We start from the raw sequence: 115343 nt of genomic DNA on the forward strand, positions 1-115343 counted from the left end.
CAACCACTTATTTCAATAGACTCTTTAAGCAAGAAACACTGGCTAATACCATTATTGAGTAAAGAAGATAGAGAGATGATGTGTTTTATTTGAATAATCCCACTAACTTGTAGGCAGAATTTTTTATGGCAGTCAATACTGATAAAATTGCCACCGAACTTGATCACTTATAAAGTTTTTTACCCAATATTGAGTGAGATACAAACCTAGGGCGAAGAAGTTGGTGATCGATTTGGAATAGGAATAGGAGTGACAGAAGACAGGGAAATAATTAGAGATGATGCTTTTTCTGAGAAAGATTCCTGTGACAGATAGACACTTGATTATTAGACTTAACTGGAATTTGAGGATTAGGTTTTGTATCAATAACCTTCATGGACTACTCTAGATACGCAATAAACTGAGTATAAGCTGGGGATAAAAGACTCAAAATCGTCTTTTATTCTTGGTAATTAGAAAGAAAATAAATAACTGTAGCTGAACCAACCATAATACTACTAAAATAAAACAGGTTTAATCTACTTTAAAGAGTATTTTCCCAAATTCTATAGTATAAAACGACCGCTTTTAATTGGATTCACAAGTTTTCTTCACAGTCTTACTGGATCTATTTTTGATTAAGCAATTAAACATAAATGAACAACACTATGTTAGGAACTATTAAGAAAATAGTAATTCATGAGAGCTGATAATCATTTAGGATTTCAAAAGAAAAATAAAATTTAAATTAAGTTCCGAAAAAATATGTAAATTTCAAAAAAGAGACAAAAATAAGGATTAAAAAATGAATGAGTTCTCTCATTCATTTTTTAATCCTTATTTAGAGTTACTGACTTATTGTTAAACGAAAATAGATCAATTCCATCCCAATACAATCATTCACCTAAAATTCTAGTCCTCAACTCGCCATTCTCTATTGCCCATCCTAGGCAATCTACTATTAGGAACTTCTAACTGTGAAGGACGAGTGCGAGGATTTCTACGAACATTAGTGACCCCATCAGGTTCAGGTAAAAAGGCAATAGGATCAACCGGCATTTTTCCCTTAGGGTGAATTTCAAAATGTAAATGGGGCCCAGTGCTATTGCCAGTACTTCCCATTTCAGCAATTTGTTGTCCTTGTTCAACTTGTTGTCCGCGACGAACTAAAAGCCGACGGTTATGTCCGTAAAAACTGATGCTACCGTCAGGATGACGTAATTTTACCAAAATTCCGTAGCCTTGAGAATTCCATCCGGCTGAAATCACTACTCCGGTAGCGGCTGCAAAAATCGGGGTTCCCATTGGTCCTGCAATGTCAATTCCTTCGTGCATATTGCCGTAACGTATTCCAAAACCAGAAGTCATTCGCCCCTGAGTTGGCCAAATATAACCTGTAGATATTTGAGGATTTTTCAGTTTATACCGGTTAGAGGTATTGGGAGAAAATTTTATCCTACCGTTTGAGTCTCCCGACGCTTCAACTATATTGTTACAAAATACGGATAGGAGCAAGCTAACACTCGTTAGAGCTAATCCCGGAGATAATCGTTTCATATGTTTCAAGAGAAATTCAAGTCTTATGAGTAAGAAGGTTTTGTTAAAAACTTTAAAATGTTGTGAAATTACTTTACTTGATATATGTCAGAACGTAAAGGCCGCAATAATGGCTGACCTGTTTCATACATAAAACCTATGCAATTCTTTAGAAAAGTATTCATCTTAAATTCATGGTACAACCTAGAAAGTTAACTTCTTTTCATCTTTTATGAAGCGCACTTAAAAGGGTTAATTTTACCTCTAAACGGAGTGTCTAATTTTTTGTCAAAATATCTCTTTGATTACATATAATCAAAGAGAAGGAAGATAACTCGTCTGAAGAAAGCCAACAGTTACAACTTTGGGATACTCTTCCTCAGTTTTCAGAAAAGATAAAGATTCTCAAGTAAATTGTTGTGAACAATGATGCTCAAGAGTTACTTTAAATCAAACTCTATTACAATTTCAATACAAACACTAATCAGAGACATTAGCCTTAATTTATTTATGAACTACAATGGGCGATTACCTAACAGTTTAAGTGATTTTTATCTATTCAATAAGATAGAAATTGATAGTAGTCGTTTCATTGATCGTGATACTATGTTATCCCTACAATTAAGATAATTCTAGAATAGCTTACCTAGTGTTGATGATTGCTTGCAGAGATATACCGGACGGATAAAAGTCTAAGACATGGAGAGTGTTCTAACTGTCGTATCGCCCCCTATGATTGGGTTGAAAAAACCTCATTTATAATGCTCATTAAGGATAAAGATGATTTCGACGAATTTCTTCTAATAATCCTCCACAAGCATCTAATAATAAATCAATTACCTTATCAAACCTTGCTTGATTTCCATAATAAGGGTCAAGAATTTGTTTTTCGTTGTATTGTGTCATAAACTCAGATATCAAACGGACTTTATTCTTATACACTCCTTGAGAATCAAGAGCTAAAATATTTTGATGATTTTCTTGATCCATTGCTAAAATCAGGTCAAACTGTTTAAAGTCGAACCAATCAAATTGCCTAGCCCTACCCCGAAACTCAATTCCCCGATTCAGTGCAGCAGATTTCATTCTACGATCTGGGGCGGCGCCAATATGGTAACTTGATGTTCCCGCCGAATCACAAATAATCTGATCTTCTAGATTCGCTTCTTTGATTAGGTGGTTCATAATATTCTCCGCTGCCGGAGAGCGACAAATATTACCAAGACAGACAAACAGCAATCTGTATACCATGAAGTTTACATCTCAAATACCTTAAGACGACGATTATAACTGAATTTCAACCAGGATACCCTAGATTACATGCTAGATAATGACCCTGATCCACTACTAAGGTTTAATCACAAAATTTATGCCCTTATTTCTTAGAGGAAAATTTTCAAATGTTGAATTTACTTAAGAAAACTAGTTCTTCCAGTTCCTATTACAACAATTCCTACAATAAAAAGCCCAATCGCTTCCCTAAAATTTTCTTATTTTTTCTACTTCTTGCTTGCCCCCTTTTAATTATCCTTTTGGAATTTTTAGCTCAAGCTTATTTAGGAATAACAGGTAAAGATAACAATATAGATGGTAAGTCACCTTTAATAAGAGCCTATCAGCTTAACTTTCTGACCGCTAATAAACAACCAATAGAAGGATTGACTGACGGAGGAGATTTAGTAGTTAAGCGCAGTCCTACCCTAGGTTATGAACTCATAAGTCCTCAAAAAGGAAAATTTTGGCAAATCAATGAACAAGGGGTACGTGATAGTGAGCCTCTACCCTTAGCAAAACCAGAGAATGAAATTCGGATTTTTATTTTAGGAGGGTCTACTGCTTTTGGACAGTTGAATGCTAATAATCAGGCTACCATTAGCCATTACCTTGAAGCTCGTCTTAAACAACGAGTTAAACAACAAAAAAGTTCTCCGGCTCAATACCGTCCTGATATTTTTCCGTTCTTTGCCCCCACTAGACGACAATTAACAAAATTACCCCCTAAAATTCGTGAGGGTAATTATCGAGTTATTAATGCCGCGGTCCCAGGATATACTTCAGGAAATCAATTAGCTAAATTAGCCCTGAGAATTCTACTTTATCAACCAGATCTAATTGTGGTCTTGGATGGTTATGGAGATTTGATGTTACAAAGTAGTCAACCTAAAGCTGATATCCCCTATATTGACGATTTTTTAGCCGATGCCAAGGGTTATTTTCGTGATTCTTTAGATTTTTCTTTTACTCAATGGCTAGAAAGTACAGCATTAATGAAAACATTCAATTCTTTTACCCCTCAATCTTCTGTTTCTTTAGACCAAACTAGTTTAGCTCTTAATAATGATGGTAAATCTCTCAAGTCCTATTTGCCTCATGATATTGAAGAATTGAAACGTCGGGTTAACCGTTATGGAGAAAATCATAAACAGTTAATTAAGTTATCTGCACGATGGGGAATTCCTGTTGTGTTAGCCATTCAACCAGAAATTACCTCTCGTAGTATGGATAAACTTTCAGCTGAAGAAAAGGCTATTCTCAATCATTTGGGAAAGGATTATCTTAAAAACTTTCCTCAAGCTTATAGTGAATTAGTAAAAGTAAGTCAAGACTTGGCTAAAGCATTTCCAACAAATGTAAAAGTCATTAATTTTTACCAGAGTAATTCTTCTTTTCCTACTCCGATGTTCTATGACACTATCCATCTAACGGAGCAATCTAATAAGGTAATGGCAGAAAAGCTTTATCATGCAATTACTGCTTGGGAAAAAATACAGATCATTCCCCAATATTTTTATCTCAATACAAGCCGTTAATTTAGAAAAATTATAGATTATGGAATGAATTACCCCAATTTACTGCCAAAAGTTGAGGTTGATAGATTTATGAAAAAGCATCTAAAATTTATATATTGCATCAAGATAAATAGACTTAATAAAAAGAACAATTTTTAAACCAGTTATTATCACAATATAACCTTATTTTCCAGCTGATATGAGAGGGGTTTAAAAAAAGATATTAATGGTTCGGTTTTAGTAATCTACTATTAAATGAACATGATGAAGGCTATTTTTGATAATCTTACTAAGATTATAGGAGTTATTTATTTAACTGGATTATTAGGTTATGTAAAAAAACTTTTTTGTATTAAATAACAATATTGTGTTTTCTAACCTTCTCTATGCTTGATGACCAGACCATTACTATATTCTTGCCATACAAGGTTATTTTGAGGAGATTAATCAATAGTTAATTAATAAATAATTTTATCTCAAGTCCGTTTAGTTTATCTAAGAACAGCAACTAAAATCTTTGCTACTGTGTCTATTTATTTTAAATTGGTAATTTAAAATTTATTCCTTTAGGTAAATAATAAATTAAGTTTATCGTTTACAGTTAAGAGCAATTTTGTCTTAGTTATCCTCAATATCAATCTTATAAAAGACAAATCGATTTCGTCCTAATTTAAAGTTAATGAGTAACCCCATCTGCAAACTATGATTATAATCTAAAAAAATTAAATATTTTCAAAAAGTTAATAGACATAAAATTAAATACAGAATTTACTAATTTTTATAATTTTTGATTACTTTAACTGAAAATGTTAACTATCAACTATCAATTTCCTGTTAACTTCAATATTACAACTCCGCCAAAATATAGCCCTAACACAGCGGTAGCTAATAAAGATTGGGTTAACGGATCGGTAGAAGGAGTTAAAACAGCTCCCAAAATAACAGAACTTAAAACAATTATACGCCATCCTTTAAGCATTTGTTTTGAAGAAACAACTCCAAGAAAACCCAAAATTAATTGAATAATAGGAATTTGAAAAGCAAGCCCAGTACTAAACATCAATAGTAAAATGAACTCAAAATAGCGATCAATTGACCAAGACTGTGCAACAATATCAGCTCCATAATTGATAAAAAACTGTAATGTAGCAGGAATTAATGCCCAATAAGCAAAAGCTAATCCAACTAAGAATAAAACACTTGAACCTAAAACGACAAGACCTAATAAACGACGCTCTCGACGGGTTAAACCGGGTAAAATAAATTGAAGAATTTGGTAGAGAATAAAGGGACTCGATATCAAAAATCCACTATATCCAGCAACTTTGATCGATACAAAAAAAAATTCTCCTGGAGCTAATTGCAAAAATTTAACATCTTGAGCCGGAAACTGCAACCATTGCACTAAGGGTTTTACAAAAATAAAACAGCCAATTATTCCAATAACAACTGCAATTAATCCATAAAAAATCCGTTTACGCAATTCCTCAAGATGGTCAAATAAGGACATTTCTACATCATTGGGAATTTCGTCGAGATAAGTCTGTTGATCGGTCATAGATGGAGTTTTAGTGTCTATTATAGCCATAATATGAAATTTATGATCATAATATAATTATTGCTTTACTATTTTAGTTCGTCATGACTTGGGTATAAATTCTCATCTATGTAAATATCTATCAGTCAAATTTTATAAAAAGCTTAAAATTCTATTTTAGAAAAAGAAGAATATCATCATTACTTATGAATAAGTTAACCCCAGCATCTCCTGATATAGAACTAAAAGTATGGACTTATGTACCAAAATTGTGCCTAAATTGAAGAGAATATACCTTAACTATTATCGATGTTGGCTATAGAAATAAATTACCATGAATAAATTATGTATGCAATTACTCCTTAACTAACTATGTAGCACAATCAATAGTATTACTGCTGAAGCAGCGATGGAGTTGTCTTAAACCGGATTGACGTTGTGGAAATCATTGGTAGTTTTGCTGCTTAAAAGACGGCTGGCTATTTTGTTATAAACTAAATTTCTAGTCTATTCCAATCAAGTTAAGTTTAATTATTAATATTATTACATACTTCAGTCAAAGAATAAATTACATCATCAGCTAGTAATTCTAATATTTCTTGACTAATAGAAGGTTGGGAAACAGTAAAATTAAGAGTCATTTTCTCATTAAATGTTGTAACAGCAACTGTAAATATCTTATCAAAAACAACATTAGACGGAACAAAACTGATTTCTTCTAAAGTTAATTTTCCTTTAATTTCAGGAAGCTTAATTTTACCAATATTTGTGACTGAAACTGTTGCGAAACTTGTCTCCGAATTAACCAAGAAATTTGCTATAATTCTGGGTAGTACTAATAAAGGTTTAAACATATCTTTTCTATTTAACCCTTTATTAATTTGTCGAGTAACATCTCTGGCTAATTCCCAAAATGAAATTTCTAATTTTAAGGTATGAAAAGATATTAAAAATGAGATGAACATTCCCATCTTTTCCGGGGAAATTTCTGGTTTAATTCTACGCCGTAAATCTATATAGGAAGCACAGGAAATATTCACTTGTCTAAAATTATTTTCCCTGATCTTATTGGCAACTGCAATCAACATCGCTGAACATAAAGCTCCGTGAACTTTTGTCTTTTCTAGTTGACATAGTTTTATCAATTTTTTTGTATGTTCTGGAGATAAATATCGTTGAGTTATTCCACAAGTACGTAACTCAATAGCTACATTTTTTTCAGATTTTAATGATTGTATCTGATAGACAAACATCTTGATTCTAAGCATAGCCAAAAAACAAATACTATTAATTATATTTATTTGATTTTTAATCCATTGTTGAACAAAGGAATTATTTAAGGATAAGAGGGGAGATACTATAGATAAATTAGAATTTAATTCTAATTGGTTTTCTGAAGCAATAATTTGACAATAATTAAATATCTCTGCTTGAAGTCTCACAGATGATAATCCATCTGATATAGCATGATGTATAGTCGTGATTAGATATTTTATCTCCGGTTCTTTTTTATTTAAAATAAATAAACATCTCAACAGACATTTGTTACTTTCTAATGGAGTATTTAATTCTTTTAAAATAAGATTATTTAAAACAATATCTTCCTCTAGGTAAAGAGTGTTTAAAGGAATTTTATGGATTTTTTTAGAAGTAAAATATAAATTATCTAAAGTACCTACAATTCGATAATCTAGATAGGGATAATTAGATTGAACTAAATCTAAAGCTTTTCTTATAATTCCTTTATTAATATCACCTTTGATACGACTTATGATGATTATATTTAATGAGCCTCCGTAGCGATTTAAAACTTCCATCACTTGTTCGTTAGGACTTAACTTTTTCGGTCTAGGCATAACAGTTAATCACTCATTAAGTTAATAATGACTATTTTAAGTGATTAAAGCGCATCTAAAATAATGTACTATCCATAGATATATCCTTAAATGATGAAAGAATGCATTTATTAATTCCGGCAGCAGGATTGGGAAAACGGATGGGAAGCGATCGCAACAAACTTCTCCTGAGTCTATTAGGAAAACCATTATTAACTTGGACACTTCTGGCGGCTGAAGCTTCTGAAAAAATTCGCTGGATCGGTATTATTGGCAAATCCTATGACTTTCCTAGTTTTCAGAAAATTCTGACCAATCTTTCTGTGACTAAACCAGTAGAATTAATCCAAGGAGGCGAAACTCGTCAAAAATCAGTTTATAATGGATTGCAGGCTTTATCTATAGAGGTACAAAAAATATTAATCCATGATGGAGCAAGATGTTTAGCTACTCCACAACTGTTTGATCGTTGTGCTGAGGAATTGTTAACATGTCAGGGATTAATTACAGCTATTCCCATTAAAGACACCATTAAAGTTGTTGATCAGCATAAATTTATTCAAAATACCCTGAATAGATCTCAACTATGGGCAGCTCAAACCCCCCAAGGATTTGATGTTAAACTCCTAAAAAAATGTCATGAAAAAGGACGTAGTTCAGATTGGGAAGTTACCGATGATTCAGCTTTATTTGAAAAGTGTAAGTTACCTGTAAAAATCATAGAGGGGGAAGAAACAAACTTGAAAGTAACAACTCCAATTGACTTAATAATTGCTGAATTTATTCTCAATAATAACTTGGGAAGATCTTGAACAATTAATTGTTTATGGATATTTATTAGCCGCTATTGCGGATTTGTAAAAGCATTTAACCTGTTGTTAAACATGTTCTGATCCTAATTTCTTAAAGTAAGACTGTACATAACTACATGTAATCTTAATTTTTAAAAATTGCCGAAGATATATGTATTTAACAAAATGTATCTTAATGAAATTTGTAAAATGAAGCTCTCTATGCTAAAAATAAATTTTAAAATGATTAAAATTATCTTTTTCCACACTAAATAACATTCCAAAAATTCTTTATTAAAAGTGTGCTTTATGGCATCATCAGAATAATAGCTTGTATTTAACGACAAGAATTTTTATGACGTAACCAATTAGAGTGGTTATTTGATATTTGTTCATATCTCTATCTTAGAATAAGATAATCTCTGACAATATTAAATATCTATAAATAAATACTCATATAAATATAATAATATAAACTTTTTAGCTAAATTAATTGTTTATTAACGTTGGTTTTTATATTTTCAACGAAGAAAATTGTTCTCATTGAATAATCATCAACAATAATATAAAATTGCTGTAAAATAAATTTCTTTTGCATAAGAATATAGTTTAACCTTCTTTGATTAAAGGTGGCTAGAAGTCTGGTTAAAATAACACAAGAGTTACGATCACTATCCGCAGCTTATATTACAACCTATCTCACTGGTGTTGTAGTCATTGATTAGATTAAAAATATTTTTATTATTCTTGCTCAACTTGCTCTTAAGGTTTAATTTATTGTTCCAAAATATCCTTTTCAGTCGTATAGCTAATATCAGCTTCGGTAATTAATTTTTCTGCTGCAAATTCACAAGCATATTTTATTTTTTGCTGTAGATTTTCACTCGGTTGCAATAAATTTTCTGCTCTTTTTTGCCGGATCATATTACGGGACTTAATTATATCATTACGCCACTGAACCACAAAATAGCGAATCAAAGGAATTACTAGAAAACCTATTGAATAGACTAATAATATCCAATAAATAGAGTTAACAAAAGAGACTAATCCAGTCATTTGATTTATAAATTCAGGATCTTTAATTAAATATCCTAAAACCAGAGCGAGAATAAAATTTAATATTCCTAACCCAGTTGCTAGCATAATTTGTCTGCTACTAGCTCTACTAAAGCAATATAAATTTTCCTTTAAATAGCTAGTAACTGAATGCTTTTTATGTAGTTGAGCTGTTACTTGTAACCTAGGGAAATAATATATTATTTCTCCTTGGGAGGAGACTCTAGGATAACCATTGAATCTGGTTAAAATAGGTAACATATAATCTTCACTATCTTCGTTGTATTGAGTTATATTATCAAGGTAAGGAGAAACTTGTTGAGCAATAATTGCTCCTTGATTAGTACGAATTACTGCCCCTATTTCTCGCCAACGACATTCTTCTAAGTTATTATTAGGATTACCTTCACCGAACAAAAATGAAAAAATAGCTTCTAGAAAATTAAGATCGCTTTCTTGCCGATTTATTTCGGAACTTTGATACGATTTATATCGATGAAAATAATAATTGTAATCAGGATAAAAAATCAAAAATAAATTAGAAAAGTTTGGAAAAAAAATAAAATTATTTTCATAACCTAGACCTCTGCTTTCTTGAGAGTCTTTATCTTTTTGACTACTAGAACTAATAGCAACAATAATCATAGCAATAGTAATCATCATCAAAACGACAGAAGCAATTATAATTACCCCAAAAGAAATCCGAAGTAAATAGAAAAGAGCATTCCATATTTTTTTCCAGATTTCTTTAAAGTAAAGTTGCCAGTATTTATTACGGAGAATTTTCTTAAAATTTGGTGAGAAAAGATATATAATTTCACCTGACTCAGCTACTTGTAAATGTCCTCCGCTATCGGAAGCTAAAGCTAGCAATTCCTGTTGTGCTACATTCAGTTCGAGTCCTGCTTGGGTAGCGACATCTCCAACAGTCACGCGATACCCTAATTGTTGCACAGATGTCATAATTTCAGTCCTAAGGGTCATATTACATTGCCTTCTCTATAATTTTTTCTAATTCTTAGTATAAACAACTTATCTTAGAGATTCTCTACTTATCTGTAACCTTTAATAAATTTGAAAAGAACATAATTTACAAAGGTAAAATGATTACCATTTGCTTAAAATTTTACGAGTTAATGACTATATCTAGTTTTAAATAAAAGAACTTAAGCTTTATCTGAATTAAATAGAACTTCAATAAAGTTATATTATTTAAGTTCTATTTAACCTGGGGAGGTTATACTTGTCGTAAAAAAAACTAAAGATAAAATTTTCATTTTATAAAAAATATATTAAAGTAGATAGCTCTAAAAGAATCTTATTTTTTTTATTCATATATTTAAAGAATTAAAGTTAAATTTACTTAATTTTAATTTACTTTTTTTAGATTAACTGCTTTAATGAATATTTTGCTTAATTACCTCAGCTAAATCATTTTCATCTTTAAATATATTGTTAAAAATTTAATTAACTTTTATTTGAAATTATTCCTCTTTAATTAGATTTGGTTATTTTTATATCTTTATATCTTTCTTCTATTTTTGTATTAAGTAATTTATCTGTAAATTATTTTTACAGGTTTAATTTATAATAGTTTCACTTAATCTAGAAATTTTAAAACTTTTTATTCTCTTATATTAAAATAAAATATTTCTAATATTGTTCTCATTCATAGATAAACTTTTAGGGGTAAGTTGACTTTTGTAATTTTTGTGTAGTTAATCATGCTAGCTGAATGTTAGAGAAATCTGATATCTAGCAATTAATATTTTATAAGCATTTTTTTATTTTATATTTATTAAATTTCAACTACTTATTATACTATTTCAGACTATCCATATCTTATAAAGATTTTACTAAAACAACTTACAGGAATCAGCAATTTTATGACTTCAACTTGTGCGACGAATAATCTTATTATAACCGACTATCAATGGAAAGATAAAATTTATTAAATGTCCCTAGGTTTTTTTATAAAATTAAAATTACACTTCATTTCATTTATTACGCTAAAATAAAAAATAATAAAAGATTAGGTTTTATTCTACAAAAATAAAGTATGCCTCCGCTGACTCAGTCAATAGGTTGTGTAGAGTATCTTTTTTTATATGTCCCAACTTTTCATGATTTAATTCCATGATGTGTAATACGTAATGGTTTAGTATAATTGAAACTACAAAATTTAATTCACTCGGCTGCAGGCATTAAAGGGCTAGTGTAAGCAATAAAATCAGCATTCTCAAGAGAGGAGATTGTCCTTGATTCATTTTCTACCCAATAGTTTTGACCGAAACGAACAAACTTTTGTTGATTTTCAATACCAATAATAGCAACAACAGGGATTTTAGCTTTTATTTTATCTCTAGAATTTTCTTGAATAATTTTCTTTAAATTTTGTTGAAAATTTTGATTAACTGCTTGTTGAAGAGTTAATTTAACTATTAATATCTTTACTTTCTCTACAACTTCTCCATTTTCAATAACTAGTTGAACTTGATTATCTCGACGGTCAACCTTTCCCCAAATCATCAAATGGTTATCTTCAACCAATAGTTCTTTAATGTGTTCATACACATCAGAAAAAACTACCCCTTCTGATTGGCCTGAAATATCCTCTAATGTGATAAATGCCATTTCTTTTCCAGTCTTAGTTACTATTTTTTTAACCTCATTAACTATCACAACAGCACTAATTTTAGATTTAGATCTTTGATTCTCTAATTCACTCAAATTAATCGGGGATAAAATATGAGTTGCCTCTTTAACCGATTTTAAAGGATGCTCAGAAATATAAAAACCTAAATGTTCTTTTTCTAACTTAAGTCTTTTAGGTAGAGTAAAATCAGCTACAAAAGGGGAACTTGGTTCCTGAGCAAATTCAGACTGATTATTAGTATTATTCTGGATACTATTTTTTAGTATATCAAAGATGTTTAATTGCCCAGTTTCTTTCTCTTTAGTTCGCTTTTGTGCCCAAGAAATAACTAGATCAAGATCATTTATCAATTGTTTGCGGTTAGCTTTAATTTTATCAAATGCTCCACAATAGATTAAAGTTTCTAAGGCTCGTCTGTTAACTAATCGTAAGTTAACAGACGAGCAAAAATCAGCTAGAGATTTAAAATTTCCTCTTTTCTCCCTAGCTTTCAATATGCTATCAATAGTTCCTCCTCCTAAATTTTTAATCGCCGAGAACCCAAACAGAATATTATCTCCAATTGGAGTAAAATCTTTCTGGGAACAATTAATATCAGGAGGATTAATATAAATTCCCATCTTTTGAGAATTCTCTCGATACTTTTCTACCTTATCTTGATTGTCACTACTAGCTGTCAATAAAGCCGTCATGTATTCAACAGGATAATTTGCTTTTAAGTAAGCGGTTTGATAGGTTATATAAGCATAAGCAGTGGAGTGAGATTTATTAAAGCAGTTAGACGCAACTACGCCATTAGCCAATAAAAAATTATGATCTTGAACAACTCCAATATCATAGACCGATTGTTTTCCTAAAGACTTACAACTAATAATTTTAGCCATGTTATATCAACCAATAATACCTTTAAAAAATATCATAATTTCTCTGAACAAATAAATTGGTCTATAGTCATCATTAACTATCGTAGCCCAAATTTAGTTCTTAACTGTTTGCGTTCACTTGAAGAGCAAATAGATATGAATGAACATTGTGTCATACTAGTAGATAATGCCTCTGGGAGTAACTCAGTTCTTATCTCATAACAGAGTATTCTCGATAATCAATGGAATTATTGGGTCGCACTGATTGAGTATTCTATCAATGGGGGATGTTCAGCAGTAAATAGCGTTGGGATTAAAGCTGTTACTTTTGAACAAACTGGCTAAATCGATGAAGACTATTTCATGTATTTTGATGATATTGATTGCTGTCACTGTACTCGAGATAAAGCTTAGAAAATCCTTTACTGGACTGAGGTGAGAGTCATTCACCTACGAGGAAAAAGTAGTTTGGTTAAACCCGATAAGGAGGTGATGGCTCGCAAATACCTGCGACCCATCACCTTATCATAGCGACAAAAGCACAACGAGATTTATAGCAAATATCTGAAAAATCGAATAAAAAATACTACTTCAATCTCTAACAAAATATTCCTTGTACTTTTCATTTTCTAATAGTAAACAAGTAAAGAAACTTTTGAAACTCATATAACTATAACGAAAGTTTTCATCCTACAATTGTTCGCTTGGGCTTATGTTATCATCGATTATTTACTAATAAACAAAGTAACAGCTATAATAACTTTAAAAGCCGCTTCATAAAAAAAATAATTAAAACTTGCTACTTGAGGATGTAAAAGTCTTTAATACGAAAAAAGACTCTTACGTCCTCTGTCAATATTAATCTTCATCAAGTGCCGGAAAAGCTTCCTCAATTTTCCATAAATTCTCTTTGTTTTCAATAACCCAACTACGAGTTTCGGGAATCAACTGCTCCCAAACAACATCAACCGCAACATGGGGAGATGCATACTGGTATTTTTGTCCAAATTCTTTTAAATTTTCGGCCACATTCTCAGAAATACCAAAATAAGACCAATCAACTTCGAGTCTCATCCCAGAGACACCACCCGTTGGATCAAAAATCAATTGCGCCGTTCTCACTAAATCTGCAAAGTGTCTAGGTTCAAGTCCGGTGATTTCCTGGATTTTCTTTGCTTGGCTATTGGTTCGTTTCATAGGGTATTATTCCTATACAGTTATATATCTATTTATACCTATTAAGGGTATAAAGATCAACCCCTCTTGCTCAATAATTTTTGATTTTATTTTTTTAAAAAAAATTTTAAAAAAATAAAATTTATTTGACATTAGTGGTTTTCATGACCACATAGTATGGAGAAATTGATTAAGTTAAGTTGAGTAGTTGATAAACATCCTCTTAATCATGAACATTTTTATCTTAATCATGAACATTCTTATCTTCATTTAGAATTTTAATTTTAATATTTACTGTTTGCGTTAGCTACACTAAAATCTGATATACAACAAAATATAGTTACCTATGTAACATTATAAAATCTAAAAAATAAGTAACTACTCAGAAAAGGATACAATCAATAATTAATACTTGATCTATACTTACCTAAGTAGAAGTTAATAAAACCGCGGAGAAAAATATTAATACCTTACGGAACTATTAATCTATAAACTTAAATTGTGCAAATTTATTTCAATAAAATCTTTAAGTAAGTTAATGTACTCCTTTGCTATTAGGGTAGCAATATGGAGAACAAAAGTTATTAAATAATATAGACTGTATTTATAACTTTTATTGAATTAAATAAGGACTAAACACAATAAAAAAATCATAATATCACTACTATTATTGGTTAAAACCCTAGTCAACTTCAAAAACTTTAAGCACTTAATCAAAAATAATATATAAGATTTATATGTGTTCTAAACAAAGACTAGTGTTAAGTAAAACAAAACCAAGTATAGTAGTAGAGCTAAAAGTTAACACGTTTTATTTTTCTCTATTTGGTAGTTGACTGTATCCTTCGTCTCAAATATAAAATTTTATTCAACCCCCTGAATACTATCTAATAGGTTAGAGATGTAACACATAAAGTAATCGACTGTCAGTATTACTTATTAAGTTAAATTTATTTTATTAGCCATAATGCCTCTTCTTTTCTTAACCTAATTATTTATAAAATAAATTATATTTTTTGTATTAATACTGATTTAATATCGTTTGAATATTTGACGAATAAAAATCTCTACAATATCTTTAAAACATTCCTTCTCTTGAAGGTAGTTTAATCCTATGAATTATTCTTGTATTTTAAAGTAGATAAAAAAAAATAGGCAGTTTTTAAAAATCCACTAATTAGTTAAAGTAATATTAATCCAATAATTAATTTAAAGTATACTTCTTCCATCATTGATAATGAGCCAATAATAATAGATTTATTATGTAGGGATATGCCTGTTAGTTCTAGGTTTTCTAGAACTAACAATCAATATTTTAAGCGTTTTGTAGTATGATAAAACTATTTATTTAAATGAATAGTTATTTCCGATTATTTTTTAAATAAATTAATCCTAGAACAACTTAAGCATATATTAAATACTATTTTTATTTTTTAAAATATTAAATTATTAAACAATATTTAATACAGAAGATAATCGAGAAAAATGGTTTGTATTTTCTTTGTCTAAATTATTTTTTTGAAACTAATTTTATATTCCTATAGTAATTTTTTGTAATCATTATTGTTAATATAGTTAACCATATTTTTAGAGATAGTTTTATATTTATATTAACTTAATTGTATAATTTTAATATATTTTATTTTTGGGGTCAATTATATGGATTAATTCATATTAATAGATAAATCAAATTATTTGTCATTAAAATGTTTTTCCTTGGTATAAAATTTTTTGTACAAATACCCCTAAAATATAGTCTTTGCTTATACCAAAGCCACCCAAGAAATACCATGACTGTCTTCTAGAGCAACCTCAAGACAAAATAGTTTCGATATCGAGTAATACGAGAGTAATTCAGGGCTTGCAAAACTTGGGATTCTCTTTTAAAGCGTTTAAACTAATCCCACTGTATATGGGACTAAAAGCCAACAGTTTTAATGTTACTTTTTTATAAAATTTGGGACAAAATAGAAAATTGATAAAATTAAGTCATTTCAATCCCAATAAATTAGTACAACTTGTCTAAACATCTTTAATTAGCCATTCTAAATCATGAATTAACCCAGTTTGATGTCCAACAGCAGTTTGTCCTAACTAGATTTGTAATTGGTAACTTTTTAAAAGAAAATCCCCAGAGTCAAACATTATCTTTTAATAAAGATAATTTATAATCAATTAATTTATTGATTCCTAAACCCTTCCCTTAAAAAGGGAAAAAATAAAATAACTATCTATCAATCCTTTCCGGAGGAAAGTTAGAGTGAATCTGTTTTCTTTAAAAGAGAACAGATTATCTATTGTTCATTGTTGAAGCAATATTATTCCAAGCATCTGCCGCATCTTGAACCGCTTGTTCAACAGTTTTTTCTTTAAGCATGGCAGCCTGTAAATTTTCGTAAATAATCTGTTGTAGCTTATTAATATTGTTAATTGACGGAATCAACACTTCAGCATCTTCAAGCTGCATTGCACTAACTTTACGGGTTTGAGTGATGAGAGTTGTAGAATCAGACTCTTGTTTCAAGTCTTCTATGTACAGTTTGATGCCTTTTACCGTCGAAGGAAAAACATTCGCTTGTTTGGCAAACCTCAGTTGATTCTCTGTATTTGTAACAAAAAGAGCGAATTTTATGCCATCGTCTGGTTTATTAGTATCACGGGGAATAATTAAATTCATCACTGCCACACTTTTTTTACCTGTTTTTCCCGTAATTTGGGAAGCAGCCCCTGAAACTTTAGTAATAGTAGGAGCATTTTTTTCGATACTAGTTAGAGATTCGGACCCGGAGGAAAGTAAAGCTGTTTGTCCTGACTGATATAAATCAATAGCATGGCGATGTCCTTGGGTTAAAACTTCAGGAGGTAACAACTCATTTTGATACAGATTAACCCAATAACTAAACGCGGCAACACCTTCGGGCGTATTAAAAGCAGCTTTTCTCTGTTTATCTACTAGCTGAACCCCCATCTGGACTAAAGATTCCAAAACTTCCCCAGAATCTCCTGGGACAAAAGTAACAAATATGGCATATTTGCCAGTTTTGTTGTGGAATGTTTTTGCAAATTCTGCCAACTCGGCAAAGGTTTTTGGAGGAGTTGTAAGACTAGCTTGAGAGAGCAACTTTTTATTATAAAGGGTAATACGAGTAGTTAAGTACCACGGAATGCCAAAACTAACATCGCCGAGCGTGCTTGCTTGCCAAATTTTCGGCAAATATTGCCGTTTAACCTCCGGAGAAATGTAGGAGTTTAAGTTTAACCAAGCATTACGACTAGCTAGTTGAGAAGCAAAATTAGGATTAAGGTTAACCACATTGGGAGCGGTTTTGGCAGACACTGTTGTTAAAATTTTGCTTTCCATAGCTTCCCAAGGTATATCTATCCAACGGACACTTATATCTGGATTCTTTTTCTCAAAGGAATTGATAATATCCGTGAAATAAGGAGTAAATTTAGGTTGAAGCTGCATTGTCCAAAATTCTAATTCTTGATTAGATGCTGTCGGAACTCTAGGGTTACAACTGATGAGCCAGCTCGCAACGAATCCTAATAAACACCAGAGGACAAGTGATCTAAATTTTACAAATCTATGCATTATTGGCCAATAGAAAACAGAAAAAATATTCTTAAGTTTAAGACTAATGGATATATATTTAGAGTAAATTCACGATTTACCCTAAAATAACTGAACTACTGGAAAAATTTAAGCTAAATCAGATTCCATGATCAGAAAGTTTATCTAAAGTATTCACCAACTAATTTTACAATGATTTAGATGTAGTAGCTTTTAGAAAAATTTATGTTAGATAGTCTTAAGACTTTATTTAAAAGACTTTTAAGATTTCGGGTTCTAATTTTTTGCCGAAAGATTTAATTTTATCCAACTGTTCAAGCAGAAGTAAACTTATTAAGTTGTACAAGCTTTGCAATGTATAAATAACTTTAAATATTTTTCAATGTAGCACAATATATAACTCTGTTTTCTGAAAAGTTGTTAAAATATTTTATTTTAATTTTTTTTTCTATTTATTGCAAAATTACATAATACTTCTTTTATTTAAAAAGTTTATCTAGAAATTGTTTCTCTGCTTATATTTCTTAATAGGTTTACTCAGTCTTTAATTTTTCAACTGCTTATTTCCTTGTGTATTACAATAATATTTTTAGTATTCTTCTGTATTTACAACAAAAATTAGGTCAATAGCAATTTTTAAAAAGTTACTTACTCAGGAGATATTAATTATAAAGTTAAATGTATTTTTTAAAAAGCTTATAGCTTAACTAAATTTGATAAATTTAGAATAAGATTTTTATTAAACTAGTATTTTTACTAATAACTTATGACACTGAATTTGAGATAGCTTACTTAGTTTATTTTTCTAATGTTACCTATGTAAATAACAGTCTTAACAAGAATCACGATTTTATCTTCGATATTTTAAACTGTTTAAAAAAAAATAAATAATTTTTTAAAACAGTTTAAAATATTTATGAAGTAATAACAAAACATAAATATTATCTTTTACACCAACTGTATGTCTAAATAGACCATTGATAATTTTGATGTAAGCATAATTATTTTAGGAGATAAGACAAAAATTAAACTTCAACAGAAATAATGAAAATTGTATAATTTTTGTCTTAATTTATCTTTCTAAAATTTTAGATTACGCTTAAGTCAAATCTATCGTCTGAACTTTAACCTTAAATAAACTTTCTACTGCTAAGACATCTGCCATGTCATTAAATTTAACTGTTTGCCAATTTAACATTATATATCATCGGTATAATATTATACTTGTCAAGTAAAATTTACTCTTCTTTGGCTGTATAGAAATAAAAAATATAGCAAGATAAAACCTAAGCTCAGTACTATATCTTTGCATATTTAATGGGATTGCTCTAATCAAAACGGATAAAATTTTAGCTCCAGTTAAAGAAAATATTTAGCAATAGTTAATAAAAACAATTCATTTTCACCAATTCAAGTTATTTTTAGAAAACCCCTTAAACAAATAATTACTATTTTTAAATAATTAACTTATCTTGATAATTTTTTGAACTTAATTTTTAGCTCAACTACTTAAATTTGGTTTTTAATCAACTAAAGCAAGATGGCTTTATTTTATATACTAGGAAGAGCTCAACTACTAACTAACTTCGGTTGAGATATCACCAAGTTGAATAACTTTTATGACTATGATTCAGTTTGACTTATTGAATAATTTTTGCAGTTTAAAAAGCTCTCACTGAAAGACTGGTTAAAATTACGCAAAAACATATCCCAATCATTTTGAGACGTTTAGTAACCCTAATAGTTTTTTATTATTTTGTTCTGGTTAAGGAACGATGTGTATAATTAAATATACTCTGTGTGTTATCCGGTAATTCCATAGTCGTGTCATAAGAGTAGGTTGAAAGTGTATACCAAGTAAGAAGGTAAAATTAATTACTTACTATAAATTAACTTGATTTCCTTCAGTATCTATGTTTAAGATCCGAGGTGATTTATAAATTTCATCGGTAATTATGGTTTTAACTTCAATGATAATGTTACCTAGACGCCTACAGCCTTTGACTACTATTGCTCTGATTCCTATGAGTTTATTTATTCCCAACATTTTGTCCCTACCCCTCGTTGCTGGGAATGCAGATTGGAATCAATTCGATGTCTGTATAACTCAAATTGCCCAATATGGGGTCGAACAAGATAAAGCTGCATTAGCCTGTTCCGATGCACTAATTCCTAAAGAGTTATCCCAATGTGTCACTATGATTTATAGAGCTACTCCTATTGCAGGGGATGATGCCCTTAATGCTTGTTATCAAGTGAGGCGACCTATTGATTTGGGTCACTGTGTGGCTGATATTTATAATGCAATTCCTAATCTCTCTTTAACATCTACTAAAAACCGGACAACTACTGCAAAAGAACCTTCTTTATCAACCCTTTTGACTTCTTGTCGAGCAAGTTTGCGTCCAGGGTATTATTCAGAATGTGTCATTGCAGTCAATCGAAATTTACCTGATATAACTCCCACTCAAGCATTAAATAAATGTCTTGCGGCTGAAGATTTTCCTCGTGCTTTGTTTCCTGTTTATGAGCAATAAAATAAGTTATCTATTGATAGTTTACCGTCTCTAATTACTGCTGTTATTTCGCAGAGTATCTTAAGACAATTTTATCAGTAACGATAGAGAAACATAGAAAATTTTACTCATCCTAAACGCTTATACCCTAATATACTTTAACTAATAATTTTGTAAACCTTAGTAAAAAATTTTTTAATTATTTTAGATAATTAATAATTAATTGATGAAAAATATTTAATTTTGAATCTCTACAACTTTTCTCGTAAACGATAAATAAAAGTATGAGCATCAACTTCATTAATGATATTCTGGATAACAGTACTTGAACCCACTGGACTCCAACTACAGCCTTTTTCTAAATATTCTTGAGCTGCTTTCCCAACAATGTAAGCATAATATCCAGCAATTCCCCCCTGCATTGTAGCGGTACTTCCATATGTCATTAATGCAGCTGAACTTTCTAAAAAACTGACGGCAGCAAGGGTACTTTTTCCGAGTCCCAAAATGAATAATGTAGTTAGTTCCCCTAATAATAATCCACCTGAACTAACAAGAATTTTTTTCCAAAGTTTTCCCGCCTCATAACTGGTAATAGGCAATCCATACAATCGAGCTAAAGCTCGAATTAAAGCCAAATCAGTTATCGCTCCTCCAATGAGATCTAAAAATACAACGGGATTAATTGCAACAGCTAGGGCTTTAGATTTAGTAAAATTCCAAATAATAGTCTCTGCTTCTTTTTCACGAATTGCTAGAGTTTTTTTTGCAATATTTTCTTCTGCTTCTTTTGCTTGCATTAATACATTTAAAGATAATAATGATCGCCCTTCTTGATTCAGAACAGTTAATATTTTTCGGCGTAACTCCTCCACTTGAGGAGATGGAGTTTCCCATTCTTCTATCACTTTACCATCAGGATATTTAACCTTTACAAGAACAGGTTGGGGTTCAGCTGCTACCCTTACAATTTCTTCGGGAGACAGAATATAGTTTTGTTTGTCTGTTTTGATTACTTGTAGTTGTTGATAAATTTCTTGACAATCTTGGTAGGGATAAAGATCGATTTTATTGAACACTAAAATTAAGGGCTTTTGACTACGTTGCAGTTCCTCTAGTGCTTCATATTCGGTACGAGTAATATCTCCCGCTACCACAAACAAAATTAAGTCAGCTTGATATGCTACTTCTTTAGCCATATTTGCCCTAGTTTTTCCTTCAATCTCATCTAGTCCAGGAGTATCAATAAATTCTACCTGAACTTTATCGCCAGGAGGTTTCCAGCGAACAGATTTTGGCCACTGAGTTACCCCATGCAAGGGACCTGTATCGAGGAGTGTTTGTCCAATTAAAGCATTAATAACAGCAGACTTACCGCGACTGACTAAACCAAAAGTCGCAATTCTAATGATATTTTGTTCAAGTTTATCTAAAGCTCCTTTGAGGATTTGTAAATCTTTACGTACAGCAGCTTGGAGTTCAGGATCAGGGGGATAATTCCAATGACGACGAAAACTCCCATACCAAGACAAGGTATGCTGAAGGCTAGTGTGGGCTTGTTGAAGATGAATTTCCTGTCGCGAAGAAAGCATATAATATAGACTACCTACTGATAGGATGGCAAAAATTTAGCCAAATCATAGCAAACATTAACAATTTTTAAAATTAATGATCACAATTATAGAGAGTTACACATTTACAAATTGCATCAAATATACAGTTTTTGGAATATATAAAGCAGTCACTACATGCTATGGTAACCCAAAATTATTTAACAATAATCAAATATTCTATGAAGTAAGAAGAATCTATTTTAGTTTGAATGCTCTAAAATAGATTCGTGGTAATTTAAAAATTTAATTTTTTTTTGCTTTTAATTTAATTAGTGCTTTATTCCTTACATCTCATTACTCCTCACTTAATAACAACTTATAAAGCACTAAGTGAAATAGTTAAGATTTTACTGTATTTACTAAATAAAAATTTATTAATTACACATAATTACTCGAATATATAATAGTAGTTACAAATAAATTAGTTACTTTTATTCAATCAAAAAAATATTTTTACTAGATTAATTTAAGCTTTATTTTTTTAGTATTATCAATATATAAAATTAACCAATAGTATTAAATTAACTAGTACTTTTCGTGATTAAGACTTATATGTTTGGGCTTTTAACATTAGCATATATCATTTCCATAAATGAGATATATTCTCAAAATAACTGAAGATGATTACACTATAAATATTAATATTTAGTGATTAGATACCAAGTATAAAGATATAAATTAGATTCAACCGTTAATTTTTTCATAAGAGTTATGATAGCTACTTTCTATTTGAAGAAGTTCTTCTTTTTTCTTTTAGAAAATACTTTATATTTTTCAAGCAACTATATTTAAGTTAATTTTTAAATGTATAACTTATAGTTAAATATTTTTTAATACTTGTGAAATAACATCTAATACCAAGTCTAATTGTCAGATTCTCCTAAAACATATAAAAAAATTAACCCAAAATAAGGTTAAATTTCTTTAATTTTATCTTTTATTTAACTGAGGATGTCACTCTTACTCAGAGCTACTTTTTTGATTTTTTATCAATCATTTCAAAATACTTATTAACTTAATGCTAATCTACTAACATCTATCATCTTTCTACAAGCTCTAGTTATAGAAAGTAAGCTGATAAATATTTTTGAGCAATTTCTGCCAGAAAACTATTTGGCATTATCTTCTATTAATAAAATTTTTTTCCGTATAATTCCATATCTTTAGCTGAATTTAGTTAATAAAAATTTAGCTATTTTGTATTCGCTCTTGTAATTTAATTCCATAAGGGGTTTCCTAATAATGGTTTAATAAATCTATAAACACATAACTATTCATAGTCCTGAATTACTATAGCAGTTATTTTTTTCTGATTGGCTTTAATTCTACTCTAGGTTCATCAAAAACTATATATCTATGATGATTTGACTGAGTTAAACATAGCAATATAGCGCTATTTGTTCAATCACTCCTACAGCCTTGTAACTAGGTAGATATAAGAAATAAATTGGTAAATTGATTCTGTATATATGTGGATTGGAGACTAAAATTTTAATAAAACAGAAGATAAAAATTTCGGTTTAGACTTCTCAAAACGAACTGGATTTAGACTAAGTCCTCTACAACAATCTTTATCTTCTGAATGTTGGTCCATTAGAGAATAATCATATTTATGGCTTTTTATCTTTACACAATTATGGATCGTTTATAACCTTTTTATATAGTAGTTACTCCGGACCAGCTTGGTATATTATCAGTACAACATCACTTCCGAGTGATAAGAATGGAGGAACGGAATACGATAGCATTGCTTATATAAAATCAACTAAAAACAATCTAGTTATCGGAACGATTGACAATACAATAGTAGATTTCCAAACCTATTTATTTCTTTAGCTACTCTCGATGACAGCGATTTCTCAGTACTACGCTATAAGAACCTCGATGTAAGTTGGGTAGAATTGGTGGGTGGTTCAGGAGAATCATAGTCTTGACCCAATAAGTCTGACATTCTGTCGAACAGGGGAGCTCATTTGCTATGGTAGACGGTGGACTTTATAACTAGAACCGAAGTTCTATAAATCTAGTTCCGACTCAATTTCGTTCTTTCGAAGTTAGAAAATTAGATTGTGATATTGCCTATTAGATTTTTAGTGACTATTATTTACCCAGCAATCAGAAAGAGAGCCAACGACTTTCCATGTTTCGTCTTGGCTCTCTTTTTGGTTCGCTCCTCACACTGCTAAAAGTATATATAACTCACAGGGATTTGTCACTATACTTAAGAAAAATTTTCGATTTATGCGTCATGAATTATAATTGGGATCTTGGAAAGTTTCCCAAGTGACTGTACCACAGCCATTTTAATAAATGCTGACTTATAGCAATTAATCCTAATCGAGCTTGAGATAATTGGAGATTATTTTGAGCTAAATCTCCAAAAATTCGGCAATTACGTTCAAAATCTAAAATAGATTCGCTTAATTGAGTTCCAAGCTTATTCCAGGTTACTGAAGGATTGTTAACTGACCGATCAACAGTGATAACCACCTGATTAATTAGGGCTAAGGCGGATCGATGGGTAAGCCGTAATTGATAATTATTTTTCAGCCAAGGAATAGGATCGGGAACTTTCCAAGGCAATGTTAAGTCGCCCGAAGCCTCTGACTGAAAAGTAATTAACCCCTCTGTCTCTCCTAAACGTAATAAAGAACAACACCTCGCATAGGTATATTCAATAAGAAATAAATTATCAGCTTTTTTTGGTATTTTAGATAAGTTAGGTTGAAAAAATATCTTTTGTCCTAATAATTGTAACCAAAGGACAAGAGTGTGATCGCTCACCTCAAAATCTAACCACCCTGGGTCAATGAGTTTCATTGTCAATGTTAATTGGGAAAATTCTTGATCGTCAAAATTAGATTGAGCTTTCAACATAGAAAATACCTGTTGTGCAATCTCAATAGGAGATAGAGAGAGCTTACTTGACAGTTGCATGGCTATCGCACAACGATAAGTAATCGGAGTAGAAGAGGATAAGCGGGACACAGCTAAAATTTTATGAGGTAAATTCAATGAGGGTTCTTTAAAGAATTGTAAATTGATTAATAAGCGTGATAATTGTTTTTGTAATTGTTGTTGAATAGATAAATCTTTTAAAAAAATTTTAAAAGAAGTATAATCAGTATTTAAAAGACGAGTTTTCATAGTCAATACTTAAATATGAGCAAATAAACTTGTTGTAAATGTTATTGATTTTAGTTAACAACCTGATAAGAAGGTTTTTACTCGACACATCCTTAAATATATCTTTGCTATTTAGAAATAATCGAGTATAATTAATTGTGTATCGGTTCGTTTAGACTATTAATAATTTATACCTTGATTGTTGATGTTATATAATTGATTACCACTTTTATTGCTACTTGACTTGTAAATACAGAAGGTATTGGTAAGTCTCCTATCAGCGGCAATGACATCATTTCTACTATGGTAACTTCTACTTGTGGCTATTGGGTTACAGTTTTGTCCTATCTGGAATATAGTTTTTATAAATAAACGCTTTATATCGAGAATTATATTAATTATTTTTAATTTTTTGATTATGATTTACTATCATTGTAGTTGTCTTTATAAATTAAGCAGCGGAGCGTTTTGCTTTATATTAACTTTCTAAACTGACTACAATATTTTCACATATTCGTTATACATAACGATTTTAAATTGGGTAGATCATAATAACAGCAGCAGGTGAATCAGCCAATTATGCCTTCATCAGTTATTAACCTAATTACCGGATTGATATCTCGATAATTATGGAGTTCTTAATTTTACCAATATTATTAATTTCTTACCAAGAGTTTCGAATAGAGTTAAATTCTGAAGAATATCGTTTTATCTTATTAAGAAATAAGACCTCAATAAAAGAAAATTTTTCTACTCCATAAGGGAATATTTTGATTTTTTTTATTACTTAATAATATCAAAAAAAACGATTTAAAAATATTTAACTAATTGTTAGTTTAATCAAGAATATTACTAGTTTTTATTGCTTTAGCGTAGATATTTATTTTAAAAATTTAACTTATTTTAATGAAAATTATTATTGTTAGCTACAGCAGAAACATGTAAAAAAACTAATACAATTTAGTTAAATGTTTCTGCAATAAAAACCCTCATTAATTAGTATTGTTACTTTATATAAAACAAAGATAGGTACATATTACAATACGATATATAAGTTATTGATGTTAAACTAATTTATGATTTTGGATCATAGAAATAAATTTTACATAGAATGTTCAAAATATTTTTTTATTATTTACTTGCTATTGTAAATTTTTTCTACTTTAAAATACTTAAATTTTTATCAATTATTTTTTATCAATTAAGATAGTATTATATCGACTAACACTAGGTTTTTAATTTTTAAAATTGTAAAGAATCAATAAATATTAACAAATAATATTTATTGGTAAGATATTTATACTAAAATAGCAAAAAATATTGTTTTTAAAAAACTGATAAGTATCTTTTAAAATTTGCTATTTCTTGACTTTTCTTGATTAGAGTTGCATATTTAAAATACCCATAAAATCCTTATTTACTTTTTTTATATCCCAAAATTTCCATTGCCACGCGATTGCATACCCCCACTTCTCCTAAGAGAGTACACATTTGATCATAATTTTCTAAGGTTTTTTGACGACGTTCAGTATTAAGCAACAAGTCTAAAGACTCTTGTACAATACGATCTATAGTTGCTTCTTCCTGTAATAATTCAGGAACAATTTCTTCCATCATCACTAAGTTTGGAGGAGACATAAAAGGAATAGAAAACTTTAAAATATTACGAGCAATCCACATAGTTAAAGGATTGACTAAACATAATACTAATTGAGGAATTCTAAGTAAAGCTAATTCTAAATTAACAGTCCCTGATTTAGCGATAGCGAAATCTGCTGCAGCCATTACCTCTAAAGCTTTTTGTCCCTCAAGCAAAGTAATCGAAAGTTGATAGGTATTAACTGTTGCTTTAATGGTATCGTGATATTCACTCAGAGAAATAGGAAGTAAAAAATGAAGATCAGGAATTTTTTCTTGAAGTTTTTGGGCTGCTTTACACATCCGAGGAAGGTGATATTTCAACTCTTGATAACGGGAAGCCGGAAATAAGGCGACTACCGTTTGACCGGAATCAATATTTAATCTAAGACGGGCTTCTTCACGGCTAGGAGCTTGAGTCATACGATCTAGTAGGGGATGACCAACCCACTTAACTTGAACACCTTTTTCTGCAAAAAATTGGGCTTCTTCAGGAAAAATTGCTAAAAGAAGATCAGTAATATGAACGAACTGTTGAATAATTTTACTATTGGGAGTCCAGACCCAAGATTGAGGAGCGATGTAATAGATAATAGGAACTTCAGGGAAATGCTTGCGAGCATATTGACCAAAGGCGGAATTAGGTCCCATATAATCAATAAGAATAAGAATATCAGGGAGATTTTGTCGCAAATATTGTTTAACTCGACGTTGTGTTAACCAAGTAGGAATAATAAACGGAAGAGACTCAACAATACCAATAGACCCAATAGCCGCGGTATTCCCTAACAATTTTGCACCCGCTTGTGCCATGAGATTACCACCCAAGGCTAGAATTTCCAAAGGGATACCTTGACCTTCGGCTTGTTGGTAAAGAGCTTCAACCAACATTGAGCCCTGTAAATCCCCAGATACTTCCCCTGTACTGATAAAAATTCGCATAGATTCTCTAAAAAATGTAAATGAACCCCATGACTGGTGCTGTTTGTCTCTAAGCTTTCGCTGGAATGGGTCCGCGTCGTTTTTCTCCCGTGGCAGATTCCATCAAAAAATGATGAAGATACTTAACATATTCGTTATCATAGATCTTTGATAATTGCTCTAGAGCTTCTTTAAATGTAAAATTCGAACGATAAAGGAAACGAAAGGCTTCCTTGAGGTATCCTATGTCTTGGGTGGTAAGTCCAGCTCTTTTGAGTCCAACTAAATTGAGTGATCGCACCCGTGATGGATTTCCTTCGATCATCATAAACGGAGGAGCATCTCTATCAATACGACTCATCCCCCCTAGCATGGCATTACGTCCGATGCGAACAAATTGATGAACCCCTAATGCTCCACCAATAACTGCTCGTGATTCAATATAAACATGACCAGCTAAAGCGACAGCATTGGCAATAATGACATTATCTTCAATCACACAGTTGTGTGCAACATGGACATAAGCCATCAATAGGTTATGATTACCAATCTGGGTCACCTCATCGGCGTGGGTTGCTCTATTAATAGTGACAAATTCTCTAATGATATTGTGGTCTCCGACCTTAGCACAACTGGCTGCTCCCTTATATTTTAAGTCTTGGGGGTCTGAACCAATAACAGCATTTGGAAAAATACGATTACCAACTCCAATTTCTATTGGTCCTTCAATAATAGCATGAGGCCCAACAATGGTTCGAGCATCAATTTTTACATTGTCTCCAATCACCGCATAAGGGCCGACTTCTACGGTGGGGTGTAGTTCTGCTTTCGAGTGAATAATGGCAGTAGGGTGGATTGGGGTACTCAAAGAGGTATCTCCCTTGGTTTGATAGGTCAGCATTAAATTTTTGTTCTAGCTTACAGGGTATTTAAGTAAAAGAGACACAAAGTCGTATCCGTTTTATTTTATGTAAATACAATTACTGTAGCTAAAGGAGTCAAACTTTAGGGGATTTGACTGCCTTTTGCCAATTAAGTACAGAGCTTTATTGCGTCACATCATACAAAATACCATTCCTGTTCATTTTTTTCTTATAGTAGTTTTCAATTGGGTAGCCCATAATAACAGCAGTAGGTAAACCAGCTAATTATGTATTCATAGGTTACTAAACCAACCGTTTCATTTATACTTTGATTGATTGATACCTCTATGATTTTATAATTTTTGAGTACAAAAATATCCTTTAATTTATAACTAACAGTTTTAATTGAGTTGAAATCAGAATAGTAATAAACAATACGAGTTTTACTTCTATAGATTCCATTATTTTTCTAGAATTTGTAGCTTTATCAGCCGGTGAATTATCTTTAACCACATAATTTTTGAGATTCTATGGTACCAGCATTTCTATTTTATTAGTGAAAAGAGCTCAAAAAATCGATGTAGTAAATTTATAAATGAACGTAATATTTTTTAAAAATTATTGGAACATTTATTATAAGCTTGTTTTCCTTTAGTTGTTCTGGTAAAGTGACGGCGTATAGTTAACTTATACCCAATTTTGTCAATATAAACTAGGTTTTAACGTTTTGGTTCTCCAAGTTTCCTTGAAAATTACTAACCAAATAATTGAAACCCATCTGTGTAAGGTTCTAAGGCAGAAAGTATCCTTGTGTCAGGTCAACTTGAAATTTGGGGCAGAAACAAATATATTAAGAATACCGACTATATGTAATACTTATTTTTTATGTAAGTCAATATTTATGGTTCGTAAAAAATATCCTTATATTGTTCTAGAAATTATTCAATAAAATTAAGTTTCTTTACCTCAATCTAAAGTAGGCTTTTAAAAGCATAAAACAAAAGTTGAATATTTATCTTTGCTTTCCAAGACATAAGAAAAAAATAATAAAATTATAATTATTTTTTAAAATTTATACCAGTCCTAGAGTTCATTGATTACTCTTATTGTTAGTTTCTATGATTTTAGTCAAAATATCCATGGAGTATAGCTTGATTGTTGTAGTTTGTTAACTTTATTTGATTTAAAAATCTTTTAGAAAGACGAAGATCGTTATTAAGTTGTTTGAAAGTAAATAAGGAAACTAATGAGGAAATTTGATATTAATGACCGAAGGAATAATACTTAAAATTTTTAAAATACAAATATTAAGATATAATTTCGTTACTTATGATTTGATCAATAAATACAATCTAATAATAGATTAGATTGTATTTATTGATGATTAGACAAAGATAATAACTTGTAAAATTACAGCCAAAAGTTAAATATCTATTGAGATAAAAATAGGATTGATATGATACCATGAAGTATGGTGACATTCTCTCGACATATTAAACGCTATAAATAAGCTAAATTATTTTTCTTTATTTAAAAAATTTAATATTTTAAATTTATTTAACACTCATTTAAGTTACTAAGTTCTATTCAGCTTGTTAAATATTATTTTTAATATTAATATCTGGAAAATATTATTGAAAAATTATTTTAGTTCTTGATGGTTTGCTTATTAATAAAATTATTATCAAATTTAGGCTATGTTGGGTTTTGACGAACTTTTATTATTTTAAGTTTGGTAAAGTCGGTTACTATCACTCTTGATGAGCAGTACTCAAATATAATCAACCAACTTTAAGATTATCAAGAAAAGACTCTCCTGATCCTTCAAGACGATCACCTCCATTTTCTAAAACATAGCCTCGACCAGCAATCAACAGAGCTTTTTGGGAGTTGTGTTCTACTTTAACAATAGCTTTTAATGGCTTCGATTTACTCAAAAATATTATCAACTAAAATGAGGGCTAGGGCAGCTGAAGGTTCATCTAAAAGTGACAAATCAGGATCAAGCATTAAAGCTCGTTCCATCGCTAACATTTGGTATTTTCCCCCTGATAGCTTACCAACTCGTTTGGGACGACGTTGTTCCAAACAAGAAAACATGGTCTAAATACGATGTTTATCCTCTTTTAAAGAGCCTTTTTTAATAAATGCTCCCACTTCTAAGTTGTCATCGATGGTTAAGGCAGAAAAAAGATTAGAAATTTGAGGAATATAGTACATCTCATGGCGGATAATTTTATCTTATGGCACCCGAGCGATATTTTCTACTTTAAAGATGATTTTGTTCTGTTTAGGGGTTAATAGTCCATAAATAGTTTTGGCAAATGTAGACCTTTCTATCCCATTAGGACCAATTACATCTACTAATTCCCCGGAGACAAGGCAAAAGTTAATCCCTTGCAATATATTGAAGTCTTCAACTTATCCTGCATAAATACTTTCTATTTATAAGATATTTTCCATAGAATTTAAAATCATCAATAATTAGGGTAAAAACTAACTAAAAACTTTTTAATGTCGCTCCTCTGAGCCTTTGATAACCTCTATTTTAGACTATTTAGAATTGTGTTTTCTGCAATTCAGGGCGTTCTTCTGGAATAATTGCGCCTTCAACTGGACAAACTGTTATGCAAATTCCGCAGTCAATACAGGTTTGAAAGTCTATCCAATACCAATCAGTTCCATTAACATTTTTGCCCGGACCTTCATGGATGCAAGCAACAGGACAAACATCTACACAGTCAGCAACCCCTTGACAGGTTTCAGTAATGATAGTATGTGGCAAAGTGTTTCCTCCAAGTTTTAATGTTTGAATGTCATAGTTTTCTTATTGTGGCAGACTTTCTTCTCTTATTTCAACGAAATTTTCTCACTTTTGAATATATAAAAAGACTAAATATGCCTTTGTTTCTTGAGCTATTTATTCAATATCAATTTCTGAGTGATTTTAAGGAGGGGATAACTTATTCAACTTTAATACTACCTTTAAATCTTGATTGTTCAAGGTATCTAATCTACTTACTACTGGATAGATAACACACTTGTTCATTGGTATTAATAATCGGACATTGTAGTAGGATAAAAGCAATTTATAGTTAACCGAGTCCTTTAATATAGTCGCTAAAACTGGGGGTTAGGAGTCGTTGTACCTATTTAGGACTGATCATCTAACTTAAGTATTTAAAATAAACGTTACATTCATTAGATTTTAGTTTTTATGTTAAATCACTGTGCATTATATTCAGTAAAATTTAATAGTTATGCCGAACTGATGATGTAGAAATAAACCATTTTTAAAATCAATTAAAATTGATTTTAAATCTCTTATACTATTTTCTAAACCATCCTTGATTTAAGATGGGTATCAACTTCCCCAGTCTAAACATTGGACTGGGTTCTCAACAATTTTTTGGTATAATAAATTGTTAATTTCAATGAATTACTTTGATAGTCCTGATAGAAAATTTTATATATCTATTATCTGATTAATCTTTATTAAATTAGAGAATATTATATATAATATATCTATTAGAATTTAGCTCTTAGTTCTATTTTAAGCTCTATTTATTCTTAAGTAAAAAATTTATTTTGTTGTCTATTTATGAAGTATTTTTACCCTTCAACTAGTATTTTGAAGTTGTATTAACTGGTTTAGTGAAATACAATATATATCTTGCTAATTCAGGGTTTTATGTTAGGGTTTTTGCTATATTTTTCTTGTTGTTAAGAATAAATAACTTCTTTTCTTTACTTAGTTTATTTGTAGTTTTACAGAGCTTTTTATTAATCACATCGTCAAGTTACTTAGTGATTTATTTTTTAAATAAACTGATGTTTTTTAAATAAATAGTATTGTTACTGTCATATTTTACAGATTATAAGGGATGTTCGGCAAATAATTAAATCTAATTATTTGAGAAAAAGAACGCAACCCTCGAGCCAATCTTCAATCTATTTATAAAATAAGTCTACTTGCCAATCTGTAGATGTACTTTATGTCTACAGATTAGTAAAAATTCCCTGTAGTTATAGAAGACTTGACGATAAAAGTGTTAAATAGGTTAAAATACAAAAAATATGCGATTTGTAGACTTATTCTTTAGGATAATTATTAATGACAACTGAATCTTTAATTCCAGTAGTAGTAAACGGAGCAGCAGGTAAAATGGGGCGTGAAGTCGTTAAGGCTGTTTCTCAAGCTGAAGATATGATGTTAGTCGGAGCAGTAGATCACAACCCTGATTATCATGGGCAGGATGTCGGAGAAGTAGCTGGATGTGGGGCATTAGAGGTACCGATTATTAATGATTTGCAAAGTATTTTAGTGTTAGCCGCCGAAAAAAAGGTACAAGGGGTCATGGTGGATTTTACTCGCCCCGATGGGGTCTATGAGAATGTGCGAAGTGCGATTGCTTATGGAGTACGGCCAGTGGTAGGAACAACAGGATTAAGTGAAGAAAAAATCAAAGAATTAGGAGAATTTGCTGAAAAAGCTAGTACCGGATGTTTGATTATCCCTAATTTTTCCATTGGTATGGTGTTATTACAACAAGCGGCTATTCAAGCATCCCAATACTTTAATCATGTAGAGATTGTTGAACTTCACCATAATCAAAAGGTAGATGCACCCAGTGGAACCGCTGTTAAAACGGCTCAGATGTTGTCAGATTTGGGCAAAATGTATAACCTTCCTTCTGTGAAAGAAACAGAAACTATTCAAGGAGCAAGAGGCGGGTTAGGAAATAATAATATCAGAATTCATAGTGTGCGTTTACCTGGCTTAATCGCCCACCAAGAAATTCTTTTTGGGGCAAAAGGAGAACTTTATACTCTACGGCATGATACCAGCGATCGCTCTTGTTATATGACGGGAGTTTTATTGGCTATTCGCAAAATAACTCAACTAAAATCTCTGATTTATGGACTAGAAAAAATTCTATAAAATAAAAAAAATTAATAATTTTGCATAGATAAACTTTAAGTTAAAAACCTAGTATACTTCTTGTTTAAATCTAGTTCATGCGCTATTAGCATGAATATTGACGAAGCATAAATAAAATTAATATCGTCTCAATAAAACTTGATATAATCAAATTTATTCTCATTCTGCCTGATATTGAATTAATATGAAAGGCAAAACAATTAATGCCTTAAATGAAATAGAAGAATCAACATTCCAAGTTGTTAATTGTTCAGGAGAGGGTTTGTGACTTTAGGCTTTGCTAATCCAATGTGGCACAAATTTGACATCATCTTTAGCAATAGTAATCCCGACTTCTATTAAGTCTAAATGTTTAGTTACAAAAATGATAGATAGTATCTTTTTTGCATGGAGCGTTAAATATTGCCATTTAACATCAGAAAGATCTTCACTAAAGCGAGTTTCAAGGTTGTTCATTGATTAATTTGCCACAATAACCGCAAAGATAGATTATGAATCAACCTCAAGGAGTATACAAAACATTATGAATCAACCTCAAGGAGTATACAAAACATTATGAATCAACCTCAAGGAGTATACAAAACATTATGAATCAACCTCAAGGAGTATACAAAACATTATGAATCAACCTCAAGGAGTATACAAAACATTATGAATCAACCTCAAGGAGTATACAAAACATTATGAATCAACCTCAAGGAGTATACAAAACATTATGAATCAACCTCAAGGAGTATACAAAACATTATGAATCAACCTCAAGGAGTATACAAAACATTATGAATCAACCTCGAGCTGTTGTCTTGCTATCTGGAGGTTTAGATTCAGCTACCTCAGCTGCAATCGCTCTCTTCAAAGGTTACAATCTAATTGCCCTTTCTCTACGCTATGGACAACGCAACGAAAAGGAATTAGCAGCAGCTAAGAAGATCGCTCAAGACTTAGGCATAAGCGAACACTACATTACTGATGTTAATATTGCTCAATGGGGAGGATCATCCTTAACTGATAAGTCTTTGACTATTCCTCAAAAGGGAATTCAATCTGATATTATTCCCTCTACCTACGTTCCAGGAAGAAATACTGTTTTTATCGCTCTTGCTCTCTCTCTAGCAGAAACTAAAGAAGCTAAGGCGATTTTCATAGGGATTAATGCTGTAGATTATTCAGGATATCCTGATTGTCGTTTGGACTATCTTAAAGCTTATCAAATGTTAGCTAATTTATCTTCAAAAGCAGGAATTGAAGGCAATGCCCCTCAATTAATTGCCCCTTTACTTAGGAATTCCAAAGTAGATATTGTACACCGCGCTATTGCTCTAGGGGTAACCATTGAGGATACTTGGTCTTGTTATCAAGGAGGAGAAACCCCCTGTGGCTTATGTGATTCTTGTCGTATACGTGATTTCGCCTTAATTGAGGCAGGATACCCTGAATTAGCTACTCCTAAAGGGAGAAGACGATTAACGAACTTCGAAAGTTAGAAGAAGAAAAAGTCTTTTACTTCATTCGTATAAATCCGAAAAATAGGACAAAACAAAATTGATGGAATGTAGAGATGATAAAGTTTTGTTTTTTGACAGATTAGGATATCAGCTTTACGATAAAACCTAAATTTGTCCCTTTAATCAACAGCTTCTTCAGTAACTATAAAACTTAAATAACTAAGTAAGGATAATAGATAGTCAAGCATACTTTCCATTCCTTAGAATACTTATAATCTAAGGAATGGAAAAAATGATCCTTGTTTTTTATAATTTTTTAGTTTAGAATTTACCATAATTAGGTTAATAGTAATTTCGTTACAATAAATTATTTTTTATTTTATAGAAGTAAGTATTGCTACAAAAAGATTTATATCTAATAGTTGAGATTAGATTACTATTCGAGATCTTCTTGAAGAGAAAAATAATTTTTTTAATAAAGTAAAATATTGTTCATATAAACTAATTTTAAAAAAAATTATAATCATTAAACAACGTTTATTCTCTTACATTATAGCAAATTAGATCTAAGCTTTAATCACAAAATTAACAAATATCAATGCAGCTGAAATTTTAAGTATTTTATTTTTCATCATACTTTTTAAAGATCAATAATCCGTGTTCTTATTATAACAGTTATTTTTATTGAGGTTTACAAAACTAACGTTTTGTTCGAACAAGATCATAAAGTTGTTCTATTTAACTAAGAGGATAAACTTGCACTAGTAGATAGAATATAAGATAATTATGGCGCGTATAAAGATCTTGCTCTACTAACACAAAAATCATCTCTTTCAAAATTTAATACTATGTTTGATAACGATAGTTGTAAATTAAATGTTACTTAATCTTTGGTAAAAATTTTATTATATAAGATTGAATATTTTGTTGATGTTCATTCAACCTTGATTTATTTAAGATCTCAACAAATGTCCTATTGTGATAAAAAGTAAAGTTAAAAATAGAATTTATAAAACCTAAAAACGGCAGACTTGTACTTCTATTCGTTCTACTTATCTCTAAGGTCCTTATAATTGGAGTAATTTACTTGACAAAACTATTGATGATTTCTTCCTGTCTATTCCTGGAAATAGATTACATTCTACTCAATTTTACTATGTTCAAGATTTAGTTGAAGAAATTGCTTCTTCACTAGAAGATAAAGAAGTGATAGGAAAAATTTATAAAATTTGAGGATAACGTTATATGATCTTTAATGGATTAGCTTATACCTGTGAAATGGCGGTGAGACACTCAGCAGATGAGCTCAAAAGTATTGGTTATAATTTCAAGCAATTTAACTTAAGTAAAAAAAAAATTCTGCTAATATTTATTAAATATTAAATAAATTAAAATAGTCACAAGAATATCATTGATTTTGGGGCTTAAAAGATTATTTTAAGAATAAAAATTTGGTATTATAGCATCACAGAACTAACATAGATTTTCTCCTTGATAATTAAAGTTTAACTACCTGAGGTACATATCAAATTATTCTAGTTTAAACCAAACAAAAATTAAGCTATATAACCTAGAATTATTTATGAAAAATATAATTTATAGATTTTTCATAAACAGCTTTCTTCGATTGATGAAAGAATGCTGAAGGATATTTTAATTTATTAATTTTAACGACTTTAAAAAATAAATCATATTAATTTACCTTCTCACCTCCTATTAAGAGGTTTTCTGAATTATTATTAGACAATCCTGAAGAGGATGGATTTTTTTGTTTTTCTAATTCTTGTTTCATAGTTTTTAAGATAGTCGCAAGGTTTTCTTCTTCTGGGAATAATTGAACTAATTTTTCCATTGGGACAATAGCCCCTTCTAAGTCTTTGAGTTTTAATTTTGCTTCTATTAATCCCTGTAGGGCAGCAGCATTTTGGGGTTCACGTTTTAATACCTGTTCATAGCCGTCTGCGATTGCTTGTAACTTTTCTTGTTGGGAACTGTTGGTGGTGGAGATTGCTAATGGATGCGGAGATTGATTGATTGAACGCGAGAGGGGAAGTATCATAACTCCTAGTAAAGCTAAACCTGAGAGAATAATAACAATTCTTTGCAAGGATTTTTGAGGATTATTGGACATAATATTAAGGTTCTAGAGCAAATATTATTAGTTTAGTTAGTGAAATAAAGTCGATATAACACAGTATACAATGCCACATAAAGGTTTATTTCTCTTGCAAAAATATCCTCTAAGTATATCTATGAAAAACGGCTAACCCCAATCCAAAACTCCCTAGACAAACTATCATCAAAATAAACAAAACCTTCCATTGTGGATACCCTTTATCTTGTAGTTCCAACTTTCCTAGAGTAGCTGCACACAACAACAACAGTAGCTTGATAAAATACTCTAGCCAACAAACCATCAAGACAACGGCAAAAGTCCACCAGAGCACCGAAATCATAGCGCGATTATCGGATTTAAACCCACTTCCAAATACAATAGTAATCAACGCAACCGGTGCTGCCACCAAACTTGCAGTAATTGTTAGGACGAGAACCCCAGCTAAGATGTGCAACATCAAAAATACTGTGTCACTTTCGAGAAGCCATCCCCAAGTTTTCCCTTGTTGAATCAAGGAACAAGTCAAGGATGAGACAGAAAGGCCTACATTCCAGCCAAACAGACAATAGGTGCAAAAAACAACACTCAACGAAAGGAAAGAAGATTTAGTTGACCATGACATCGTCGGATGATAAGCGAAACCTGCTAATTTTTATTAGAATTACGTTTTCTTTTAAGTTTTGGTTAAAGTATTTAAACAGTCTAATTCGCTTAGAGATAATCATGGGACAAAACATGTTTTTGTAGGTTAAAAAGCCCATTCTGTACCGCGTAAAATGCTCATGGTTAGGAGTATTTCACGACATAATCTGAATTATATAATTGAAAAAGACATAGGACAACGGATTTCTGAAGTGGGATAAATATCTCAGGTTCATTCTACTTTAGTTAGAGATCGTCTGTAGGTTGAAAATAAAAAAAGACTTTGTTTTATTTAAGCAAACTTCTTGAGTTGAAAATCTGAAACAGTGATCTTTGAAAAGTCCACCTTTTGAAGTAAATAGGGTATATTAACAAAATAACAAGACAATACTAGTTTAAGTGTGCCCTGCCTGCATGGTAAGAACTTCTAACTAAAGGGCCTGAACGGACGTGGTAGAATCCTAGAGACCGCCCTATTTTCTCTAATTCCTCAAATTCTTCAAGAGCCCAGTATTTCTGCACAGGAAGGTGGTCTAAAGACGGACGCATGTATTGTCCTAGAGTAAGGTTATCACATCCCACTTTTCTTAAATCTTTGAGGGTTTCGATAATTTCTGTTTCTGTTTCCCCATGCCCCAACATCAATCCGGATTTGGTCGGAATGGATTCATCAAGTTCTTTGACCCACTTTAAAACACCTAGAGACCGCTCGTATTTAGCCCCTCTTCTCACGAGATTTTGCAGACGTCTAACGGTTTCAACATTGTGATTGTAACAGGCAGGCTTAGCAGCTACAATGGTAGCGACTCGTTCTCTTTGAGTAATTTCTCCTTCTCTTCCTCCCCAAAAGTCAGGGGTTAGTACTTCAATCTCAGTATGGGGGTTGCTCCGACGAATGGATTCCATAACCCTGACAAACCAGTGAGCACCTCCATCAGTTAAGTCATCCCGTGCTACAGAAGTTAAAACAACATAGAGTAATCCTAATAAATTGACCGATTCCGCTATTTTCTGCGGTTCTAAGGCATCTAATGCCATGGGAGAATGACCTTTATCAACTTGACAAAACCCACACGAACGGGTACAGGTTGGACCCATTAACAGAAATGTCGCTGTTTTCTGCGCATAACATTCCCCTCGGTTTGGACAACGACCTTCTTCACATATTGTATAAATATTTCTTCGTTTGGTAATACGTTGAACAGCAGAAATCTCACTGGCTTTACCAATAGAGCGTCTGAGCCAAGGAGGAAGAGATATCAGGTTTGTTCGGTAGTGATTATTAGTTGATGTACTTTTTTCCATAGTTAATATGGTATAGAAAATTACACTTTTCTAGTGATCTAAACTATAAGGAAAATATTTAACTTTTTTATCAAAGTCTGTTTTTAAAATTACCCCTTGTCTTAGTAAATCATGTTTGGTTAACTAAGACAAGGGGTAATTTTAACTTCTGATGCATTCCCCTTGACAAAAATAATATACTCTTCTAATCATAGCCGTGTAGTAAAAATTCTCAGAAACAAATATATTATTGGCAAAATTTACTTAATAGGAAGGAAAGATTTTTTCTTGAAGTGTGGCGGCTATGCTTAAATCACTATCCAATTGAATTCGAAGTTAATTTTTGTATTCAAGGAATAAAACAAATTGCTTAAAACTATTAATACTACCTGAATAAACTGCACAAAATATCTCGGCTAAAAAATAGAAACTAGACCGATTTGCTGCCAAAATAGATGTTATTGAAGTAAAACCTGATGAAAGTACGCATAATATAAAATCTATTAATGTTGACAGCCAAGAGGAATAATTTAACTAAAATACAGATGATAAGACTTGAGAATTAGACGTATATTAACTTAGGGTTTCTCAGTTAATTGGCTACTTAAAAGTGAAAAGTTCAACTAAATTGATTAACATCTTTTTTACTTTCAAAAACTGGCAAAGTAAACCAAAACTTGGCCCCAGCATTTGGATTAGTGATCACCCCAATTTTCCCCCCATGGGCTTCAATAATTTGACGACAAAGGTAGAGTCCTAAACCTAACCCTAATGTTTTTTTTGCCCGATCTCCTCGGTTATATTTTTCAAATAAGTTTTCTGCTTGTTCTGAATTCATTCCTACTCCATCATCAGTTAAGGTACAGATCACCATTTTTTTATCTTGAGAAAATTTTTCGATAACTTTTTGAGTATAAAAAGCTAATTTTTGAGAAGTTACAACTTCAGCATTTATGGTTAGTTTTAAACCTGGGGGATTATGTTTAAGAGCATTAGATAACAAATTTTCAAACACCCGCCATAAGCGGTCACTATCTCCATTAACTACTGGCAATTCAGGAGAAATTAGGACAGCCAATATACCTTGATGTTCTTTCAGTATTGGTTGCCATTCTGCAGCTAATTTCTGACTTAATGAAAATAAATCTAAGGAGGTACAATTAAGATGAACTCCTCCCATTTCAAATTGTTGGGTCTCTACTAAAGAATTAATTAAATTAAGTTGGCGATCACAACTAGCTACTATCTGTTCTAATACTTCATTAGACATTTCTATGGTTGGCTTATTTTCTTTTCTTCCTTTTTTAAGTAAGTTTTTTAAAACCATGGCCATCCCTAACACAGGATTACGTAAGTCGTGAGATACCGCGTGAAGGTAAACTCGTAAGGTTTGTTCCGTTTTTTTTCGTTCTTTTATTTCTTGTTGAAGTTGCTTTTTTTGCCGTTGTATAGTTAATTGATTTTCGACTCTAGCAATAACTTCCTCTTCTTGAAATGGCTTGCAAATATAGTCTACTCCTCCCACTTCAAAAGCTTTTACCTTATCTAAAATATCGTCAAGTGCACTAATGAAAATAACAGGAATCTCTTTGGTATTTTGATTATCTTTTAGGGTTTGACAAACTTCATAGCCATTGATTCCTGTCATATTAATATCTAACAAAATGACATCAGGGGGAACTTGAGATACAGTTTTTAAGGCCATCTGTCCATTAAGAGCCTTACGGACTTTATATCCCTGTTCTGATAACATGGCTGAGAGTAAACGCAGGTTGTCAAGAGTGTCATCAACGACAAGAAGATTGCCTTTTTCTGAGATCATAAGCTGCTAATCATCTAAATTATTATTAACTATTGCCTTATTTGTTAATTCAATAATCTGGCCAAAAAGAAAGTCATTAGCCCAGTTTTTTAGAGTAACAGCTAAAAGCTCACCTGTTGGAGTAATTTGAGTAATTAAATCTAGTATGGCATCATCGCTGCACTCTATAGCAGCTTGGTAAATTTGACTGATCCATTCAGGAGACATCATAGATAATAGTTGCAATAAATCATCGGAGGTATCTTCTTTAACTTCAACATCTGTTTCCCCTGTTTGGTTATCTTCTTCTCTTATAGACTCGTAAATATAGCAAACACCAAGGTGATGAGCGATCTTATCCCATAAAACTTCTTCTCGAAAAGGTTTTCGCATAAAGTCATCACATCCAGCTGATAAGACAACATTACGTTCCTCTTCAAAGGCACTAGCAGTTAAAGCGATGATTACGGTAGCCTGCCCTTTGGTAGTAGTTTTGATGCGTTGGGTAGCTTCGTAGCCATCGATAATAGGCATTCTCATGTCCATTAACACTAGATGGGGTTCCCACCTTTCCCAAATATCAATGGCTTCTTTTCCGTTGCTGGCTTGACGAACTTCAAACCCCATCGATGAGAGCAATTTAACTAACAGAATTCGACTTTCTAGGCGATCATCCACAGCTAGAATACGGTATCGGGGTTGGCCAGAAGCTAATCCAATGACTTTACAAATAGGGGTTTTCGTTTGAATAGCACTAGCCAATGCTATCTGTCCCTTAATTGTAAAAGTAAATAAACTGCCTTGTCCCAGCACGCTATTAACCTGAATATCACCTCCCATTAACTGCACAAACTTCTGACTAATGGGCAGTCCTAATCCTGTTCCCTCTTGAGCATTACGTCCGGTTTCTGTCTGTCCAAAAGTGGCGAATAGTTGATCTATCTCTTCGGAGGCAATACCTAGTCCAGTATCTTCGACTTCAAAGGTAATCATAATTTCTTTTGATTCCCGATTCCCTTTCACCCGCAGGGTGACACCCCCTTCATCGGTAAATTTAATGGCATTGTCTAATAAATTGATTAAAACTTGCCGTAATTTCCTTTCATCGGTGGTTAGGTATTGGGGAACTTCTGGGGTATATTCAAAAATCAGTTGTAACCCTTTAGCTTCAGCTTGTAACCTTAGCATAGCTTCTATGTTAGAAAGCAAGCGATATAGGTCAAAACTATTCTGGTTTAAACTCGTGCGGCCTGCTTCAATTTTGGACATTTCTAGGATGTCGTTGAGCAACGTTAATAAATGCTCGCCACTGCGTGAGATGATCGACAAATTCTGCTGCTGTTCTTGACTTAAAGTGCGATCACGTTGCAATACCTGAGTGAACCCTAAAATAGCATTGAGAGGAGTCCGTAATTCATGACTCATACTAGCCAAAAATTCACTTTTAGCACGGTTGGCGGCATCTGCAGCTTCCTTAGCTTTTTTCAGTGCTATTTCCGCTTGTTTGCGTTGAGTGATATCTCGCACTATAGCGGTAAATACTTTACGTCCCTTAAGTTTAATTTTAGAAATTGAGACTTCGGCTAAAAATTCGCTTCCATCTTTACAACGACCAAAAACAGGGCTACGACCTCCCATTTGTCGAGCAATTTCAGAGGCTATACTGAAATCCTTAATATGTCGGTGGTGACTTTCACTAAACCTTTGGGGAATAAGTAGATCAAAGGGGCATCCCAACACTTCTGATGCTTGGTAGCCAAAAGTTTTCTCGGCAGCGTGATTAAACAGGGTAATACACTGATTTTCATCAATAGAAATAATCGCCTCATTCGCATTATCTAAAATGCCAGCAAATCTAGCTTTAGATTCAGTTCGTTCTTCTTCTGCTTGAGATCTTGCTTGGGCAATAGCCAGGAATTCTCCCACTAGTTTTAAGACATTTACGTCTTCTTGAGTCCAATATTTGGTAATTTTTCCGTCAAACCCAAGATAACCTAACGTTTGACCAGTAGCTACCATAGGAACTACTACTAGGGTGGGGCTAAGACTATTTTTAAACATCTCCCTTTCGTTGATCGCCTGTCGGGGTAGATCTTCTAGTGAGTTAACTCGAATAGGATGGCCTTTCAGGAGTTGGTCTGAAAACCAGGGAAAGTCTTGTAAAGTAATATTTTTAGACTGTTTTTTAGTAGAGGGAATGTTTTGGTTAAACCATTCATGGGTCATATTCCAAAGGCATTGTTGAGGAGAATGACGTATGATGTAGCCTCGATCACCGTTGGTGAATTCTCCTAAAGCTGCTAGAGTAAATTCAACGGCAGGATTGAAGTCTTGATCAATTAATTGTCGAGCAATACTGCTAAGTAAACTATCACGTTGAGCTTGCTTTTTTAAGGTTTCTTCTCGTCGTTGGCGATCAGTGATATCCCTACTAATTCCAATTGATCCCATTAAGTTACCATCAGGGCAGCAAAAGGGGGTTTTCAAGGTGTCGAGAAGACGACGGCTCCCATCAGGATAAGTAATCCATTCTTCATTACGATGAGCTTGTTTTTGGTGAATCATAACACGATCTTGCTCCCGAAAAAATATGGCTTTTTCAGGACTAAAAAGATCAAAATCTGTTTTTCCAATAATATCTTTTCTGTCACGTCCGACAAAAGTTTCAAAGGCGTTATTACAGACTTTATAAACCCCTTGAGGATCTTTACAAAAGATAAAATCAGGAATGCAATCAATTAGAGAGCTTAATAGAATTTGCTCTTGTTTGTGATCGCTAATATCACTGTGTGTTCCTACCATTCTAATCGGGTTTCCTTGTTGATCCCAAAGAGCTTGTCCTCGTGATAAAATCCACTTATAAGTTCCATCTTTACATTTGAGTCGAAATTCAACCGCATAATGGCTGGTTTGTCTTTCCAAATGAGCTTGCACTGTGGACATTACCCTTTCTCTATCTTGAGGATGTAGCAACATTTTCCAGGTATCAAAATGGTTAGATAAATCTTCATTTTGATACCCTAACATTTCTTTCCAACGATGAGAAAAGAAAAGCTCATCGGTTTTGAGGTTCCAGTCCCAAATTCCCTCATTTGTTCCTTGCAATACTAATTGCCATCGTTGTTCACTTTCGCGCAATTCTTGTTGAATTCTTAAGGTAGCTATTTGGGCTGCTTGTAAGGTCGCAATTTCCCTTTGTAGTTTTTGGATAATTTGGATAGAGTTTAGTTTTTTGTTGGGAACTGGCATAAGTATGAAGAAGGTTAACTGCCTTATGTCGAACTTAGGTTACGAAACTATCTTGAATTAGGATCAAGCCCATTAGTCATATAATTCTATATCGAAAGTTTTTCGAACTACCTCAAAACATTAAAAATTATTTTTTAACTATCTTAGTCAACTATTTTCTAGCTTAGTTTAAGATAGTCAGTGTGAAAAACCTTTCTGGTTAAGAATAGATTGAACGCCTTGTTGAGAAATAGCAGCACGAATTTGTTTAGTGCACCTTATCTAGGCTAGTCGAACCTAATAGCCCTTAATTTTATACTGCAAAATGTTATGGATATTTTAATATCTTTTTTAAGAATAATCGTCGGGGAGTTTTTAATAACCAACTTTGCCAAGCCAACTCAATCCTTTGGATTTGATAACCATTATTAAGATAAAGTCGTTTGGCTGGGTAATTATCTTCTAAGACGTGCAAACTTAGAGAGCGATGTCCCCATTCTAAGGCAACTTGCTCACATTTCTGGAGTAAATGTTTAGCTACGCCCTGTTTTCGATAGGCATGGCTAACGGCTAAATTACTAATATACAAAGATTGAGAATAGAACCTAGAACCCAGAGTGATTTCTACTGTACCAATAACTGATTCTTGAGAATCATTGAACGTCTCACTAGGAACCATGGCTACTAAACAACAATAATAAGGAGAATGTGATCGAAACCTGGTGCGCAAATCTTCATGAATTTCCAACCTAAATAAAGGTTGTAGCCAGGAAAGCCATTGTTTAGGGCTATAAAAACTCCCGATCAGAACCTCGGTAAGCCCCTTAATATCACTCATTTGAGCCACTCGTACTATCACGGGGAGTCTTCCCAGGTCAATATTACTTGGCTTTTGGGAATAGGAGGAAACCTCGTTATAAAACTGACATAAATCCACAAAAAATCCAATTTCAAGAGAAATAAGTATAATTTTAGTTTTTATACGTCTATTCTGTTTGAAAACAGTTATTTTTTAGCTTTAACTCTCTTCGTTTCATTAAATAATACGCTGGTATTCTAGCATTTGCCCTTTGATAAAGAAGTGTGGGAATATACAGAACATGGCATTCTTTGTTTCATGTTATGTCACCTGTTTAAGAAAAACATCAAATTACTATTAGCTATTGACTTAGTAACCATCTTTAAATAAACTCTAAAAACGCAAATTATTTTTTTCTATCTATTAAAGAAATTAGAATTAAATTCTAATTTCTTTAATAGATATTTTATTAGAGTAACTCTTTTTATTTAAAGTTTATTTAACTACCTTATTTAAGCAGATGCATCTTCAAAGATATTGATAGAAGTTGGACAAAATATAAATTTAATAGATTATTATTTAATAATCTATTAAATTTAGTTTCAACTAAACCACTTGTGTACATTGAGTAATGAGCAATGACAATTACTGTGTCTATCTACTTTTATTTACAAGATCTATAGTTTCCTGAAGATATTTACCCTTGAAATCTAAATATTTTATCTACTTACTGGTATGATTTCTTATTTTTTTTAAAAAATTAATAATTTTTCTAAAAGTTAATTGTACTTTTTCATTTTATTTTTATTTAGTGAACAATCATTGGCTGTTACAAGATTATAAATTTGTTATTTTTGTTTTTTTGTGCTTAAAGATTTTTTTGCTTTAGGGGAAAATTATTAGGTTGTAATTAAATTACAATAATAAGCTTTTTTTAAAAAAATTAACTGATTTTTTATGTAGTTTAATATTTAGTTTTATCTTAGATTTTTATCTTAAATATATTTATCTTTGTATACTCAAATAAGTATTAATTATTAATTTTTTTTTATATTTACATTAAATACCTAGTATTAAGATGAAGATAAATGAATAAAATTGTACTCTAATTACTTGAGTAATAGCTAGGATTGTCGTTATTATATTAATTGCTGCAATATCCTAATATATTACTCTAATAATAGTAGCTTAATTAAATTGATGTGGTTCCTAAATAATATCATTGTTATGCATATATTGATAAATACTTATATTTAAAATGCTAATATTTTTATTTATCAAAGATTAACAATTTAAAAAATAAATAAATATAAATATCGTTTTAAATAAATCTTAAGATATGTTCTTCCTTTCAATAAATAATATTTAATATCGATTGAGGTATATATTTTAAAAGTGTAGATTTTAAATATTAAACACCTAAAATAAAAAAAAGTTATTTTACTCAACCCTGATAAATAATTGTATATAGGATAAACTACATACAATTATTTATGATAACATATTTTGGGCTGTAATAACTTTAGCAACTACTAAAAAATATGTTTATAATTAAAGTATTTATCCACCAAAGTCTTTCCAGTATCCTGTTTTAGTTTATTGTCTATGATAGGATGCACAGAGATTAAAGATTTTCTTATCTACAATCTCACGGTCAATTTTAAAAACCCAATACATAGTGAATAATATTGTAGATAGTTACTTCAAAACCTATTGGTAAGATCATAATATTTATTTAGACAATCAAGAGTATTGTTATCAATATTTTTTAAGTATTTTTAATACTTAATTAATTTTTACCTTCACTTCAGTAAATATATAAAAAAGCTATCCTTAAATCACCTTTATATATCATTTTATAACTTCCATTGAACTATAAAACTAAACCCTTATTAAAATAATAAAACCAGTTACAGTAATTTTGTAAATTTTAGAGTTATATTTCCATATTTTTAGATAAGTACGTTGTATTTAAAACTCATGTAATTCCTATAAATTTTGTAGAAAATAATAAATTATTAGGTATTTTATAGAAAAATATTTTTCAGTAGGTTTTGCAAATTATCTATAAATTTGATGATAACCTTCCTTTTATTTCTTATATAACTATTAATTCTCTAGATTTAATCAGACCAAGATTTCTATTAGGTATGGATAGATTGTCAAAGTCGATCACCTCACTTGATTAGTACGTAATGGTAGAATGTGAAAAATATACCAATAATTTTCCTAGTTAATAATATTATTATGATGAGCAGCACTTATTTTGCTACTGTTGCGAGAGGATTAGAAGAAATTGCAGCTAAAGAATTAAAATCACTAGGAGCAAAGGCAGTAAAACCTGATTTTGCAGGAGTTCATTTTCACGGAAATAAAGAATTATTTTATCGAGTAAATTTGTGGTCAAGAATTATTTTTCGAATTTTAGTTCCCATCAAAGAAATCAAGAGTTGTAATGCAACTCAGTTGTATAAAAACGTTTATAAGATAGATTGGTCTAAGTATTTACAACCCCATCAAACATTTCTTGTTAATTGTACTGGAAGCAATCAAAATTTAAATCATACCCATTTTACAGCGTTACAAATTAAAAATGCTATTGTTAATCAACAAAAAAGACGGTTTAACACTCGTTCTAATATTGATATCAAAAATCCTGATATTATTATCAATGCTCATATTAATGATAATCATTGTCTTCTAAGTCTAGATAGTTCAGGCAGAAGTTTACATCGGCGAGGATATCGTTCAGCTATGGGATTAGCACCTTTAAAAGAAACCCTAGCAGCTGCTTTATTAGATATGGCTAATTGGGATGGGAATATTCCTTTTTTAGATCCTATGTGTGGTTCAGGAGTTTTACCTATTGAAGCGGCCTTAAAAGGGCTCAATATTGCCCCAGGCTTATATCGAAATAAATTTAGTTTTCAGAATTGGCTTGACTTTGATTCAACTATTTATTCTAAAATAGTTGAAGAAGCCAAAAATAAACAATTGGCCAGGCTAAAAGCTCCTATTTTTGGAAGAGATAAAGATCGAGATGTCATTGGACAAGCGTCCATTAACATAACCGCTTGTGGTCTTGATAAAGACATTAAATTAAATCAAGTTCAATTAGAAAAAATTGAAGCCCCAGCCGACAGGGGTATTATCATTTGCAATCCTCCTTATGGGAAGCGTATTGGTAGTTCCGAACAATTAGCGACATTATATAAGTTATTAGGTGATGTCTTAAAGCAACGTTTTAAAGGCTGGAATGCTTATATTTTGACAGCAAATAAAGAATTAAGCCAACAAATAGGATTAAGAACTTCTCGTCGTATTCCTGTTTATAATGGTTCTCTTCCCTGTACATTACTTAAATATGAATTATATTGATTTAATTTATAAGCAGGAATAATCCTGAAACAGGAAATTCAGTTTAAGATTTTAATCATGGCAGGTTTCAAAAGGGCTAGGATATTTCATTATTTCTTATTCCCTTAAAATAATAGTTGAGGCTGTCCTAAATAACTGCCAAGTTGCTCAAGACAGCCTGTTAGATTTCATCCCATCCAGTTACCCCTGAAGACATAACATAACTAGTAACTGTTGATTCAAAGAAATTTGCTTTAGTATGCGCTGCCTTTTTAGTATCAGAAAACCGCTCTAAATGAGAGTAGGGACTCTTGTTATATTTAATTTCTGAATAAAGAGGATCTAGCCCGATTGAACGCAACCGAATATTAGCTAAATATTTTGTATATTGTTCGGTACTAGACTCAGTAATTCCCAATATATTGTCACCAATAATATGATTAGTCCAACGGCATTCATGTTCGACGGCTTTAGCAAACATATCATAAATTTGATCGACAGAATGAGGAAATACTTTTCTCGCTTCTGGAATTAATTTTTGATACAGACGAACATGACTTAATTCGTCTCGGTTAATCATTTTAAAAATATCAGCTGATCCTGGCATTAACATCCTTGACGCTAGATTGTAGAAATAGATGAAGCCATTGTAAAAATACAATCCCTCTAATAAAAAGTCTGCCATTAACGCCACAAAATAATTTTCAGAACTTGGATCATCAATATATTTTTGGTATAAACTTGCAATGAACTCACAGCGTTCTTTTAAAACTTTATCAGTACGCCAAAACTCATAGACATGATTGCGTCTTTCTGGAGGGATAATCGTTTCAATGATGTATTGATAACTTTGATTATGCATTCCTTCTTGGGAAATTTGTTCCGCCATACAGAGGCTAACTTCCGGTGCTGTTACACTACTTTTAAGGTGTGGAATATTACAGGTTTGAATCGAATCTAAAAAGGTAAGATAAGCTAAAATTCCTTCGTAAGCATACCGTTCATCACTAGTTAAATTCGTGTAGTCTGTCACATCTTGGGTAATATCTAGCCGTTGGGGAATCCAGAAGTTCTCCCTCATTTGTTGATATAAACTTACCGTCCACGGAAACCTAACATCATTAAGTTGCATTAGATTTGTTGTGTTACCAAACCAAATAGAACGGTTTTCTATAGTATCATCCCCATCCGGATTAAAAATAGGGTTGATGGGCATTTGTCTAGGCAATTTAGTATTAGTTATTATCATAGTGTAATTAAATTAATATACAATTTTTTATGTACAACTAAGCCTATCGTATTATAATTTTACATAAAAATCAGTTAATTGAATCCCCAAAATCTAATTTTTATTTTATTTTTATAATTTTATTGATTTATATGTTAATTTAACCTAAATAGGGTTTTAAATAAAGAATTAGATGAATCTAAAAAAAATTCCTGACAATACAATGAGATAATCCTATTTTATTGGCAATATCTTAAAAAAATTCTAGATTGTGCTCAATCTTTCAATAGTATCTAAAAATATATTTATGACATTTAAAATATTTAATTGCTTAATATCTTTTTCAATTATTTATGTATTCAATATTTTTGATGAAATCTTAACAAATTTCATTTAGATAATTTTTGAACAATTTTATTTAGGTAGATAATATATATCCATAACTTTTTTGAGAAAAGATATGAATATATATAATAAAAATTTTAAAAGATAAATATGTTTCTAAATACACTTTTTTAGCTTTTCAATTTTTTTCTATTTATTAAATTAGATCAAGAAGATTGAATTGTATTATATTTTTATAACCAAAGACAGTGGTCCTTAGTATTTAAACTAAGATTTATAATCTTCTTTTAAATACATAGAAGAACGCAATCTTTTGTCTCGATTAAGATTAATCAATTTGCACAAGTGGAACAACCACTATCATACTCTTTAAAATCATCTTTTTGAACAGTTCTAACATAATAAACTGCTTTACAACCTTCTTGCCAAGCTAATACTAAAGTGTTAAAGATATCCTTAGCATTAATGGTGCGTTCTGGTTCATGGGGAAAATAAACACCTTGATTCAAATTAAACAATAATTCCATAGAAATACCTGTATCGATCCACTGCTGTATTTGCCCTACAGCTCTCACTACTTTTTGTTGATCTAAGGTTTTATTTTCAGAGTAAAACCAAAAATATTTTTCAATAAATGGTGGGGCAACGGGAACAGTTCCTTTTGCCCATTTATCATAAAAGAAACGACTATAAACTGGAAGAATACTAGCTGTACATCCTTGAACTAAAGAAGAGGAGGTATTAGGGGCAATTGCAGTAATATGTGAGTTACGAATTCCATAGGTTTGAATATCTTCCGATAACTGTTTCCAACGCTCTTTATGGGTGGCATTTTCTAAAAACCATTCTACTGGTTTTGCCCCAATTAACTTACCTTGATGCCATTCACTTCCCACAAAAGCCTGATATGGTTGTCTCTCCTTGGCTAACTCCATAGAAGCGTGAGTACACCAGTAACTAAATTCTTCAAACAACTGATTAATTTTCGTCAACTGATCATAGGACAGATGGTTCTTTGCCAACCAGTCTGCTAAGCCCATACAGCCGATTCCAATAGTACGATATTTATCATTGTGGGCTTTTGCCTCATCAAAAGGACTATTCGTAATATCAATGGTATTGTCTAAAATCCTAACAGCAACAGCACAAATATACTTTAGATCCTCGGTATCAAGATTTGCTAAATTCAAGGAGACAAGATTACAAGAATGTGACTCTTTTCCAGAGGAAACATTACTAAAGGATTCAGTGCATAAATTTACTCCAGGAATATACCCTTCATGTTTATTAGGGTTAGCACGGTTAATGGTATCTTTAAAGGCTAAATAGGGCATTCCCGTTTCTACTTGTAATCGCATAATTGTCTTAAATAAGTCACGGGCTTGAATACGCTTATAAAGAGTTATTTCCTTGCCTAATTTTTGCTCAATTATTTGATAAGCTTCCTCAAATTTTTCTCCCCACAAGTCAGCTAATTCTATGCCCAATTTAAGCCTAACCTCGTAGGGATCTACTAATGTCCATTCGTGTTTACTCATCACCCGACGCATAAATTCGTCAGTCAAAATCAACTGAGGAAAGACATCATAAGCTTTACGCCTTTGATCTCCATTTTCCGTCTGTATTTCTAAAAATTCGGGAACGTCTAAATGCCAAATATCTACCCCAACGGTGACAGCCCCCGCCCTTCTACCGCCTTGATTGACGGCGATCGCAGTATCGTTAAGTAATTTAATCCAGGGAATAATTCCTCCAGAAGCGTTGGCTTTTTTCATTACCCAACTGCCAGTAGCCCGAATTCGGCTGACATTTACCCCAACTCCACCTCCATTCTTCGAAATTCTAGCAGTGTTAGTTATTTCTGTAAAAATACTCTCTAAATTATCATCAATAGATATAATAAAACAACTCGTCAAGGATCCCCCAGGAGTTCTAAGATTAGCTAGGATCGGGGTAGCTAAAGAAATTTTACGAAGGGCGATCGCTTCATAAAACCGTTGCGCCCAAACTAATCTATTTTGGGGACTTTCTACTGTCGCCAACAATAACGCACAAGTTAACAAAGCTTCTTGGGGAAGTTCATCTGGTAACAGATAACGTCCCGTCAAAAGTACCGCCCCAGCATAATCATAGTCTGTATCCCACTCAGGATTAATCCAACTGCCAGCTTTCTTTAATTCTTCACTAGAATAAGCAAGTATCCTAGGATCGTAAGCTTTAGACTCTACCTTCATCCTAACGGTTTTATCATAGTCACCATATTGGTAGCCTCGACTGACGAGAATATCTTTCCATAAGCTCCAAATATGAAGTCTTCCTGCTACATAACGCCAACTCGGTTCATCGGGACTACACATTTCTAAAGCGCAGTTAATTAAATTATTTTGAATTTCTCTGGTAGTAATTCCGTGACGTAAGCGAGTTTTTAGTCCTGCTTCCAAGGCGATGGAATTGAGGTTATGACCTTTACAAGCCCAATCCACCACCTCCCGAATTTTTCCAATATTGAGAGAAGTCCAAGATTTATCGCGGCGAATAACATGAATTTTACTAGTTCCAAAATTAACGGGGTTTTCTTTAGTTAAAGAAGATTGATGGTGGATTACTTGAGAAGGCTCAGAAGAGGTTATGACAGTTGGCTGCATCGTTGGTGTGAACTATTTAAAAACGAACATAAACTGAAGCAATAAAATTGACATTTTTGTACTATTTATTGTACTTAATCTTATGTCAATAATTGAGAATACAGTTCTGTTTATACCACATATATAGTGTGAGTGCTAAGCATTTTACTCTATATATGGATATATGTAGATCTATAGGGATAAATATTACAACTCTTAATCTAAAATGTTAATCAACTAATTCGGATAAAATCTGTAGTACAGAAATTGCCTACTTATCTGAGTATTTTTGTTTTATTCACACTATTCAATAATTCTTCTTTTAAGCAATGCCAACTATAGGCTAATATTTGTCTTGATAATCACGAATCATCGCCTGAGTTTCTTGTCCTAATCTTCCTCTATTATCCACTTTAGAAACTAGCTTAAAAAGCTGTTCTGTCAAGTCTACACTTGGTAAACTCTCTCCTGATTTTTCTATTGTTTTTTTACCTAATCATAAATCTTTCAAAAGACATTTGATAGCGAATCCTGGATTATAGTCACCTTCAACAATCTTTCTTTGCTCCTAACTAAGTTGCTTAATGTCAAGAACTTGCTGCAGGCTTACCATGGTTAATAACTTCTTTTTTTTCTAAAATCACTTTTTCCACGTCTTCGGTAACTTTGGTTTGATGAACTAAATCTTTAGTGGTTACATCAACATAATCCCTGGCGGCAAACAATCGTAACGCCATCTCGAAAACCCGCGATCACGTGTCCTCTTCTAATCGATAGCTATAATAGATACTCATCTAGGCTATTTGTCTTTAGAACTTAATTGATTAAGGGAAATTTCTACCAAATATTGTCTTACTAGTGATCTTAAATTAGATAATATAATCAAGACAATCTTAAAGCAGTCGTTCCAAGCATCAGTGTTAAAGTGATTAAAATGAGGGCTATGATGAATTTAACTTCTGAAAACACTACAAAAAAACTCTTACTATTTTGTTAATACCACTAGTACCCATCGTGAAGTTATTGAAACGGTAATTAGTAGCCTAGCAGAAAATGAAAGTGCGATGGTTTATCTTTATGATCAAGGTTATCTTATAAAGTTTCAATATGGAAATGTAGAAGTATATGTCCAGCTTACTGAGGAGACAGATGATGATTTACTAACAGTTTGGGCGGCACTATTGCAACTTCCTGCTGAAGATGAGCAGAGGTTAGTGCGCAAATTATTAACTATGAACTGGGAAGAAACTTTAGAAACTAAATTTGAAATAATAAATGATAAAATTGTTGTCTTAACCCAACGATCTGTGGCTAATTGATCCAAAAAAGAGGTTTACCGTGCTATTACTTTGTCATCTACTATTGCTGACGATAATGATGAACTTTTACGAAAAAAATTTGGGTGACGCTCTATTAGTTATAATTTAATCATTAAATATAGTCAAACAAACTACTATTGGTTCTACCGAACTCGTCATTGAGAATTATTAATACTAATGTCCTAAAAGCTTTATTTAAAAAATGTTTTAGTTTCTAATAGTTGGCTTGTTATTAACATTATTGGCAAATTAGGCTGTGTTGGAGTCCGGCAGTTTTTTGATATCTTAAGTTCAGTACAATACTACTATCTTAATACCTATTATTTTTATGGTGAGTAATATATAAAAATTTTAAAAAATAACTAATCACAATCAATATATACAGTATGTACTACTCGAATTTATAAAAAAAAATCATAGAATATCGATCATAGTCTATACTTAAAACAATCGAGAATCAAAGACTCAGATTTACTAACTACTCACTTGACACTACTGAGTCTATTGAAATAGTTAAGAGAGGAATGGAATTAGTAAATTGATACAGTATAACCATCCAATTCTAATAAAAAAAATAACTCAAATATAATCATAAGTTTGAAAAACGGAAAGTGTATCAATTTCTAATTTCAAGCTTAAAAGACTTAAAATAGCTTACTAATTATAATCTTTACTATAACCTCATTAATATACCCTTAAAAAGGGGTAAACTAAAGAAGATAAGTAATGAACAATTATTGATTTTAAATAATTCAGTATTGAATGAGTACTCTATCTGTAGTAATAAATCTGAATAATATTTATCCAACTTTTTAAGTATCAACTATAAATTTATCCTAAAAAATATTATTAGTAACAGGATATAATTGTTAATTACTTATATTTTTTGTTTTATGAATTTATATTAATAGTCAAAAATTTTTATACACATTGTCAGGAAACAAGCTACCGTTATGTCATTAAAAATGACAACCTTAAAGGACTATTATTGTAAATAATAATAAAAAAAACTTAATATTTTTTAGAAAAATTAATCACTAAAATTGCATATTTATTGAATAAAAAATTTATTTATTAGTCAAAATATTATCTTAAATTAGACTCTCTAAAAAATTAATAAAATAACCTTGAATAAGTAGCAATAGCATTTTTAAAAACTCAAAAAATAAACTATTGCTCTACAGCAATAGCAATTTTTTAAAATAAATTAAAATATATAAAAATATAAATTTACAATAATTTTTACCTTTATAATTTAAAATTATAACCAAAATTTATTTGTGTGATACATGTAGATTATTAATTTCCTAGAGTATACCGGGACTGTTTATGGGACTAAAAGTAAAAAATATAAAATGTATTTTAACTTCTAATTATATATTTTTTTCGTACGTATATTTTTCTAAAAACTTGGTTTAAATAACAAAGAGTATATTTAAGTAACAATCAATATATTTATGATTAATCCTTCTAAAGAAGTCCTACTTTAAATAAGTTTAGAATAACGGTAAATACTTTTGATCTAAAATTGGACTAGAGCTAATATTTTTACCTCAGTGTTACACCATAAATGTTAGACCATGAGCTATTATCTATAGATTGAGGGTTAACCGTCAAACCAAAGAAAACTTTATTGTATTCTGGTTATCCCCCGGGAGCTAAAATTCCAACTTATGGACACAATGACTAGCGATAAAATCCGATTACGTAACGAATTTATTAATACACAGGTCATCACTCGCAATACAGGTAAAAAGTTAGGTGTTGTCAAGGAAATCTTAGTGGATATAGACCAACGACAAGTAGTTGCCCTAGGATTACGAGACAATGTGCTTTCATTGTCGGGAATGCCCCGATATATGTATCTTTCTAGTAGTCATCAGATTGGGGATGTCGTCCTGGTCGAAGATGAAGACGTGATTAAAACTGTCGATATTGATGCTCATTCTCCTGTTGTGAATTGCGAAGTAATCACTGAAGCAGGAGAACCGCTAGGGCGAGTTCGAGACTTCGAGTTTAATCTTAAGACCGGAAAAGTGTCCTCTATTATCATTGCTTCTCTGGGGCTACCACAAATTCCTGACCGGTTGATAAGTACCTACGAACTCTCTATTGATCAACTAATCAGTAGTGGTCCTAATCGCCTAATTGTGTTTGAAGGAGCAGAAGAGCAATTAATTCAAGTCACAGTAGGAGTCTTAGAACGTTTAGGTATTGGCCGTCCTCCTTGGGCAAAAGAAGAAGAAGATATTTACTATCCTCCCACCACCCGACCTGAGAACCAACTTGGAACCGGAATTCCCGTACGTACTCATACTCCTTTTCAAGAACGACAGTCAGTAATGGAAGAAAGATGGGATGAGGATACTTGGGAGCAGCCCATCGCTACTTCTCCCCCACAAAGACAAACTGAATCTATCTGCTACGAAGAATTAGAAGAGGATAACTGGGAAGAAGTCAGGGCTGAACGAACGGCTCGTTACGAACCACCTCGACAACAAAGAGAGCATGAATACGATGAAGTCCGGAGGGATGTTTGGGACGATGATGTTGAACTCGAACCTTATAACCCTCCTCGCGTCAATATTCCTCACAAGCAGAAACAACATAAATACTATGAAGAAGAGGCTTAAGAAGGGTCGAAAGTCAGTATGTATCGCCAAACTTATCTATCACTGTTGAAATTCTTTGCATTTTGACAAACTGTGCTAGTATCTTTGGTGAATCGACTGAAGAATTAAAACTTTTTATTCTGAAATCTATTTTAAGTCAAGACTTGGTGTAGGAGTGTCCAGGAGAATGTCAGACGCACAATTGACCCGAAAAAGACCACGAAATCCCTTTGATCCCATTCGCATCGGTATAATTGGGGTAGGCAACATGGGTCAACACCATACTCGTGTTTTTAGCTTGCTCAAAGATGTAGAATTTGTTGGTGTTTCCGATGTCAACATTGAACGAGGTTTAGATACCGCTAGTAAGTATCGAGTTCGTTTTTTTGAAAATTATCATGATTTGCTGCCCCATGTTGATGCTGTCTGTATTGCCGTGCCGACACGGTTGCATTACTCAGTAGGAATGGACTGTCTTAAAGCTGGGGTTCATACCCTTATTGAAAAGCCCATTGCGGCAAGTATTGCTGAAGCTGAATCGTTAGTCAATGCGGCAGCTGAATTTAATGGGATTCTGCAAGTGGGACATATAGAACGATTTAACCCAGCCTTCCAAGAGTTAAGTAAAGTTCTCAAAACTGAGGAGTTACTAGCCTTAGAAGCCCATCGCATGAGTCCTTATTCTCAACGAGCAAACGATGTTTCTGTAGTTTTGGATCTGATGATCCATGACATTGACTTATTACTTGAGTTGGTGGGTGATCGCGTGGTTAAACTGACCGCTAGTGGTAGCCGTGCTGCAGACTCAGGATATCTTGATTATGTTACCGCCATCTTAGGATTTGCTAATGGCATTGTCGCGACCTTGACTGCTAGCAAAGTGACTCACCGCAAAGTCCGCCGTCTAGCAGCACATTGTGAAAATTGCCTAACAGAAGCGGATTTTCTTAACAATGAAATTCTAATCCATCGTCAAACCACTGCCAATTACACTAGTGATTACGGTCAGGTTCTCTATCGTCAAGATGGACTCATCGAAAAAGTCTACACCAGCAATATTGAACCTCTCCATGCCGAGCTAGAGCACTTTGTTCACTGTGTAAGAGGCGGTGATCAACCTTCTGTGGGGGGAGAACAGGCTCTCAGGGCTTTACGCCTAGCAAGTTTAATTGAACAGATCGCCCTTGATGGTCAAGTGTGGCAACAATCTGACCAAATCTACCAAGAGTTAAATCATTTAGGCATTAGTATTTCTTAAATAAGCATTAAATCACTCAGTAGGAGTCAACAACTGTTAACTCCTACATTAGTCTGTTTGCTAAGACTTTTACGTCATGGCACTCCACAAGAAATACGGTTATTAAAATGTCGCTTGAATTTTAAGGAAACTTAAAATAAATAAACAATAAGTGCACAGTTGTCCTGTAGCAAACATCAGTGATCTCCCTAAAGGAAAATTGACAATGTAAAAAAAAGAATACAATAAACGTGCTACCCCAAACGTAATGGCCGCATAACTAGCTAAAGCTGAATCTACTTCTGTTACATAAGCTATTGATGCTGCACTAGCATAAATCATAAAAGTTTCGAAAGCATTCTGATGAGCCCAAGTAGCTCGTTGACCATAAGGAGGTAATTTTTCGAGCATAGCTCGGGGAGTAAAGCGATTATATCCAATTTGGAAGCGGGCATATCCTAGCACTAAAAATGGGACATAAATCAAGATTGACGCGACAAAAATTGAATACAGAACAATGGCACCAACTGACCAATTCATAAATCCCTCCTAGTTTTGTTTGACTAATATATCCTGTTGCCTAACCGTTTCGAAAAGATCTTTGTCATAATTTCTTAGCCCACTCTAGTCAAATCTTCGCTAATCTATTAGGGGTAGAGTTACTTTTTTTCTAACATGTTCAATTTTAAGCCAGGAGCCAAGCTCAATGTCAGACCTTAATCGCGGCATTATGAAGTTCGACGGAGCTGATAAGCCCGTTCTCGTTGCTATTTCTAGCTTCTTAGTTCTTGGAGCAATTATAGGATTAATTGTATGGGCGTTCCAAGTCGCCTATATTGTTTAAATTAACCTAAATTAATGACTGGACTATCCATCATTTTTTCCAGTGGTCCAAACGACTCTTAAGGCATTTTAAACATATATACTACTTCTGCGCCTTTCAGTCACTATTCTTATCAACTATTTTGTCCCCTATTGACTTTGACCTTTTTGCTATAGCTGAACCTGCTCCCTTGTTAGGGCAGGTTTCGCTAGATTTGGTGGCAGTTTTCCTGATGTTGCTCTTATCTGCGTTTTTTTCAGGTTCAGAAACTGCCATTACTGCTTTTGATAATTTTAAATTGAGGGGATTGATTAAGCATCAAGGAGATCCTTCGGGAATTTATCGCTTAGTCCTTGAAAAACGACGGCGTTTTATTACAAGTCTGTTGATTGGAAATAATCTCGTTAACAATTTTTCGGCTATTCTCACCAGTAATTTATTTGCCATTTGGTTAGGAAATGCGGGATTAGGGGTAGCAACAGCAGTTGTTACGATTTTTATCCTAATTTTTGGCGAAATAACCCCAAAGTCTTTGGCAATTATTAATAATCGTGCTTTTTTTCGGCTTGCTGTCCGTCCTATTTTCTGGCTGTCCCAATTTCTAAGCATGATTGGAATGGTTCAAGTTTTTGAAGCTATTACCCAAAAAACAATTTATTTATTTCAAGGCAAATCTGATAAGGTAGCGCAATATGGAGAATCTTTAACAGATTTACAGCTAATGATCGAGATCTTGGGAGGGAAAGGACATTTGGATTTGTATCGGCATCAATTACTCCACAAAGCTTTAATGCTCGATCAATTAATGGCTAAAGATGTTGTTAAACCTCGCATTGACATGACCACGATTTCCCATGAGGCTAGTTTACAATCGTTACTCAATCTGTCTTTGGAAACTGGCTTTTCTCGCATTCCAGTACAAGGAGAGTCCAAAGATCAGATTGTAGGAATTGTGCATCTTAAACAAGCTCTCCAGACGCTGCAATCGGTATCTAAGGAAACGCGTTCTCAAATCTGTGTCACCGACGCGATGGATTCTCCTGTCTATATCCCTGAGACTAAGCGGGTGACGAATTTACTTAAAGAAATGCTTCAGCAACGAATTCATATCGCTATTGTGGTAGATGAATATGGCGGAACCGTGGGTTTGGTTACTTTAGAAGATATTTTAGAAGAATTAGTTGGAGAAATTTATGATGAAAGTGATTTCCCTCATGGTCAGGGCATTCTGTTTCAGAGTAATCGCCCACCAATTCATAGCCCTTAAATAAACTTCCTGAGAAAAAATTGCATGTTGAAAATAGCTGTGTTATGATGGTTGCCTGTGGCGTAAGTGGGTCGATGCCCGAGTGGTTAATGGGGGCGGACTGTAAATCCGCTGGCTATGCCTACGCTGGTTCAAATCCAGCTCGGCCCACCACAATACTTTCCCAGGTTCTCTATTCTGCACAAATCCTATATAGGGTAAGAAGTGGAGGTCTTTGAGTGACATGTTGCCTTTGTAGCTCAGTGGTAGAGCACACCCTTGGTAAGGGTGAGGTCACGAGTTCAATCCTCGTCAAAGGCTCTTAAACTATATTTAAGTCACGGCATAATTTTTAGTTATTGCCATATCGTAAAACATCTTAGGTTTAGAAATTTCAATGGGAGATTCGAGAATAGTCTTCCTTTTGAGAAGGAAAAATCTTTAACAGACAAATTTAGATAAAATAAGTGTCAAATTTTCTTTATATTTAAGATTAATCAGAAGTCCATTATTTATTCAAATAAAATATAATAGTTTCTTTTGACGGAGATAAACTTATAGCCTTTAGAAAAGAAAATTTAGTAACCTTTACAACAGAAAAGTTTTATTTTTAGAAGATTCATAGTAATGTAAAAAAAAATATTATTATTTTCGCTAGTTCTAAGATTAGAGCAAATATTATTGGTTAATCTTATTCTGTCGTTAAGATTAACCAATAATAAAAAATCATTGTTTTCGATTGAGACTTTGCTGTCTAAATAAATGAGGAATAAAAATCAGAAAATAAAACCACCATACCAGAATGGAAAGCGAGGTCATAGCCATCAGCCAAATTATATGAAACAGAAACCAACTTCCAAGAATTACCCCTGTTCCTGTCAAAAGAACTGTCCAGGGTTGACACCACCAAGGTTTATATTTCCAAATATTGGTTGCAGTAGGAATTGACATAAACAAAATTTAGGCAAAAGTTGCGTATAGATTCAACTATACGCCATAGTGCGAGTGATGTAATTAAATCTGATATTTTTTTATGTGACCGCTGTTTGACTATACCATCGCCTTCGATTACAACTTTTATATCTATTTTTAGTGCCATTACTTTACCAATTTAAGAGTAACAGCAAAATAATAATATCTAAAGTAATCATTAATCTACTAAGTATAAACTTACAGATCCTTTGCAAGCTAATAGAAAAAACGATAATTAGTGATAAGGTAACAGCTGGTAGCAGCAAAAAGAAAGATTAGACCTCATACAAAGAACATGGAAATTAAGAGTTATAGTCTGTAAATCCTTTTAAAGACGAAATCATGGCAATAATACCCATGTTGTATTAAGCTTTCTTTTTAGGGAAAAAATAATATAAGGTTATTCAGGATAAGATCGTCTAGCAAAATTGGACAATCACGTAACTATATTCAACCTAAACGATTTTAAAATAGTTGCTTTATCTTGGCAACTCTTGGAAATAGCTATTTTTAGCAGTTGGATTTAATGTTGCGAAATCAACCTATTATTAGTTATCAACAAGCAACTCAACTTTTCATTGAGATCTATATTTAACTATAAACTAAATTTGTTATTAACAACTACTTAAGATTGTTATCAGAGTATAAATTTTATCCTAAAATAAAAGAATTCTTAAAATTAGAAAAAAATATCCTATCAGTGGCTCAAAGGAAAAAATGGTTAATTGAAGTTATCAATCCTCAAGATGGAAAGTCGATTAATTCTACCTCAGGTGAAATTACTTTTGATATTTCATAAATTACCCTATTTTAGGCTTGAGGATGCTAATAATGGTTGTAAAATTTTAAACCATCCTCTCAAAAAAATAGTAATTTATCCTAATCTTTTATTATCTGATATCGACGATAAGCAAATGAATTATCTTATTGAAGAAGCCTTGAGTTGATTTAGATAAAGTATGAATTGATTATTTATTCTTCATGAATTTTTTCTTATTATCTAGGATAACAAGCCTTGTTAGAATTAAAAGAAAGACGTGCCCACTGGAAGCACGCACTTTACGATTAATCGCACATTACTTTTAATTAAAAGCCCTAAGATAAATTAAGAAGCGTTAACTAAAGTTCGATTATGACGTTCATTTAAATAAGCCATAAATTCCCGTCCTTCTCGTAAACGACGTATTAACATCTGGGGATCAACTAACATTTCTTTAACGATAGGAATAATTGCCCCAGGACGGAAATAAAAGCGACGATACATCTGTTCAACTGCATCTTCAATTTCTGCTGCTGATAGATTAGGATATTGCAACGTGGACATTTGAATGCCAGAAGTTGCTACTAAATTTCCATTAGTAAACCAACCATTATCTAACGCTTGTTGATATAGTTCTGTCCCAGGATAGGGCGAAGCAATAGACACTTGAATGGTGTGGGGACTCACCTCACAAGCAAAGCGGATAGTATCTTCAATGCTTTCCCTACTTTCATTTGGTAAACCGATAATAAACGCCCCGTGAACTTTGATTCCCAGTTTATTACAGTTAGCCATAAACTTACGTGCAACTTCAAGTTGAATGCCTTTTTTTACTCCATTAAGTATTTTTTGATTGCCTGATTCAAAGCCAACTAAAAGCAATCTTAATCCATTTTTTTTCAGAGTTTTTAAAGTATCGTAATCCAAGTTTGCACGAGCATTACAACTCCAAGTTAATTTTAGTGTTTTGAGATATTCGCTGATAGCAATAACCCGTTTTTTATCAATAGTAAAAGTATCATCATCAAAGAAATATTCCCGAATAGAATCCCCCCAAAGAGATTTTGCTAACTCCATTTCCTTTCCTACTGCTTCAGGACTCTTGGCACGATATTGATGTCCTCCGATAGTTTGGGGCCATAGACAAAACGTACATTTTGCGGGACAACCACGACCTGTGTACAAAGAAACGTAGGGATTCTGTAGATAACCAATAAAATAGTTGCGAATATCAAGATTATCTGCATAAACAGGGAAAACACTGGGCATAGAATCCCAATCATGAATTAATTCCCGTTCTTCAGTATGTTTAATATTTCCTTGTTGATCACGGTAACTGAGTCCCTTGATCTGGTCGTAGGGCTTTCCTTCAGCTAATTCCTGACAAGAGTAATCAAATTCATTGCGACAAACAAAATCAAGAATTGGATTTTCTTCGAGAGTTTTGGTCGGTAAAACCGCCACGTGTGCCCCTAATAAACCAATTTTAGTGTCAGAATTTTGAGCTTTAATGGTCTGAGCGCATTTTACATCATTAAGAAGGGTGGGGGTACTGGTATACATAATAACCAGTTCATAGTCTTTAGCAATTTCAAGAACATCCTCCATCGTTTGATAATGAGCAGGAGCATCTACTAGTTTACTCCCAGGAACTAATGCTGCTGGTTGTGCCAACCAAGTTGGATACCAAAAAGAGGTAATTTCACGTTTTGCTTGATATCTTGCTCCTGCACCTCCATCAAAACCATCAAAAGAAGGGGGACTTAGAAAGAGTGTCTTTTTCATGGTGTTTCCTCACACTACCACTAATTAATTATCAATATAATCTAACAATTCTGGTCAAGATCAGCGATCAAAGATTCCTAAAACTGAAAACATATATCTCTTGATGCACTACTGTCAATGGTTAAAGATAAATAAACAGCACTACATTAATATATGTTAAAGCTCTAACAAAAGCTACCATAAACAGACCTCAAAGTGTGTTAAAAGATTTAGCAATAAGAACTCTGATTAACTAATTTCATCTTCTCGTTCAAGAATATTTCCAAAATAGGAGCAGGAAAGAACATTATTCTGGTTAAATAAAGTTAAACAAGTCTTTTCAAAAATAAAAGATAGGGCTAGCATAATTAGATTGTTAGTACTGGGGTGGAAGGTGGATAAAATTGTTATTTTTTACAAAATGGGCTTTCTAGACAGTTCGTATAACAATTCATCTATGGAATAAACAAGGGAGTTGATTAAATAAAAACTAAACAGAATAGTCTTGATATTATTCAACTAGGTTAAAAATGAATATCAAATTTACGCTAATTAACGTCTCTACTCTTCTTGAGCTTTCTTTAAACTTTTTAAGCTAGAAAATTTGCTAAAATTTTTAGTATGAGTGGACGGTTGACCTATTTTATTAGGAGTTTTTAGTGTAGTGCTACTTATCGATCTTTAAATACTGAGGTTTTGAAAATAAATATTAAAAATATAGATTTTAGTATATTTTTAGGCTGAAGCAGTTAAAGTAATTTTTTTGATATAAATTTCCAATTATTTTGACTAAATTATATTTAAAGATTATTTAAATTCTTGATTGGCTTTTATTTGAACCTATTTTTTTCTATTATATTTAGATCTGAATCATGAGCTAGTTAATATATATAGTTAACAAAAACTAAGATGATTTTTATTGATTATATAATTGAACAAATTCATTTATTATTACAAATAATTAATGTGCCTATTTTTATCGCTTATCAACTTTAAAAAATTTATTTCTTTATATAACTTTTTTAAAGTTGATAAAAAACCTATGTATTAACATACCATGATTTATGGGGTGTTAATATATCATGGCTATATTTAGTCAGTATATTTTTCACTCTGTAAAATAATTTTTTATTTTTTTACTTGTATAGAGGTACGATTTACTAAAATTCATAGATAAAACTCTGCCTTATTTAAATAAATTAGCCTTATAATTTGATTTTATTTTAAGAAATATAGTATTCTAGAATATGCTTGTTCGTTTTTTTAAATATAGTAATTATGTTATTAACTTCACTTTTTTATTCCTGATTTGTTTAAAATAAATTATCAAATATTCCAGCAAATAATATAATTTTTTTATCTTTTTTTAGTTTTTAAATAGTTAATATTTAACATATTATTTTATTTTTAACTGAAGGTTATTTTGCATATTTTATATTTATTATCTATTTTTTAGTTTAACAATTTATGTATAATTTTTTTTATCAAATTGCCCGATAGATTTACATAGTTCGCAATATTTTAACCTTTCATTTGTATCACAGTATAACATTTGTATTTTTATACTTGTTCTGGAAGAGACTTCAGGTTGTAAATTAATTTTGATAGTTTTTGCTCTTTGTAATTATGTTAGCTATTTTTTGCAGCAAAATTGATCTATGGTGAGCACTCTATTTTTAACTACTTATTCTATTCTGTACTTATTTAAGTTCACTTACTTAGCAATGTAAGATAATTTATTTTTTCAAGTTTATTTAAAGCTACCTCCTTCTTTAATGGAGAATAGTCAAGTTAGACTTAAGCACCAGGAGTCTTAATTTTCATAAGGTATTATGGAGAATAGTAAAGTTAAACTTAACCACCAGGAGTCTTAATTTTCATAAGGACACCACTTTAAACCGTAAACTCAGTTGATAATCCACAGGAGATAAACTATCTTATGCAAGAGCTTGCCACACGCTCAGAGCTTGAGTTCAACAGCGAAACCTATAAAGACGCCTACAGCCGCATTAATGCGATCGTTATTAAAGGCGAAGAAGAAGCGTATCATAACTATATAGATATAGCTAAAATGTTACCTGATCACAAAGATGAGTTAATCCGTCTTGCTAAGATGGAAAACCGTCACAAGAAAGGTTTTCAGTCCTGTGGGAAGAATTTGAGCGTTACTCCTGATATGGAGTATGCTCAAAAATTTTTTGCCCAACTCAATGAAAACTTCCAACAAGCCAAAGCCCAAAAAAAGATTGTTACTTGCTTGTTAATTCAATCTTTAATCATCGAAGCTTTTGCTATTGCTGCTTATAATATTTACATTCCTGTTGCTGACCCCTTTGCCCGAACAATTACCGAAAAAGTGGTTAAAGATGAATATATTCATCTAAATTTTGGTGAGGTCTGGCTTCAAAAAAATTTTGAAATATCAAAAGCGGAATTAGAAGAAGCTAACAAAAGCAATTTACCTATCGTTTGGACAATGCTTAATCAAGTTAAAGACGATGCAGAAGTTTTAGGAATGGAAAAAGAAGCATTAGTTGAAGACTTCATGATTAGTTATGGAGAAGCATTAAGTAGTATCGGCTTTAGCACCTATGACATCGTGCAAATGTCTTCCTATGGCTTAAAAGCAACTTAGGACACTTTGTTTTGTTACGTATCTTAAAAATATTTCTAACCAAATTATTTGGTTTAAATTATCGCCCTTCTAGGGCGAATTTCTTTGATTATACTTTTGGTTAAGGCTATAAATCTAACCTCATCAATCTAACCCCATTACTCTAACGCTGTCGGCAGATTAACCTCTCTGAGAAAAAACTGCTTAGACAAATTGTGTTTCCAAAATTCCTCAAGAGCAGGTGATTTTAGTCTATTTTCTACTGAACAGGTAATCACCTCAAGTTCTTTCCACATAACCAATAGCCTCTGAATCAATCATGGCTAAACAACGTCACTGTTAATCCTTTCCCTAGTCAAAGTCCCCACAGATCATTTAACATAAATTGCTTTTTTTATCAAAAAATAGACGATTCTTCCTGCGAGATATCAGACTGTTTCTCTGAAAAAACTCTAAAAAGAGCTTAATTAACAAGAACAACGACTTAGCCTGTAAGGTCCCTAAAACTTTAATGATGGCTTCGTAGAGTTTGATTGGATGAAGTTCTCTTTTTAGTTTTGAGCTCGCTTCTATTGTGTTGTTCAACAACTTAACTCAGATATTCACTGCTTTCTTATTCTCCGCCATTTTCAACATCTGGGTAACAGAATCTCTAAGTGTCATTATTTGAATAATCAAGGGCTTTAATAAATAAGATCATGCCTCGGTAATCGCCTAATTTTTCTAGAGCTATGGACTTACTACGTCTAAGTGGGTAATCATAATTGCCTTCACAAAAGCGGTTAACAAAGCCTTGATAGCCATTGCGTTACTAACCCTAAACTAGCTAATAACTAAGCAGTATAGTAACAGTAACGCGCACTGGGTTTGGTAGTTTGCTATAAATTCTTTAGTCCTTGTTCCACAGTATGAGCACGATTATCTTTGCTATTAGAAAATTTTTCTACAGAGTGTAATTTAACAATTAGAAATAACATGACCTTAGGAGTGAGTTTTGAAACTGGCTTCTCTAGATCAAACTGTAGTGAACTTTAATCTAGCTTAGAACTTCAATGTACTGACTAAGCGATCAGTCCAAAAATGTGGTTGATTTCATCGATTACAGCAACAAGGTAATCGTTCATAGAGCCAATTCTATCTGTAATTAAACAGTAACTATGCTGAGAGAATAGTTGGTGTCGTGAGTGTACTTGTCTTTGCCTCGTTGATCCGTAACATAGTCATACTCTTGTATTTGAGCAGGAAAAGAAAATTTCCTCTAAACTTGGTTGCTAGTATCCTAAACTCAAAAACTATATTTTTCGTTTAACTTTCTATTATTTTAGTATCTTTTGATTATTTTGCGAATTAGCTATCGGTAGCAATAAAATAACCAAGAGTTCTTAATGCTAAGTAAGTTTCCCGAAATTAATTAAGGTAGCTATCTTTGAAGATGCTAGCATTACCACCCAAAATTGAATACGGAATAACTCAGCAAAGTCCACTTTTCCTGCGGCTTAAATTCAAAGTTAAATGTCTTGATCTTTGTCTGTTTCTATTTTTACCTTCAAAATCTCAAGTATGAGAGACTGTTTGTCAAGTGCATCTAAAGACGATTGCAGTAAATTAAGACAACTACTTGACTAAAGCTCTTCTAGCCAGCCTGTGATAAACCCATAAGGGGTGTCTGTCATGTAGTGCTATTTACGCTAGCCTCTTGAAGGACCTTTTCAGAAATTGTTTAAATTTTTTAAAGTTTGGTTGTTATTAATATAACAACTAAGTCGGACTATATTAAAGTTCCACAGATATTTACCGTCCTAAGCTCAGTAAATACTTATTATTGAATTTAAGACTTTCCTCCTTGGTATTGTTTTAAAGTTTGTTTTAAATATTTTCCTGTGTAAGAATTAGAATTACTAGCAACTTGTTCTGGAGTTCCTAGAGCAATGATTTCTCCTCCTTTATCTCCTCCTTCTGGACCCAAATCAATAACCCAATCCGCACAACGTATTACATCTAAGTTATGCTCAATCACTAGTATTGAATTTCCTTTATCCACTAAACGTTGCAACACATTCAATAGATGATGAACATCATAGAATGATAATCCTGTTGTTGGTTCGTCAATCAAATAGATGGTTTTTCCAGTTGCCCTTCTAGACAATTCTGAGGCTAATTTAACCCGTTGTGCTTCTCCTCCCGATAAGGTTGGTGAAGACTGCCCTAATTTAATATAACCTAACCCAACATCCGCTAAGGTTTGTAGCCTTTTCATGATTTTAGGAATATTGTGGAAAACGCCTAACGCTTCTTCAATTGTCATGTTTAAAACATCAGCAATAGAATAATCTTTATACTTAACTTGTAGGGTCTCTCGATTGTATCTTGCTCCTTTGCAAACCTCACACTTAACATAAACGTCAGGAAGAAAATTCATCTCAATAACATTAACTCCCTGACCGCCACACATTTCACACCTCCCCCCTTTTATATTAAAAGAAAATTGACCTTGTTTGTATCCTCTGGCTTTCGCTTCAATGGTTTGGGAAAAAAGCTCTCTGATACTATCAAGAACTCCTGTATAAGTAGCAGGATTGGATCGGGGTGTTCTGCCAATAGGAGATTGATCAATAACAATTACTTTGTCTATAGACTCCAATCCCGTCATTCTAGCTAATTCTTTAGGAAAAGGAACATGACGAGTTAAATGATGTTGTAGGGCAGGATATAACAATCCATTAACTAATGTAGATTTTCCTGATCCTGAAACTCCTGTAATACACACTAATTTACCTAAAGGAATTTCAATGTCAATATTTTTTAGATTATTTTTGTGACAACTAATTAGCTTTAAATACGCTCCATTTCCAGAACGACGTTTAGCCGGAGTTTTTATTACTTTTCTCCCAGATAGATAATCTGCTGTTAGGGATTTATCGGTTTGAATCAATGTTTTAAAATCACCCTGGCAGATAATATGTCCACCATGAATTCCTGCAAGGGGTCCAATATCAACAAGATGGTCCGCACTGCGGATTGTCTCTTCATCATGTTCAACAACAATCAAGGTATTCCCCAAGTCTCGCAGCTTTTTGAGGGTATTTAATAAACGTCCATTATCCCGTTGGTGTAAGCCAATACTAGGTTCATCCAATACGTATAACACTCCTGTCAATCCTGAGCCGATTTGGGTGGCTAAACGGATACGTTGTGCTTCTCCTCCTGACAAGGTCTTAGTTCCTTGATGTAGGGTTAAATAATTTAACCCTACATCAAGGAGGAATTGTAGGCGATTTTTGATTTCTTTTAGAGCTAATTGTCCAATTAACTGTTGTCTTTGAGTCAATTCCAATTCATTAATTTTTTCTAAACATTTATCAATAGAAACGCTAGTTAATTCATCAATCGTATATTGACCTAACCTGACAGACAAAGATTCAGTTTTTAATCGCTTTCCTTGACAAATTTCACAAGTTTTATCAATCAAATATTTTTCTAGTTTTTGTTTAACAATATCAGATTTAGCTTCTTTATAATTCTGCTCTAACATTGTTAGAATACCATCAATAATACGGTAGCAACCTTCATTGTTATCAGCGCCAATATTTCTAAAATAGATAGGTTCTTTTATCCCATAAAGTAAGATTTCTTGTTGCTCTTTAGTTAATTTATTCCAAGGAGTTTGAATATCAAAACCGTAGGTTTGACCCACACTATAGATAAAAGAAAGATAGAAAGAATTATCTTTTTCTGACCAAGGAGCGATTGCAGCATACAAAGGTATAGAAGGATCAGGAATTACTAAATCAGGGGAAAATTGACGCAAACTTCCTAACCCATGACAATTAGGACAAGCACCATAGGGAGAATTAAAAGAAAATAAACGGGGAGATAATTCTTCGAAAACTGCACCATGTTCGGGACAAGCAAAGTTTTCAGAAAATATAATTTCTGAAGTCTTTTTGTCGTTACAGTTATTATTATCATTTAAATCTACAATATCAATAATTGCTAGTCCGCTTGATTGATGTAAACAGGTCCTCAAAGAATCTGTTAGTCGTTCCTCAATTCCTTCTTTTTTTATTAGACGATCTATAATAATTTCAATATCATGATAATGATTTTTATTTAAGTTAAAAGTACCAGAAAGTTCACGAACTTCCCCATTAATTCTGACTCGAACAAATCCTTGAGAAGCTAAGCTAGATAATAACTTTTTATGAGTGCCTTTTTTTCCTCGTACCACAGGGGATAAAAGTTGAAATTTGGTGCGATCTTTAAGTTTCATAACATGATCACACATTTGATCAACGGTTTGTGGTGTGATACTGCGATCACACACTGGACAATGAGGTTCTCCAGCTCTTCCAAACAATAACCGTAGATAATCATAAATTTCTGTGACTGTCCCTACTGTAGACCGAGGGTTATGGGACGTTGACTTTTGGTCGATGGAAATAGCCGGGCTTAACCCGTTAATCGCATCTACATCTGGCTTATCTAATTGCCCCAAAAACTGTCTCGCATAAGTGCTTAAAGACTCTACATAACGCCGTTGTCCCTCTGCAAAGATGGTATCAAAGGCCAAAGACGACTTACCCGAACCCGAAACCCCTGTAAAAACAATCAGGCGATCACGAGGAAGATCTAAATTAATGTTTTTTAGATTATGTTGTTTTGCGCCCCGAATGTGTATAGTATCGAAATCAGACATGTCATTACTCCTTAATAATAATAACGTGATTTTAGCTAGTTGTTTTTAGTTTGTTAAATAACATAGGTCGAAACGGCTTTTATCTTGTAGTAATTGAAGTTACTATTGCATTGATATGTGGACATATTATTTCCCGTAGGTGACTAATTGCAAAATTTTCTCTACAAAGTAGAATTTATTGTTTTATAGATTTCTAAGTTTTAAAATTATCCCTCGTCTTCTATTCTTAGATAAAGAACCCTCACTAAACTCTATGGGGGAAATCCTATTTAATTTAAGTCTTTAGCATTGAAATACTATTCTTCTTTTCATAACACAATATTTTGTAATCTACCTATTTGACTTTTTTTTTAAGAATAAAGAGTAATTTTTATCCTAACTTTTGTTCTTTTTATTCATATCCCTTTTTAGGGATCTTATAAATTATTCCGGAAGTTAATTTAAATTTACTCTTTTTTTATACTTAAATAACTGTTAATTATTATAAATAATTAACAGTTATTTTCTTTTTACCTATCGAAGCATACAGCAATAATTTTTTAAAAAATTAAATTTTTTGATAGCTTTACCCAGTATACATTTTTTGAAACTTTTGATACTTTTAAATCTTAACAGAATATTTTTGCTCTAATTATGAAAATAATCTTTCAATCTAGAGTTGTTTTTAATAGGTTTTATTTTTCGAAAAATGTTAGCTAAATTTTAAAATAAATCAATATACAATAATTTCTATTTTAGAATCATTTAATTTTACTTACTCAACACGGTAACATTAACATAGTTAATATTATAGCTAATAATAGTATTAAAGCAACTTTTAAAGACTAAATATATTAGATATAAGTAAGTAGATACATAGTTTTCTGAAATCTTAATTTTAGGTTCACAAAAAATGATATTTTATATAAAATTTTAAAGATTTTTTTCAAAAGATATCAAGACCCCGTTTTGATATTCAATTATATACTTATATTTTATGATATAACGGTACAATTTAATGAATTAATGTAGCAAATTACAAAAATAATTATTATATTAATCATTTATAAAAATTAGTAAAAATTAATTAATTTCAAAAATTAGGTTTAATAAAATTTATTTTTTTCAAATAAAGTACTTATTTATAATACTTGATTTACGATTAATGTTAATATATATAGCTATAGAGAATAGTAAAGTAAATACACCTATATTTTTTTATTTAATTAAACAATTTTACATAAAAGTATTAACGGATATATCTATTATGGTGTTTATATATATTGATAGATAACAGATTACCTAATAATTAATGTTAACTATATTTATTCAGAAAATAAATTTGGAGTCAACGGGTTTACTGGAAGTGAATGAGTAAAGATATCATCACTTAATGATTAAGTAAATAAAACTAAGTTTTTACTCCATTTTTTTTAAAAGACTAAAAACCTGCATGTCCTTCAAGATATTAATTTTAGATATATCACAAATTTATTAACAGAAAAAAATTAAAGTAATGAGTATTTTTTTAAACGTTGTTTAGTAAGTAATATCATGCCAATATCAATTTAATAGGATAAAATACTGTCAAGTTGTTTAAAGAAAGCAGAATATAATTAAGCTAAGTCTTAGTCTTAACTATTCTAGGGAGTAAACCATCATTGACTCATAATTTTCTAAGTTACTTAGAATATAAGTGGTTGTCCAATATCCCCAAAAATACAGGTTTTCGCTAAGGCTTTTTTTAACAAACTCTTATACTTTTTGTCACTAACTTTATAAGCTCCAAACCTTTCGAGATGAGGATTTTGTAATTGAGCATCAAACAATACAAAATCTTTTTTTTTAAGATATTTCACTAACTCAACCATTGCTACTTTAGAAGCATCAGGAATCCGATAAAACATCGATTCTCCAATAAATACGCCCCGAATAGCAATTCCCAAAATTCCTCCAGCTAACTCATTTCCTTGCCAGGTTTCAAAACTATAAGCCCAACCCTGTTGATAGAGGTTGTAGTAAATCTTGATTAGTTGGGGTGAAATCCAAGTCGTTTCTCGCTCAGCACATCCTCGACAAACTCCTAAAAAATCTCGGTTAATCTCTACTAAAAATCGTTTTTGATTGAGAATACGTCGTAAAGACTTCGGATAGTGAAAACGTTCATCAAGAGGAATTAAAGCCCGTTGACGACTTGAATACCAACCTATCACACCCATTTCATCGGCCATTAAAAAATAACCTTGAGCATATCCTTGTATAATACGGTCCGTACCTTCAGCAAACTCCATTGCAGTTTTTTGTGATTGACAAATTTTTATGGTCGCTGACCTATTTCTCCAACTACCCTGCCCTCTTAAACTCTGCTTGCTTAAGAGTTTATTTCCAAATCTATATAGTCCAATAAGCAATCCAGATTCCTATTTGCAAGCAACCAGAATGACTTAAGTTCTTCCATCATTGCCATTCTAACGGAAATGCCAGCTTTTTACTTTTGAGAAAAATTCTTTAGCGAGTATGCTGTAGTTCATCTAGTAAGTAATTATCTCTTTGAGAACTTAGGAATTAATTGCTGTTGTGGACGACAATAAAAACCTCTCAAAGAGAACAGTTTTTTATTGATGTTTATTTTATTCTATTGAATCATAACTATTGGCTAAGAACAGTGTAGAGAAACTCAATACAATGTTCAATCTATGATTAAGGACTCCAAAGACATCAGAAAAGACTGAAAGCCTTAATCAAGACTTTTAGCTAAGAAGGTTTTAAGAGACTGGGCTGCTTTGTCTTGAAATCGACAAACAATGACCAATTATCATTGGCTAACAACTGGTCACTTAATTCCATTAACTATCCACTGAATCATTACCAACTAGACTTAACAACACCAGGTAATAACCCTTCATGTGCCCATTCCCGTAAAACATTACGAGATAAACCAAAATCTCTATAATAAGCCCTAGGACGACCTGTTACCATACAACGGTTCCGACGACGATTAGGTGCACTGTTGCGGGGAAGACGTTGAAGTTTACGATGAAGATCCATCTTTTCTTCATAAGTCTCAGCAAGGCGGAATTCTTCTTTGATAGTTTCCCGCTCCTCGGCATACTTTTCTACCAAGCGAGCGCGCTTTTTTTCCCGCTCAATCATCGATTTTTTAGCCATAAGTTTTTTTGTTTAAAATTCAAAGACAACGCCTTTCATCATATCGTATTATTGTGAGGACGGGGCGTGTTTGTTTCAGTAGAGTAGAGATAATTTTTTTAAAAAATAAAAAATCTCATTACATAACATAATCAGCACAAACTGTGACAGTCTCATAATATCTTAGGATTTGGCAATAGCTAAGCTGAATATCTCGGCAACAATGAACATTAATTGTTTGCCAATACTATTTATAAACCATAGACTCAAAGAAATTAGTTGAGGTAAAGCAAAACTATCGATCATTGCTGGTGTTCAGATAACGTTTCAACAATTTAGAGATTATATTAATTACCGAAAGGATTAGAAATCGAGAAGATTATCTATCTTTCATAGAGACAAAGATATGTTTTATATACAGAGGGAATATTTTTGTGAACTCGCCTTAGAATCCTATATTGGGAATAGATGAGGGTCAGCTAACCTGAATCAGCAAGAAAAAGTACAAGACAAGCTAAACGGTAACAGGGATTAAGAGGAAAAAACAAATGGAGTAAAAATACTGAAAATTATTAAAGAAAAAGGAACCTTTAACCAAAGACTAACATCCATGATCATGACGACAGACAATTGTTTCGCAAGTTTAATGTCATCAAAGGGCGGTTTATGGTGATGAGGTAAACATGACCGATAGTTTTGAAAGAATGTCCACAATAACTGGTCTTCAACAAACACCAGTTCCTAGAAAATTTCCTAAATCTGGTAAATATATCTATAAGTCAAGAAATACCTCTCCAACCAAGATTCATGCTAAAACTCTCCGTTCAAAAGGACTTATCCCTTTTTATCGTGGATTGTTATGGGGGATCACATTTAGTTGTACAGCTGCACTATCTGCTACTGTTGGGGCGACCATTACCCTCTTCAGTCCTTTATCAGAAAAGTTAATTCCTTTTATTGAGCAGATACAACTTCCTTGGGAACAAAAAATTTTAAACCCTGAGACTGGCACTTCATCCGCCATAATACCTCAACCACAGCAAAAAGAGGAAGGGTTAATCTTACAATATCGATTGTCTCGTCCTGTCAATATTTTAGTCTTGGGAATTGATCGAGTTCCTGATGCCCCACCAGGAAGTTTAGATGCTTTTGGAGGGCGTAGTGACACAATTTTAATATTACGCTTTGATCCCAGCGATTATTCAGTAAAAATGCTCTCTATTCCCAGGGATAGCAGAGTTAATATCCCAGGGATAGGATACACCAAGGTTAATGATGCTAATATTTATAGAGGTCCAGCTTTGACTGCCAGGGTTTTGAGTAAAACGTTGAATGATGTCCCTATTGATCGCTATGTTCGAGTCACCACTGATATTTTTATAAAATTAGTGAACTTGGTAGGTGGTGTGGAGGTCTTTGTTTCTCATCCCATGAAATATGAAGATAAAACCCAGAACTTAAAAATTGACCTTAAAGTAGGACAGCAAATTCTCAGTGGGGAACAAGCCGAACACTTTGCTCGTTTTCGTAAAGATAGTTATGGAGATATTGGACGGGTACAACGACAACAAATATTACTAAAAGCTTTGCTAAAACAACTATACGCCCCCACTATTTTACCCCACATTCTAAAAGCAATTAGTCTTCTTGAACAGAGCATTGATACTAATCTCACCTGGGAAGAAATGTTGACATTAGCTAATTTTGGGCGGCAAGTAGAACGGAAAAACCTTCAAATGGTAATGTTACCTGGACGGTTTAGTCAGGAAAACGAATTTGATTCTCGTAGCTATTGGGTTCTTTCCTCAGGGGGGATTGATCAAATTATGCAAGAATACTTTGATGTTACCTCTGAATGGAAACCTCTACGCCATCGTTCTTCGAACCGGGTCAGAATTGCCTTACAAAATGCAACCGATGATCCCAGATTAGGAAAACGGATGGTGGAATATTTGGCGGGTCATGACTTTCATAACGTCTATGTGATTAAAGACTCGCCTCGACTTCTGGGTGAGACAGAAATTGTTGTGCAGAAAGGAGATCTAAGAGCTGCCCAACAGTTGCAAACCCTTCTGGAACTAGGTAGAGTAGAGGCATCTTCTACAGGAGATTTGGATTCCCAAATAACTTTACGAATCGGTCTTGATGCCAAAAAGTTAGTGTTAGGGGATAGTTTTATTGAAACTAGCGAGTAGTTCAATTGAGAGTAGGCTATAAAACAAGTTGAGGGTTTGCTCTGGAATAATATCAGGTGGAGTCAGGCTGTTGTCACTAACTAGTTTATTGGTGCTCTTAGATACTTATCTAGCCTTAGCCAGAGACAAAATAAAGTTATACGTTCTCCGAATTACAGGGTCAAGACTTCTTTGATAAATATTTAGGCGTATTTGCAGCGGCCTATTTACGGCAGATTAATTTTGAGGTATCAAATCTATTTTGATGAAATTTTAATTCAAGGAGTGCTGCTCAAAGCGAATTTATGAGGAGTAAATCTGATGAATTTCTTAGTCACGTAAATTGGATTTTGCTGACTTACACTAATGCCATTTTAGTTGATATGATTACTAGTCGTACCCGCTCTATCACATCGTGATAGAGCGGGGTGGGGATTTGACCAATTTTGTGATTGATAGCCATTTAGTTAGTTTCCTGTATGTGTGATGAGATAGCTGATGGAGTTAACCTTGTCCCTCGAGTAAGTGAACGAAATAGTTTAGACTGTCGTTAATGCACAACCCTGGGTTAAATTCATCACTACTCACAATATGAGGATTCTTCATGGTATTTTGGGGTAAGGACTTTTCCCGACATTTTCCTTAATCCTTAAGCATCGTGAAGAAAATCTCTATCCTTGGTTCCACTGGCTCTATTGGTACGCAAGCTCTGGATATTGTTAGCAAATACCCTGAACGATTTCAAGTTGTGGGGTTAGCTGCCAACGATAATGTCCAATTGTTGGCGCAGCAAATTAAGAAGTTTCGACCTGAAATTGTAGCTATTTGTAACGAAAGTAAAATAGAGCTCCTCAAAGAAACTGTTGCTTCTCTCGACTATTCTCCTATCCTGCTTACTGGAGAAGTAGGGGTTACGGAAGTAGCCTGTTACGGAGACTCAGAAAGTGTCGTCACCGGAATTGTAGGCTGTGCAGGTTTGTTGCCCACAATAGCAGCTATTGAAGCGGGGAAAAATATCGCCTTAGCTAACAAAGAAACGTTAATTGCGGGGGGACCAGTAGTACTCCCTTTAGTAGAAAAACATGGGGTTAAATTACTTCCTGCTGACTCAGAACATTCTGCTATTTTTCAATGTTTACAAGGGGTTTCTCCCGAAGCATTGCGCCGCATTATTTTGACGGCTTCTGGGGGAGCTTTCCTAGACTGGCCAGTAGAAAAATTACACTTTGTCACCGTTGACGATGCCATAAAACATCCAAATTGGTCAATGGGACGTAAAATCACGGTAGACTCAGCCACCCTGATGAATAAAGGATTAGAAGTCATCGAAGCTCATTATTTGTTTGGGTTAGATTACAAAAACATCGACATCGTGATTCACCCACAAAGTATTATTCATTCCTTAGTTGAATTACAAGATACCTCAGTGTTAGCCCAGTTGGGATGGCCTAATATGCGTCTTCCCTTGTTGTATAGTTTATCCTGGCCTGAACGGATTTATACTGATTGGGAACAACTTGATTTAATTAAAGCCGGTAGTTTAACCTTCTGGGAACCGGATTATCAGAAATATCCCTGTATGCAGTTAGCTTATGCCGCCGGAAGAGCAGGGGGTGTAATGCCAGCAGTATTGAATGCAGCTAATGAGCAAGCAGTAGCTTTCTTTTTGGAAAAGAAAATTACCTTTCTTGATATTCCCAAATTAATTGAGATTGTTTGTGGTCGCTTTACGAATCATAATACTTTAACACCGACTTTAGAAGAGATTTTAGAAACTGATCGCTGGGCTAGAGAAGCAGTAGTTCAAGCTTTCCAAGAATTAGCCAAAGGCGATAAAATTATGTTTATAAAATAAATTCAAATTTTAAAATTCTTTACGAAGTTTAATAACATTAAGTCTTTCAATAGCGGTGAAGATTATGTGAGAGATGATTCCATGCTGATTTTAGGAAAAGTTATTATTTATTGTCGATGTTCTGTTCTGGAGTTAGATAAAGTAGATTTTATCTTTAGATTTATTCGGCACTTGTTTTGATTCCGACTCCAATGAAAATTGATTTACCTCTGACGATGTTGTCAATGATGCGTTTGGAATTAAACTTTTAAAGGATCAGTTTTGCCAGAATTTTGCAAAGAATGGACTTAAACTCTGAAGAGTTAGGCTTAACTAACAAATTACTTACTCAATCTATTATGAATTCAATTTGCAAAGGTAGGTTTTTTTGACTAAGGAGTTAGTTTTTTGCCAACGATTAATTTAGCATGACTGAATACTATGAATACGACTGGTACAAGAACTTTGTATACAACTTCTCTACCGACCATCTGTAGTAAACCTAAAAGCGATTTCAGATAAGCAGTGATAAAATTAAGTTTATAGTGAAAACTATAATTTTTTAGTAAAAAATTTGGGATAAACATAGCAGTTTTTATCTTCTATTTTTTTGTTTGCTGCTGATTTTGTAACAATTCAATAATTTTAGTATTGGCTTTTGGAAAAGAAAAATTATGAATTTCATCTAAAGTTACCCAACAAATTTTTTCACATTTGACGGGTTTAGGTTCTCCTGTTAAATAACGGCAGCGGTGAACAATTAAAGTAACTTTAAAATGAGTATAAGCATGATCTAATGTAATAAGATGTTCTCCAACTTCTATCTCAATATCAATTTCTTCTAAAATCTCCCGTTTAATACAATCTTCAACAGTTTCATTTGGTTCAAATTTTCCTCCTGGAAATTCCCATAAACTACCAAGTAATCCTTTGTTAAGACGACGATCAATTAAAACTTTTCCACCTTCATTATAGATGACAGCAACGCCTATTTTTTTGTGTGTTAAAAGATTAGAGTTTTCAGGCATGGGAAGTTGATTTTTAATTCTTTGTTATCACCAGGGACATAACAAATATTTTAGATTAATTCAAGTACAAAGAATCGCCCCTAAGATAGTTTACTTGATAAAAAATACTTAGTATTTTTTATCAAGTAAACTATCTTATTTCTGTCACAGGATATCTTATCGCTATCTGCAGGAGAATCACGCAAAGAAGTTGATCTAAAGGCTGAACTGAGAATTGCCCCAATAGTAATTCATCCAATTTCTAGTCACTCAAGAAAATCTTGGAGGTTCATTGAAAACTCCAAGATTTTCTTGTTATGATAGCCCCCGACGCCTCATGAAGATTGCAAGTGTGTACATAACACCCTAATCTTGCCCAAACTTTGAGAACGGTTCGTAACTTAGCTTAGCTTGAGGTCTAAATGCTGGGAAACGCTTCTAACTATTGTTAATAATAAAGTATACTCGTTTTTTCCCGAGTCTATTGGAGCATAGTCTTTGATACCCATACAAGATAAAGATTCTGAACGTTTTGTAAATATAAACCTCGACCTTTGTATTGATACCAAGACAATAGCGATTATCTTAGACTAAAAGGCAATCAACTCCTATTTATTAGGTACAGATTCTTAAAGTAAAGATTTAATTAATTAAATTTTTTCCATAGAACTTTTCCTATGACTTATTGAGAAAAAACGGTTGATAAACTTTATCGCTCACAGTTTCGTTGTTTTACTTATTGATTGCAAAGATTGTTCAAACTCCATCCGTTGTTCTACATTTCGTAGAAAATAGCCACTCATCATAGCAGAAGCTAATAAACGTCCCAAATCCTCTCGACTAGTATTCACGGTAATACTAAAGTGTTCGGATGGAAGATTTCCTAACAAACCAACAATATTCTGTTCCATAAATTGGAATACTTCAGAAGAGTCTGGCTTTGACAATCGGGCAATAGTTTCTGGGCTTAAAGATTGAATATATCTCCACAAACTCTGCCCATTTTCTCTCTCATTGTCAGAGAAATGCCGAGAATATTTAAAGTTATTAGTCACTGCTGATCTCCTATAAACTCTACCTAAATCAAGGGGTTATTAACCATAACATAACTAATAGGATGGTATCGATAACCTTCCTGTTTCACTTTAACAAGTTTAGTTGTTATATTAAGGTCAGTAAAACCGAACTGCCTTTCTGTATTCTCCAACCTCTTAATCTTAGAAATTACTTAGCTAGCCAAGTATTCCCTAATATTAGCCTTAAGTTTTCGGAGTTTTGCTAAGGCTTCTCGTTCAATTTGTCTAACCCGTTCACGACTAATATTAAGGATAGTACCAATTTTAGCTAATGTCAGAGGTTTGCCATCAGCGAGGCCAAATCTTAAAGCTAATACTTCTTTTTGTTGTGGTGTAAGATCTTCCATTAGTTTGTCGAGATCCAACTGCAAGGAGGAATAGGTAGCATAATCTTCAGGAGAAGGTCCGCTATCCTCTAATAAATCTCCTAATTCGGTGTCTTGGTTATCTCCTACCCGTAGATCTAAAGAGAGGGGTTGACGAGCGCGTTCTAGGTATTCCCGAACTTGTTTCGGGGTTAACTCTAGTTCTTCAGCTAGTTCTTGAATGGTCGCGGCACGGCCTTTTTCTTGGGCAAGTTGTCGTTGTGCTTTCTTAATTTTATTAAGTTTTTCTGTGATGTGAATCGGTAAACGAATGGTGCGACTTTTTTCAGCGATCGCACGGGTAATAGCTTGACGAATCCACCAATAAGCATAGGTTGAAAAACGATATCCTTTAGTAGGATCAAATTTCTCTACCCCACGTTGCATCCCAATAGTTCCTTCTTGAATCAAGTCTAGGAGATCTAAATTGCGCTTAAGGTATTTTTTAGCCACTGATACGACTAAGCGAAGATTAGCCTCAACCATTTTACGCTTAGCTGCTTCTCCAGCAGCAATAACTGAGCGAAGTTCCTTCTGGGTGATTCTAGCAGTTTTTGCCCACTGAGCTACGGTGGGTTCTTGTCCTAGTTCTTCAGCTAAAGATTCTTGTATGTTCTCTAGGTTAACCAATTGTTGTACTCGCTTAGCATAAAGGATTTCTTCCTCATGAGTCAGTAAAGGAACACGACCAATTTCTCTTAGATAGGCACGAACAGGATCTGGAGAAGTTGTGGAAATTTTCATAATGTGTAGTACAGTAGCAGTTTCAGGGTAATTGTAAGGTTATATGAAATATTTTCTGATTTTATAAGAGTAACTGAGGAAATCCTATTTGAGTAGATTATGGTTTTCTGTTTTATTCATGGCTTTCGCCCATGGTATTTGGTATTTAGATTTAGAATTGACGACCATTCGGGGTGATGTCTTGATAAATTGGCAAGTTATGGGTTGAGAGTCAGTATTTACACTTTTTGTTCCTTAATAAGGTTACATTTTTTTGTTAACTTTTATAAAGTTTATACTTTATTCAGTCAGTCTAGCCCTTTTCAAGAAAATATATTTATCGGGATAGATTACCTAAATTAGCAAAAAATAAATGCAACCTATGAAACAAAATGTTAAGAACTATTAGAGTAGAGTTGTTCATGATTAAAAATATAGATAAATGTCCATAGTTAAGTATCAATTTTTAAAAAATTATGTCTTCTTTTATCTTCGACAGCCGTAATGATATAGAGGGAAATAGAAAAATGTAGAATATATTGTGGTAGTCTAGACCTCTACTGATATAAGCAAAGTTCAAAAAAGTGATTCTAGTTTCTCCTGACTTCTGGACTAAACTTCTACAACAACTTCTTGAAAAAGAGTCTTTATCTCAATCTCAAGCTTCCGAATTGATGAAGGGATGGATATCAGAAGCCATTCCCCCTGTAGTTTCCGGAGCAATTTTAGCGGCAATTCAGGCTAAAGGAGTTTCCGGGAGCGAACTAGCAGGGATGGCGCAAGTGTTACAGTCCCAATCTTTACATCGAACTGAAGTAAGTAGTGGGGAACCGGTAATTGATACTTGTGGAACTGGAGGAGATGGGGCTTCTACTTTTAATATTTCTACTGCAGTAGCGTTTGTAGTCGCAGCAGCTGGGGTCAAAGTAGCTAAACACGGCAACCGGTCAGCATCGAGCAAGGTAGGTTCTGCTGACGTTTTAGAGTATTTGGGAGTTCAACTTTGTGCCCCTTCAGAAAAGGTAGCAGAGGCTTTAAATGAGGTAGGAGTTACATTTTTATTTGCTCTAGGGTGGCATCCAGCAATGAAACATGTTGCCTCTTTTCGTAAGACTTTAAAAGTTCGTACTATTTTTAATTTATTAGGTCCATTGGTTAATCCGTTACGTCCTACGGGACAAGTTATTGGAGTTTATTCTTCTGAACTTATTGTACCAATGGCAGAAGCATTAAATCAATTAGGAATGCCTAAAGCAATTATTTTACATGGGCGGGAAAACCTCGATGAAGCAGGTTTACAAGATGCTACCGATTTAGCTTTATTGCGAGATAAAACTCTTAATTATAGTTATGTGATTCCCTCACAATTAGGATTGACTTCTGCTCCTTTATCGGCGTTAAAAGGAGGAGATGTAGAAAAGAATGCCACTATTTTAAAGAATGTTTTACAGGGTAAAGGAACTATTGCCCAAGAAGAGGTAGTAGCCTTGAATGCTTCTTTAGCTTTACAAGTAGGAGGAATCACTCCTTGGGAAAAGCATAATTTAGGAATTACAAGAGCTAAAGAGATTTTAAGGAGTGGGGCTGCTTGGAAAAAATTAGAAGCTTTAGTTAAGTTTTTGGGATAATTTAAGTAAATCTTCTTGTCAAATATTGTGCCAGTAATAATTGAAGAATTAAAAAAGTATTTTTTCACCTATCAAGATAATCTTTACGATTTTTATGAACATAAAATCGAGTCAGAATACCTAATTAAAATTCAATATAATAAACATTGTAAACATAATCGCTAACCTTAGCAATAACAAATATTTAATAAAAGTAATTATGGAATCTATTGTTTGATTTTCCTTTCGGATTAGAAACCTGGGTCTATCGTTATGTTCATCGTCGTAATTTTTTGTAATTATTTTCAGTTAGTCAACCATTTACTAACGCAGAAATGGTAAGTAACGAATGCTTAGGTCTTCTAGAAAAGAGATCTCCTAATATCCAAAGTTTTTATGCTATCTTTTCCCTTGTAGCAGAGTTTTGGCGACAAAATTATAATAAAAATGTTAAAATCATTCAACAATCTACTTTTCTACTTTATTTAGTTGTATTTGGAGAATAAGCTTCTAGTACTAGTCAAGAAAAAAGGACAAAAGCGCCAGACTAACAATTAGAATTTTATTTAAAATATCTTGTCAACAGTCAAGGTTATCAAATTTTGCAACGTAATGTAATACTTGATGAATCTCCCAATAAGTTTGCTTCAATCGAGACACATTTCATCAATAACCTAAATCTTTACAAGAGTAAATAATGATAAGCAAAAATTTTAGAAGTTGCTAATTTTTATAATGATTATTACAACTAAAATAAACTGATATTGATAAACTTTACACAGTTTTCATGAAAAAATACTTCATAAATTTACTATATCTTTTCAAGAGAAGGGGTTGATAATAATATTTAAACGATCAAACTAGGAATAAATGAGTATAAAATTCGATAACCACTTCTGTTTTGTAAATTAGCATTTTAGGTATCTTATTTTAAAAGCTAATAATTGTCCATTTATACTATAATTTTGACTGATAAATCCTTATACAAACTGATCATAATTTCATAGTTCATTTAGTTACTGATAATGTACTTAGATTAGGAAGTTTTTGTCACTACTTGGCAAGATTATCTTTTGACACGAAAGGCTACTATTATCAACCATGGTGAAAGACTTTATGTGGAATTTAATTTTATATTTATCATCTTAAACATACAAAATATTTAGATTATTCTACATAATAAACTGTTTTAAAAACCCCTTTTTAAGGTAGATTACATAATCCTTACTTTTTTAAAATGTACCGGATAAACTTAGCATTATAGCACGCCTAAATGATATAACAATTAATAAAACTAAATATGTAGTAATTTAGTTTTATTAATTAAATGTAACTTTTGGTTATGCTTGATTGTAAGGAATACAAAAACAACAAAATAAAAGTTAAGTTCGTAAAAGAGTTGGGACTGATATATCTCTAAGTATAGTTTTTGTCTAAATAAAAAAATACTTTTATGTAAAACAATTAAGATTGAATAAAAAAGGAAGTAAATTTTTTTTAAAAAAATTACCTACCATTACAAACAATAATCTATGCTTGTTGGGCTGATTTAGTAATTTCATTATTGACAAGTAACAGAGGGTTATAATAGAAGAGAGATTCTCAGTATTTTTTACATAAACAGAAGTAATAGAGATTCTCCATATTTTTTTTATCGACAATAGCATAAGTAGAAGCTACTTTTTCTGTGCAGAAAATGAACCTAAAATTAACATTCTTGATATTGGTTTTAAGATAAATTTTGTGTATTACTAAAATAGCTACTATTATCCTAGCCTAAAATTGGAATAAGGTACATAAGCTAACCCAGGCAAATTTTAAGTGGACTAACAAAAGGTTTATCGTCCTTGTTTATATAAAGCCATAACTAAAACAAAAGGTAAATACTAAAAAAGGGACATTGAGTAGATGAAATTAAAATAACAACTTTCAAAAACTACATAGTTTTACTATTTTTCAATAGTCAATCTAAACTTGACTATTAATGTCTACAAGAGGACTACTAATATGAACGTTCGCATTGGTAATGGATATGATATCCACCGTTTGGTTCGAAGTCGTCCTTTAATTCTAGGGGGACTTGAGATTCCTCATGTTGTTGGTTTGTTAGGACACAGTGATGCTGATGTTTTAACACATGCTATTATGGACGCTATGTTAGGGGCGTTAAGTCTAGGGGATATTGGACACTATTTTCTTCCTTCTGACCCTCAATGGAAAGGAGTATATAGTATTGCTTTACTTGAACAAGTCAATCAATTGGTGCGATCACAAGGATGGCGAATTGGTAATATTGACTCAGTCATTATTGCTGAACGTCCAAAAATCAAGCCTTACATCTTAGATATGAGAAAAAAATTAGCTGAAACCTTAGATATAGAACATGATCAAATCGGAATTAAAGCAACAACAAATGAACGACTAGGACCAACTGGACGCGAAGAAGGTATCTCGGTTTATACAGTGGCTTTATTAGTCAAGGAGGAATAAGTATCGAGAATCACTCTATTTCTGTTAATCTATCTATTAAGCATTCTACTCTATTTCTCGGAGAGATGAATTAATTCTAAGTGCATACAGTGTTAGTATGAGATAAGGTTTGGTCCTGAAAAGAGCCTAAGACATCAATATGCCAACACAACGCATTAGAGACATTTTACAGAACGGTCAACCCAATGATGCAGTTACGGTTCAAGGTTGGGTACGAACCAAACGAGAATTGAAAAAATTCACCTTTATGGAGGTAAATGATGGTTCCTCCATGACTAGTATTCAAGTGGTTATCGATGTTACAATGGTTAACCATGAAAATGTCCTCAGATGTTTGAATACCGGTGCTTCCGTTGAAGTAATAGGGACTTTACTTCTTTCCCCAGGGGAAGGGCAACGCGTCGAAGTTAAAGCATCATCTGTACGAGTTTATGGGGAGTCTGATCCTAAAACCTATCCCCTCCAGAAAAAACGCCACTCTTTTGAGTTTTTGCGTACGATTGGACATTTGCGAGCACGCACTAATACTATAGGTGCTGTCATGCGGGTTCGTAACGCTTGTTCGAGTGCGATTCATCGTTTTTTTCAAGAAAGAAACTTTATATGGGTTCATACTCCTATCATTACCCCTAGTGACTGCGAAGGGGCGGGGGAGTTGTTTACTGTCACTAATTTAGATTTAAATAAAGTTCTCAAAAATGAAGAAAAAAGTATAGATTACAGTCAAGATTTCTTTGGAAAACGAGCATATCTAACTGTTAGTGGTCAATTGGAAGCAGAAGTGATGGCAATGGCCTTTAAAAGTGTGTATACTTTTGGTCCAACATTTCGGGCAGAAAATTCTAATACTTCCCGTCATTTAGCGGAATTTTGGATGGTAGAACCTGAAATGGCTTTTTGTGATCTTGAAGATAATCAAGATTTAGCTGAAGCATTTCTAAAGTACATCTTTAAATCCGTTTTAGAAACTTGTCCAGAAGACATAGAATTTTTTGACAAACTCATTGATAAAACGGTTTTAGAAACAGCCAATAACATCATAGATAATGATTTTGAACGAATTACTTATACTGAAGCGATTAAACTTTTAGAAAGAGCGAAACAAAAGTTTGAATATCCCGTCGAATGGGGGATTAATTTACAATCAGAACATGAACAATATCTAGCTGAAAAATTATTTAAAAAACCGTTGATTGTAACTAATTATCCTGAGAAAATTAAAGCCTTTTATATGCGTTTGAATGATGATGGCAAAACCGTAGCAGCGATGGATGTTTTAGCTCCCAAAATTGGCGAGATTATTGGAGGTTCCCAACGGGAAGAAAGGTTAGATATGTTGCAAAAGAGAACCAGTGAATTAGGTATTTTAGAAAAAGAAATTTGGTGGTATTTAGATTTACATCGTTATGGGACCGTTCCCCATTCAGGGTTTGGTTTAGGATTTGAAAGATTGGTACAATTTATGACAGGAATGGGCAATATTCGGGATGTTATTCCCTTTCCAAGAACTCCCTTGAGTGCCGAATTTTAGTTATGAATATATAATGAAGATTCGCTATTAACTATTTACCTGTTAAGGAGTTCTCGGATTATTTTGGGAAAACTAAGAATTTGATTCCATAATTGTTGAGGAGAAATTCCTAAAGTAATTTGTAGAGCCATAACAATTACGATAATAATAAAGGCGGTTGTGACACTGGCTTTCATAACTTTCGTTATCCAGTTGAAAACTAACCAAATAATCAACAAGGAGGCCACTAGGACAATTAAATTAATTGGCATTACCCTTAGATTTAACAATATTGAAATAACTAACTGTAAGACGGTGGAATCTAACTGTCTTCTTTGGGAAAAAATTTCAAGGATATCCCATTGATACAGTAACGTTGTCTGGTCGGGGCTGGACCATCACCAAAAACATGGCCTAAATGACTACCACAGCGACTACAATGGACTTCCGTGCGGGTCATGAATAAAGACCGATCAATTGAAGTGGCGATTGCCCCTTTAATAGAATTATAAAAACTAGGCCAACCTGTGCCACTATTGTATTTGGTATCCGAGGTAAATAAAGAATGTCCACAAGCACCGCAGACATAAATTCCTGCCCTATATTGTTGATTGAGAGGGCTAGTTCCGGCAATTTCAGTTCCATGTTTGCGCAATATATAGAATTGTTCTAGACTTAATATTTCCTGCCATTCTTGGTCAGATTTAACGATTTCAAAATTCTCTTTTGAAGTTTTCATCTGTTTATAGGTTTAGTAATTTAGTGCAATTAATTAATCGTGATCTGCGTGGGGCTACTTCCACCTGAACTTGTTTTTCTTTGAGGTTTACGATAATCTGTGTAGAAGCGATCTCGCCATAGGAAAAAAGCATCATAGTTGGTATTATCTGTCAACTCAGGAATTCCCTTCCCTTTTAATTGATTAGAAATATCGAGGTAATCTCCGGCAGGAAACTTTAAAATCATACTTAATCCCGCCACGGTGAAATCCGCGAGGGTGGGCTCTTCTGTTACTAAATAAGGACGATGCTGCAAAATTAAACTTAAAGCTTCCAAATCCTGTTTAAGGGCAATCTGAGCAGTTTTGATTGCCTCTGGACCCAACCCAATTCCTGTTCCTAAAACTGTGAGTAAATCCCCAGGAATTGCCTCGATAAAAGTTTTGAGGAACTCGGGTACCTCTTCTGGCAAAATAGAGGTACGAAAATTAGGATTTTTATTCAACGCCCCAATGAATGCAGTACGTCCTTTAATGCCAATGGATTCATCGGCCCATTCTTCAATCAACAAGCACTGTCCCCTCCCTACAGGATCAGTAGGAATAATAGGTTTTTCAGGATATTTACGGTCTAAATAAAAGGCAATTTCAGTTGAATCAGCGATAATAGTTTCTCCATCTTTTAAGACAGGTACTTGTCGCTGTCCAGAAAGTTTAAACAGTTTAAGCTGTCCAACTCCTGGAGTTACTTCTATTTTATGGTAATCCAATCCCTTGTAGTCAAGAATCAGCCGTACTTTTTCGCAATATTGAGACAACTCAAACTGGTATAACTCTAGCATGGAGACTCTTTCACCCAAAGTTACAACGTCAATATCTAATGTAACGTTCTTTTACTAAATTTGCGACTGAAAGAGTTTCTTGTCTCGAAATATACCCAGTGTGTTATTTGGGCTACCTAAAAACTTATGTAGGATACCATCTTGGTTTTAACTTATGGTTAAACTCTTCAATATTTTTTTGAATAGTCAAACTTTGATAAAATTTCTTAAAAAATAGAATTTAATTGCTCAATAGTTTCTAATCGTAACTTATTATTGTGATCTCCCGGTATAATTTTTTGTTTATGGACTCAACTTTCTACTCTAGGTTGAAACTTCTTATGGTACTTCATATAGTATTTTAAAATTAAGAATGATTCTATAAGTTAATTGAATTGAAAGAACTTAATAAATCTAGAAAATCAATTACTATAATTGATAATTATTTTTTCATATTTAGCACTAATAATTTTTCTATTTTCTAAGGTAGATAAATCTAAATAGTTTTTGGACGCTTCTAGAACATACTTGTCAATAGAGTTTTATCGTACCCATTTCCTTGATTTCTTTCTCTTTTGATTCCATTAACTATCAGTATGATTCCAACCCCATGAAAAATATTTGGATACTAAAATATCTCTAGTATCTTTTATTTAGATAACATAAATTATATTTCTAATATTTTTTAATATATACTATTTTAAGTAAAAATTTTAATATATTTATATATAAACAAAATAAGATATTAATATTTTATTTTGACTATTGACAGTTATCGTATTTTTTAAAGGATCAATATTTAAAATATTATGTAATCAATGAACAATAAGTTCTTGATTCTATATAAAAATTTTATCTATTTTATGATTTTATTTTAATTGGTAGTACAGAAATTAACCTTTTTAAAAAAGTAAGTTATTACTTCGTCAAAAATATTCTAAGAGCAAATTAAATATTGGGTTTAAACTACTAAACTTATCTCTTGATAATAGCTCCAAAATCGGCTAAAATTCGTCCGTGGTTTCGAAGTATTCCTAATAAATTTAAGCGATTTTGTCTGATTTTAGTATCTTTATCCATCACTAAAACACTATTGTTCCCATCAAAAAATTCATTTACTGTCGGAGTAATTTCAACTAAAGCTTCTACCAATAATTGATAGTTTTGTTGAGATTTTGCAGAAAAAGTTTTTGGGAGTAAATCTACTAATTTTTGATAGAATAATTTTTCCGAATCCTCTTGAAAAAGTTTATATATAACTACTTTTCTAGGATCAAGTTCAAGAAATCCTAAGTTTCCTTGGGAAGCAAGACGAGTCGAACGATTAACCGTTTCATATATATCATCTAACTGACCATTATTTCGGATTTTCTGTAAGAATTTAGCGCGATCACGAACATCTAGTAAATTCTGTAAAGCGCGTTTCCGAAATTCAGAGTCATCTTGTCCTAGTACTGCATTTATCAAATCATAATCAATCTTTAATTCATCTTGTAAAAGAGTTTGAAGACGTTGAACAAAGAAGTCTTCTAATTTTGCTAGAGGAGATTTTTTGTGGCTATGAATCGCCACAAAATTTTGACTTCCTTGGTCCAATAATTTTGTTAAATTAATGCCTAATTGCGCTTTCCAAATAATATTAATGACTCCATTGGCTGCCCGTTTTAAAGCAAAAGGATCAGATGATCCAGTAGGTATCAGACCTAACCCCAAAATACCCACCAAAGTATCCAGACGATCAGCAAGTCCTACCACCTGACCCGTTAAGGACTGTGGCATGATATCATCTGCCCCACGGGGCAAGTAATGCTCAAAAATTCCTTGGGCTACTGCTTCCGACTCTCCGCTAATCAGGGCGTACTTTTGTCCCATTATTCCTTGTAATTCAGGAAATTCATAGACCATCTGGGTGACAAGATCTGCTTTACATAGCATTGCTGTCATTTCAATTTCCTTATATTTTTGTTGTGTTAACTCTAATTGTTGGGTAATTTGTTGGCATAAAGTAATAATGCGATTAACTTTGTCCTTCATAGTCCCTAATTCTTCTTGAAAGATCACGGTTTCTAGTTTGGGAAGGAAACTATCAAAGGGTTGACTACAGTCTGCATGGTAGAAAAATTGAGCATCTGCTAGACGGGCACGAATTACCCGTGCATTTCCTGTGGCAATAATCTCGGATTTTGTGCGATCACCATTGGAAATAGTAATAAAGTTAGATAATAGTGATCCTTGGGAATTTTTGACCGCAAAATAACGTTGATGAGTCATCATCACGGTAGTAATGACCTCGCTGGGAAGTTCAAGAAATTCGTCATCAAATTTTCCAATAATCGCCGTAGGATATTCTACTAGGTTGGTCACTTCCGTTAACAAATCAGAGGTAATATCTGAGGTTCCTTTTAGTTTTTTAGCCATCGTGTTCACCTCTTTTTCAATGGTTTTACGACGGTAAGCTCGATCCACTTCAACACATACAGTTTGTAAGGTTTCCCTATATTGAGATGCGTGGGGGATAGTAACAGGAGCGGGATGAAGAATACGATGGCCATAGGAAATACGATTACTAATTAAGGTGTTTTCTGCATTAGCTAATTGCAAAGGGAGGACTTGATCATCACACAGGATCACTAACCAGCGAATGGGACGGGGAAAGCGTAAATCTCCATTTCCCCACCGCATAAATCTTCTTCCTTCTAATTTGGTAATCCAGGTGGGGATTAGTTTTTGTAAAATCTCCGATGTAGGTTGTCCTTTAATCTTTTTCTCAATAAACACAAAGTCACCTTTTTCCGTAGGGCGAATTTCTAGATCAGCAATTTTTATTTTCTGTTTACGAGAAAATCCTTCTGCTGATTTAGTGGGTTTTCCGTCTTTAAATGCTACTTGTGCTGATGGACCCTTGATAGTTTTAGTGCGATCGTTTTGTTGATCGGGGAGTCCTGCAATTAGGACGGCTAAGCGACGAGGTGTCCCATAAAAAGTGATAGACTTCGGAGTGAGAAGTTCTTCTTCTAGGCTAAAGGGTATGAGTTGTTCCCATTGAACGATTGCACTATCAACAAAATCTGCGGGTAATTCTTCTGTTCCGACTTCTAATAAAAAGAACATATTTATTGACGATGGTAAATTTTAGACTAAAGGATTATGATGCCACGTGAAGGTGAAAGGTAAACAAGCTGATTTTAAAAAAATTTTAGCAATGTTACTTAACCCAACTTTGTAAATATCGATAGCGCATACTACTGTAAAAGTTATCCTATCTAATGATACCTTGTTAGCATTAGTTATCGCTTTTTATATTCATAATTGCTTTGATTGTGCTTAACTTTTTAATTGGGTTCATTTTTGATAATAATTCAGTTTAAAATCATAGCTTTTTTACTTTATACAGAGAGGGAGTAGAGCAATAATTATCAAATTTAACTAGCTGTTTAAAAACTTATTACATAATGATAAAGGAAGTGTAAGTTTTATGTTTAAATACCAGAGAGGAGAAGGTTAAGTATATTTAATATTGAATAAATACATAGCATTACACAAATATATTAAGACTATTTTTGGTTTAAGAAATAAGCAGACAAATAGTGAAGTAAGCGCTATCAGAATTTTTTTTAAAAAAAGAGTTGGTTTTATTGGCGACTTTAAAAATGGAATAATCTTTAATTTTTAAAGCGTTAAAAAATATTTAAAGAATTCTATTTTAAACTCTTAATAAGAGAGAAGCTATTAGAAAAATTTTATAAAATAACTAGATATAAACGATGGTGTCCCTCACCTAATTTTTCAGATTTAAATAAAATTAACAATTTGTAGTCTATTGTAAAAACTTAACTCAAACAAGTGTTCTCTAAACTTGCAACAGTTATAAAATCCCTAGATAGGGTTTTTAACAATTATTTTAATATTTTTGTGTCAGATTATACCTAGCATATATTTAAGGAAAAGAACAATTGTGGGATTTTTAAAGCCGTGAAGTTGTACCAACCTGATGGTATAAAATTAATTAATCAAATGTCAAGTCAATAAATTTTAGAATTAAAAATTTACCAATCCTATTTTGAATAAACTTTAATTTATTTTGAAAGTATTCTCCTATTTACTGTATTACTTATTAGTAAAAATAGACAATATCTTTTTTAGATTAACGTTTAGCTTAACTATTATACAGCTTTTTATCTATGAAAATAAGTTTTTGACATCCATCAGCTAATTATAAGAGTTATGATACCCAGTCTAATTTTTTCTTAAAAGTTGGTTAATTTTTTTAAAGAATTGATCTATTTATAATAGTACTGATGATAGTATACTGTCTATGACTGTCAATTTATACATCTGGTTTAATTAGTCCTTTCTTTCTTTTCTTAAAGTTTATTGTTTTTTTATTAGCACTTTCAATTTCTCTGTTTTATTATTTATTATTTTTTGAAATCTAATAATCAAATATTGACTTATATGAATACATAAAATTGTCTGATACTACTAAATAGTATAGCACTATACATTGATAATATAGATATCAAAAAATACAATATATATTATATATTAAAAAAAACAATATTTTTACTCTAAATTTATATTCATTTTACTGTTTTTTAAATGTGTTTACTTTTATGACTATTATGCTGCTTCTCTCTTTATCTACTAAAGCTACATAATGAATTCTCTTTTTCACTTATGTCAACAACATTAATTGCTAATTATTTAATTATTTGATAGTTCTTGATTTGCAATTTTAGAACAAATTTTTTAGACGTTATTTTTATATATTATTAACTTATATTATTATTTGCAATTACTAATTCAATATTTTCTAAACTTCTTAAAAACCTAAAAGTATTTTAAGGTAATCTGAATTTTTTATAAATGTATGCTCATACTCATAATATCTCATATAATAATAATTAATACTAAAATATAATTATTATTATATCTATCCTAGATATAATAATAATTAATTAGTTTAAAATACTATTTAATTTGACAGTTAAATATATTTTTTTGATAAATAGAAATATTGGTATCTCAATAAAGTTTGATAATCGGGAATAATAAGTCCTATTATATTTATAATTTAATTTATAAAAAAAAGTTAACCATTTGGTCTCGTAGTTATAAAGTTAGTTAATATGTTGAGTGTAACGCGCTTTAATGTTAATATTATATTTTGTATAACTAATATTATTAGTATCTTCTCCTACTTCAGGAGCTATATTCAACAGTACTAGAAATTTATCAAAATTTTTATAGCTAGCAATTGTGAGACCCGTAAAGCTATTATTAATTTAGCTAATTTTTAATATTTAAGTCATCTTCTAAGAAGATTATACTATAGAATTTTTCTATATTTTATAGGCTAAAGTGTGTAATGATAGGAGGAAAATTTTTCCTGTAAAAGTCAAGAAATACTAATGGTTATCTCTACTGAGCCCAAAATTTTAGCTCTGGATTTTGATGGCGTTATTTGTAATGGTTTATTAGAATATTTTCAAACGACTAAATTTACATATACTCAAATTTGGAATGAACATTCTTCAGAATTTCTTAATACTTTTGCCGATAGTTTTTATCGATTACGTCCTGTGATTGAAACGGGGTGGGAAATGCCTATTTTATTAAGAGCTTTGGTCCTGGGTTTTAATCAGAATCAGATGCAAGATAATTGGACTAACCTTTGTCAAAAAATTATCGTATCAGATAACTTAAACAAACAAACTCTTATGACTCAACTCGATGAGGTCAGAGATCATTGGATTCATTCTGATTTAGAAGGCTGGTTAAAACTACATCAATTTTATCCTGGAATGATCAAAAAAATTGGTGAAATTATTAGATCTTCTACTCTCTTATATATTGTTACTACTAAAGAAGGACGGTTTGTTCAACAATTATTAAGAAAACAGGGAGTAGAATTACCGAAAAAAAATATTTTAGGTAAAGAAGTAAAACAACCTAAATATAAAATTTTGAGACACTTAATTCAAGAAAATTACCTACTTGATAATCAACTATGGTTTGTTGAAGACTTATTGAAAACCTTGTACAAAGTTCAACAACAATCAGATTTAAAAGAGGTTAAGCTATTTTTAGCTAACTGGGGATTTAATACATCTAAAAATCATGATTTAGCTAAAAGCAATCCAAACATTAATTTACTTTCTTTAGAGCAGTTCAACAATAGTTATTCATCTTGGCTGGGCTAATTTAAATTATTTAACTCTTTATTGTGTTCCATGCGATTTTGCAAAAAATGTTACAAAAACGACCCCAGACAACAGTTATTTTAGCCATGACAGCCGATGGCAAAATTGCGGATTTCCAACGCAACCCTTCACAATTTGGTTCTCGGGCGGACAAAGCCCATTTAGAGGAGCAAATCTCTTTAATGGATGGAGTTCTTTTCGGGGCAGAAACTTTAAGGGTTTATGGAACAACTTTGTCAATTACAAACTCTCTCTTGTTAGAAACTCGAAGACAAAAAGATAAACCGCTGCAACCCGTACAAATTGTAGTTTCTGGATCGGGAAAAATAGATCCTAATATGGGCTTTTTTTCTCAATTGATTCCTCGTTGGCTAATAACAACAATAGAAGGGGCTAATACTTGGAACAAAAAATGTCATCAGGGATTTGAAAGGTTAGTTATTTCTAATGTAGATCAAGGGAGAAAGATAAATTGGCACAATATATTTGAACGTTTATATCGATTAAAACTAAGTAAATTAGCTATTTTAGGAGGAGGGAACTTAATTGCTTCTCTTTTAGAAGCTAATTTGATTGATAACTTATGGCTAACTATTTGTCCTCTCCTGCTTGGTGGGGTGACATCTCCTACTCCAGTTGAAGGAGTGGGTTTTCTCTCTCATCAGGCTAAACTCTTACAATTATTGACAGTTAAGCAAATTGAACAAGAAATTTTTCTTCATTATCGGCTACACCACTAGAAAATATTGATTATTCTATAGAAAGATAACTCTCCTCCTATTCACGCGATCGCTAATGGTTGAACAAATAAAACCCCAATACTTCATCGCTTGGATTCAAAAAATTGCCGAAATTCCTAAATCTGCCTGGGATGAACTTGCTCAAACCTTAAAAACACCATTTTTAGAATGGGAGTGGCTCAATAATATCGAAATATCCCGAAGTGCTATTCCAAGCACTGGATGGCAACCGAATCATCTTACAATATGGCGAGATAAACAACTTATTGGAGCAGCGCCTCTTTATATTAAAAGTCATAGTTACGGAGAATTTGTCTTTGATTATCAATGGACAAATTTATCCCATCGCTTAGGTGTTCCTTATTATCCTAAATTGTTAGGGATGACTCCTTTTACTCCAGCAGTAGGATATCGTTTTTTAATTGCGCCAAAAGAAGATGAAGCAGAAATTACCCAATTAATGATAACTGCGATTGACCATTTTTGTGATCACAATCGACTGTCAGGGTGTCATTTCTTATTTGTTGATCCTGACTGGCGGCAATTAATGGAAAATAATGGTTTTAGCTCTTGGCTCCATCATAGTTATATTTGGTCTAATAAAGGGTTTAAGAGTTTTGATGATTATCTAGCTATTTTTAACGCTAATCAACGCCGTAATATTAAGCGAGAGCGAAAAGCAGTTACTAAAGCCGGTTTACAGATGAAAACTTTTATAGGAGAAGACATTCCTCATGATTTATTTCCTTTAATTTATAAATTTTATAGTAGTACTTGTGAGAAATTTGATTGGGGAAGTCAGTATTTAACCAGCAAGTTTTTTGAACGACTTTATCCCTATTATCGTCATCGAATAGTTTTGGTGGCTGCTTATACTGAAGATAATAATGAATGTCCTGTGGGAATGTCTTTTTGTCTACGAAAAAAAAAGAATTTATATGGGCGTTATTGGGGTTGTTTAGAAGAATATGACTGTCTTCATTTTGAAGCTTGTTACTATCAACCTATTCAATGGGCAATTCAAGAGGGAATCTCCATATTCGATCCTGGGGCAGGAGGATTACATAAGCAACGCAGAGGCTTTGTGGCTACTCCTAACTACAGTTTACACCGCTTTTACGATCAAAAAATGAGTCAAATTCTTAGACTCTATATTGGAGAAGTAAATAAGATGGAACAGGAAAAAATTGACACGATTAACGAAAACTTACCCTTCAGTCAACACTGAATCTAGTTTAAGCTCTAAAGCCTGAATGGCTCTACCCAGATCAGATTGGAAGTCTTATCAGATAGGTAAAATTCCAATGATTCACTCTTGATCGAGATAACTCTTTGAATTTTCTTATTTACAGTCTGCAACGATTTTACAGTAGAATTTAGCTGTTGTTTATCCCCAATCCTTTGGCTTTATGCCCTTTCCACTGAAGATAGTTTATGAATCAGGAAAGATTATGTATCAAAAAGGTCAGCGATTTTTGATACATAATCTTCAAACCTGATCCTAGAGAAAAAACTAGCTATGATGAGAAATAGTAAGGTTGATACAAATGTTAGGTACTTAAATAACCATTTACTTCAGCTCAAAACTACGTAAATTTGCAGCATATATTATTATGATTGAATCATCTGTCACTACCCTTGACGAAATACAATTGACCCGTGAAGAACGAGTTATCGAAATTAAAAATCTCATAGAAACTCTCCGTATTGCTGATGAAATATCTAACAGAGGGTACTTAATTACTAGCTCAGAATTAGCTGATTTAATGGATGTTAATGCTAGTGCTGTGACCAGTCGAGGCGATCATTGGTCTTGGCGTAATTGGGTCGTATCACGAGTAAGAAGAGAGGGGAATCAAATTCTCTGGCAACTTGAACGAACTGATTTGGAGTAAGGGCAAATCTTACTCAACATTGAAGACTTAGAAGTAACCAAGTCATTATTAATTGCCTAATTATATTTTATTTGACCCCTTTGTGATGATTGAAACAATTAAATTTACGTCTTAATTATTGAGCAACGGTTTAAACAACCGTTGCTTTCAATCATTTATTGATGATCTTCTATTTATTAGGATATGAATCAGTTTTTTTTATTTAAGCGAATTGATTAATATAAAAAGTATTTGTTGACTGAGCTAAGACTTTTATCGATATAATTATGACAACTGATAATCAAAAAATTATAGTTAATATCTCAACAAAAGATATACAGGTTTATATTTGTCAAATTTTTGATAAAAAGTGGTTTATTTCATATAAGATTATATCAAAAAATTTTAGTAAATATTCAAAATGCAGTTATTCAAGATATCCGAGATATTATGGAAATTAACACTCATAAATTGCTGAATACAAAATAACTATAAGTAATCAGAATGATGACCACTGTAGCGGCCAATACTTGACTTAAAAGAAAAGGTACTCACACAGGTTTACTGATCACCACAAAATTTAAATATACTCTAAAAATTGGCTATTAACTATTAAGATATATTCAATATTTTTATATTTCATATAATCTTGATTTCAATGTTACATAAATATGTTATTGAAGTTGATAAAAGATATAATTTTAAGAGTCATGAATTAAAATCAATTAACTATAAACAGATATATCAAGATTTAAAATAAATTTATGACCCAAAAATTTAAATATGTTCTATTTTTGTACGCACAGGTTTAGGTTTTCTCATAATGAAAATTAAGTTGGTAAAATTTATCAAAAAATTGGCTTTACTCAAGTTTCAGTTTCCTATCAAGTTAGTCTTTTAATGAAACTGGTAGCGAACGGGGAAACTAAGGTTGTTGATGCTTATTTATCACCTATTTTACGTCGACATATAGACCGAGTTTGGAATAAGTTACTTCATGTCAAGTTAATGTTGATAAATTTCATGGACAAGAAGTATCTTATCAGGTCTTGTAGGATAAATTGTTGGGACAGTTAAAACTAGTTTAAGGGCAGCCTTTAAAAAGATAATTACTTTCAATATAGGGGGAACTTCTACTGATGTTGCTTACTTCAATGGGGAATATAAAAAACAGATTGATAATGAAATTGCCAGGAACAGAATTCGAGTTCCTATGTTAAGGATTCACATAGTGGATATTGGTGGTAATTACATACTATTTTTTGATAGATTTAGCTTTCATGTGGGACCAAAATCTGCTGAGGTAAATTCTGAACATACTTGCTATCGTCATGGTAGACTATTGACAGTAAAAGATGCTAATGTTATGGTAAAAAAAATTAGCTCTAGTTATTTTCCTATTGTTTTTAAAAATTAATAAAATTTACCTTGATATCAAGAAAGCGTTAGTCAAAAATTTACTTGACTGACATAAGAATTTTGTTGCGTTATAGGTAATTCAATTAAACCCAAAGAAGTCGCCAATGGCTTTATTTTAATTGCTATTTACAATATGGCTGACGCAATTTAAAAAGTCTCTTTACAAAAAGGCTTTAATATGAACAAATATACTTTTATTAGTTTTGGTAGTGAGTGTAAAAAGATGAGTTTAATGTTGAATTTTAGATACTTTAGGTATCAAAATAATTTTTCTTCATCCTGATGTAGGAGCTTTAAGTACTTATGGAATGGGTTTGGCAGATATTTGTATAATTCGAGAAAAATATGTTGAACAGTTATTAACTTAAGAGTTAGTTTCTCAGTTAAGTATATTGAGTAATGAGTTATAAATTAAAGATAATTATAAACTTAATTTTTATACTTTATAAGTAAACATGGAGTCAGTAAAAAAGTAACCTTAAAATATAAAGTGATAGACTCAACTTTATTAATTTATCTTTTAGATTCGCCAGAAACGATAGTTTAATTATTTTAAGAAAAGTATCAGTAGCGCTACGGTTTTATTCAATCGAAATAACCCTTAATTATAGAATTTATTTCTGTCGATTTAGCCAACAAAAATTACAGAAGAGCTTTTAATTAATCATATTCGTCCCCTTAATGAGTATCCTAACTATCATAGGTAAAAATAGTTTCAATTTTTACCTATGATAGTTAGTACGATTCTCTCATTTATAAACGAGAATACTTATAACCTTAAGATAATATTAAAAGACTTGTAATTATAGTTAATAGAATTAGTTCTATTCTTGTTAAATATAACTGGAAAGCGATATTCCCGGAGTCTAATCATCTTATTCTACAAGGATATTGATTGTCTAGGTTTAGTTTAAAAATGAGGCTAAGATATTTAAACATATAGTTATGCAATACAAATTTTTAATTTATAAATAATAGTTGAAGGTTTTGTATCTATCTCTTTTTTATAAAAATGACTATAAAAAACTATTTTTTAAAATTTATACTATCTATGGCTAACGGTCAGTATTTTTTAAAAAAACAATGAAAGTTTAGTAAAAAATTTTGTACTTAAACTTGAGAACAGATAAGCTTATCTTTTATGTCGCGTCCTGTGGTCATTAAGCAAATATTAGGGGAATTACTCTAGGCTCAATGTTTCCCCATTCTAAATCTATCTTAGATATCTTAGAAAAAAGTATTTTATTTGATAATTATCTTTTGGTATAATTAGTAATTTCTTAAGAAGAAAATATTATAAATATTTGATATAAAAATCTATATTTTGCACAAAATTTATAACAAGACATTATGGGCTTAAAATTCTAAATAATAGTCAATAAAACGGTGAAAAAACCTATACTGTACGATTGAATTATATGAAATCAATACCGTACATAATTATATAGAGTTTATTCTATATAATGCTAAAAATATATCAAGAAAGCTATAAAAATTTTAAAAAATAAAAAATTTATCTATACCTTATATTAAAGATTAAAAATTAAAACAAGAGTCACTGTAAACGAAACCAGTCCTTAAAAACCTATTGATTTTATTAAAATTTTCTCCAGAAAAATAATTATTTTAATACCTATAAAGTAGTTACTTGAGTAGCTACTTTATATATCTTTATAACTTTGGTAAAGGATAATATTTCGCTCAAGAGTGGATGCCTAAAACTATTTAATCTAATCTTTTCTGAAGGAAGGTTGTCTATTAAATCCCAATTACTGGCTGAAGTTGTTACTGAAAATGTGGAGACTTCTCAATTAATTGTTGATGCTTTATCTGCTACATTGAAAGTCCTAGTAGCTTCTTAAAGAACAATGATTTATCGTTGCTAACGATAAATATCAGTATTATGAAACAATTTTTAGAGGATCTGGAGTGAGTTATAAGTTTGATATAATCGATGCTGTTTATACTCATGTAACTAACTTTTATTTAACCAATCCAGAAGTTTTATAATAAAAATTATTTGTCGTATTTTAAAATTTTTAGTATCAATAATAGCTACTTTTTTATAGAGTAATAGTATTATTTTATTCTTTAGTTTACTAGTATAAAAAGCAAGAATAGTGGATAAAAAATATGTAATTAGAAAAAATATAATACTTAAAAAATTAGCTAACATAGCCATGACTTAAATGAACTAAGAAAATATGTTTATTATTAAAACCACTGGAAGAGGTGGATATGGGAATTAAGAATTGAGAATGTTGAATAACAAATTTTATAGATTAAAATATTTTAAGCGAATAAAATGGTAGAATAATAAGCTAATTTAGCTGACTTTGTAATGAACAAAACAATTTTTACCAAAATTATTTGCAAAGAAATTCCTGCGGATATTGTCTATGAAGACAATATGTCCTTAGCATTTAAAGATATTAATCCTCAAGCACCTGTGCATATTCTAGTTATTCCTAAAAAGCCAATTGCTAACCTAGATGAAGGAACTGAAGAGGACAAAACTTTATTAGGCCATTTATTATTAATAGTTCAAAAAATAGCTAGAAAAATGGGATTAGATAATGGTTATCGAGTTGTCATTAATAATGGTAATGATGGTGGTCAAACAGTCAATCATCTACACTTACATATTTTAGGAAAACGCCAGATGACTTGGCCACCAGGTTAATTCTAAATTAAAGCAATTTTCCAAGTAGAGTGGGCATTGCCCACTCTACTTGGAAAATTGGAGTGCGTCCAAATCGATTGCTCTAGAACTGATAGTCTTTAATTGTTGTCAAACTTTTTTAAATTTAAATTAAAGCAGCGATAAAAACAGTTAACAGCAAGCTACCATAGCATATACACAGATTAAAAAGAAATATTTCTAATCTAGATACAATAAATATACAAATTGACACGTAAATTTTCGAAACTAGTAGTTTTGACCCTAAATTATTAAGGATATAATCTGCAGTTTTTAATCATTCTTTTACATGAGATTTAAGCTTTGCTTCAAAAGCAACACCATAAGCTAATCAAATAGACAAACCAACAAAGATCAAAAAATAATACAATTTAGGTAAGTAATACAAAAAGAAGATTCAGTAATTAATAATCATCAATTCAACTTATTTTTACATTGATAGGAATAATAGCAGCCACACTTGTATTAGAAAATTTTCGAAAGGTATTAATAGCAGTATTAAGTAAGTTTTAAACTTATAACTTACTAATTAAAAAATGTGTTGTACTTTTTATGTATGTAGCTATTTATCTCCGATTAAAAATAACAATAACTAACAGCACATATAGCGTCTTTCCTCCGATTCAATAAATTTAAATTGTAATTGTGCCATTGGCAGCAAATCAAGTTATTCATCTAACTGCCGACGCAGTTGGGGAGATTTTACCGTCAATAATCTTCGGGGAATATGAGGATAAACCATTTCAATAATTTTGAAATTAGGATCAAAACTTAAAGCCAACCCTTTTTTGATGATTAAAGACCGAATAATCAAGGTAAATTTAGCCGGAGCTCGAAGAAGATATTAATACATGTAACACCAAAAAATTGTCAGTAATAGTTTCGAAGTTAAAGTTCTCCACATTTTGACCAATTACATTGTCTAGAACCTTTTCCAAAGCAGGAATAATTGGCGTAATATTCGTATTGAGATTTACGAACTCTAGGTTGATAAAGTACTTAACTCAATCATTGTAATCCCGATGTATCAATTGAACTACAGAATTTACAATGGTTTCCTTAGTCTCTTTTTCTAATTGATACATCATGCCAAAGTCAATAAATGCTATACGTTTATCAACAATAGCGAATAAATTCTCTGGATGGAGATCGCTACAAAAACAAACATGTCCTAGAAGTTTGCATACTCCTGATATTATCCTAATTTTAACAAAAATATAGAGAGCCCAACCAGCTGCTTTAATTTTTTTTGTGTCTATCAGTTTAATCCATTGATCCATTCTGTAGTTAAGATTTAGTTGCTAGTATATTGCCAATAAACACAAAGAATTTTTACATCAAGATCATTGTAAAAATTCTAGAAAAAATTTTTTAAGTGTTGGTAATGGCATATATATTTTATGCAATGAAGTAAAAAAATGCTCAATTGTATATTTCTTAAAAACGCCTTAAATAAGAAACTAAATAATTCTAAAAAATTAGTAGCGAACAAAAAAATATGTCTCTTGTATGCCTAGCTTTATGTGTGATAAAAATGAGACCCCAAGAGTATCTTTTCTCTTGGGGTCTCATTTAATCTTGTTTCTATGGAACTGGATATTTTTAAAATTACTAATTTTTTTTTGTAATTAAATCAAAGAAAAAACTTAGAAGATCACCCGATGAATAACAGTAAATTTTAAATATTAAACTTTTTTAGACAATCCTCATAGTTGGTGTGATCAACCACCATTTAAAAGTGGCAATTGGTTAATTAATTTAAAAGTTATCGAAACTAGTACCAAACTTAGAACAATAACTCGTTATGATAGAGATTGGAAATATTGTATAACTTATAGCTTCTAGGAGTCACCATCACCGATGACACGAGCTACTCAAACCCAATCTAAAGGAATTCAACTTACAGAAACTGCTCTAAAGCATGTTCTGGTGTTGCGCGAACAACAAGGGATGAACCTTTGTTTGCGCGTCGGTGTCCGTCAAGGAGGATGTTCGGGAATGTCCTATCTGATGGACTTTGAAGACGAAAGCAAAATTACTGAACACGATGAGGTGTTTGATTACGAAGGATTTAAAATCGTCTGCGATTGCAAAAGTATCCTCTATATATATGGACTTGTTCTCGATTACAGTAATGCCATGATTGGTGGTGGGTTTCAATTTACTAACCCCAATGCCAGTCAGACTTGTGGTTGCGGCACTTCTTTTGCAGTTTAAGGCACGTCTTCCTGGTTAAAAAAATATCGCTTTTTAGACGTCGTTTTTTAACCAGGAAGAAATTGAGATAGACACTGTTGGTCTATCTCGTTTATTCTCTATTACCTATAGTATCCATAAATTTTAATGATTGACTCTATTGAAACTTCTTTTGAACAAGGATTAGAACGTTATAAACAAGGGGAATCTCCCGAAACACTAATCCCTTGTTTTAAACGTATTTGCGAGCGTACGCCCAAAAATAGCACCGCCTGGACTTGTTTAGCCTGGCTTTACCTTCTCGTCGATAAACCTGAAAGCGCCCTCAAAGCCGCTAACAAAAGTATTAAAATAGACAACAGACTTCCCCAAGCAAGGATCAACCTAGCTCTCGCAATGTTAGATATTGGAGCTAAAGGAGTTCGTGGTCATATTGAGGTGGCTGAACGAATGATGTCCCTTGATGACGGGGTTCGTCAAGATATTAGAGAAAATATTGAAGACGGCTTAGCCCGTAAACCCGATTGGAAAAATCTACAGCGAGTTAAAAATTGGCTGTTCCTTACAGAATAATATGGATTTATCAAGAAGTCTTTTAATTGGTCTAAAAGCCGATGATTTTCGTCACCCCCTCGATCTTAAAGCTACTACTGCCCTCAAACAACTCCCTGGACTCGACATGGTAGTACGTAATTTACTGGGGTCAGTAGCTGAACAGTTTTTTTACCTGAATAACATCACTTCAAGTATTCGTGTAAGTAACAGGCAACTTCCAAATCTCCACACTCTGTTAATAGAAGCTTGTCGTATTCTTGATTTAGAACCGCCTCAACTCTACATCCAACAAAATTCTATTCCCAACGCTTATACCTTTGCCATGCAGGGAAAACAGCCTTTTATGGTAATTCACACTTCTTTAATTGAAATTTTGACCCTTGAAGAAATTCAAGGAGTGATGGCCCATGAATTAGGACACCTCAAGTGTGAGCATGGAGTTTATTTGACCTTAGCTAACATTCTGGTATTAGCGGCAAAATTATTGCCTAATTGGGGAGTAGCTATTGCTCAATTTTTACAAAGTCAAATCTTGGAATGGTTGCGTTGTGCGGAATTTAGTTGTGATCGCGCCGCTTTGTTAGCAACTCAAAACCCTAAGGTTGTGATGTCGGTGTTAATGAAATTGGCTGGTGGTTCTCCGACTATTGCCCCTCAATTAAATCTAGATGCGTTTATTGAACAGGCAAGAGACTATGAAAGAATTAACGACACCTTTTTAGGAGAAATACTCAAAACAGCGCAAACTGAGCAACTAGCTCATCCAGTCCCCGTATTACGGGCCAAAGAGCTTGATCGTTGGGCGAGTTCTTATGAATATCAGCAGTTGTTAGAAACTGGAAAAACACAGTATAATCAGAAGTATGGTGCTAAGGGCGGATGGCGAAACTGGTAGACGCACCACACTCAAAATGTGGCGACTTCGGTCATGGGGGTTCGAGTCCCCCTCTGCCCACTCAAAGGACTCGGAAAATTATAAACTTAAATTTTAAAGGATTTGGCTGTGCATGCAATTGGGTTAGATTAGGGAGGAGATTAACTTCGATAGGAAGGTAAAGGGCAACAAGTTTTCATCCATACCATGGCCTATCGACTTGTGCCCTGTAATTAAACTTCGGAAGGATTGACGGGAAAATAAAACTCCGTTCCTTGGTCAATAAGGTGTTGGTTATTGGACAAAATCTCTTTTTTGAAGTTCCAAGCTAACACATAATAAACATCAGGAAGTTCTGTTAATTCCTTCTCTATAATAAGGGGAATATGCATTCCCGGCGAGTAGAGTCCTCGTCGTAGCTCGTTTTTTTCGACTAGATAATCAAGATATTGGGTTCCAATTCCGAAGTAATTCAACATAGTATTTCCCTTGACCGGTGCGCCAAATCCCCAGATTCGCTTGCCATCTTTTTTCGCTTTCTCAAGATAAGCTAAGTTATCTGCTTTCATTTGTTCGATACGCTTAGCAAAATCTAAATAAGTAGATAATTCATTGCTTTTTTCATTTACTTCTGCTCTTCTCATTATGAGGAGGCGATCAGTCTTTTTTTTAGTTCCTTCATGAGTGACAAATCCGATAATGGAACCGCCGTGAATAGGAGATAAATAAGCATCAAACATTGAGAGTCCATGACGGTTAAGTAATACTTCAATAGTATTAAGATTATAGTAAAGTAAATGTTCGTGATAAATCTGATCAAAAGCTAGATTGTCAATAATACGTTTCATATAAAGAAACTGCACTATAAACACTCCATCTTCATGTAATGCTTCTCGAATCCCTTCTGTAACTGAATGTAGTTCCTCAAGATGAAAAAATACCCCGGCTGCGTTAATAGCGTGAAACTTACGATCAAGACGTTTAACCACTTCAAAATTAAAGAAATCGTTGAGGGTAGGAACTTCTGCATCATTAGCAATTTTAGCTGTAGTTTTTGATGATTCTACTCCTAAAACATTATAACCAAGGGTTTGAAAATGTTTTAATTGTGTTCCATCATTAGAACCAATATCTAAGACAGATTTGTTAGGAGTGTTTTTAAAAAAGCGATCATCAACTTCATAAGCGACTTTTTTAAAGTGTTCACTTAAGGACTTTGTTACACCAGATAAATAGGTATGATTTCCAAACATAATTTCTTTCTTAACGGTATAATCAAGTTGGAGAGTTCCACAGTCATGACAATAGAGAACTCGTAAGGGGTAGAAGGGTTCTGTTCCCACTTCTTCAAACTTTAAAAAATGATTACACCAAGGTTGATTTCCTAAGTCAATTGCTAATTCTAAGTTACTAGAATCACAGACGCGACAAATAGTATTCAAGTTAATTTTCTCTCCTAAGTTAATCTAGTCAACAATGATAGTTTATATCAAAGGTTGATAACTAGGCTAATCAACAACCAAATTATAATTTTTGTGAATTGATTTCATTCATTTGTGCTAACTATTCTCTATATAAGAGAACCATTAATAACATACTACTAGCTAAATATTTTTATCTTCTTTATAGTTTTATATAATGAAAGCAAATGCAGTTTATAGTTAGGAATACAAAGATATATATCTACCTAACACTAAGATTTTAACTGGATTAATAGCTACTAAATAAATAGACTCTTGATATATGTTGTTCGTTCCAATACCAATGATTAAACTCATTAGGGGAATCGCAAGAGATTTCAATATTATAGATTCCAATAACTACACCAGACTTTAGCATACGAAAAATAACCATAATGAAAACGCTAACATCAGAGTTGATAAAAAAGCGGTGACCAGCATCAATCAAGAGAAAACCTCCTGATTATAATTTTTAAAAAATAGATAAATGACAAGTTTATAAGCCTTTACGGCTCTCTGATTACAGACAGCATCAATTTCTCCATGAGGATAAAGTTTAGATAGAAAAATTGAATTCTATAAATTATGGTAATTAATGGCTTTAGCAGTAAATTATGTGTACTAAAGCAGTATCAGAAGCATTTAATAGTATTTTTAATTAGCATGGATTTTTTGGGTTTGATATATTTAAGCTTAAGATTTATTTCTTAATAAAAAAGTTTAAATAAATTAAAATTTTCGGTATTTTTACAGTAATTTTCTAAGTTCTTCTGAAAAACTTTACTTTACTCCGGATGGAGAGAGTTAATCTAGTTATAACGAGGTTTATAATCTCTAGATAGTGGATATTTTAATACTATATAATATTTTCTCGTATAGTAATTCAGTATAGTAATTATTTCTTCTAGAGAATATCAAAGAATTATAGATTTTTGACTGTAAGCAATATTACTATATTGTCATATAATGTAGTCTTTTAACTGGTTAATTGAATATTAAAATTAATTATTAGATTATTAAATTTTATTATTTTTATTATCAATATATATATTTTTTTTATTGATTATTTTTTCTCTTTTTGATTACCTTATCATTCTTCTTTGTCAAGGTTAAAAAACTAAGTCTATACTAATTATTCTCATCTTAAAAGATATTTTATTAAATAAATAATCAACTGCGAAATCAATAATGTCTAAAGGTTAATCTTAGTTAGTACCATCATTTTATAATTGAGTATCTGCCAAATTTAAGATGGCAAAAAAACTTAAACCTATAACTTAAACGGATTTAACTTAATAATAATTTTAATAACGAATAAATTATGATAAGTTCGAATAATTGTTTAATTAGGCTTTCGTACAGTTAGTGTTAACAATGTTACATAACAAGTTCGATAGAACCAAAATTTATCTCTGTCTTGATACTAAGTTGTCTAGAGAGTCATAAAAATCCTCAAAAAATTTTTTTAATCCTTGAGGATCTTTACGACTTATGTAAGGAACTTTAATTAAAGTAGTTTTTTGGGGATTGATATCTAGGTAGTTTTCATATTGTTCCTGATTGACTCTTTGCATAATTACTGTCTTGTCTGCCAATGATAAAACTATTTGATTATTTCGATCATAATGTTCAACTTGATATCCTTCGAGTTCAAGGTAAAAAGTAGTAAATGTCCAAATCCAAGCTTCTGTCGCGAAACTATCAGATTTATCCAAATAAATTAAAGTGACATTTGTATCGATTTGTTGAATAACTTGTGCAATTTTACGAGAAAATTTAATAGGTCTATGATAACTATTTATTTGTGCTTTTTTTACTTCATTATATCCTTTTAAATATCCTCCAGGGACTCTAATTCCGTCATGAGTATATATATAATTTGGATTAGCTGTAATTTCTATAAAAGGAATTCTAGGAACCCACTGTATGGCAACTATTTGTAGGAATAAACTTAAAATAATAAAACTAAATACTAAAGATTTAAATTGATTTTCATCTAGTTTAGATTTTATTCTTAAAGCAGTTGATGCACAGAACAAAGGTAAAAAAATAATCCCAGGTATTAAATATTTAGGACTAGTTAAATTGGGTAGAGAATAAAATAAAGGTAGAACACATAAAATAAGTAAACCTAGCTTCCAATCTTTATTTTTAATTTTTATTAAAACAAAATAAAATAAGCTTATTATTAAAATAATCCATATAACTAAATTGGTGACACTAAATAAATTAACTAACGATTGTTGAATTGTCCAAGTGTTAACTCCTTCATGATGACTGTTAGTAATATCAATGATCTTTCTTGGATTAAAAACATCAGTAACCGAGAAAAATACCAATAAACTCAAACTAGTTAACATATAAATAGAATAAACTTTTAATCTTTGTTCTATTTTAGATTTTAACGAGTTATCAAATAATATTAAGTACCATAATAATGGTAGAGAAAGTAAAAAATCAAGTCGAAAAAATACTGCTAAAGTTGAGGTCATACCAATTGCACAATAACGAAAATTATCCCATGTTTTTTTTGTTTTAATAGGACTTTCTGTCCAAAATAAAAGCAAGATAGCTATGGACATAGGAAACATGGCAAAAACAGTAGAATTATAGTATAAGCTACAAAATATAATTTCTGGAAAAATAATTAAAAAACAAAAACATAGAATTAAATTTAAACGTCTCCTGGAGAAAGTATAGATAGTTATCAATAGGATAGAAATATTAGCTGCACCAATTATTTGAGGAATAAAAAAAAGCAATCTGGGATGGTTAAGCCAAGAATTAAGCCAAAGATTTAGTTGATAGGTTAAAGGCTGCCAGTAATAGCGATATACTAAGTTTTTACCTTTATGAGAAAAGTTTATAATTCCATCAAGCTGCTCAATATCATCTCCTTCCCAACCGACACGATCACCAAAAAATAAAAGGAATAACAAAATTGTAATATAAAAAATAAAAATTCCTAATAAAGGATAAGTTTTTAATAACCATTTCTTACTTTTAAAAAAATTAATAGTAAGAAATGATAAAGGAAGTATTTTTTTTGTAAGTTGAAAAATTTGTACCAAAAGTAAGCTCAGATAATACCCACTTCCAGCAATTAGAAAAAATCGTATTGTTCTCAAAAGAGAAGGATGAATATAATTAAGCTGTCCAATTATACCTAGTATTAGGCTTAGAGAAACCGAACTAAAACTAACAAGAAAAAATTTATCTCTTCTTAGGTTTAAAAAAAAATAAATATCTCTAAAAAGAGAATGACCTTGATACACTAAAATGGTAAAAATTAATAATATTAGTCCAAAAATAAAACTTACTATAGGAATTAACATAATCTGTAACAGAACTAATAATAGTCATCAATACTTAATTATTTAGCTTAACCGACTGTATTTGTTTCCCGACAAAATCTCCAATTTTTCGACCTTCACGAATTGCATAATTAGTTCCTCTATCTTCAGGATAAATTTGGGACATTGTACAAATGTAGAAGTTTTTTAAGGGAGTTGTTGCCTCAGGAATCAATTGACTATAGTGATTTAAAACAATGGGTTGTGAGTATCGTGCTTTCCAGAGATGATAGTCAATAATCCAGTCACGACTGAATTCAGGAAACATTTTTGTTAAATAAGGAATTGAGTAATTTAAAGCTTCTTCATCATTGATGTTATACAGGTTTTCTGTTTCCAGTAAATATTTAGATAGATAAATAATATGTCGTCCACCATAGGTTTCTTGAGATTCCAAGTTAGTATGTTCAATTACTCCTACAAAAGGAAAATTAGGGTCATTAACATTAAGCCAATAGGTTTTAGATAAACTGCGATTTAGTTCTAATACCAAACAAACATTAGCTAAATATTGAACTTGTCGAAGTCGGTCAACATATTCAGAACTAACGTGAGGAGCAAGCAGATCAGCAATAATCGGTAAAGCAGGGGTCGCAATCACTGCATCGACATTAATGAGTCCCTGTGAGGTTTGAATTGCCACTACATAGTCGCTTTTTACTACTAATCCTTGCACAGTTATATTAGTCTTTATTTCACCACCGTTAAGGGAAATTTCAGTCTCTAAACGTTCAGCTAAAGCGGCAAATCCTCCGCGATAATAAGCCAACATTTCTCCACCATCTTTATTGCGACTTCCTCCTCGTAACTTAACTTTATTCCAAAACCAAACTGCAGAGATACTCTCAGCAAACATGCCAAATTTTCCTCTTAGCAAAGGTTCCCAAACTATCTGATAAACTTGTTTGCCACAAATTTTTAATAACCATTTGTGAGCATTAATTGATTCTAATTTTTTCCAATTTTTAAGGCGACGAACCCAGAGGATAAAAAATCCTAAACGAATTCGATTAAATAAGTGTAAAGGCTTAAATGTTAGTAAATCTAAGGGAGAACTCAAGTTAAAAAAATTGTTAGCGTAGTAAATTCCTGTGCGAGTGGTACGGTAAGTAACTTGATCTTCAACATTTAGTTCTTTGACTAATTCCATTAGATATTTATCATTAGTAAACCAATGATGGTAAAATTTCTCTATTTTTTCTCCATTAACTTCAAAACTTCCTGCTAACCCGCCTACTTCTTTCTCTTTTTCCAGAACAGTTACTCTATATCCTTGAAGAGTTAATTGGTAAGCGGCTGTTAATCCAGTAAATCCTCCACCAATAATGGCAATATGAGAAGTAATTTTATTGCGATTGTTTGAAAAATAGTGATGGTCAATAGATGAGTTGTCTAACATAAAAAAAATTATAAAAGATCATGAATGAGTTATTTAGTTAGTTTTGAGATAGTATCTCTCAGTTTTATGAGGTACACTTCAATAGTATGTTTTTTATGTTCTTTAACACTAGAAAGTAGTCTACTCTACGAACGTGGAAACTGACATATTAAGACTTAGACTTTAAATATGAACAGTGGCATGAACTAGAACGCTGTTACAACAAACAAGATAGTCATAGCCTTTCCAACAGAATGTTTATTCACCTTCTAACGTTTACTAAATTAAAGACAATTACTATTGGAAGTTTTTATGATTCGGTAATTTTTTTTTCAAAACCTAATCGTTCTCGAACTAAGTATAAAGGACGTTGTTTATTTTCTCGATAAATGCGACCAATATATTCACCAATCACTCCTAAGAAGACTAATTGAATTCCTCCAATAAATAATACAGAGATAAAAAGCAATGTCCATCCTGGAACCCAAATTGAGGTAAACAAACGAAGAACTAAAGCATAAATAATACCAATCAAAGAGAATCCAAAGGTAAAAATACCAATCCAAATAGCCATTCTTAAGGGAACTAAGGAGAAAGAAAGAATAGCATCAATAGCAAAACGTATCATTTTCCACAAAGAATACTTGCTTACACCCGCTAGTCTAGGAGATCTTTGGTAAGGAATGGCAATTTGTCGAAAACCAACCCAACTAATCATTCCCCTCAAAAAGCGATCACGTTCGGGCATTATTTTCAAGGCTTCAACTACTTGGCGATCCATTAAACGAAAATCTCCAGTATCAAGAGGAATTTGAACATCGGATAGGTAATTAATTAGTCGATAGAAGACTTTCGCACTCCAACGTTTAAAGACAGTTTCTCCTGTTCTTTCCGTTCGGATTCCATAGGCAACATGATACCCTTTACACCATTGGTAGACCATTTCTTCAATCACTTCGGGAGGATCTTGTAAATCTGCATCAATTAAGACGATGGCATCCCCGACTGCATGGTCTAAACCGGCAGTCACAGCCATTTGATGTCCAAAATTGCGGGATAATAAAATGGCGTGGACTCTTGGATCAGCTTGTTGCAATTGACGCAGCAAATGAGGAGTTTGATCATGACTACCATCATCAACATAAATTAGTTCAAATTGGGGAGTGAGATGTTCAATAACACTTACTAAGCGATGATTAGTGTCGTTGATGACTTCCTCTTCGTTGTAGCAGGGAATAATTACCGAAATAAACAAATCTAGTTTCTCCTTGAGGTGATAGATTAAGGCGTTTTATTTTAAACAAAAAGCTTCAACTCCCAATAACCCTGATTTTTTAGTTCTAATGTTTTTATCAATATCAACACAACCTTTTTAGTTAGCTAAACTTAATTAAGTCTTTTTCTAAAATTTTTCCGGATGGAATCAGCAAACTGACTTGCTATTCTACTCTAAGTTGGCTTAATTGACGATCTATTCAGTCTTAATGTATAAAATAATTCAGACAATGGGCAACACTAGTTTGTATTTTATGATTATTTTTGAGACTCTAGCTAAGTCATTACTTTGATCTTATTACTTTTATGAATTTTAAAGAAATAAATTTATATACTTTACTCAACAGGCTAATTTTTATAGCGTTGGTATTAGTATATTTTATATTAGGAATTTATCTAATTAGTCAAACTTCTATTACGTCTGACGAGCCTGCTTATATTGGAGCAGCTTATGCTTATACTCAAGGATTAGGTTTAAATCAAGAACATCCTCTTTTTTTTAAATTAGTTAATTCTTTAATTATTAACCTATTTTTTTCTGATTATAATATAATAGTTCCTTCTATAAATATTATTAGTGGCGAAGAAAACAGGGAAGTCCGTCTAGCTGCTTTTAATCTTGGTTATAGTTTTTTACTAGAACGTCCAGAAAATTTTAAAAAACTTATGTTTATTTTAAGATTTTGTTATTTATTTATAAATAGCATATTTTTAATATGGATGTATTTTTTTACTTTTTGTATTCCACAAATACCTACCAGTGTCTCTATTTGTTTAGGAATATTATATGTATTTTCTCCTAGTTTTTATAGCCATAATTTTTTAATGTCTTTTGATGTTTCTGTTAGTATTTATGCCTTGTCATCTATTTGGACAATAATCATCATAATCCGTCAATTAGAAAAATTTAAAAATTCAGAATTAATCATTTGTTTTTTTATCCTCAACCTTCTTTTTTTTCTTGCAATTAATGCTAAATTTAGTAATCTTATTTTAGTTCCAATAATTTTATTTGCTTACTCAATCAGTTTAATCTATCTTTTAAGAAAAAATCTGAAAAATTTAGCTATTAAATTTGGTATTTTAGGGTTTATTAGTTTATTTATACAGCCGATATTAATTATTTTTATGTACCGCTATGCTTTTCGTAATTTATCTAATCAATCAATTATTGATAATATACAGCGTTATATACAGGGAATTCAAATGAATTTAAGTACAGCAGGAGGAATTCGCAAACCTTTCTGGTACGAAGATTTTACCCCGATAACTTCTTTAGAATATCTAAATAAAATATTCTGGTTTAAAGAAAATCCTGCTCTCTTTATTATCACTATAGTGATAATTATTATTCTGATTACCCAACTAATAATTGAGCGTATTAATGTTAAACATTGTATTCAAAAATTATTGAACATAAGAAGAAATAAATATAAACTATACTTATTTTTCTTAGGAGTATCTTATCCGTTAATTTATTTAAAGTTAACATATAACAGTCGCTTTATTATTGGCTACCGATATTTTTATCCTTTGATTATTTTTATTTATTTTGGTATTGCTTATCTTACAGTTTTTCTTGACAAGAAATGGCAAAAATATTTTTTAATAGGTAGTTTTAGTCTATATATTTATTTTGGATTATTAGGAATTCCTCAATCTTTGAGTTATGTTAATCCTCTATGGACTTCAGAAAAATGGCGTTTAGCAGACGATTCAACTATTAATTGGGGACAAGAAACCCAGCATGCCGTTAACTATCTACTTACCAATTACCTTTTGCCAGAAAAAAATATTGATACTATTGTCTATAAAACCTTCGGGGTTAACATCAACTTTGTTCAGTATTTATATTTATTAAGCCAAGAAAAAAATTACGCAATTGACATTCAATCTTATTACAGTTATGATTATTTCAATCCAGAAATTACAGATATTACTCAATTAAATGTAAAATATTTATTAATTGATAGTACGGTTAAACAACAAATTATTTCCCGAATTTTTTATAATCCTATAGTGGAAAAAAACTGGGGATTTTTAGCTAATAACATCCCCATTTACTCACGAAATGACATAATTTTTATTTATCAACTTAGATAACCAATGACTCTTAAATTAAATTTACGAATATTGCGATTCACGTCGTTGCCTAAATTATGGATTAATCGTTATCGTGAGAATTTATTAATAATCTTTCTTTATAGCATGATTGCTATTGGTTTAATGGGACCTATGGCTTCAGATTCTATTATTTTTTCTACAGGAGAAACCCAAGCCCATTTAGCCTACCTTATCCAAGGAAGAATGGCTTTAGAAGAGGGGCAATTCCCTTTGCGAATTGCTCCCTATGAAAACAATGGTTTACGTTATGCCAGCTTTCAATTCTACAGCCAGATTCCGTATACATTAGGGGGATTAATTTACAAATTTATTACCCCTAATAATCCCTATACAGCATATAAAATCATGCTATGGGGAGCCTTACTTATTGGGGGACTATTTATTTATCGTCTTAGTCGTTGGTTAACTAGTAATCGAATCGCTGCTATTTTAGCGGGATTATCTTATATGTCAGCCCCCTATTTCCTCAACACGGTCCATGCCCGTGGGGCATTTCCTGAAGCAATCGCTCAAGGGATTTTACCTATCGTTTTATACTACATCATTCGCAGTTATAATAGTCCAAAAATTTATTATATTTTGCTCAGCAGCATAGCTTGGTTTGCTCTAGCAACAACTCATATTATCACTTTTATTTATGGCTCTTTATTTTTTGGTATCTTGGGATTTTTACTTTTTCTAAAGCAACCAAAAACTCATACTTCAAGAAAACAGTTAGCTAGAGTGACTATAAGTCATATTTTAGGCTGGCTTCTGGGGATGTACTTTCTCATGCCTGTTGTCTTGGAATCGAAGTACGTTAGTATGCGATTTTATGTAGATCAAATTAGTCCTTATGTCACAAATTGGATGACTCCCTTAGCTAACTTACTTTCTCCTACTGCTCTTCCACCCACCCCTACAGGAGAAGGAATTACTTATGGGTTAACCCCTGCCGTCGGATGGGTTTTTCTGACTGCTTGGGGAGTCGTTCTTTATTACTATTCTTCCTCAAAAACTTTGCCCCCTGGTTTGAGTCCCAATCGTATCTATATTTTTGCGCTTCTTTATATTTTTCCCTTGGCTTTATTTATTACCTGGAGTCCTATAAATTTTTGGCATTTATTACCAAAATCATTGTGGGTGACACAATTTACTTTTCGTTTTCTAACCCATGTTATGTGGAGTGGGGCATTATTAGTAGGGTATGCTTCTATTTTTTTATTTAAACGCCATTTGAATAGCCGTCATTTATTAATAGGAATTTTATTAATTGTCATAGCCAATCGTTCTTGGTTACCGATTCCTAAAGGCAGTATCACCGTCAATGAAGTACTTGAAGATCCTAAATTTGGTTATTCAGGGGCCGTTGATTATCTAAATCGTAGTTCGGTAGATACCTTATATGGCAATGCTCAATTGCCTTTATTGTCCAATA

69 protein-coding genes, 3 tRNA genes and 4 pseudogenes (1 of these 76 running past the window's edge) are annotated in these 115343 nt (G+C 32.2%); 32 read left to right on the plus strand and 44 right to left on the minus strand.

Annotation, left to right across the window (positions count from 1 at the left end):
- Positions 1-891: 891 nt before the first annotated feature.
- Both ETSB_RS03760 and ETSB_RS03765 read right to left on the minus strand, forming a co-directional pair.
- Positions 892-1536 carry a M23 family metallopeptidase gene (locus tag ETSB_RS03760; protein ID WP_044106383.1) on the minus strand — a complete coding sequence of 215 codons (645 nt, stop codon included), beginning with the start codon at positions 1534-1536 and terminating at the stop codon, positions 892-894.
- A 747-nt stretch (positions 1537-2283) separates the two neighbouring features.
- Positions 2284-2766, minus strand: coding sequence for a low molecular weight protein-tyrosine-phosphatase (locus ETSB_RS03765; RefSeq protein WP_044106385.1), 483 nt, complete (start codon positions 2764-2766; stop codon positions 2284-2286).
- A gap of 149 nt (positions 2767-2915) precedes the next feature.
- On the opposite strand from ETSB_RS03765, the gene ETSB_RS03770 reads away from it, so the two are divergent.
- Complete coding sequence (locus tag ETSB_RS03770) at positions 2916-4325, plus strand: SGNH/GDSL hydrolase family protein (RefSeq protein ID WP_044106386.1); 1410 nt, start codon at positions 2916-2918, stop codon at positions 4323-4325.
- A gap of 802 nt (positions 4326-5127) precedes the next feature.
- Here the strand turns inward: ETSB_RS03770 and tatC are convergent.
- Both tatC and ETSB_RS03780 read right to left on the minus strand, forming a co-directional pair.
- A complete protein-coding gene (gene tatC / locus ETSB_RS03775) occupies positions 5128-5892 on the minus strand; it encodes a twin-arginine translocase subunit TatC (protein WP_044106387.1) in 765 nt (254 codons plus the stop codon).
- Positions 5893-6368: 476 nt separating this feature from the next.
- Positions 6369-7658, minus strand: a complete 1290-nt coding sequence (locus tag ETSB_RS03780; protein ID WP_171816396.1) for a phthiocerol/phthiodiolone dimycocerosyl transferase family protein — start codon at positions 7656-7658, stop codon at positions 6369-6371.
- 140 nt (positions 7659-7798) lie between these two features.
- Here ETSB_RS03780 and ispD point away from each other — a divergent pair, with 140 nt between their 5' ends.
- A complete protein-coding gene (gene ispD / locus ETSB_RS03785) occupies positions 7799-8488 on the plus strand; it encodes a 2-C-methyl-D-erythritol 4-phosphate cytidylyltransferase (RefSeq protein ID WP_044106388.1) in 690 nt (229 codons plus the stop codon).
- A 753-nt stretch (positions 8489-9241) separates the two neighbouring features.
- Here the strand turns inward: ispD and ETSB_RS03790 are convergent.
- The 4 genes from ETSB_RS03790 to ETSB_RS03805 form a co-directional block, all read right to left on the minus strand.
- The gene (locus ETSB_RS03790) at positions 9242-10507 is read right to left on the minus strand and encodes a hypothetical protein (RefSeq protein ID WP_044106389.1); all 1266 of its coding nucleotides are present in this window, start codon (positions 10505-10507) and stop codon (positions 9242-9244) included.
- A gap of 1203 nt (positions 10508-11710) precedes the next feature.
- On the minus strand, positions 11711-13063 hold the full coding sequence (locus ETSB_RS03795) for a helix-hairpin-helix domain-containing protein (protein ID WP_044106390.1): 1353 nt from the start codon (positions 13061-13063) through the stop codon (positions 11711-11713).
- Positions 13064-13900: 837 nt separating this feature from the next.
- Entirely contained in the window at positions 13901-14239 is a 339-nt protein-coding gene (locus ETSB_RS03800; protein WP_044106391.1) for a hypothetical protein, read from the minus strand.
- Between the two features lie 2269 nt (positions 14240-16508).
- Positions 16509-17813 carry an ABC transporter substrate-binding protein gene (locus tag ETSB_RS03805; RefSeq protein WP_044106392.1) on the minus strand — a complete coding sequence of 435 codons (1305 nt, stop codon included), beginning with the start codon at positions 17811-17813 and terminating at the stop codon, positions 16509-16511.
- 1934 nt (positions 17814-19747) lie between these two features.
- Here ETSB_RS03805 and ETSB_RS03810 point away from each other — a divergent pair.
- Positions 19748-20329 carry a hypothetical protein gene (locus ETSB_RS03810; protein ID WP_084220186.1) on the plus strand — a complete coding sequence of 194 codons (582 nt, stop codon included), beginning with the start codon at positions 19748-19750 and terminating at the stop codon, positions 20327-20329.
- Between the two features lie 230 nt (positions 20330-20559).
- On the opposite strand, the gene ETSB_RS03815 is transcribed toward ETSB_RS03810, so the two are convergent.
- From ETSB_RS03815 to ETSB_RS03840, 6 genes and pseudogenes are all read right to left on the minus strand, one after another.
- Positions 20560-21900, minus strand: a complete 1341-nt coding sequence (locus ETSB_RS03815; RefSeq protein WP_044106393.1) for a GTP-binding protein — start codon at positions 21898-21900, stop codon at positions 20560-20562.
- 2274 nt (positions 21901-24174) lie between these two features.
- A complete protein-coding gene (locus ETSB_RS03820; RefSeq protein WP_044106394.1) occupies positions 24175-25068 on the minus strand; it encodes a hypothetical protein in 894 nt (297 codons plus the stop codon).
- A gap of 1392 nt (positions 25069-26460) precedes the next feature.
- Positions 26461-27627 (minus strand): lipid-A-disaccharide synthase, encoded by a 1167-nt coding sequence (gene lpxB / locus ETSB_RS03825; RefSeq protein ID WP_044106395.1) that lies wholly within the window; start codon positions 27625-27627, stop codon positions 26461-26463.
- A gap of 49 nt (positions 27628-27676) precedes the next feature.
- On the minus strand, positions 27677-28507 hold the full coding sequence (gene lpxA / locus ETSB_RS03830; RefSeq protein WP_044106396.1) for an acyl-ACP--UDP-N-acetylglucosamine O-acyltransferase: 831 nt from the start codon (positions 28505-28507) through the stop codon (positions 27677-27679).
- A gap of 1743 nt (positions 28508-30250) precedes the next feature.
- Positions 30251-30875 (minus strand): annotated as a pseudogene (locus ETSB_RS03835) (ATP-binding cassette domain-containing protein).
- Between the two features lie 151 nt (positions 30876-31026).
- Positions 31027-31254, minus strand: coding sequence for an indolepyruvate ferredoxin oxidoreductase subunit alpha (locus tag ETSB_RS03840; RefSeq protein WP_044106397.1), 228 nt, complete (start codon positions 31252-31254; stop codon positions 31027-31029).
- Positions 31255-32583: 1329 nt separating this feature from the next.
- On the opposite strand from ETSB_RS03840, the gene dapB reads away from it, so the two are divergent.
- Complete coding sequence (gene dapB / locus ETSB_RS03845) at positions 32584-33411, plus strand: 4-hydroxy-tetrahydrodipicolinate reductase (RefSeq protein WP_044106399.1); 828 nt, start codon at positions 32584-32586, stop codon at positions 33409-33411.
- A 159-nt stretch (positions 33412-33570) separates the two neighbouring features.
- On the opposite strand, the pseudogene ETSB_RS09005 reads toward dapB, so the two are convergent.
- Positions 33571-33867, minus strand: a pseudogene (locus tag ETSB_RS09005) (DUF2288 family protein).
- 323 nt (positions 33868-34190) lie between these two features.
- Here ETSB_RS09005 and queC point away from each other — a divergent pair.
- A complete protein-coding gene (gene queC, locus ETSB_RS03855) occupies positions 34191-34895 on the plus strand; it encodes a 7-cyano-7-deazaguanine synthase QueC (RefSeq protein WP_171816397.1) in 705 nt (234 codons plus the stop codon).
- 1654 nt (positions 34896-36549) lie between these two features.
- Here the strand turns inward: queC and ETSB_RS03860 are convergent.
- The 6 genes from ETSB_RS03860 to ETSB_RS03885 all read right to left on the minus strand — a co-directional run bounded on the left by ETSB_RS03860 (position 36550) and on the right by ETSB_RS03885 (position 44864).
- Complete coding sequence (locus tag ETSB_RS03860; RefSeq protein ID WP_044106401.1) at positions 36550-36987, minus strand: tetratricopeptide repeat protein; 438 nt, start codon at positions 36985-36987, stop codon at positions 36550-36552.
- 109 nt (positions 36988-37096) lie between these two features.
- A complete protein-coding gene (locus ETSB_RS03865) occupies positions 37097-37594 on the minus strand; it encodes a hypothetical protein (RefSeq protein WP_044106403.1) in 498 nt (165 codons plus the stop codon).
- A 410-nt stretch (positions 37595-38004) separates the two neighbouring features.
- Positions 38005-38919 (minus strand): lipoyl synthase, encoded by a 915-nt coding sequence (lipA, locus tag ETSB_RS03870; RefSeq protein WP_044106404.1) that lies wholly within the window; start codon positions 38917-38919, stop codon positions 38005-38007.
- A gap of 598 nt (positions 38920-39517) precedes the next feature.
- Positions 39518-40720 (minus strand): hybrid sensor histidine kinase/response regulator, encoded by a 1203-nt coding sequence (locus ETSB_RS03875; RefSeq protein ID WP_044106405.1) that lies wholly within the window; start codon positions 40718-40720, stop codon positions 39518-39520.
- 6 nt (positions 40721-40726) lie between these two features.
- On the minus strand, positions 40727-43948 hold the full coding sequence (locus ETSB_RS03880; protein WP_044106406.1) for a PAS domain S-box protein: 3222 nt from the start codon (positions 43946-43948) through the stop codon (positions 40727-40729).
- Positions 43949-44255: 307 nt separating this feature from the next.
- Positions 44256-44864 (minus strand): GNAT family N-acetyltransferase, encoded by a 609-nt coding sequence (locus ETSB_RS03885; RefSeq protein WP_044106408.1) that lies wholly within the window; start codon positions 44862-44864, stop codon positions 44256-44258.
- Between the two features lie 2112 nt (positions 44865-46976).
- Here ETSB_RS03885 and ETSB_RS03890 point away from each other — a divergent pair.
- Positions 46977-48104: a THUMP domain-containing class I SAM-dependent RNA methyltransferase gene (locus tag ETSB_RS03890; RefSeq protein ID WP_044107604.1), complete on the plus strand. Its 1128-nt coding sequence runs from the start codon at positions 46977-46979 to the stop codon at positions 48102-48104.
- A 160-nt stretch (positions 48105-48264) separates the two neighbouring features.
- On the opposite strand, the gene ETSB_RS03895 is transcribed toward ETSB_RS03890, so the two are convergent.
- The 3 genes from ETSB_RS03895 to ETSB_RS09900 form a co-directional block, all read right to left on the minus strand.
- On the minus strand, positions 48265-49332 hold the full coding sequence (locus tag ETSB_RS03895; protein ID WP_044106409.1) for a ribonucleotide-diphosphate reductase subunit beta: 1068 nt from the start codon (positions 49330-49332) through the stop codon (positions 48265-48267).
- 656 nt (positions 49333-49988) lie between these two features.
- Positions 49989-52301, minus strand: a complete 2313-nt coding sequence (locus tag ETSB_RS03900; protein ID WP_044106411.1) for a ribonucleoside-diphosphate reductase subunit alpha — start codon at positions 52299-52301, stop codon at positions 49989-49991.
- 566 nt (positions 52302-52867) lie between these two features.
- A complete protein-coding gene (locus ETSB_RS09900) occupies positions 52868-53017 on the minus strand; it encodes a hypothetical protein (protein WP_171816398.1) in 150 nt (49 codons plus the stop codon).
- A gap of 222 nt (positions 53018-53239) precedes the next feature.
- On the opposite strand from ETSB_RS09900, the pseudogene ETSB_RS03905 reads away from it, so the two are divergent.
- The 3 genes and pseudogenes from ETSB_RS03905 to ETSB_RS03915 all read left to right on the plus strand — a co-directional run bounded on the left by ETSB_RS03905 (position 53240) and on the right by ETSB_RS03915 (position 57469).
- A pseudogene (locus tag ETSB_RS03905) lies at positions 53240-53686 on the plus strand (YbjN domain-containing protein).
- A gap of 1595 nt (positions 53687-55281) precedes the next feature.
- Positions 55282-56232: a PRC-barrel domain-containing protein gene (locus ETSB_RS03910; protein ID WP_044106413.1), complete on the plus strand. Its 951-nt coding sequence runs from the start codon at positions 55282-55284 to the stop codon at positions 56230-56232.
- A 166-nt stretch (positions 56233-56398) separates the two neighbouring features.
- Positions 56399-57469 (plus strand): Gfo/Idh/MocA family protein, encoded by a 1071-nt coding sequence (locus ETSB_RS03915; RefSeq protein ID WP_044106414.1) that lies wholly within the window; start codon positions 56399-56401, stop codon positions 57467-57469.
- A 102-nt stretch (positions 57470-57571) separates the two neighbouring features.
- Here ETSB_RS03915 and ETSB_RS03920 read toward each other — a convergent pair whose 3' ends face one another.
- Positions 57572-57988, minus strand: a complete 417-nt coding sequence (locus tag ETSB_RS03920) for an MAPEG family protein (protein ID WP_044106415.1) — start codon at positions 57986-57988, stop codon at positions 57572-57574.
- 166 nt (positions 57989-58154) lie between these two features.
- On the opposite strand from ETSB_RS03920, the gene ETSB_RS09905 reads away from it, so the two are divergent.
- The 4 genes from ETSB_RS09905 (at position 58155) to ETSB_RS03940 (ending at position 59838) form a co-directional block, all read left to right on the plus strand.
- Entirely contained in the window at positions 58155-58292 is a 138-nt protein-coding gene (locus ETSB_RS09905; RefSeq protein WP_044106417.1) for a hypothetical protein, read from the plus strand.
- Positions 58293-58503: 211 nt separating this feature from the next.
- Positions 58504-59538 carry a hemolysin family protein gene (locus tag ETSB_RS03930; RefSeq protein ID WP_044107605.1) on the plus strand — a complete coding sequence of 345 codons (1035 nt, stop codon included), beginning with the start codon at positions 58504-58506 and terminating at the stop codon, positions 59536-59538.
- Between the two features lie 68 nt (positions 59539-59606).
- Positions 59607-59691: transfer RNA gene (locus ETSB_RS03935), tRNA-Tyr, on the plus strand.
- Between the two features lie 75 nt (positions 59692-59766).
- A tRNA-Thr gene (locus ETSB_RS03940) sits at positions 59767-59838 on the plus strand.
- 405 nt (positions 59839-60243) lie between these two features.
- Here the strand turns inward: ETSB_RS03940 and ETSB_RS03945 are convergent.
- Positions 60244-60468 carry a DUF6737 family protein gene (locus tag ETSB_RS03945; protein ID WP_044106418.1) on the minus strand — a complete coding sequence of 75 codons (225 nt, stop codon included), beginning with the start codon at positions 60466-60468 and terminating at the stop codon, positions 60244-60246.
- Positions 60469-61214: 746 nt separating this feature from the next.
- On the opposite strand from ETSB_RS03945, the gene ETSB_RS03950 reads away from it, so the two are divergent.
- Entirely contained in the window at positions 61215-61436 is a 222-nt protein-coding gene (locus tag ETSB_RS03950; protein WP_145972232.1) for a hypothetical protein, read from the plus strand.
- A 158-nt stretch (positions 61437-61594) separates the two neighbouring features.
- On the opposite strand, the gene hpnJ is transcribed toward ETSB_RS03950, so the two are convergent.
- Complete coding sequence (hpnJ, locus tag ETSB_RS03955) at positions 61595-63034, minus strand: hopanoid biosynthesis associated radical SAM protein HpnJ (RefSeq protein WP_044106421.1); 1440 nt, start codon at positions 63032-63034, stop codon at positions 61595-61597.
- A gap of 1918 nt (positions 63035-64952) precedes the next feature.
- On the opposite strand from hpnJ, the gene ETSB_RS03960 reads away from it, so the two are divergent.
- Positions 64953-65648 (plus strand): aldehyde oxygenase (deformylating), encoded by a 696-nt coding sequence (locus ETSB_RS03960; protein ID WP_044106422.1) that lies wholly within the window; start codon positions 64953-64955, stop codon positions 65646-65648.
- Positions 65649-67455: 1807 nt separating this feature from the next.
- On the opposite strand, the gene uvrA is transcribed toward ETSB_RS03960, so the two are convergent.
- The 4 genes from uvrA to ETSB_RS10480 form a co-directional block, all read right to left on the minus strand.
- A complete protein-coding gene (gene uvrA, locus ETSB_RS03965) occupies positions 67456-70323 on the minus strand; it encodes an excinuclease ABC subunit UvrA (protein WP_044106423.1) in 2868 nt (955 codons plus the stop codon).
- A 1664-nt stretch (positions 70324-71987) separates the two neighbouring features.
- On the minus strand, positions 71988-72593 hold the full coding sequence (aat, locus tag ETSB_RS03970) for a leucyl/phenylalanyl-tRNA--protein transferase (protein WP_044107608.1): 606 nt from the start codon (positions 72591-72593) through the stop codon (positions 71988-71990).
- Positions 72594-73167: 574 nt separating this feature from the next.
- Positions 73168-73470, minus strand: coding sequence for a 30S ribosomal protein S14 (gene rpsN, locus ETSB_RS03975; protein WP_044106424.1), 303 nt, complete (start codon positions 73468-73470; stop codon positions 73168-73170).
- A 162-nt stretch (positions 73471-73632) separates the two neighbouring features.
- Complete coding sequence (locus ETSB_RS10480) at positions 73633-73755, minus strand: hypothetical protein (RefSeq protein ID WP_269763982.1); 123 nt, start codon at positions 73753-73755, stop codon at positions 73633-73635.
- Positions 73756-74132: 377 nt separating this feature from the next.
- Between ETSB_RS10480 and ETSB_RS03980 the strand changes: the two genes are divergently transcribed.
- Together ETSB_RS03980 and dxr are read left to right on the plus strand one after the other, a co-directional pair.
- Positions 74133-75644 (plus strand): LCP family protein, encoded by a 1512-nt coding sequence (locus ETSB_RS03980; protein ID WP_044106425.1) that lies wholly within the window; start codon positions 74133-74135, stop codon positions 75642-75644.
- 637 nt (positions 75645-76281) lie between these two features.
- Positions 76282-77478 carry a 1-deoxy-D-xylulose-5-phosphate reductoisomerase gene (gene dxr / locus ETSB_RS03985; RefSeq protein ID WP_044106427.1) on the plus strand — a complete coding sequence of 399 codons (1197 nt, stop codon included), beginning with the start codon at positions 76282-76284 and terminating at the stop codon, positions 77476-77478.
- Positions 77479-78059: 581 nt separating this feature from the next.
- Here the strand turns inward: dxr and mutT are convergent.
- From mutT to ETSB_RS04005, 3 genes and pseudogenes are all read right to left on the minus strand, one after another.
- Positions 78060-78500: pseudogene (mutT, locus tag ETSB_RS03995) on the minus strand (8-oxo-dGTP diphosphatase MutT); the annotation flags it as partial.
- Positions 78501-79180: 680 nt separating this feature from the next.
- Positions 79181-79519 (minus strand): DUF760 domain-containing protein, encoded by a 339-nt coding sequence (locus tag ETSB_RS04000; RefSeq protein WP_044106432.1) that lies wholly within the window; start codon positions 79517-79519, stop codon positions 79181-79183.
- A 173-nt stretch (positions 79520-79692) separates the two neighbouring features.
- The gene (locus ETSB_RS04005) at positions 79693-80649 is read right to left on the minus strand and encodes an RNA polymerase sigma factor, RpoD/SigA family (RefSeq protein WP_044106434.1); all 957 of its coding nucleotides are present in this window, start codon (positions 80647-80649) and stop codon (positions 79693-79695) included.
- Positions 80650-81212: 563 nt separating this feature from the next.
- On the opposite strand from ETSB_RS04005, the gene trpD reads away from it, so the two are divergent.
- From trpD to asnS, 3 genes are all read left to right on the plus strand, one after another.
- Positions 81213-82256 (plus strand): anthranilate phosphoribosyltransferase, encoded by a 1044-nt coding sequence (gene trpD / locus ETSB_RS04010; protein ID WP_044106436.1) that lies wholly within the window; start codon positions 81213-81215, stop codon positions 82254-82256.
- Between the two features lie 1986 nt (positions 82257-84242).
- Positions 84243-84725, plus strand: a complete 483-nt coding sequence (ispF, locus tag ETSB_RS04015) for a 2-C-methyl-D-erythritol 2,4-cyclodiphosphate synthase (protein ID WP_044106438.1) — start codon at positions 84243-84245, stop codon at positions 84723-84725.
- A 139-nt stretch (positions 84726-84864) separates the two neighbouring features.
- A complete protein-coding gene (asnS, locus tag ETSB_RS04020) occupies positions 84865-86256 on the plus strand; it encodes an asparagine--tRNA ligase (RefSeq protein WP_044106439.1) in 1392 nt (463 codons plus the stop codon).
- Positions 86257-86291: 35 nt separating this feature from the next.
- On the opposite strand, the gene ETSB_RS04025 is transcribed toward asnS, so the two are convergent.
- The 4 genes from ETSB_RS04025 to glyS all read right to left on the minus strand — a co-directional run bounded on the left by ETSB_RS04025 (position 86292) and on the right by glyS (position 90885).
- Positions 86292-86507 (minus strand): hypothetical protein, encoded by a 216-nt coding sequence (locus ETSB_RS04025; protein ID WP_044106441.1) that lies wholly within the window; start codon positions 86505-86507, stop codon positions 86292-86294.
- Between the two features lie 50 nt (positions 86508-86557).
- Positions 86558-86974 carry a peptide-methionine (R)-S-oxide reductase MsrB gene (msrB, locus tag ETSB_RS04030; protein ID WP_044106442.1) on the minus strand — a complete coding sequence of 139 codons (417 nt, stop codon included), beginning with the start codon at positions 86972-86974 and terminating at the stop codon, positions 86558-86560.
- 29 nt (positions 86975-87003) lie between these two features.
- The gene (locus ETSB_RS04035; protein ID WP_044106445.1) at positions 87004-87795 is read right to left on the minus strand and encodes a glutathione S-transferase; all 792 of its coding nucleotides are present in this window, start codon (positions 87793-87795) and stop codon (positions 87004-87006) included.
- A gap of 954 nt (positions 87796-88749) precedes the next feature.
- Positions 88750-90885: a glycine--tRNA ligase subunit beta gene (gene glyS / locus ETSB_RS04040; protein WP_044106447.1), complete on the minus strand. Its 2136-nt coding sequence runs from the start codon at positions 90883-90885 to the stop codon at positions 88750-88752.
- A gap of 2300 nt (positions 90886-93185) precedes the next feature.
- On the opposite strand from glyS, the gene ETSB_RS04045 reads away from it, so the two are divergent.
- The 6 genes from ETSB_RS04045 to ETSB_RS04075 all read left to right on the plus strand — a co-directional run bounded on the left by ETSB_RS04045 (position 93186) and on the right by ETSB_RS04075 (position 100693).
- Positions 93186-93977, plus strand: a complete 792-nt coding sequence (locus ETSB_RS04045; RefSeq protein WP_044106449.1) for an HAD family hydrolase — start codon at positions 93186-93188, stop codon at positions 93975-93977.
- Between the two features lie 47 nt (positions 93978-94024).
- Entirely contained in the window at positions 94025-94717 is a 693-nt protein-coding gene (locus ETSB_RS04050) for a RibD family protein (RefSeq protein ID WP_044106451.1), read from the plus strand.
- A 55-nt stretch (positions 94718-94772) separates the two neighbouring features.
- Entirely contained in the window at positions 94773-95945 is a 1173-nt protein-coding gene (locus tag ETSB_RS04055) for a GNAT family N-acetyltransferase (protein WP_044106453.1), read from the plus strand.
- Positions 95946-96330: 385 nt separating this feature from the next.
- Entirely contained in the window at positions 96331-96612 is a 282-nt protein-coding gene (locus tag ETSB_RS04060) for a hypothetical protein (RefSeq protein WP_044106455.1), read from the plus strand.
- A 1099-nt stretch (positions 96613-97711) separates the two neighbouring features.
- Entirely contained in the window at positions 97712-98008 is a 297-nt protein-coding gene (locus ETSB_RS10280) for a hydantoinase/oxoprolinase family protein (RefSeq protein WP_232509910.1), read from the plus strand.
- Positions 98009-100351: 2343 nt separating this feature from the next.
- Entirely contained in the window at positions 100352-100693 is a 342-nt protein-coding gene (locus tag ETSB_RS04075) for a histidine triad nucleotide-binding protein (protein WP_044106459.1), read from the plus strand.
- A gap of 685 nt (positions 100694-101378) precedes the next feature.
- On the opposite strand, the gene ETSB_RS09910 is transcribed toward ETSB_RS04075, so the two are convergent.
- Both ETSB_RS09910 and ETSB_RS08850 read right to left on the minus strand, forming a co-directional pair.
- Positions 101379-101525, minus strand: a complete 147-nt coding sequence (locus ETSB_RS09910) for a hypothetical protein (RefSeq protein ID WP_171816400.1) — start codon at positions 101523-101525, stop codon at positions 101379-101381.
- A gap of 190 nt (positions 101526-101715) precedes the next feature.
- Complete coding sequence (locus ETSB_RS08850) at positions 101716-101991, minus strand: AarF/UbiB family protein (protein ID WP_052470624.1); 276 nt, start codon at positions 101989-101991, stop codon at positions 101716-101718.
- Positions 101992-102571: 580 nt separating this feature from the next.
- On the opposite strand from ETSB_RS08850, the gene ETSB_RS04085 reads away from it, so the two are divergent.
- The 4 genes from ETSB_RS04085 (at position 102572) to ETSB_RS04095 (ending at position 104417) form a co-directional block, all read left to right on the plus strand.
- Positions 102572-102928, plus strand: a complete 357-nt coding sequence (locus tag ETSB_RS04085; protein WP_044106461.1) for a HesB/IscA family protein — start codon at positions 102572-102574, stop codon at positions 102926-102928.
- Between the two features lie 126 nt (positions 102929-103054).
- The gene (locus ETSB_RS04090; protein ID WP_044106464.1) at positions 103055-103480 is read left to right on the plus strand and encodes a tetratricopeptide repeat protein; all 426 of its coding nucleotides are present in this window, start codon (positions 103055-103057) and stop codon (positions 103478-103480) included.
- Between the two features lies 1 nt (position 103481).
- Positions 103482-104357, plus strand: coding sequence for a M48 family metallopeptidase (locus tag ETSB_RS09220; RefSeq protein WP_084220187.1), 876 nt, complete (start codon positions 103482-103484; stop codon positions 104355-104357).
- Positions 104336-104417, plus strand: a tRNA-Leu gene (locus ETSB_RS04095). The genes ETSB_RS09220 and ETSB_RS04095 overlap by 22 nt, the downstream gene beginning before the upstream one ends.
- Positions 104418-104569: 152 nt before the next feature.
- Here the strand turns inward: ETSB_RS04095 and ETSB_RS04100 are convergent.
- The 4 genes from ETSB_RS04100 to ETSB_RS04115 form a co-directional block, all read right to left on the minus strand.
- Positions 104570-105778 carry a class I SAM-dependent methyltransferase gene (locus tag ETSB_RS04100; protein WP_044106466.1) on the minus strand — a complete coding sequence of 403 codons (1209 nt, stop codon included), beginning with the start codon at positions 105776-105778 and terminating at the stop codon, positions 104570-104572.
- Positions 105779-107202: 1424 nt separating this feature from the next.
- Positions 107203-108735, minus strand: coding sequence for a hypothetical protein (locus tag ETSB_RS04105; protein ID WP_145972234.1), 1533 nt, complete (start codon positions 108733-108735; stop codon positions 107203-107205).
- A 430-nt stretch (positions 108736-109165) separates the two neighbouring features.
- Entirely contained in the window at positions 109166-110548 is a 1383-nt protein-coding gene (locus ETSB_RS04110) for an NAD(P)/FAD-dependent oxidoreductase (protein ID WP_044106470.1), read from the minus strand.
- A 289-nt stretch (positions 110549-110837) separates the two neighbouring features.
- Positions 110838-111782, minus strand: a complete 945-nt coding sequence (locus ETSB_RS04115) for a glycosyltransferase family 2 protein (protein WP_044106471.1) — start codon at positions 111780-111782, stop codon at positions 110838-110840.
- Positions 111783-112108: 326 nt separating this feature from the next.
- On the opposite strand from ETSB_RS04115, the gene ETSB_RS04120 reads away from it, so the two are divergent.
- Positions 112109-113905 (plus strand): hypothetical protein, encoded by a 1797-nt coding sequence (locus ETSB_RS04120; protein ID WP_044106472.1) that lies wholly within the window; start codon positions 112109-112111, stop codon positions 113903-113905.
- 3 nt (positions 113906-113908) lie between these two features.
- Positions 113909-115343, plus strand: the 5' portion of a protein-coding gene (locus ETSB_RS04125; protein ID WP_044106473.1) for a hypothetical protein. It continues 773 nt past the right edge of the window; 1435 of the gene's 2208 nt are visible here — the first part of the coding sequence; its start codon is at positions 113909-113911; its stop codon lies off the right edge, out of view.

It is taken from the genome of cyanobacterium endosymbiont of Epithemia turgida isolate EtSB Lake Yunoko, from assembly GCF_000829235.1.
In the GTDB taxonomy this organism is placed as follows: domain Bacteria; phylum Cyanobacteriota; class Cyanobacteriia; order Cyanobacteriales; family Microcystaceae; genus Rippkaea.

What these genes read in the sequence shown, in the direction of transcription:
- ETSB_RS03780 (WP_171816396.1), bottom strand. Translation starts at nt 7,658, where the DNA reads ATGGAAGTTTTAAATCGCTACGGAGGCTCATTAAATATAATCATCATA.
- ETSB_RS03810 (WP_084220186.1), top strand. Translation starts at nt 19,748, where the DNA reads ATGGTTTTAACTTCAATGATAATGTTACCTAGACGCCTACAGCCTTTG.
- ETSB_RS04025 (WP_044106441.1), bottom strand. Translation starts at nt 86,507, where the DNA reads ATGCCAATTAATTTAATTGTCCTAGTGGCCTCCTTGTTGATTATTTGG.
- ispD (WP_044106388.1), top strand. Translation starts at nt 7,799, where the DNA reads ATGCATTTATTAATTCCGGCAGCAGGATTGGGAAAACGGATGGGAAGC.
- ETSB_RS04050 (WP_044106451.1), top strand. Translation starts at nt 94,025, where the DNA reads ATGTTACAAAAACGACCCCAGACAACAGTTATTTTAGCCATGACAGCC.
- ETSB_RS10480 (WP_269763982.1), bottom strand. Translation starts at nt 73,755, where the DNA reads ATGATCGATAGTTTTGCTTTACCTCAACTAATTTCTTTGAGTCTATGG.
- ETSB_RS08850 (WP_052470624.1), bottom strand. Translation starts at nt 101,991, where the DNA reads ATGGATCAATGGATTAAACTGATAGACACAAAAAAAATTAAAGCAGCT.
- ETSB_RS03760 (WP_044106383.1), bottom strand. Translation starts at nt 1,536, where the DNA reads ATGAAACGATTATCTCCGGGATTAGCTCTAACGAGTGTTAGCTTGCTC.
- ETSB_RS03860 (WP_044106401.1), bottom strand. Translation starts at nt 36,987, where the DNA reads ATGTCCAATAATCCTCAAAAATCCTTGCAAAGAATTGTTATTATTCTC.
- ETSB_RS03865 (WP_044106403.1), bottom strand. Translation starts at nt 37,594, where the DNA reads ATGTCATGGTCAACTAAATCTTCTTTCCTTTCGTTGAGTGTTGTTTTT.
- ETSB_RS03800 (WP_044106391.1), bottom strand. Translation starts at nt 14,239, where the DNA reads ATGAAACGAACCAATAGCCAAGCAAAGAAAATCCAGGAAATCACCGGA.
- ETSB_RS04075 (WP_044106459.1), top strand. Translation starts at nt 100,352, where the DNA reads ATGAACAAAACAATTTTTACCAAAATTATTTGCAAAGAAATTCCTGCG.
- queC (WP_171816397.1), top strand. Translation starts at nt 34,191, where the DNA reads ATGAATCAACCTCGAGCTGTTGTCTTGCTATCTGGAGGTTTAGATTCA.
- ETSB_RS03900 (WP_044106411.1), bottom strand. Translation starts at nt 52,301, where the DNA reads ATGCAGCCAACTGTCATAACCTCTTCTGAGCCTTCTCAAGTAATCCAC.
- glyS (WP_044106447.1), bottom strand. Translation starts at nt 90,885, where the DNA reads ATGTTCTTTTTATTAGAAGTCGGAACAGAAGAATTACCCGCAGATTTT.
- ETSB_RS03930 (WP_044107605.1), top strand. Translation starts at nt 58,504, where the DNA reads ATGTTGCTCTTATCTGCGTTTTTTTCAGGTTCAGAAACTGCCATTACT.
- ETSB_RS03910 (WP_044106413.1), top strand. Translation starts at nt 55,282, where the DNA reads ATGACTAGCGATAAAATCCGATTACGTAACGAATTTATTAATACACAG.
- ETSB_RS03880 (WP_044106406.1), bottom strand. Translation starts at nt 43,948, where the DNA reads ATGCCAGTTCCCAACAAAAAACTAAACTCTATCCAAATTATCCAAAAA.
- ETSB_RS04110 (WP_044106470.1), bottom strand. Translation starts at nt 110,548, where the DNA reads ATGTTAGACAACTCATCTATTGACCATCACTATTTTTCAAACAATCGC.
- dapB (WP_044106399.1), top strand. Translation starts at nt 32,584, where the DNA reads ATGACAACTGAATCTTTAATTCCAGTAGTAGTAAACGGAGCAGCAGGT.
- lipA (WP_044106404.1), bottom strand. Translation starts at nt 38,919, where the DNA reads ATGGAAAAAAGTACATCAACTAATAATCACTACCGAACAAACCTGATA.
- ETSB_RS04085 (WP_044106461.1), top strand. Translation starts at nt 102,572, where the DNA reads ATGACACGAGCTACTCAAACCCAATCTAAAGGAATTCAACTTACAGAA.
- ETSB_RS04060 (WP_044106455.1), top strand. Translation starts at nt 96,331, where the DNA reads ATGATTGAATCATCTGTCACTACCCTTGACGAAATACAATTGACCCGT.
- ETSB_RS03765 (WP_044106385.1), bottom strand. Translation starts at nt 2,766, where the DNA reads ATGGTATACAGATTGCTGTTTGTCTGTCTTGGTAATATTTGTCGCTCT.
- tatC (WP_044106387.1), bottom strand. Translation starts at nt 5,892, where the DNA reads ATGGCTATAATAGACACTAAAACTCCATCTATGACCGATCAACAGACT.
- ETSB_RS03815 (WP_044106393.1), bottom strand. Translation starts at nt 21,900, where the DNA reads ATGCTTTCTTCGCGACAGGAAATTCATCTTCAACAAGCCCACACTAGC.
- ETSB_RS03920 (WP_044106415.1), bottom strand. Translation starts at nt 57,988, where the DNA reads ATGAATTGGTCAGTTGGTGCCATTGTTCTGTATTCAATTTTTGTCGCG.
- ispF (WP_044106438.1), top strand. Translation starts at nt 84,243, where the DNA reads ATGAACGTTCGCATTGGTAATGGATATGATATCCACCGTTTGGTTCGA.
- ETSB_RS04090 (WP_044106464.1), top strand. Translation starts at nt 103,055, where the DNA reads ATGATTGACTCTATTGAAACTTCTTTTGAACAAGGATTAGAACGTTAT.
- ETSB_RS04035 (WP_044106445.1), bottom strand. Translation starts at nt 87,795, where the DNA reads ATGCTAGAGTTATACCAGTTTGAGTTGTCTCAATATTGCGAAAAAGTA.
- ETSB_RS03820 (WP_044106394.1), bottom strand. Translation starts at nt 25,068, where the DNA reads ATGAAAACTCGTCTTTTAAATACTGATTATACTTCTTTTAAAATTTTT.
- aat (WP_044107608.1), bottom strand. Translation starts at nt 72,593, where the DNA reads ATGGAGTTTGCTGAAGGTACGGACCGTATTATACAAGGATATGCTCAA.
- ETSB_RS09905 (WP_044106417.1), top strand. Translation starts at nt 58,155, where the DNA reads ATGTCAGACCTTAATCGCGGCATTATGAAGTTCGACGGAGCTGATAAG.
- msrB (WP_044106442.1), bottom strand. Translation starts at nt 86,974, where the DNA reads ATGAAAACTTCAAAAGAGAATTTTGAAATCGTTAAATCTGACCAAGAA.
- ETSB_RS03805 (WP_044106392.1), bottom strand. Translation starts at nt 17,813, where the DNA reads ATGCATAGATTTGTAAAATTTAGATCACTTGTCCTCTGGTGTTTATTA.
- ETSB_RS03875 (WP_044106405.1), bottom strand. Translation starts at nt 40,720, where the DNA reads ATGATCTCAGAAAAAGGCAATCTTCTTGTCGTTGATGACACTCTTGAC.
- ETSB_RS03790 (WP_044106389.1), bottom strand. Translation starts at nt 10,507, where the DNA reads ATGACCCTTAGGACTGAAATTATGACATCTGTGCAACAATTAGGGTAT.
- ETSB_RS03795 (WP_044106390.1), bottom strand. Translation starts at nt 13,063, where the DNA reads ATGGCTAAAATTATTAGTTGTAAGTCTTTAGGAAAACAATCGGTCTAT.
- ETSB_RS03960 (WP_044106422.1), top strand. Translation starts at nt 64,953, where the DNA reads ATGCAAGAGCTTGCCACACGCTCAGAGCTTGAGTTCAACAGCGAAACC.
- ETSB_RS03915 (WP_044106414.1), top strand. Translation starts at nt 56,399, where the DNA reads ATGTCAGACGCACAATTGACCCGAAAAAGACCACGAAATCCCTTTGAT.
- uvrA (WP_044106423.1), bottom strand. Translation starts at nt 70,323, where the DNA reads ATGTCTGATTTCGATACTATACACATTCGGGGCGCAAAACAACATAAT.
- ETSB_RS03945 (WP_044106418.1), bottom strand. Translation starts at nt 60,468, where the DNA reads ATGTCAATTCCTACTGCAACCAATATTTGGAAATATAAACCTTGGTGG.
- lpxA (WP_044106396.1), bottom strand. Translation starts at nt 28,507, where the DNA reads ATGCTGACCTATCAAACCAAGGGAGATACCTCTTTGAGTACCCCAATC.
- ETSB_RS03770 (WP_044106386.1), top strand. Translation starts at nt 2,916, where the DNA reads ATGTTGAATTTACTTAAGAAAACTAGTTCTTCCAGTTCCTATTACAAC.
- ETSB_RS03895 (WP_044106409.1), bottom strand. Translation starts at nt 49,332, where the DNA reads ATGATAATAACTAATACTAAATTGCCTAGACAAATGCCCATCAACCCT.
- lpxB (WP_044106395.1), bottom strand. Translation starts at nt 27,627, where the DNA reads ATGCGAATTTTTATCAGTACAGGGGAAGTATCTGGGGATTTACAGGGC.
- ETSB_RS04055 (WP_044106453.1), top strand. Translation starts at nt 94,773, where the DNA reads ATGGTTGAACAAATAAAACCCCAATACTTCATCGCTTGGATTCAAAAA.
- ETSB_RS03980 (WP_044106425.1), top strand. Translation starts at nt 74,133, where the DNA reads ATGACCGATAGTTTTGAAAGAATGTCCACAATAACTGGTCTTCAACAA.
- ETSB_RS09900 (WP_171816398.1), bottom strand. Translation starts at nt 53,017, where the DNA reads ATGGCGTTACGATTGTTTGCCGCCAGGGATTATGTTGATGTAACCACT.
- ETSB_RS04045 (WP_044106449.1), top strand. Translation starts at nt 93,186, where the DNA reads ATGGTTATCTCTACTGAGCCCAAAATTTTAGCTCTGGATTTTGATGGC.
- ETSB_RS04120 (WP_044106472.1), top strand. Translation starts at nt 112,109, where the DNA reads ATGAATTTTAAAGAAATAAATTTATATACTTTACTCAACAGGCTAATT.
- ETSB_RS09220 (WP_084220187.1), top strand. Translation starts at nt 103,482, where the DNA reads ATGGATTTATCAAGAAGTCTTTTAATTGGTCTAAAAGCCGATGATTTT.
- asnS (WP_044106439.1), top strand. Translation starts at nt 84,865, where the DNA reads ATGCCAACACAACGCATTAGAGACATTTTACAGAACGGTCAACCCAAT.
- rpsN (WP_044106424.1), bottom strand. Translation starts at nt 73,470, where the DNA reads ATGGCTAAAAAATCGATGATTGAGCGGGAAAAAAAGCGCGCTCGCTTG.
- hpnJ (WP_044106421.1), bottom strand. Translation starts at nt 63,034, where the DNA reads ATGAAAAAGACACTCTTTCTAAGTCCCCCTTCTTTTGATGGTTTTGAT.
- ETSB_RS04005 (WP_044106434.1), bottom strand. Translation starts at nt 80,649, where the DNA reads ATGAAAATTTCCACAACTTCTCCAGATCCTGTTCGTGCCTATCTAAGA.
- ETSB_RS03890 (WP_044107604.1), top strand. Translation starts at nt 46,977, where the DNA reads ATGAGCAGCACTTATTTTGCTACTGTTGCGAGAGGATTAGAAGAAATT.